The sequence below is a fragment of the Hydrogenophaga sp. genome (assembly GCF_050250835.1).
In the GTDB taxonomy this organism is placed as follows: Bacteria; Pseudomonadota; Gammaproteobacteria; order Burkholderiales; family Burkholderiaceae_C; genus Hydrogenophaga.
This window is the reverse complement of record NZ_JBFWNX010000001.1, coordinates 394,179-505,147: the sequence shown is the minus strand read 5'-3', so window position 1 is coordinate 505,147 and position 110,969 is coordinate 394,179. Positions and strand designations below refer to the sequence as shown.

Here is a 110,969-nt window from a genome sequence, read left to right as displayed (position 1 = left end):
CCTCGATCTGCAAGCCTTCTGCTGGATCGCGCTTGGATCGGAAGGGCGCGGCGAGCAGACCATCGCCACCGACCAGGACAACGCGCTCATCGTGGCCGATGCCATCGACGGACCACCCACCGACAAGGGCCGCCTGCTGGCTTTTGCCCGCGAGGTCAATGAAGGTCTGGACGCCTGTGGTTTCCCGCTGTGCAAGGGCAACATCATGGCGAGCAATCCGGAATGCTGCCTGACACTGACCGAATGGCAGCAGCGGTTCACCCAGTGGATCGACCAGGGTTCACCCAAAGACCTGCTCAATGCGAGCATCTATTTCGACTTCCGGACGCTGGCTGGCAACACCCGGCTGACCGAGCGCCTGCGCGAGGCGGTGACACAGCGCGCCATGGCCAACCCGCGATTCCTGCGTCAGCTTGCGATCAATGGCCTGACGCAGAGTGCGCCGCTGAACTGGCTGGGCCAGATCGACACCACCACAGTGGACGGGCGCGACACACTGGACCTCAAGCTACAAGGCACGGCGATCTTTGTCGACGTGGCACGCCTTTATGCATTGGCGCAGGGGGTATCGGCTACCAGCACGCGCGAACGTTTCGAAGCTGTCGGCCCCGCGCTGGGCGCACCCGATCGTGAACACCAGGCCTGGGTGGGAGGCTTCGAGTTTCTGCAGATGCTGCGACTGCGCGCGCAACTCGACGGCACCATGGTCGGCGGCAATGCCAACCGCATCGCGGTGAGCGACCTCAATGACATCGACAGGCGCATCCTGAAGGAAACTCTGCGCGTGCTGCGCAGCCTCCAGCAGCGCGTGCGCCTGGACTACGAACGCTGAAACCAGATCAGCGTTCCAGCAGGCCTTGCGCAGCCAGCAGCAAAGGCCAGGCCATGAGTGCGCCGGTGCCCTGACTCACGCGCAAACCCATGTCCAGCAGGGGCTGCGCTTGCAGGTGAATGAGCATGAGCCGGTGGCCGGTGTCTGCGGTGCGGTGGGCGTACACCAGGTAGTCCGCCACGTCCGGACACAGTCCGCGAGCCACGAGTGCGGCCGCACCGGACACATAGCCGTCGACCAGCACCACGCGCCGCTCGCTGGCAGCCTGCAACATGGCGCCGACCATCATGGCGATTTCGAAACCGCCGAGGGCGGCCAGCGCGTCCAGCGGTCCCAGGGCCTTGCGATGGCGGGCCGCCGCTGCGGAAAGCTTCTCGATGCGTTGCAGGTGGGCGCTGTCGTCGAGACCCGGCATCTGGAAATCGTCGCGCACGCAGGCGTCGGCCAGCGGCACGCCGCACAGCCGCGAGAGCAGCAAAGAGGCGCTGACCAGGTTGGCCACGCCCACGTCGCCGATGGCGATCACATTGCCCGGCAGATGCCGGACCACGTCCATGCCCGCATGCAGCGCAGCCACCACCTGGGCCTGCGACATCGCCGGACCGAGCAGAAGGTTTCGCGTGCCGTAGCCGATCTTGCGCAACAGCAGGGGCGCCTTGGTGCGGGCGGCATCGGGCAGGGTGATGTGCGTGGCCACACCCGCATCCACCACCGTCAGGTCGAAGCCATACATCTCTGCCAGCGCATTGACTGGCGCCAGCCCCAGGAGCAGTTGCATCACGTGCTCGACCGACATACCCTGCTCCAGGGCGGACATGCCTTCGTCTGCGATGCCATGGTCGGCGGCGAACACGACCAACTGCGGTGAGTCGAAGGCCAGCAGATCGAAGGGCAGCGGGCTGCCGTTCTGGATGCGAGCCAGTTGCAGAACCAGTTCTTCCATGCGTCCCAGCGCGTGCTCAGGCAGCCCCTCCGGCGCGAGACGTTGCTTTACCGAATGGTCCAGCATCGTGTCGGAGGTCGGTGTGACGTGCGGCAGCTTGAGGTTGGCAGGCAACTCCGGCACGCGTCGGTTGATCGGGGCGAATACGGGGTCCATGGCCATGGTGCGTGCGTCGTTTCAGCTCTTGAGAAAAAGACGGTACACCGGATTCGCGGTTTCTTCCACGTAGGGGTAGCCCAGCGTATCCAGGAATTTGTCGAAGGCCTTGTGGTCCTTCGTGGGCACCTGAAGGCCCACCAGAATGCGGCCGTAGTCCGCACCCTGGTTGCGGTAGTGGAAAAGGCTGATGTTCCAGCCCGGGCGCATGAGGCTGAGAAACTTCAGCAGGGCGCCGGGTCGCTCGGGAAAGATGAAGCGCAACAGGCGCTCATCCTGCGCCAGCGGCGAATGCCCACCCACCATGTGCCGGATGTGCTCCTTGGCCAGCTCGTCGTGCGTGAGATCCAGGGTCTCGAACCCGTGCTTGATCAGGTTGGTGGCGATCCGTGTGGACTCGCCCTTGCCATGCGTGGTCAGGCCGACGAACACATGGGCCTGACTGCCGTCGTGAATGCGGTAGTTGAATTCGGTCACGTTGCGCGCGCCGCCAGGCAATTCACCAATGGCCTCGCAGAAGCGCCGGAAGCTGCCGCGTTCCTCAGGAATCGTCACGGCGAAAAGTGCCTCGCGTTCTTCGCCCACCTCTGCACGCTCGGCCACGAATCGCAGGCGATCGAAGTTCATGTTGGCGCCGCACAGGATGGCGGCGTAGGTCTCGCCGCGCGTCTTGTTTTTTGCCACGTACTGCTTGATCGCCGCCACCGCGAGGGCGCCCGACGGTTCGACGATGCTGCGCGTGTCCACGAACACGTCTTTGATGGCGGCGCAAACGGCGTCGGTGTCCACGGTGATGAACTCGTCGACCAGATCGCGAGCGATTCGGAAGGTCTCCTCACCCACCAGCTTGACGGCGGTGCCATCGGCGAACAGCCCCACGTCAGCCAGTGTCACGCGTGAGCCGCTCTGCACCGAGCGCATCATGGCGTCCGAGTCGTTCATCTGAACGCCGATGACCTTGATTTCAGGGCGCACCGCCTTGATGTAGTTGGCCACGCCCGAAATCAAGCCGCCGCCGCCAATGGCCACGAACACCGCGTCCAGATGGTCTGAGCCCAGGCTCTGCAACTGGCGCAGGATCTCCATCGCGATCGTGCCCTGGCCTGCGATGACGTCTGGGTCGTCGAATGGGTGAACGAAGGTCAGGCCCTGTTTTGCCTGTAACGCCACCGCGTGGGTATAGGCATCGGAATAGCTGTCTCCGTGCAGCACAACCTCGCCGCCGAAACCGCGCACCGCGTCGATCTTCACCTGAGGCGTGGTCGTCGGCATCACGATCACCGCTCTGGCGCCCAGCTTGCGCGCACCCAGCGCCACACCCTGTGCGTGGTTGCCCGCCGATGCGCAGATCACGCCCTTCTTCAATTGGTCGACGCTGAGGTGCGCCATCTTGTTGTAAGCACCGCGCAGCTTGAAGCTGAACACGGGTTGCTGGTCTTCGCGCTTGAGCAGCACCTTGTTGTGCAGCCTGCGGCTCAGATCACTGGCGGGCTCCAGCGCGGATTCCACCGCCACGTCGTAGACGCGTGCGGTGAGAATTTTCTTCAGGTAGTCGGCCGGACCCATGTGGGTGAGCGGCGAAACGCTGGTGGATGGGGGAGACTTTTTGACGCTGGCTGGCATGGTGTTCCTCGCCGCCGATCATAGCCAGAGGGTCTGCAGACCAAAAAAAGCCCGGACTGGCAGAACCGGTCCGGGCTTGAATCCACCCGTGGAGGGTAGAGGAGACAACCTTCAATACAATGCCGCCAGTATATCGTGCGCATGTTGCAACGCAACATCCCTTGTTGCTTTTCTATCATTTTTAGAGCACCCGGCCCAATACCGTTCATTTCTTCACGTCTGGAGCACCATGGAATGCACCGTCACCTGGACCGGCGCCGCCGGAACCCGATCCCACATGGGCTTTGTGGCCGAAACCGGCAGCGGCCACGTGATCGCCATGGATGGCGCGCCCGATGCCGACAAGCCGGCCAATGGCGGGGCCAACCTGGCTGCCCGGCCCATGGAAACGGTGTTGGCCGGCACGGGCGGCTGCACGGCCTACGACGTGGTGCTCATCCTCAAGCGCGGGCGCCACGACGTCCGCGCTTGCAGCGTCAAGCTCGTGACCGAACGCGCACCGGTCGACCCCAAGGTGTTCACCAGAATCCACATGCATTTCACCGTCAGCGGCAAGGGCATTGCACCGGCCGCCGTGGAGCGTGCCATCGCCATGAGCCACGAGAAGTACTGTTCGGCCAGCATCATGCTCGGCAAGACGGCCGAGATCACGACCAGCTTCGACCTGCTGGAAGCCTGAGGCTCAGACTTTGTGCGCCACGGTGGTCATCACCCTGGCCGCTGCGCGCATGAGGCCCCTGACCGGGGCCGGCAGATCAACGCCTCCCGCGTGCTGGGCATCGCGCGCATGCCGCGCTTCATCGTCCTTCATCTGCGCCACGATCGCACGCGAAGCCTGATCGCCTGGGGGCAAACGGTCCATGTGGCCCGCCAGGTGGGCTTCCACCTGGCGCTCGGTCTCCACCACGAAGCCCAGACTCACGCCCTGGCCCATTCGGCCCGCCAGGAGCCCGAGCCCGAAGGCACCTGCGTACCAGAGCGGGTTGAGCGCCGAGGGCTTCGCACCCAGTTCGTCAAGACGCGCCTGCGTCCAGGCAAGGTGATCGGTTTCCTCTCGTCCTGCCAGCTCCAGTTGCTGTGCCAGCGCTTCATTGGGTGGGCGCCCGCCGGCGGGCCAGCGAGCGGCCAGGGCTTGCGCCGTGTACAGCGCTTGTGCGCACACCTCGCCCACATGGTTCACGCGCATCAGGGCCCCGGAAAGGCGCCGCTCCTCTTCGCTCAGTTCAGGTGCAGGCGTCAGCTCCGGCAGGGTCGGACATTCCCGCGAGGCGCGGGGTTTGACGAACAAAGTTCTCAGCGCCGAATCGGCAGCGTTCAGCAAGGCATCCATCTTCAGTCCTGTGGCGCGAATGACAGAAAGGCACTGTAGCGCATGCCAGAAGAGGGGTTTTCATGACCGTGCGAGGCGCTGGTCTCTGTTCATTTGGCGCAGTTCGCGGGTGAAATGCGTCAATTCGGTGCAGCTAATACTTTGTTTGTAATTTGATTGCACCAAAACGGAAATCCGTTGTTGGCTGGCGACGAATTGTTCGCTTGTGCTTCGAAACTTTTGCAAGCGAAGAGCCCTTCTGGTGCAATGACCGCAGCTTCCTCAACGGAGGTTGGCTCGACGGCTCTAGACCATCGGCCTCTTTACTCAACCTTGGAGAAACCCTCAATGAAAAAGACCCTGATTGCACTGGCAGCCGTGGCCGCCACGGGCGCTGCTTTTGCCCAGTCCTCCGTCACGCTGTTCGGTATCGTTGACCTGAACATCCGCAACGTCCGTCAAGGCGGCGACAACCTCACCTCCATGCACCAGGACGGTATTGCATCCAGCCGCCTCGGTTTCCGTGGCGTGGAAGACCTCGGCGGCGGCATGAGCGCCGGCTTCTGGCTCGAAGGCGGCCTGAACCCCGACACCGGCACCGCTGGTGGCTTCAACTTCATGCGCCGCAGCACCGTGAGCCTGATGGGTGGCTTCGGTGAAGTGCGTCTGGGCCGTGACTACACCCCGACCTTCTGGAACCACACCGTGTACGACCCGTTCGGCACCAACGGCGTTGGCAGCTCGCTGAACACGTTCAACAACCTGGGCAGCGGCTCTGGCACCAACGTGCGCGCCGACAATGCGATCAGCTACTTCTCGCCCAACATGGGTGGTTTTGGCGTGCAAGTGCAGTACGCATTCAAGGAAAACACCGCCACCAACGCACCCAACGAGTACCTGGGTGCTCGCCTGACGTACGCTGCTGGTCCTCTGAGCGTGGCCCTGGCTACCGCTTCCGAAGGCGCGACGGCAGGTTCCGTGGATTCGTACAAGCGCACCAACTTCGGTGGTTCGTATGACTTCGGCGTGGCCAAGCTGCTGGGTCAGTACACCCAGGGCAAGTTTGGTGCCTCCAAGCTCAACCACTACCTGCTGGGCGTGACCGCTCCGGTGGGCCCGGGCAACCTGAAGGCTTCCTACACCCGCTCTGACTACAATGCCGCCGCTGGCGACAACGACGCCAGCCAGATCGCTGTGGGTTACGACTACAACCTGTCCAAGCGCACCGCGCTGTACGGCACGTTCTCGCGCATCTCCAACAAGAATGCTGGCACCTTCGGCCTGAGCCCGAATGCAGCTGCCGTGACGGCTGGTGGCAACTCCACCGGCATCGAATTCGGCGTTCGCCACGCCTTCTAAGCCCGACGCTGGCTGACGCCAGCTTCGAGCGAAAGATCAAAGCCCACCGCGCAAGCGGTGGGCTTTTTTCATGGGCCTTCGCGCTGAAAACTGGCCGCGAACTGGTATGGATTTTGCTGGGATAAAGCATCAAATCGCCTGTTGTTGCGCTGCAACGATTTGACGGCTTTTCATCAATTTGTAGGGGATTACCCTGCAATTGAGCGAGCGCAGTGCCTAAGATCGACCTTGTTCCAAGATACCCATACCCGTTTAACCATCCCAAGGAAATCACATGAAAAAATCGCTAGTTGCTTTGGCCGTTCTGGGCGCGTTTGCAGGCGCCGCCAGCGCCCAGTCTTCCGTCACGATCTACGGTATTGCCGACGTATGGGTCGGCAGCGTGGACAACGGCACGGGCTCCATGTCCAAGCTGGACTCGGGTGGCCTGCAATCCAGCCGTCTGGGCTTCAAGGGCACGGAAGACCTCGGCGGTGGCCTCTCCGCCATCTTTGGTCTGGAAGCTGGCCTGGGCATGGACACTGGCACCAGCACCGGCTTCAAGTTCGATCGCCAGTCGTACGTCGGCTTTGAAGGCGGCTTCGGTCAGATCATTGCCGGTAAGGTGTGGTCCGCCTACGACGACATCAGCGCCGCTTCGTTCAGCGGTTTCGACTCGGCTTTCAGCCCTGAGTACTTCGCCTTCGGCAGCACCGGCTACACCGCCAACCCGAACAACGGCTTCAAGTACACCTCGCCCGATTTCGGTGGCATCAGCGGTGCCGTGTCCTATGCGCTGGACGAGAACAACGCGGTGGACGAAAACACCACGGCTTTCCACCTGAAATACGCTGGCGGCCCGATCTACGCGGGCGTGGCTTACCAGGAAGAAACCGCTGGTGCGACCGAGTCGAAGTACACCCGCGTGGGCGCTTCCTATGACCTGGGCATGGCCAAGCTGCTGGGTTCCTTTGGCCAGTTGAAGCAGACCGGCGGTCTGAAGACCACCGACTACAGCTTCGGCGTGGACGTGCCGCTGGGCGGCGCCCTGACGCTGGGTGCTGGCTATGCCCGTGGCAAGGACAACGCAGCCAAGGGCGACGAAAAGCGCGATGCTTTCGGCATCGTGGCCACCTACAGCCTGTCCAAGCGCACCACCGCCTACGCTGGCTACACCACCGGCGACGGCAAGACCGCTGGCGTGAAGACCAAGGAGCTGGATCAGTACGCCGTGGGTATTCGCCACACTTTCTGATCGACGTTCTCCGGAACAGCGACCCGCAAAAAAAGCCACCCGGTCCGCCGGGTGGCTTTTTCTTTTTGCGAGGGCGTTACTTGGTGGCCTTGGCAGGCTTCTTTTCCGTCGCGCCGGCCGTGCTGGCGGGCTTGTAGGCTTCCCCGTTCACGGTGAGTCCCTCGGATGAAAGTTTGCTGGCGCGCTTCTCGCCGATGCCCGGGACGCGTTCAACCAGATCGGCCCAGCTCTTGAACGGGGATGCCTTGCGTGCTTCGAGCATCTTTCCGGAAGTACCGGGTCCGATGCCCTTGATGCTGTCCAGATCGGCTTCGGTGGCGGTGTTCACGTCCACGGCAGCCCAGCAGGCGACCGCAAGGAAGGCCAGCAGGGCGGCCAGGGTTTTCTTGATCATGCATTTCCTCCATTTTGGAATCAGGTTTTGAATCGCCTGTGGTGCAGGCGGGTGGCACTTGTCGCGCCATCCGGGCCGAAATGTAATGCTTTTGAATTCATTTGTCATTCCAGATTTTCCCGAAACCCGAACACTTCTGAACTTAGACTTGCGCACCGAGGCGATGAGGTGCGTTGGCCAAAGGACGTATGCATTTGAACAAGCTGAGCTGGGGAATCGTGCTGCTGGCCACTTTGGGGGCCGGTTGTGCCGGGCCGTCGCTTCAGGACGATGACCCCAGGACAGCCCCCGCCGTGGCGGCTGGGGCCGCTGCCCTCAAGCGGGTGGCCAACCGCCTCCTGCAGACGCCGGCGCCGGTGCCGGACTGGGAAACCTTTGTCTTTCCAGGCAAGCGCTTCGCGCCCTTTGAGCCAGTCGAGGTGCTGGATCGCCAGGCGCTGCGTGTCAAGGCGCAAAGTTCGGTGAGCATCCTGCGGCAGCGCTTCGAGCCCCACCTGAGCCGCGCAGGCCGTTTGAGTTTCTCTTGGCGCGTCGACGGCCTGCCCGAAAAGGCAGACCTGTCGCAGGCTTCCCTGGCCGACTCACCGGTGCGCGTGGTGCTGGCTTTCGAAGGGGATCGGCAGCGCTGGTCGCCCAAGGTGCATCGACTTTCAGAGATGAGCCGCCTGTTTACCGGAGAAGAGTTGCCCTATGCCACGCTGATCTACGTATGGAGCGTGAACGATGCACCCGGCAGCGTGGTGATGAACCCGCGCACCGACCGCATTCGAAAGCTGGTGCTGGACAGTGGCTCCGACCGGCTGGGGCAATGGCGCGATCATGTGCGGGACGTGCGTGCCGACTTTCTTCAGGCCTTTGGCGAGGAGCCCGGGCCACTGCGTGCCGTGGCGCTGATGACCGACACCGACAACACCCAGAGCCGTCTCACTGCCTGGTATGGGCCGTTGAGCCTGGAGCGCGCGGCCGACTGATTCGGTCGCTGCTGCGCTGTTCGCGCCCCGTGGCGATGCGCTCCGGTGCCGGCGCGGACGCCCAGGTGACCATTCCAGTGCGTTTGGCGTCGGCGGTTGGGGTTAGTCCCGTGCATGAGCGGGAACGTTTGTTGCATAGTGGCGAGATGTTCATTTTATTTAGGTGTCAACAAATGAAATTTCGACTCGCACTCCTTTGCGCCGCGATGGCGGTGGGCGTCGGTGGTGTCCATGCCAAGACCTTCAAATGGACCAGCGCCAGCGACATCCCCACCTGGGACATCCACTCCCAGAACAACGCTCTGGCCAACGGCGTTCACGCATCGGTGTACGAGTCGCTCGTCTACTACAACAGCCGCACCTTCAAGCCCGAGCCGATGCTGGCCAGCGGCTGGACTCAGGTGTCCCCCACGCAGTTGCGCGTCACGCTGCGCAATGGCGTCAAGTTCCACGATGGCTCGCCCTTCACCGCCGACGATGCGGTGTTCTCCATCGAACGCGCCATGAGCAAGACGTCGAACTTCACCGTGTACACCCAGGGCATCACCAAGGTGACGAAGGTGAACGCCAACACCATCGACATCATCACCGGCGGACCGAATCCGGTGCTCGTGAACCAGTTGACCGAACTGCGCATGATGAGCAAGGCGTGGGCCGAGAAGAACAACTCCACCGCACCCAAAGACATCAAGACGCAGGACGAGAACTTCGCGCACCGCAATGCCAACGGCACCGGACCTTTCATGCTCAAGGAATGGCAGCCCGACCAGAAGATTGTGCTGGCCAGGAACCCCAACTGGTGGGGCACCGCAGAGGGCAACGTGACCGAGATCGTCTACACCCCGGTGAAGGCCGTGGCCACCCGAATGGCCGCACTGTTGTCGGGTGAAGTGGACTTCGTGCTCGACCCCAGCCCGCAGGACCTGCCACGCATTCGCCAGGACGGCAATCTGAAGGTCATGGACGGCGTCGAGAACCGCACCATCTTCTTCGGCATGGACCAGTTCCGCGACGAACTCCCTGGCAGCAACGTCAAGGGCAAGAACCCGCTGAAAGACCAGCGTGTGCGCAAGGCGCTTTACCAGGCGATCGACATCAACGCGATCACCCGTGTCAGCCTGCGTGGCCTGGGGCAGGCCACCGGCGCGCTGGTGGCCCCGCAGGTGGCGGGCTGGAACGAAGCGGTGCATCAGCGGTATCCCTTCGATGTCGCCGCAGCGCAAAAGCTGCTGGCCGACGCTGGCTACAAGGATGGTTTCGAGGTCGACTTCGCCTGCCCGAACAACCGCTACATCAACGACGAGCAGATCTGCCAGGCCGTGACCGCCATGTGGGCACGCATCGGCGTGAAGGCCAAGCTGCGCACGCTGCCCCTGGCCACCTATTTCCCGATGATCCAGCGCTTTGAGGCCAGCATCTACATGCTGGGCTGGGGCGTGCCGACCTTCGATGCGCTCTACAGCCTGCAGTCGCTGGTGCGCACGCTGGGCACGGGTGGCGACGGCAACTACAACGTGGGCCGCTACAGCAACCCCAAGATGGACGCCATCATCGACCGCGCCAAGACGGAAACCGACCCGTTTGTGCGTCCTCGCCTGCTGACCGAAGCGCTGGCGCTGCAAAACGAGGACGTGGCGCACATCCCGCTGCACAACCAGATCATCCCCTGGGCGATGAAGAAGAACATTGACGTGGTGCACCGCGCCGACAACCGCCTGGATTGGCGTTTGATCAAGGTAAACTGATTCCAGCCAGTCAGACGAGGGTCGCTCACCGACAGGGGCGACCCTCTCTTCATTTTCAACAAGATGTTCGCATTCATACTCCGACGGCTCGCGCAAGCGGTCGTCGTCATGGTCAGCGTGGCGCTGATCGCATTCTTGTTGTTCCAGTACGTGGGCGATCCCGTGGTGTTCCTGCTCGGGCAGGACGCCACGGCAGACCAGATTCGTGAACTTCGTGCCGACCTCGGACTGGACCAACCCTTCTTCATTCAGTTCTGGCATTTCCTGGCCAACGCCGTACAGGGCGAGTTCGGCCTGTCGCTGCGACAAGGCGCCAAAGTCTCGCGCCTGATTGCCGAGCGTTTCCCGGCCACGCTGGAGCTTTCCATGGTGGCTGCCGTGCTCGCTCTCGTGGTGGGCATCCCGATGGGTGTGTACGCGGCTCTGCGCCGTGGCACCTTCATGACCCAGGTGTTCATGACCGTCTCGCTGCTGGGCGTCTCGCTGCCCACCTTCCTGATCGGCATCCTGCTCATTCTGGGCTTCGCGGTGAACCTCGGCTGGTTCCCGAGCTTTGGCCGGGGCGAGGTGACCCAGTTGGGTTGGTGGTCCACCGGCCTGCTCAGCGCCAAGGGCTGGCACCACATCACCCTGCCGGCGATCACACTGGCGATTTTCCAGCTCACGCTCATCATGCGCCTGGTGCGCGCAGAGATGCTGGAGGTGCTGCGCACCGACTACATCAAGTTCGCGCGAGCACGTGGTCTCACCAACCGCGCGGTGCACTTCGGCCATGCGCTGAAGAACACGCTGGTGCCAGTCATGACCATCACCGGGCTGCAACTCGGCGGCCTGATCGCGTTTGCCATCATCACCGAGACCGTCTTCCAGTGGCCGGGCATGGGCCTGCTGTTCATCCAGGCGGTGACGTTTGCCGACATCCCCGTGATGGCTGCCTACCTTTGTCTCATCGCGTTGATCTTCGTGGTGATCAACCTTGTGGTGGATCTTCTGTACTTCGCGGTCGACCCGCGTCTTCGCGCTGAAAAGGCAGGTGGACATTGAACGCCCGCAACGACATGCTTGCGCCTCGCATCAAGGCCCACGGTCGCGCGTTCGCGCACATCGCGGCATTTCATTCGGAGCTCACGTCGCTGCGGCGCGATCTGCATGCCCATCCCGAGATCGGCTTCGAGGAACACTACACCGCCAGGCGGGTGGTCGAATCGCTCAAGGTCTGCGGCGTGGATGAAATCCACACTGGCATCGGCAAAACAGGCGTGGTGGCGGTGATTCGCGGACGCAAGAACGACAGTGGCCGCATGATGGGCCTGCGCGCCGACATGGATGCTTTGCCCATGACCGAGCACAACGACTTCGCCTGGCGTTCCACCCGTCCCGGCATGATGCACGGCTGCGGGCACGACGGCCATACCGCCATGCTGGTGGGCGCAGCGCGCTACCTGGCCGAGACCCGCAATTTCGACGGCACCGCCGTGCTGATCTTCCAGCCGGGCGAAGAGGGCTTCGCGGGTGCCAAGGCCATGATCGAGGATGGCCTGTTTGATCGCTTTCCCGTGCAGTCGGTCTACGGCATGCACAACTGGCCTCAGATGAAGCCCGGCATCGTGGGCGTGAACCCTGGGCCGATGATGGCCTCGGCCGATCGCATCACGATCGAAATCACCGGCAAGGGGGGCCATGGCGCGCATCCCTACCAGACTGTGGACCCGGTGCTGGTGGCGGCCCACATCATCACCGCCGTGCAGAGCATCGTTTCGCGCAGCGTGCGCGCCATTGACAGCGCCGTCGTCAGCCTGTGTGCCATGCAGGCTGGCGACATGGGTGCCTTCAGCGTGATTCCAGGCAAAGCCACGCTGGTGGGCACCGTGCGCACCTTCAACCCCGAGGTGCAGAACCTGGTCGAGAAGCGCCTGCATGAGGTCTGCTCAGGCGTGGCGCTTGGTCTGGGGGCCGCGGCGCATGTCAACTACGAGCGCATCTACCCGGCCACGATCAACAGCCGCGACGAAGCCCGGTTTGCGGCCGAAGTGGCGCAAAGACTCCTGGGCCATGATCACGTGGACCGCAACATGGACCCGAGCATGGGCGCGGAGGACTTCTCCTTCATGCTTCAGGTCAAGCCCGGCGCTTACCTGCGCCTGGGGCAGGGCGCCGAGAACGGCGTGGGCGGGTGCTTTCTGCACAACAGCCGATACGACTTCAACGACGAAGTGCTCCCGCTGGGCGCCGCATTGCATGCAGGCCTGATTGAACACGGCATGCCGCTGGCCGATGCGGCGCTTGCACCACAAACCCATTCGATTTCCGCAACCCCAACCCCTACAAGGAGCGACGCATGAAACTCAAGAAAACACTGGCAGCCACCCTGGTGACCGCTGCCATGATCACCATGGGCGCCGCGTCTGCGCAGACGATTCGCATCGGCAACCAGGGTGACGCGTTGTCGATGGACCCGCACTCGCTCAATGAATCGCTGCAACTCAGCGTGACGGGCAACGTCTACGAACCCCTGGTCGCACGCGATGCCAACCTCAAACTCGCGCCCGGACTGGCGACCAGCTGGAAGCAGACGTCGCCCACGGTGTGGCGCTTCGAGCTGCGCAAGGGTGTGAAATTCCACGACGGTGCTCCCTTCACAGCCGCCGACGTGCTGTTCACCTTCGAGCGTGCGTCCGGCGAAGGCTCGGACATGAAGAGCTACACCAACGATGTGAAGGAAGTGCGCAAAGTCGGCGATTACGTGGTGGAGATCGAGACCAAGGCACCGTTCCCCATCCTGCCTGATGTCATCTCCCTGCTGTTCATCATGAACAAGAAATGGGCCGAGGACAACCAGGCCACGCGTCCCGTGGACCGCCGCAAGGGCATCGAGAACGCCGCATCGTTCCGAGCCAACGGCACCGGTCCTTTCCGTCTGCGCGAGCGTCAACCCAACATCAAGACCAGCTTCGTGCGCAATGGCAACTACTGGGGAAAGATCGAAGGCAACGTCCTCAACGTCGAGTACACGCCCATCGGCAACGACTCCACCCGAGTGGCGGCTCTGCTGTCGGGCCAGGTCGACGTGATTGAGCCCGTCCCGCTGCAGGACGTGGCCCGGATCAATGCGAGTGGCAAGACCAAGGTGATGCAGGGCCCCGAGCTGCGCACCATCTTCCTGGGCATGGACCAGAAACGCGACGAGTTGCTGTATTCGAACGTCAAGGGCAAGAACCCGTTCAAGGACAAGCGCGTGCGCCAGGCCTTCTACCAGGCGATCGACATCAACGGTATCCAGCGCACCGTGATGCGCGGCGCCTCCAAGCCCACCGCCCTCATGGTCGGCCCAGGCATCAATGGTTTTGACGACGCCATGAACACGCGCCTGCCATTTGATCCCGATGCGGCCAAGAAGCTGCTCGCCGATGCCGGCTATCCCAATGGTTTCGAGGTGGCAATGAACTGCCCGAACGACCGCTACGTGAATGATGGCGCCATCTGCCAGGCCGTGGCGGCCAGCCTCGCGCGCGTGGGCGTGAAGATCAACCTGCAGGCCGAGACCAAGGGCACCTATTTCCCCAAGATTCTGCGCCGCGACACCAGCTTCTACATGCTGGGCTGGACGCCCGGTACCTACGACTCGCACAACGCTCTGAATGCCCTGATGCGCTGCGTGGACGACAAGGGCAGCGGCCAGTTCAACCTGGGGTCCTATTGCAATCCCAAGGTGGACGAGCTGACGCTGAAGATCCAGTCTGAAACCGACAAGCCCAAGCGCGATGCGCTGATCAAGGAGGCGTTCAAGCTGCATTCGGATGACATTGGCCACCTGCCATTGCACCAGCAGGCGCTGGCCTGGGGTGTGGCCAGCAACGTCACGCTGGTTCAGCTGGCCGACAACTTCATGCCCTTCCGTTACATGTCGGTGAAGTAAGTCGTCAGCCGGCGCCATCGCCGCAGGATGCGGGAAGCCCCGCATCCTGGCGGCGGTGACGATTTCAACCAGGTTCCCCACGTGATCAGTCTTCTCAAACGAGGCCTCGACAGCGATGTCGGCCACAGCTTCCGTACCTCGCCGACGGCCATCGTGGCTTCGGTGATCGCGTTCATCTGCATTTTCTGTGCGGTCTTCGCCCCCTGGGTGGCACCGCACAACCCCTTTGACCTGGCCACGCTGGAACTGTCCAACGCGCGGCTGCCTCCGGCATGGAGCCCCGATGGCTCTTCCCGGTTCCTGCTCGGCACCGACGACCAGGGGCGCGACATCCTCTCGGCCCTCATGTACGGCGCGCGTATTTCGCTGGCCGTGGGGCTGGCGTCGGTGTTGCTTTCGGTGATCATCGGCGTGTCTTTCGGTCTGCTGGCTGGTTTTCTTGGCGGCTGGGTCGATGGCGTGCTCATGCGCCTGTGCGATGTGATGCTGTCCTTTCCCCCCATCCTGATCGCCTTGCTGATCGCTGGCGTGGGCCGTGCGTTGTTTCCCAATGCCCATGAGACCCTTGCGTTCGGCGTGCTGATCATCTCGATCACCCTCACCGGCTGGGTGCAGTACGCGCGCACCGTGCGCGGCTCCACGCTGGTGGAGCGCAACAAGGAGTACGTACAGGCCGCGCGCGTGACCGGCGTGGCGCCGCTGCGCATCATGCGAAGCCACGTGCTGCCCAACGTCATGGGGCCGGTGCTGGTGCTGGCCACCATCCAGGTGGCCACGGCCATCATCACCGAAGCCACGCTCTCCTTCCTGGGTGTAGGCGCCCCGCCCACCTCGCCCTCGCTGGGCACGCTCATCCGTGTGGGCAACGATTACCTGTTCTCCGGGGAGTGGTGGATCACCATCTTTCCAGGAGCCATGCTGGTGCTGATCGCGCTCAGTGTGAACCTGCTCGGCGACTGGCTGCGCGATGCCCTGAACCCGCGACTGCGATAACAACATGAGTCTGCTTCAAGTCAAGAACCTCGTTGTCGAGTTCCCCAACCGGCGCGGCACGCTGCGTGCGCTCGACGACATCTCCTTCGACATCGCCCCGGGTGAAATTCTCGGCGTGGTGGGCGAGTCCGGCGCCGGCAAATCGCTCACGGGCGCATCCATCATCGGCCTGCTCGAGCCACCGGGGCGCATTGCCTCGGGCCAGATCCTGCTGCAGGGCGAGCGCATCGACAACCTGCCCTACGAGGCCATGCGCAAGGTGCGTGGGCGCAAGATCGGTGCCATCTTCCAGGACCCGCTGACCTCGCTCAATCCGCTGTATTCCGTGGGTCGTCAGCTCATTGAGACCATCACCACGCACCTGCCGGTCTCTCAGGCCGAGGCGCGTCGGCGTGCCATTGACCTGCTCAAGGACACCGGCATTCCGGCGGCCGAGCAGCGCATCGACCACTTCCCGCACCAGTTCTCTGGCGGCATGCGTCAGCGCGTCGTCATCGCACTGGCGCTGGCGGCCGAACCACAGCTCATCGTGGCCGATGAACCCACCACTGCCCTGGACGTCTCCATTCAGGCGCAGATCATCACGCTGCTCAAGACCATCTGCAAACAGCGCGGGGCGGCGGTCATGCTCATCACGCACGACATGGGCGTGATCGCTGAAACCTGCGACCGCGTGGCCGTGATGTACGCCGGCCGCGTGGCGGAGATTGGCCCGGTTCACGAAGTCATCAACCATCCGGCGCATCCTTACACCACCGGCCTGATGGCCTGCATCCCCGACATGTCCGAGGACCGCGAGCGCCTGCACCAGATCGACGGTGCGATGCCCCGCCTCAACGCCATTCCAAGTGGCTGCGCCTACAACCCGCGCTGCGAGAGGGTGTTCGACCGCTGCCACGTGCAGCGCCCCGACCTGCTTCCAGCCGGTGCCACGCGCGCAGCCTGCTGGCTGCACGCGGGCGAAAAGGCGGTGTCGGCATGAGCGCCATCGAAAAGGCCGTACAGGCAGAAACCGAAAGAAAGCGGATGGCAGCCGCACACGCCACGGTCTCCGCAGCCACCCATGAAGCCGCGTCAGCCGCGCCGCTGGTGCGTGCCACCGATCTGGCCAAGACTTTTGACGTCTCTGCACCCTGGCTCAACCGCGTGATCGAGCGCCAGCCGCGCCTGCTGCTGCGTGCGGTCGATGGCGTGTCGTTCGACATTCCGCGCGGTCAGACACTGGCGCTGGTGGGCGAATCGGGCTGCGGCAAGAGCACCGTGGCCCGGTTGCTGGTGGGCCTGTACGAACCCACGCGCGGCGGCTTCGAGTTCGATGGCCAGGATGCACACGCCGCGTTCAAGACGCCCGAGGGCCGCAAGCTGCGGCGCCGCATCCAGATGATCTTCCAGGACCCCTACGCCAGCCTGAACCCTCGTTGGCGAGTGGAGGACATCATTGCCGAACCCCTGCGCGAGCACGAGATCGAAACCGAGCCCGCTGCGCTCAGGGAGCGGGTCGCCGATCTCTTGCGCTCGGTGGGTCTCTCGCCACTGGATGGCCCGAAGTATCCGCACCAGTTCTCTGGCGGGCAACGCCAGCGCATCTCGATTGCGCGAGCCCTTGCCACGCAGCCGGAATTCCTGGTGTGCGACGAGCCCACCTCGGCGCTCGATGTGAGCGTGCAAGCCCAGGTGCTCAACATCATGAAAGACCTGCAGCGTGAGCGCGGGCTTACTTACCTCTTCATCAGCCACAACCTCGCAGTGGTGCGCCACGTGAGCGACCAGGTGGGGGTCATGTACCTCGGCCGCCTGGTCGAACTCGCGCCCAAGCACATGCTGTTCGACAGTCCGCGGCACCCCTACACGCGCATGCTGCTCGACGCCATTCCGAAGATGCACGACACGGGCCGCGCCCGCACGCCGGTGTCGGGTGAAGTACCCAATCCTCTGAATCCGCCCAGCGGTTGCGCCTTCAATCCGCGCTGCCCGCACGCCAACGACCGCTGCCGCACCGAGCGGCCGAACCTGTTGACCCTGGGGGGCATCCGCATTGCGTGTCACGCGGTCGAAGAGGGACGGATATAGACGCCTGGCCTGTGTGCAGCGCGCACGGTCAAGCGTATCTCTTGCTCTTCAGGTTGTTCTTCATCTCCTTGAGCAGTGGCTGGAGTTTCGTTCCTCCGATGCGCAGCGCCAGGCAGGTAGCCACCACGTCGATCACCATCAGGTGCATCAGGCGCGATGTCATGGGGCTGTAGCGGTCGTAGCCTTCAGGATGGTCGGCCGAGAGGTGAATGTGCCCGCTCTGTGCCAGCGGTGAGCCACTGGTGGTGATCACGATCACCGTCGCGCCGTGCTTGCGAGCGATATCGGCCGCGTCCATCAGGTCGCGCGTGCGGCCCGAGTTGGAGATGATCACCACGCAGTCGCCGGGGCCGAGCAGCGAGGCGCTCATCACCTGCATGTGGCCATCGCTGTAGGCAATGGCATTGATGCCCAGGCGAAAGAACTTGTGCTGTGCGTCCTGCGCCACGATGCCGGAGTTGCCCGCGCCGTAAAACTCGATGCGCCCGCGGTTCCTGTAGGTGGCCACCAGCGCGTCCACCGCTTTCTCGATCGCGTGGCTCGACGCGTCGTTGCGGTATTTCAGGAAGGCCGCCACCGTGTTGTCGATCACCTTGACCAGCACGTCGCTGGTCTTGTCGTCCGCGTCCACGCTGCGGTGGATGAAAGGCACGCCTTCGCTCACTGTGCCGGCCAGCTTGAGCTTGAAATCCGAGAGACCGTCGTAGCCCATGCTGCGGCAAAAACGCACCACGGTGGGTTTGCTCACGTGGGCGCGCTCGGCGAGTTCGGTCACTGGCAGGCTGGCGAAGGTTCGTGGGTCAAGCAGCACCAGTTTGGCCACGCGTTGCTCGGCAGGCGCCAGGGAGGGCAGGGAGGCTTTGATCCGGTCGAGCATGTTGGGAACCAGGTGGCGAAGGAGAGTGAAATTTTATTACGGGGATTGGCCGATAATCCGCGCATGAACCAGCTCGATGCCCTCAAACAATTCACCACCGTGGTGGCCGACACCGGCGATTTCAAGCAGATGGCCGCCTACACGCCCCAGGACGCGACCACCAACCCTTCCCTGATCCTCAAGGCGGTTCAGAAGGCGGAGTACGCACACCTGCTCAAAGATGCCGTGACCCGGTTCGGCGGGCAGGGGCTCGATGAGGTGATGAACCGTCTGCTGGTGCGCTTCGGCTGCGAGATCCTGGGCCTGATTCCTGGCCGCGTCTCCACCGAAGTCGACGCCCGCCTGAGTTTCGACACCGAAGCCACAGTGACGCGGGCGCGCCGCATCATTGACCTCTACCAGGGCGAAGGCGTGCATGTGGATCGGGTGCTGATCAAGATCGCCTCCACCTGGGAGGGCATCCAGGCGGCCGCGCGGCTCGAGCGCGAAGGCATCCACACCAACCTCACGCTGCTGTTCTCGTTTGCCCAGGCCGTGGCCTGCGGCCAAGCCAAGGTTCAGCTCATCTCGCCCTTCGTGGGCCGCATCTACGACTGGTACAAGAAGAGCGCAGGCGCCCAATGGGACGAAGCCGCCATGGCCGGAGCCAACGATCCCGGCGTGCGGTCGGTGCGCAGCATCTACGAGTTCTACAAAAAGCACGGCATCGCCACCGAGGTGATGGGCGCGAGCTTCCGCAACGTCGGTCAGATCACCGCGCTGGCGGGATGCGACCTGCTCACCATCAGCCCCGACCTGCTGGCCCAGCTCGCTGGCAGCGAGGCACCGTTGAGCCGGGCGCTGGACGCAGAAGCCGCCAGAAAGCTGGACATTCCGTTCGTGACGCACGATGAAGCGAGTTTTCGCTTTGCGCTCAATGAAGACGCGATGGCCACCGAGAAGTTGTCCGAAGGCATCCGGGCCTTTGTGGCAGACACCTTCAAGCTCGAGGGCATGATGAAGTAGACATCGGCGCGCCTCGGACGAACGAAAAAAGCCCCGCAATTGCTTGCGGGGCTTTTTGCCTTGGGGAGGCTGGGGGCAATTACATGCCCATGCCGCCCATATCACCCATGCCGCCCATGCCGCCGCCCATGCCGCCAGCAGGAGCTTCGTCCTTCGGGGACTCGGCGACCATGCACTCGGTCGTCAGCATCAGCGAAGCGACGGAGGCCGCGTTCTGCAGCGCGGTGCGGGTCACCTTGGTCGGGTCCAGGATACCCATCTCGATCATGTCGCCATAGGTGTCGTTGGCGGCGTTGAAGCCGTAGTTGCCCTTGCCAGCCAGGATGGCGTTGACCACCACGCTGGGTTCGCCACCGGCGTTGGCCACGATTTCGCGCAGGGGCGCTTCCACGGCCTTGAGCACCAGTTTGATGCCGGCGTCCTGGTCGGCGTTGTCACCCTTGATGGTGCCAGCCGCCTGACGGGCGCGCAGCAGGGCCACGCCACCACCGGCCACGATGCCTTCTTCCACCGCAGCGCGGGTGGCGTGCAGGGCGTCTTCCACGCGGGCCTTCTTTTCCTTCATCTCGACTTCGGTGGCAGCGCCGACCTTGATCACGGCCACACCGCCGGCCAGCTTGGCCACGCGCTCTTGCAGCTTTTCGCGGTCGTAATCGCTGGTGGCTTCCTCGATCTGCACGCGCACTTGCTTCACTCGGGCTTCGATGTCACCTGCAGCGCCAGCGCCGTCGATGATGGTGGTGTTTTCCTTGCCCACTTCGATGCGCTTGGCCTGGCCCAGGTCGGCCAGGGTCACTTTTTCCAGCGTCATGCCGACTTCCTCGGCAATCACCTTGCCGCCGGTCAGGATGGCGATGTCTTCCAGCATGGCCTTGCGGCGGTCGCCGAAGCCCGGTGCCTTCACGGCCACAACCTTCAGGATGCCGCGAATGGTGTTGACCACCAGGGTCGCCAGGGCTTCGCCTTCGACGTCTTCGGCAATGATCAGCAGCGGACGGCCGGCCTTGGCCACTTGCTCCAGCGTGGGCAGCAGGTCGCGGATGTTGGAGACCTTCTTGTCGTACAGCAGCACGAAGGGGTTGTCCAGCAGGGCGGACTGCTTCTCGGGGTTGTTGATGAAGTAGGGCGAGAGGTAGCCACGGTCGAACTGCATGCCTTCGACGACGTCGAGCTCGTTCTGCAGCGACTTGCCGTCTTCCACGGTGATCACGCCTTCCTTGCCGACCTTGTCCATGGCGCTGGCGATGATGTCGCCGATGCTGGAGTCGCTGTTGGCGGAGATGGAGCCGACCTGGGCGATTTCCTTGCTCGTGGTGGTGGCCTTGGAGGCCTTCTTCAGCTCGGAGATCAGGGCTTCCACGGCCTTGTCGATACCGCGCTTGAGATCCATCGGGTTCATGCCGGCGGCCACGTATTTCATGCCTTCGCGCACGATGGCCTGGGCCAGCACGGTGGCGGTGGTGGTGCCGTCACCGGCGTTGTCGGAGGTCTTGGAAGCCACTTCCTTGACCATCTGGGCGCCCATGTTCTGGAGCTTGTCCTTGAGTTCGATTTCCTTGGCCACGGACACACCGTCCTTGGTCACGGTGGGGGCGCCGAACGAGCGCTCGAGAACCACGTTGCGACCCTTGGGGCCCAGGGTGACCTTGACCGCGTTGGCCAGGATGTTCACACCCTCGACCATGCGTGCGCGGGCTTCGCCGCCGAAAATGACGTCTTTTGCTGCCATGTTGATTTCTCCGGATTCAGTAAATGGGGTGGGGAGGAAAGCGAAGGATTACTTCACGACGACCGCGAACAGGTCGTCTTCCTTCATGACCAGCAGTTCGTTGCCATCGACCTTGACGGTCTGGCCGCTGTACTTGCCGAAAAGAACGCGGTCGCCGACCTTGACGTTCATGGCGGACAGTTCGCCTTTGTCGTTTTTCTTGCCGGGACCGACGGCCAGGATCTCGCCCTGGTCGGGCTTCTCGGCGGCTGCGTCGGGAATGACGATGCCGGAGGCGGTCTTGGTTTCGCTGTCAATGCGCTTGACGATCACGCGATCGGCGAGAGGACGAAGGTTCATTGCATCTCCTGGATATGGAACGGAAGGGGTTTGTTCAGAACGGCGTTGCCCCCTGAACAGGGTGGGCGGAAGCCGCCGCTCGACTTGAAGCCGGGTGTTAGCACTCAACCTCAGCGAGTGCTAATGATAAGGGCGCGGAAGCGGGTTTTCAAGGCGGGGCGGTATTTTTCTTCCGTTGTGGGGGCCGCGGCAAGCGTGCAGAGGGCGCGGGGCGAACGCGGTCGGGGAATGCGCGCAGCGCAGGGCCTAGAAATGAGCCAGGTAGCCGCCATCGACCACCAGCACCTGGCCAGTGACGTAGCTGGCCGCGGGCGAGGCCAGGAACACCGCTGCGCCCGCGATCTCCCCTGGCTGACCCCAGCGACCCAGTGAGCTCCGCTGGCGCAGCCACTCGGCGGTGTTGGCGTCATTGACCATGGCGGCGTTGGTGTCGGTGGCGAAATAGCCTGGGGCGATGGCGTTCACGTTGATGCCCTGCGGCCCCAGCTCGGCCGCCAGGGCACGGGTGAGGGCTTCGAGCGCCCCCTTGCCGGTGGTGTAGGCGGCGTCCCCCGCCCGCGCGATCGGCCCGGCAATGGAGGTGACGTTGATGATGCGGCCGTGGCCCTGGACGCGCATCGGTCGAGCCACTTCCCGGCTGAGGTGCCAGGCCGACACCAGATTGCTTTCCAGCAGGTTGCGCAACGCCTGAGCTGGCAAGTCGTCCAGGGCCTGGCGGCGCCGTTGGCCCACGTTGTTGATGAGGATGTCCAGCCGCCCGCTCGTTGCCAGCACCCGTGCGACGGCTGCGCTGGCAGCGGCCTCGTCGCACACATCGAAGGGAAGTGCGTGCGCCGCCCCTCCGGCTTTTTTGCCAAGTGCGTCGGCCCGCGCAACCGGGTCGTGCAGGCTTGCCGCATCGCGGCCGTTGAGCCACACCGTGGCGCCATGCTCGGCCAAGGCGGCGGCCATGGCCCAACCGAGGCCACGGCCTGCACCGGTGACCAGGGCAACCCGGCCCCGCAGGGAAAAAAGACCCGATGGGTGTGCGGTGGAGTTCACCGCGCGATTATCTTCCCCGTGCAGGGCCCGGCCGGTGTCTCAGACCGAGAGTTCGGCCATGGACGACTCTGGAAAGGCCATCTCCGGCTCCATGCCATCGAACGGCAGCGTGAAGTAGAAGGTGCAGCCTTCGCCAGGCGACGTTTCGGCCCAGATGCGCCCGCCGTGGCGTTCGATGATGCGCTGCGACAGCGCCAGCCCGGTGCCCGTGCCCTCGAAGTCCATCGAATGGTGCTGGCGCTGGAACATGACGAACAGGTTGTGGGCCTTCTCCAGGTCGAAGCCCACGCCGTTGTCGGTGACATAGAACGTACGCCCACCCACGGGGTTGACTCTCCAGCCCACTTCAATTCGGGCCGCATCGCGCGGGCGTGTGTACTTCACCGAGTTGCCCAGCAGGTTGCCCCAGGCCTGGGCCAGCAGCATGGCGTCGCCACGCACGACGGGGAGGTCGGTGTCGATCACCCACTCGATGCGGCGTTGCGGGTTCTCCTGCCTGAGGTGTGCGATCACGCCTTCTAGCAGCGGTGCCAGTGGCACCGGTTGCGACTCGATGGCCACGCGGCCCAGTCGCGCGTATTCCAGCAGGCCCTCGATCATCAGGCTCATGCGCCGGGAGGCCTTGGCGATCGAGTTCTGGTATTGCAGCGCCAGCGTGTCGGCCGAATCGCCCATCTGCTCTTGCAACAGGCTGACGAAGCTGGCGATGTGGCGCAACGGCGCGCGCAGATCGTGCGACACCATGTGCGAGAACACGTCCAGGTCCTTGTTGGCCGCCACCAGTTGCTGCGTGCGCTCGGCCACGCGTTTTTCGAGCTCGCGATTGAGGTCGTTCATCACGTCCTCCAGGCTCTTGGCCGCCGTCATGTCCCGTGTGATGCTGGAGAGACCCTGCAGTTCGCCGGTTTCGTTGCGAAGTGCCGTGAGCACGGTGTGCGCCCAGAAGCGCGAGCCGTCTTCGCGCAGGCGCCAGCCCCGCGTTTCCCATTGACCGTGGGCCTTGGCCAGGCGCAGCACCTGGCCGGCGTCGACCTCGTCCTCGCCGGCGTTGTCGGCGCTGAGCAGGTCCTCGTACGAGCGGCCGACCATCTGCGAATGACTGTGGCCGTGCAGGCGCTGGGCGCTTTCGCTCCATTCGGTGACGATGCCGTTCTCGTCGACGAAGTAGACGCAGTAGTCCTGAATGGCATCGACCATCAGGCGGTAGCGTTGTTCGCTCGCGAACAGTTTGGCCGAGCGTTCGCGCACGCGCTCTTCCAGGTCCTGGTTGGCGTGCAGCACGAATTCCTCGGTGCGGCGGCGCTCGGTGATGTCATGCAGCTCGATGAAGATGCCCTCGACCTGACCGTTCTGGAAATCGGGGATGTAGTGGACGTCGAAGTAGTTGCGCGAACCGTCGGCCGATACGCGCTCCGCCTCGAAGGTCTGTGTCTGGCCACTCAATGCTTGCGCAACGCGAGGAAGGATGTCGGGCAGGATGTCAGGGCGCACCACCTGGCTCAGGTGCGAGCCCACCATGTCCGCCGGCGTCTTGCCGTAGCGTTCTGCGTGGGCGTTGTTGGCGAAGCGGCAGATCAGGTCTTTGTCGTAGTAGGCCAGTCGGGCGGGAATTCGGTCGGTGATGCTGCGCAGCAGGCTTTCGTTGGCTGTGGGATGAGCCGGAGCAGATTCGCCAGTCGTCTCGGTGACCGTGCTGTTGCCCAGCAGGAAATTGCCCTCCGCATCGAACACTGGCGTGGACGCCAGGCGGGCCTTGAACAGGCTGCCATCCTTGCGCACCAGTTCGATCTCCACCGGGTCGGCCTGGCCGCTCAGGCGCAGCGTCTCCACATGGGCCGAGGCCTGTTCGCGCCAGCGGGGGGCCACCAGTTCGCGCAGGCTTTTGGGCACGCTGGTGTCCCGACGGTCGTGGCCCAGCCATCCCAGCAAGGTCTGGTTCAGGTGAGTGCAGTTTTGCTCCACATCGAAGGACAGCAGGCCGCAAGGCGCCTGATCGCACAGTGAGCGTGCGCAAAGCAGGGCGGTTTCGAGTTCTTGCGTGCGTTCCCTCAGCATCCGTTCGCAATCCGGCGCAGAGGCGTCCATCCCGTCAGGGCAGATAGAGGTGTCCATGTTCAAAGGCTCCAGATCGTTGCAGGGCAGGCCGAAAAAAAATGGCTTGTACTCCCATATCGGAACCAGGGTGGAAAAATTCAAATTGTTACGACTGACGGTGAAGGCGGCGCACTGGCGCCGCCAAAGAAAAAGCCCCGAGGCTTGCGCCACGGGGCTTTGCAATCAGGAACTGTGTTTGCTTACAGGCCGGCTGCTTTGCGCAGGGCGGCGGCCCGGTCGGTGCGCTCCCAGGTGAATTCCGGCTCTTCCCGGCCGAAATGGCCGTAGGCGGCAGTCTTGGAATAGATCGGGCGCAGCAGATCCAGCATCTGGATGATGCCCTTGGGGCGCAGGTCGAAATGCTCATTGACCAGGGCGGCGATCTGGTCGTCGGGGATCGCGCCGGTGCCTTCGGTGTAGACCGTCACGTTCATGGGCCGGGCGACGCCGATGGCGTAGGCCACCTGAATCTGGCACTGGCGTGCCAGGCCGGCGGACACGATGTTCTTGGCCACGTAGCGCGCGGCGTAGGCGGCCGAACGGTCAACCTTGGAAGGGTCTTTACCGCTGAAGGCACCACCGCCGTGCGGGCATGCGCCACCGTAGGTGTCCACGATGATCTTGCGGCCGGTCAGGCCGCAGTCGCCCTGCGGGCCACCGATCACGAAGCGCCCCGTCGGGTTGATGAGGTACTTGGTGTCCTTGAGCCACTCTTTGGGCAGCACCGGCTTGATGATCTCTTCAATGATGGCTTCGTTGAACGACGCCTTCATCTTGGTGGAGGTCTCGCTCTGGTCGGGGCTGTGCTGGGTGGAGAGCACCACAGTGTCGATGCTGTGCGGCTTGCCGTCCACGTAGCGCATGGTCACCTGGCTCTTGGCATCGGGGCGCAGGAAGGGCAGGCGCCCGTCCTTGCGCAACTGGGCCTGGCGCTCGACCAGGCGGTGCGCGTAGTAGATCGGCGCGGGCATCAGTTCGGGCGTCTCGTCGCAGGCGTAGCCGAACATCAGGCCCTGGTCGCCGGCGCCGGTGTTCAGGTGGTCGTCGGACGCGTGGTCCACGCCCTGGGCGATGTCGTTGCTCTGCTTGTCGTAGGCCACCAGCACCGCGCAGCCCTTGTAGTCGATGCCGTACTCGGTGTTGTCGTAGCCAATGCGCTTCAAGGTATCGCGTGCGACCTGGATGTAGTCGACGTGTGCGTTGGTGGTGATTTCACCCGCCAGCACCACCAGGCCGGTGTTGCACAGCGTTTCAGCGGCCACGCGGCTGCGCGGGTCCTGGGTGAAGATGGCATCCAGAATGGCGTCGGAGATCTGATCGGCCACCTTGTCGGGGTGGCCTTCGGAGACGGATTCGGATGTGAAGAGGAAGTCGTTCGCCATGTATAAACTCCAGAGTGGTTGATCGGCGTTGCCGGTCTGTCAGAGTTCGGCGAACGCTTTAGCGGAATTTATGAATCGCCCCGCAATTAGTTCAATAACTCGGCGATGCGCGCATTCTAGATCATGGCCGTGCTGATCCGCTTCCTGTTCCGATTCGCCAGTTGGCTGCCGTTGCCGGTGCTGCACGCCTGGGGCTGGGTGCTCGGCTGGCTGAGTTTCGGGCTGTCCAGCCGCTACCGCCGCCGGCTCTTTGCGCACGCCCGCCAGGCGGGCTTTTCCCGGGGCGTGGCGCGGGCTTCGGTGGGGGAGTCGGGCAAGCTCGTGGCCGAGCTGCCGCGCCTGTGGCTGGGACGTCCCGTGCGGGTGAACTGGGAGGGCGTCGAGCACATCGAGGCCGCTCTCAAAAATGGAAGGGGGGTGCTTTTTCTCACGCCCCACCTCGGCTGCTTCGAGGTCGCGGCCCAGGCCTATGCGCAACGGTTTGGCGAGCGCCAACCCACCACCGTGCTGTTTCGACCTGCCCGCCAGCCCTGGCTGCGCAACATCATGTCTGGCGCACGGGAGCGGCCGGGCCTTTTTACCGCGCCCACCACGCTCGCAGGGGTCAGGCAACTCATCAAGGCGCTCAAGTCGGGCCAGGCGGTGGGGCTCTTGCCCGACCAGGTGCCGCCGGGCGGGCAGGGCGTATGGGCGCCCTTCTTCGGGCGCGATGCCTACACCATGACCCTGTCGGCGCGGCTGGTGCATGCGGCGCGCGCGCAGGTTTTGCTGATCTGGAGCGAGCGCCTGAGTTGGGGAAGGGGCTACCTCATCCACGTGCGCACTTTCGAGCACGCGGATGTCGGAGCGCTGTCTGAAGATGCCCGGCAGGCCGCGACTCAGATCAACCAGGCGATGGAAATGCTGGTGCGAGAATGCCCGGAGCAATACCTGTGGTCCTACGACCGCTACAAGCAGCCGGCTGCGGCGCAGCGTTGAAACCGCTCCTTCCTCCCATTTCGAAATGCCACCACCCGAACCGAAAGTAACCCCCGACCAGCCCGAGGCGTCGTTCAGCGAGCGCTGGGGCAATCGCCTGGGGGTGGGTTTCATGCGCCTGCTGGCCCGTTTGCCCCTGAGCTGGGTTCGGGGGCTGGGCTGGCTCATGGGTCAGGTGCTGCACGCGGTTGCTTCCCGCCGCAGGCGCATCGCGCGCACCAACTGGGCGCTGTGTTTTCCGCAGGACAGCACCATCGAACGCCATCAGGCTGTGCGGCGCCACTTCGTGCTTTTTGCGCAGGCCTGGCTCGACCGCAGCTGGCTCTGGGAGGGCCATGAGGCCACGGTGCGTGCGCGCCTGAAGGTCGTTGGCGCCACGCACGAGCTGCATGGCGACCAGCCGGTGCTCATGCTGGCGCCCCATTTCGTGGGCATGGACGCAGGCGGGACGGCGCTGGCCCTGCTGGAGCCTCGCCCGTATGCGTGCATCTACCTGTCGCAGATCAACGAGGATGTGGATCAGTGGATCCGCACCGGGCGCCTGCGCTTCGGTACGGTGCGGCTGATCGAGAAGCAGCAGGGGCTGCGGACCGTGGTGCAGTCGCTGCGCTCGGGGGAGGCGCTGTACCTGCTGCCTGACATGGACCTCGGGCCGGAGGAGTCGATCTTCGTTCCGTTCTTCGGCGTGCCCACGGCCACGGTGCCTACCTTGCCTCGCCTGGCCCGGCTCGGTGGCGCCAAGGTGGTGCCGGTGGTGACCCGGTTGACTCGGCGCGGCTACGAGGTCGAGGTGATGCCGGCCTGGCCAGGCTACCCCGGACCCGATGCCGCGGAAGACACCGCGCAGATGAACCGCCGCCTGGAAGGCATGATTGCGCGGATGCCCGAGCAGTACTACTGGGTGCACAAGCGATTCAAGACCCGTCCGCCTGGAGAGCCCTCGCTTTACGGCGGAGACTGAGCAAGGAAGTCGCCCAGCAGGGCGGCCACTGGCTGAGGTTGCTCGTGCACGAGCCAGTGAGTGGCCTCGGGCAGGGTTTCGATGCGCAGGTCGTGCACGAAGTCCCCCAGGCCGTCGAGCAGCGCCACGGGCAGGGCGATGTCACCCAGTCCCCAGATCACCAGTGTCGGGACCTTCACCACGACCTTGTCATGCGGAATCTGTACCGCAGCGGCGCCCGCGTCTTGTGCGGTGGGTGGACGCAAGGGCGAGGCGGCGTAGTAGGCGCAACCACCCTGCAGGCCCCGGCGCCAGACGGCTCGGTAGCGGTCGCGGGTGGCGGCGTCCAGCCACGCTGCGGGCCCGCTGTCGGCGGCCATCTGCGTGAAGAAGGGCCACAGGCGGGCAAAGTCGTTTTCGGCCAGCAGTTCTGCTGCGTCGGGGCGAGCCAGGAAATTCATGTACGCGCTGCTGGCCTGCTGGGCCGGTGAGCGGGTCAGTTCGCGCGCAAAGGTGGCGGGGTGCGGTGCATTGAGGATGGCCAACCGGCGCAGAAGCCCTGGATGTTGTGCGGCCAGAGCCCACGCCAACGCACCACCCCAGTCGTGAGCCACCAGGCAGGCCAGTTGTCCGGGGCTGGGGCTGTCCTGCGTGATGGCGTCGATCAACGCGCGAAGATCCTGCAGCAACGGTTTGACTCGGTAGGCGGCCACCTCGGCGGGCGCACTGGATCGTTCGAAGCCACGCAAATTGGGCGCCACACAACGGTAGCCCCCCTGTGCGGTTTGGGCGAAATGGTCGAGCAGACCATCCCATACAAACGCGGCTTCCGGAAAGCCGTGAAGGAAAAGCAGGATGGGGCGGCCGGGCTCACCCGAAGCGCGGCAACTCAGCGTGATGCCGTGGGGCAGAGGCAGGTCGAAGGTCTGGATCATGCGGGCACTCTGGTGGGCCCGCAGGGCTCAGTCCAGCGCGGGCGGCTCGTCTTGGGGAACAGGGGTGGCGGCGGGCGCGCCAGCCTCGTGGGTCCAGCGCCAGAGCATCTGCGCCACCTCGTCCAGCCCTTTTTTCTTCAGGGCCGAGAAGAGTCTGGCTTCGCCGCCGCCAGACTGCAGTCGCGCAATCGACAGCGCCTTCTGGGCCTCGGCGTGGTTGAGCTTGTCAGCCTTGGTGAGCAGCACCAGGAACTTCAGTCCTTCTTCCACTCGAGGCCGGATCACCTCAAGCAGGATCTCGTCGAGCTCGGTGAGGCCCAGGCGCGGGTCGATGAGCAGCACCACGCCCCTCAGGTTTTCCCGCGTGAGCAGGTAGTTGCCCATCACGCGCTGCCACCGCAGCTTGGCTTCGCGCGGGACGGCGGCATAGCCGTAGCCGGGCAGGTCCGCCAGAACCGCGTCGGTGATGCCCTGTTTGCCAAGCGAGAACAGGTTGATGCTCTGCGTGCGCCCGGGCGTTTTGGAGGCGAATGCCAGGCGTTTTTGCTGCGTCAGGGTGTTGATGCAGGTGGACTTGCCAGCGTTGGACCGGCCCACGAAGGCCACTTCCGGTACCGTGAGCGGTGGCAGGTGTTCGAGCTGTGGGGCTGTGGTGAGGAAGCGGGCGGTGTGCAGCCAGCCGTGGGCAATCTTGGGGTCGGGGCAGATTCCAGCTTTTGGGGGGCGGAGCTTGGGGTCCTGGGCGTGCTCGGTGGATGGAGCGGTCGGTTGGGCTGGAGTGGGGTGTTGGGTCATTTGGGGGTTTTCCCGGTGGGACATTGTAAAATTGATTGGCTTTGTCCAGACAACCCGCGAATTTCCTCAACCAGAACCCGTCGCCGCCGACGCCCGCCCCGTCATGAAATTGCCTGTCTCCCTTCTATGTGCCGCTGCCGCCGCAGCCCTGTCATTCAGCGCCCAGGCGCAGCCGGTCAAGCCCGACCTGGCCAAGGGAGCCGCTTCTTTCGGTCAAGTCTGCGTGGCCTGCCATGCGGCAGACGGCAACTCCACCACGCCGGCCAACCCCAAGCTGGCGCAGCAGCATCCCGAATACCTCGTCAAGCAACTGCAGGAGTACAAGTCGGGCAAGCGCGACAACGCCATCATGAAAGGCTTCGCATCCGCACTGTCTGACGCCGACATGCGCAACATCGCCTACTGGCTGGCCGATCAAAAGGCCAAGGGCGGCGCTGCCACCGACAAGGACCTGGTGAAGCTGGGCGAGCGCATCTACCGTGGCGGCATTGCCGACCGCCAGATTGCCGCCTGCGCAGGTTGCCACAGCCCCAACGGCGCTGGCATTCCGTCGCAGTACCCCCGCCTCTCGGGTCAGCACGCCGAGTACACCAAGACCCAGCTGGAGCACTTCCGCAGTGGTGCTCGCAAGAACAACGCCCAGATGACCGGCGTGGCCGCCAAGATGAACGACCGCGAAATTCAGGCGGTGTCGGACTACATCGCCGGCCTGCGCTGACACCCTGGCAGCACCAGCTTGCCCCCGGAACGTGCTGGAGATATAAGGCGGCATTGATATTTAACGGCACAATGCGCCAGATGCCTCCGGCGTTGAACCGTCAGCCAGAAATCACATCACATCAAGGCGGTTCCGGGTTCACCGGAACCGCCTTTTTTCTGTCCCGCTCGTCCCACGCTTCATGACCGTCACCACCCAAGGCCTGCAAATCCGTTCCGGCTCACGTTTTGTGAGCGAGGTGGTGGAGTTGCTTTCGTCCATGCGGTTCGCCATTTCGCTGCTCACGGTGATCTGCATCGCCTCGGTGATCGGCACAGTGGTCAAGCAGCACGAGCCCTTCATCAACTACGTGAACCAGTTCGGCCCCTTCTGGGCCGACGTGTTTTCCAGTGCTCAGCTGTTCGCGGTCTACAGCGCCTGGTGGTTTCTGCTGATCCTGGCGTTTCTGGTGGTCAGCACCAGCCTGTGCATCGCTCGCAACACGCCCAAGATCTTTGCCGACTACAGGGCTTACAAGGAAAACATCCGCGAGCAGAGTCTCAAGGCGTTCCCGCACCGGGCCGAAGGTTCGCTGGCGGAAACACCAGAAGCGGCCGCCAACCGCATCGGTCAGACCCTGCTGGGGTCGGGCTGGAAGGTCAAGCTGCAGTCGCGCCCGGCGCCGGAAGGCACCGGCTGGATGGTGGCTGCCAAGGCGGGCACCGCCAACAAGATCGGGTACCTGGCCGCGCACAGCGCGATCGTGCTGGTGTGCATTGGCGGCCTGCTCGACGGCGACCTGGTGGTGCGTGCGCAGATGTGGTTCAACGGCAAGACGCCGTTCACCGGTGGTGGCCTCATTGCCGATGTGCCCGCGCAGCACCGGTTGGCCAGCAACAACCCCACGTTCCGGGGCAATCTGCTCGTGACCGAGGGCACCACCGCAGGTACTGCCATCCTGGCTCAGCCCACGGGCGTTCTGTTGCAGGACTTGCCGTTCACGGTCGAACTCAAGAAGTTCATCGTGGAGTACTACGAGACGGGCATGCCCAAACTGTTTGCCAGCGAGATCGTGATCCAGGACAACGAGACCGGCGAGAAAAAGGAGGCGCGTGTCGAGGTGAACCACCCGGCGAGCCACCGTGGTATCAATATCTACCAGTCCAGCTTCGACGACGGAGGCTCGCGCGTGAAACTGCAGGCCGTTCCGCTGAACCGACCGACCCGGGCTTTCGAGATCGAAGGCACCATCGGCAGTTCCACTGCATTGAGCAATGGCGCCGATCAGCTCACGCTGGAGTACACCGGTTTGCGTGTGATCAACGTCGAGAATTTCGCTGGATCGGGTGGCGGCGCGGGCACCGACGTGCGCAAGGTCGATCTGCGCAGTTCGATCGAAAGCCGCCTGGGTTCGGGCCACAAGACGGTGACCGAGAAGACACTGCGCAACGTGGGACCGAGCATCACGTACAAGCTGCGCGACGCGGCAGGTCAGGCGGTGGAATACCACAACTACATGCTGCCGATGGACATCGACGGTTCACGCATGTACCTGCTGGGTCTGCGCGAAACCCCGTCCGAACCGTTCCGCTACCTCCGGATCCCGGTCGACGAAAAAGACGCCATGGATGGCTTTGTCCGGTTGCGGGCCGCGCTGGACGATGGGCAGATGCGACAGGAAGCGGTGCGCCGCTACGCGGTTTCGGCCGTGGAGGGTGGCAGGCCAGAGCTTGCCGAGGCGCTGGCCGCTTCGGCTAGAAGGGCGATAGATCTGTTTGCTGGTGTGGAAACGGTGCAGGCGCCTGCCGTTGCGATGCCAGCCAACAGTGTGGCACCCAAGGACGTCCGAGGTGGTTTGCAGGCGGTCTCGGCCTTTCTGGAAGCCAACGTGCCTGCGGCCGAACGCGAACGCGCGAGCGAAGTGCTGGTGCGCATCCTCAATGGCACGCTGTTCGAATTGATGCAAGTCAGCCGCGAGCGTGCGGGTCTCGCCCCGCTGGAACGCAGCGAGGCCACGCAGCAGTTCATGGCGCAGGCGGTGATCAGCCTGAGCGACACCTTCTTCTATCCAGCGCCCATGACTTTTCAGCTCAAGGATTTCACCCACGTGCAGGCCAGCGTGTTCCAGGTCGCGCGCGCGCCTGGGCAGAACATCGTCTACCTGGGTTGCCTGTTGCTCATCCTCGGAGTTTTTGCCATGCTCTATGTCCGCGAGCGTCGCCTCTGGGTGTGGCTCTCGCCCGCTGGTGAGCAGGGCTCAAAAGCCTCCATGGCCCTTTCGTTGAACCGCAAGACGATGGAAGCCGACCGCGAATTCGACCTGCTGAAGACCCAATTGCTCAAGGTGCATCCATGAATACCGCCACCGCCTCACAGACGATCGAACTCAAGAAGGGCCAGGGCACCAACGGCCTGCAGCCAGGCTACTTCGCCCGGCGCAATGTCTGGGACTGGCTGTTCGCTGCGCTGGTGGTGCTGGGTGCCACCTGGGCCTTCGCACGCTACAACGCCGCCATGGATGGATACGAGAAAGCCATACTGGTGGGCGCGGTGCCGGCCATGGTCTGGCTGGGCTGGTTCTGGCGGCCGCTGCGCGCTCTGGCGGTGGTGGTGGCGGCGCTCTCGCTGCTGGCGATCTGGCTCTATATGACGCCCGCAGGCACTGCCGACCTGGCGCGCGCGGACCAGGTGTTCCTGCTCAAGTACTTCATTTCCAGCCAGTCGGCCATTCTGTGGATGAGCGTGCTGTTTTTCATGAGCACCGCGTTCTACTGGGTCGGCATGGTGCAGCGCGCAGGGGGCGCTTTCGAGCTGCTCGGCTCGCGCCTGGCCTGGGTGGCCGTGACGCTGGCGCTGGTGGGCACCATGGTGCGCTGGTTCGAGAGCCATCAGATCGGACCGGACATCGGGCACATCCCGGTCAGCAACCTCTATGAAGTGTTCGTGCTGTTCTGCTGGATGACCACCGCCTTCTACCTGTATTACGAAGACCAGTACCAGACCCGCAGCATGGGCGCCTTTGCGATGCTGGTGGTCAGCGCCGCCGTGGGCTTTCTGCTCTGGTACACCGTGGTGCGCGAGGCGCATCAGATACAGCCGCTGGTACCGGCCCTGCAAAGCTGGTGGATGAAGTTGCACGTGCCGGCCAATTTCATCGGTTATGGCACCTTTGCCATTGCGGCCATGCTGGCCTTTGCCTACCTGATCAAGCAGAGCGCGAGCGAGAGCCGCTGGTACAAGCTCGCTCCCCTGTGGCTGCTGGGCGTGGTGCTGTGCTTCGAACCCATTGTGTTTCGTCAGACGGCGGCGCAGAACGGCGGTAGCTACTGGTTTGTCTACTTTGGCGTTTCTGCGCTGATCGTGGGCACCATCATCTTCGGGCGCCGCCGCATTGCGGACCGGCTGCCCAGCTTCGAGGTGCTCGACGACGTGATGTACAAGGCGATCGCCGTGGGCTTCGCGTTCTTCACCATCGCCACCGTGCTGGGCGCTCTCTGGGCCGCCGAAGCCTGGGGAGGCTACTGGAGCTGGGATCCGAAGGAAACCTGGGCCCTGATCGTGTGGCTGAACTACGCGGCCTGGCTGCACATGCGTCTCATGAAAGGCCTGCGCGGTACCGTGGCGGCGTGGTGGGCGCTGGTGGGCCTGGCCATCACCACGTTTGCCTTCATCGGCGTGAACATGTTCCTCTCGGGCCTGCACAGCTACGGCGAGCTCTGAACCGGTTCTGCCGGAACTTTGTAAGAATCGCGGCTGTCCGACGACGGACGAAGACTCGGCGCGGCATCCTCCGCGCCCGGATTCACCCAGCAAGGACCGTCCCATGATCATCCGCACCGGCCACAACGGTTTCCAGCATCCGCTGCCCAGCGAGATCACGCCCCAGGCAGCCTACCTCAATCGAAGGCAGTGGCTGGAACGCAGCGCGCTGAGCGCCGCAGCCCTCGGGATTGCAGGTGGCTGGGCCAGCCGCGATGCCTGGGCTCAGGCGGGCACGCCCAGGCCAGGCAAGCTGGCAGCCATGCCCGGCCGTGCATCCGCCGTGAGCGGCGCGCGCACCATGGAAAAGCTCACGTCCTATGAGGATGCGAGCGGCTACAACAACTACTACGAATTCGGCACCGACAAGGCCGACCCGGCGTCCGCCGCCAAGACGCTCAAGCCGCGTCCCTGGACGGTGGCGGTGGACGGCCTGGTGAACAAGCCGGGCAATTTCGATCTGGACGCCTTGCTCAAGCTCAGCCCGATGGAGGAGCGTATCTACCGGCTGCGTTGTGTGGAAGGCTGGTCGATGGTGATTCCCTGGGTGGGCTATTCGCTGTCTGAACTCATCAAGCAGGTGCAACCCCAGGGGGGCGCGAAGTACGTGGAGTTCCACACCCTGGCCGACCCCAAGCAGATGCCGGGCCTGCGCTCGAATGTGCTGCAGTGGCCCTATGTGGAAGGCCTGCGCATGGACGAAGCCATGCACCCGTTGACCTTGCTCGCCTTCGGCATGTACGGCGAGGTGCTGCCCAACCAGAACGGCGCACCGCTGCGCCTCGTGGTTCCCTGGAAGTACGGCTTCAAGAGCGGCAAGTCGCTGGTGAAGATTCGCTTCACCGACAAGGAGCCGCGCACCGCCTGGAATGTGGCGGCGCCCCAGGAGTACGGCTTTTATTCCAACGTCAACCCGCAGGTGGACCACCCGCGCTGGAGCCAGGCGACCGAGCGCCGCATTGGCGAGGAGGGCGGCCTGTTCGCCAAGCGCCGCCAGACGCTGATGTTCAATGGCTACGAGCCTCAGGTGGGCCAGCTCTACGCCGGCATGGACCTGCGCAAGCTGTATTGACGGGATGCGGCCCGCTGGCTCCCGCGTCAACCGGTGTATTGGGCACTGGGCCGCCAAGCCGCTGGTGTTCGTTGCGGCCATGCTGCCTTTCGCCTGGCTGGTGTGGGCGGCCTTTGCCAACCAGCTCGGTGCCAATCCCGCTGAGGCGCTGATCCGGTCCCTGGGCGACTGGACGCTTCGATTCCTGGTGATCGTGCTGGCGATCTCGCCCTTGCGCGTGATCGGCGGCTGGCCCGCGCTGGCCCGCTGGCGTCGCATGCTGGGCCTCTACGTGTTCTTCTACGCCTGCATGCACCTGCTCGCCTACGCCTGGTTCGACATGGAGTTCGATGTGGCCGGCATCCTGGCTGACATCGTCAAGCGGCCGTTCATCCTGGTGGGGTTCCTGGCCTGGCTGATGTTGGTGGCCCTGGCGGCCACGTCCTTCAACCGCGCCATCCGCACGCTGGGCGCCCAGGTCTGGCAGCGGCTGCACCGCCTGGTGTATGCGGTGGCTGGTCTCGCTGTTCTGCACTTCTTCTGGATGCGCAGCGGCAAAAACGACTTTGCCGAGGTGGCGGTGTATGCCGCGATCCTTGCGGCTTTGCTGGGGTGGCGCCTGTGGCGCCGGTTCAGGCCGGCGGCAGCGGGCGCTCCAGGCGGAGCTGGTCGGCAGCCGTCTCACGGGAACGGATGAGCGTGGCCTGGTCACCGCTCACCAGCACTTCGGCGGCCCGGCCGCGCGTGTTGTAGTTGCTGGCCATGCTCATGCAATAGGCGCCAGCCGAGAGCACAGCCAGAAAATCGCCGGCGCGCACCGAGAGCGCCCGGTCGCGCCCGATCCAGTCGCCGCTCTCGCACACCGGGCCGACCACGTCCCAGGTGGTGCTCGGCGCACCGTCGCGCGGTGCCAGCGGCACGATGCGGTGAAACGCTTCGTACAGCGCCGGCCGTGGCAGGTCGTTCATGGCCGCATCAACAATCAGGAAATTCTTGTGCTCCCCGGGCTTGAGGTAAAGCACCTCGGTGAGGCACGCTCCCGCGTTGCCCACCAGTGAACGTCCCGGCTCGATGTAGATGGCGCGTTCGCCAAAGCCCCGCGCGTCAAGACGTTGCAGCAATTGACCCCAGAGCGCGTCGGCTGCCGGTGGCGCATCACCCTGGTAGTCGATGCCCAACCCACCGCCGAAGTCGATGTGCTCGATGGCGATGCCTTCGGCCTCGATGCCTTGCACCAGGTCCAGGATTCGGTCCATGGCGTCCAGGTAGGGGCCCGACTGCGTGATCTGCGAGCCAATGTGACAGTCGATTCCCACGACACGCAGGCCGGCGCAATCCGCCGCATGGCGGTAGGTGGCGATCACGTCTTCGTGCGCGATGCCGAACTTGTTGCCTTTGAGGCCAGTGGAAATGTAGGGGTGCGTTTTCGCGTCCACGTTGGGGTTCACACGCACGCTCACCGGCGCGCGCAGACCCATGTCGCGCGCCACTTCATCAAGCACGTCGAGCTCAGCGCGACTCTCTACATTGAAGCAGCCGATGCCCAGGCGCAGTGCCTGCCGCATTTCCGCCCGCGTCTTGCCCACGCCGGAGAAGATCACGCGGGCAGGATCGGCACCTGCGGCCATGGCGCGTTCGAGTTCGCCGCCCGAGACGATGTCCAGCCCGCAGCCTGCCCGCACCAGGGTCTGCAGGATCGCCAGGGACGAATTGGCTTTCATGGCGTAGCAGATCAGATGCCTGCGTCCTGCGAGCCCTCGCTGGTATGCGGCGAGCGCAGTCAGCATGGCCGCCTGGCTGTAGACGAACAGAGGCGTGCCATGCTCGCGCGCCAGCCGCTCGAGGGAAACACCCTCGACCATCAACTGGTGGTTCTGGTACGCGAAGCAAGTAGGCAGTGCCGAGGTCGGCAGGCCGGAGGTGGTGGTCATGCGGGCAGCGTGTTGGCGTCAGCGAGGCGCCGCTGGAGCGGGCGTGCTGGCAGGTTTGTCTTTTCCAGAGTTGTCGGGTGCCGGGAGATAGAGCGGACCCTTCTGGCCGCAGGCCGACATGCCCATCGTGGCGACCAGACACAACGCCGCCATGGCCATGCGGCGCGAGGGGGCCGCACCACGGCCTAGAATGCTTTTCAACTCAGACATCCAGGCATTGTAATGACCGACACCGAGTACCAGGACCAGGCCGAAGCGCTGCTTCGGTCCATTGAATTGGCCTGCGACCGCATCAACGACGCGACCGATGCCGACCTCGACAACCAGCGGGTGGGCGGCATGATCACCGTGACTTTTTCCAATCACAGCCAGATCATCATCAACCTGCAAAAACCGCTTCACGAGGTATGGATGGCGGCCCGTGCCGGTGGATTCCACTTCAAGCACGACGGTGAAAACTGGATGGACACCAAGCAACAGGGGGAGTTCTTCGAACTGCTCAGCCGCTTCGCTTCCGAACAGGCAGGCTTGCCGCTGCGCTTCAGTTCCTGAACAGATCGAGGATGCTGCGCCGGTCCGCATTCTCCACGGGGGGCTTGATGGGCTCGTTGGTGTTGGGGTCGTACTCCATGGGCGGTGCTGGTGCGCCAGGCCACGGGTCTTGCAGGCCCAGCCCATGCACCCCCCGTCCGGGCCCAAACTCCTCGTAGTACCACTCGCCACCCACGTTGATGACACCGGACGGCGGCGTGTAGGTGGCCACATCCACGCCCTTCAGCGCCTCGGACATGAAGGAAATCCAGATGGGCAGACTCAACCCGCCGCCCGTTTCGCGGCTGCCCAGGTTGCGCGGAGTGTCATAGCCCACCCAGGCCGCCGCCACGAGCGAAGGCTGGTAGCCGACAAACCACGCATCCACCGCGTCGTTGGTGGTGCCCGTCTTGCCAAAAAGATCGGTCCGCTTGAGCGTGGCCTGTGCCCGCGCTGCCGTGCCCGAACGCGTGATTTCCTGCAGCAGGCTGTTCATGACAAAAGCGTTGCGAGCGTCGATCACGCGCTGTTCGTCTGCCAACGGGGTGGGCTGGGCGGCGTACAACACCTTGCCCTTGTGGTCGCTTACCCGCGTGATGAGGTTGGGGGCGATGCGGTAGCCGCCGTTGGCAAACACCGAATAGCCCAGCGCCATCTGCATGGGTGTGACCGATCCTGCGCCCAGCGCCATCGTCAGATACGGGGGGTGTTTGTCCGCGTCGAAGCCGAAGCGCGTCACCCATTCCTGTGCGCTCTGCGTGCCCACCAGTTGCAGCACGCGGATGGACACCATGTTCTTGGACTTGGCAAGCGCTCGTCGCACCGACATCGGTCCTTCGAACTGGCCGTCGTAGTTCTTGGGCTCCCAGGGCTTGCCGCCGGTTTCCCCGGCTGAATAGAAGAGTGGCGCGTCGTTGACCACCGTCATGGGGGTCAGGCCTTTTTCCAGCGCGGCGGAGTAGATGAAAGGCTTGAAACTGGAGCCAGGTTGTCGCCAGGCCTGCGTGACATGGTTGAACTTGCTCTTCTGGAAGTCGAAGCCGCCGATCAGCGCCACGATGTTGCCGCTGCGCGGGTCCAACGCCACAAACGCCGATTCCACCTCGGGCAACTGCGTGATGCGCCAGGCCTTGGGGCTGGTCTGTACCACGCGGATCACTGCACCCGGCCGGATCTTGATGTTGGGGCCGGCCTTCTCCGAAAGACCGGATTGCGCGGGCTTCAAGCCTTCGCCGGTGATCTCGAAGGGTTCGCCGTCTTGGCGCACGGCCAGCACTCGGCGCGGATTGGCCTCCAGCACCACGGCCGACAGCAGATCGTCGTTGTCTGGGCGGTCGGTCAATGCCTCGTCGATGGCGTCATCGCGTGCCGACTTGTCCGCGGGCAGGTCAATGAACAGCTCCGGCCCCCGGTAAAACTGGCGCCGCTCGTAATCCAGTACGCCCTGGCGGACCGCCCGGTAGGCGGCCAGCTGGTGTTTGGTGTTGAGGGTGGTCATCACCACCAGCCCACGCGTGTAAGCCTCGTCGCCGTATTGGGCAACCATGGACTGGCGCACCATCTCGGCCACGAACTCGGTGTGCGGGCGATCCGGATTGACCGTCGGCCGCAGCTTGAGCTGCTCTGCCTTCGCCGTCTCCGCCTCGGCGGTGGTGATGAACCCGTTTTCCACCATGCGGTCGATGATGTGAAGTTGACGAGCGCGGGCGCGCTTCGGATTGCGAACCGGGTTGTAGGCCGAAGGCGCCTGAGGCAGGCCGGCGAGCATGGCGGCTTCCGCGATCGTGACGTCCTGGAGCGATTTGCCGAAGTAGATCTGTGCTGCAGACGAAAAGCCGTAGGCCCGTTGTCCCAGGAAGATCTGGTTCATGTAGATCTCCAGAATCTGCTCCTTGGTGAGCATGTGCTCCAGCTTGAAGGTCAGCAGCACTTCGTAGATCTTTCGCGTGTAGCTTTTCTCCGCCGACAGGTACACGTTGCGCGCGACCTGCATGGTGATGGTGGAGGCGCCCTGGCTCTTGGCCTGGCGCAAGTTGGCCAGTGCGGCGCGGACCATCCCTCGGTAGTCGACCCCGCTGTGCTCGAAGAAGCGAGCGTCCTCAATGGCGAGCACGGCATTCTTCATGACGGCAGGGATCTGGTCGAAGGTGAGCAGGTTGCGCCGCTCTTCGCCAAATTCGCCGATCAGCTCACCATCGGCAGAGAGAATCCGCAGCGGCAGTTTGGGGCGGTAGTCGGCGAGACTGGCCACCTCGGGCAGGTTGGGGTAGGCCACGGCAAGCGCGATGCCAACCGCCATCAGCAATCCTGCAACACCAGCCACCGCCAGTCCGGCCAGACCCACCACCAAGCGACCAGCCCAGATGAGTGCGGTGCGTCCGGTCGATACTGACCTATCGGAAGAGCGAGGCGAAGAAGTGTCGTTTTTGGGCATGCGGTCGATCAGAGCGGTATTGCCGATTATAAAAATCGGGACGCCCTCCAATCGAGCGCCTGTCCGGCTTATTGTGAGTTGTTGTGAATTGGCGGGATAAGTGGCCCATGACGCAATTCACGAAGGGTGCCGAATGCGTATGCTTTTGACAACGTTTCACTTTGTCGCAAAGGCAAAAAATCTTTGCTGGACAAAGGGCTTACTGCTAGCATTCAAGTGAATTCTTAAGTCTGGCGCCGCCCGTCGTCACCATTAATGGGGGTCACCTTGATCTCATTGGGATCGTTATTCAACCGTGAACCGGCGCCCTTGCTGGGCATCGATGTCAGTTCGTCCAGCGTGAAGTTGGTGGAACTCGGCCGCAACCGGGCGGGCGACCTTGTGCTGGAGCGATGCGCCATGGAGCCGCTGGAACGCGGCTGGATTTCCGATGGCAACATCGAGAAATTCGACGAAGTGGCTGAGGCAGTGCGCCGTGTGGTGCGCAAGAGCGGCAGCAAGACCAAGCACGTGGCGTTGGCGCTGCCCGCATCGGCTGTCATCACCAAAAAAATCATCCTGCCTGGCGGGCTTTCCGACAAGGAACTTGAAGCCCAGGTGGAGTCCGAAGCCAACCAATACATCCCCTTCTCGCTGGATGAAGTCAGTCTGGACTTCTGCGTGATCGGACCCAGCGCCAACTCGGTCGGTGATGTGGAGGTCCTGATCGCCGCCTCGCGCAAGGAAAAAGTGTCGGACCGGCAAGGTCTGGCCGAAGCTGCCGGGCTCAAGCCGGTGGTGATGGACGTGGAGTCTTATGCCTCGCGCATGGCGGCGGGCCGCGTGATCGAAACGTTGCCCAACCAGGGTGTGGACTCTCTGGTGGCCCTGTTCGAAGTGGGCGCGCTCACCACCAGCATGCAAGTCATGCGCAACGACGACGTGCTCTATGAGCGCGATCAGGCCTTCGGTGGTGCGCAACTCACCCAGCTCATCGTGCGCCAGTATGGCTTTTCATCTGACGAGGCGGAGGCCAAGAAACGTTCCGGCGATCTGCCCGACGACTACCGCTCCGCAGTGCTCGACCCCTTCATCGAAAGCATGGCGCAGGAAATCGGCCGCGCGTTGCAATTTTTCTTCACCAGCACACCCTACAACAAGGTGGACCATATCCTGCTCGCCGGTGGCAGTGCTGCACTGCCCGGCTTGACGGAAGCGGTCACTCACCAGACTTCCTTCGCCTGCATGGTGATCAATCCGTTTGACGCCATGGAAATGGCCGCGTCCGTGCAGGCGCGCAAGATTTCCCGGGAAGCGCCGTCCTACCTGACCTCGACCGGCCTGGCCCTGCGGAGGTTTTACCAATGATCCTCATCAATCTGTTGCCGCACCGCGAAGCGGCACGCAAGCGCCAGAAGGACCAGTTCTTTACCCAGCTGGGTCTCTCCGCCCTTTTGGGTGGCGTCATCTGTGGAGCGATCTTCACTTGGTACCAGGGGCAGATAGCCTCGCAGCAAGGGCGCAACGAATTTTTGCAGGCCGAGATCAAAAAGCTCGAAGCAGAGATCAAGGACATCGCCAGCCTGCAGCGCGAGATTGCCTCCCTTCGCGCACGGCAGACGGCGGTGGAGAACCTCCAGGGTGACCGGAATCTGCCGGTGCACCTGCTCGACGAACTGGTTGCTCAATTGCCGGACGGCATCTATCTCAACAGCATGCGCCAGGAAAACCAGAACGTGCTGTTGGTGGGCGTGGCCCAGTCGCAGGAGCGTGTCTCGGAGTTGTTGCGCAACCTCTCGAACAGCAGCACCTGGCTGGTGCGCCCCGATCTGGTTGAAATTGTCGCGGCCAATGTGGCCGGACCCAATCGCGAGGTGCGCCGGGTGTCGAATTTCTCCATCCGCGTCTCGCTCAAGCGCCCCTCTGCCGCCGCGCCTGCAGCGCCGGGTGCCGCCCCCGCGGCGCCTGCTGCAGCCGGCAAAGTCTGATCCGGGGACCCACGCACCATGGCCAAATCGCCCAGCATCAACGTGGATTTCAAGGGAATCCAGGACAAGCTCAAGGCCCAGTTCAGCGGTCTTGATCCGAACGACCCGTCACAGTGGCCCGCACTGCCGCGCAACCTGCTGTTCGTCGCGGTGTGCGCAGCTGTGATCGCCGGCCTCTGGTTCGCGTGGCTGAAGACTTCCGACGAAGAACTCATTGCGGAGAAGGCCCGCGAAGTCACGCTGCGAGAGGACTACCGCAAGAAACTCGTTCAGGCGGTGAACCTTGACGCGCTCAAAAAGCAGCTTGAACAGGTGCAGCAATACGTGACGCAACTGGAAAAGCAGTTGCCCAGCAAGGCCGAGATGGATGCGCTGCTCTCCGACATCAACCAGGCGGGCCTCGGCCGTAGCCTTCAGTTTGAATTGTTCCGGCCGGGACAGGTGAGCGTGAAGGAGTATTACGCCGAGTTGCCCATCGCGGTGCGCGTGACCGGCTCGTACCACGACATCGGGCTGTTCGCTGCTGACATAGCCAACCTCTCGCGCATCGTGACACTGAACAACCTGACCCTCACGCCGGTCAAGGATCGAGATGGCGTGCTGACCATGGATTGCACGGCCAAGACGTTCCGTTACCTGGATCAGGAAGAAGTCGCGCTGCAGCAAAAAGCAGCCCAGGGAGCCAAGAAGTGATGCAGACCCGATGGTTGAAGCCGGGCACGTTCCTGGCGCTGGCAATGAGCCTGACGGCGTGCACGTCGTCCAGCCAGGACGAGCTGCAGGCGTGGATGCAGACCGAGCGCAATTCGATCAAGCCTTCAGTTCAGCCGATTCCCGAGCCCACCAAATTCGTGCCGCAAGCCTACGAAGGTGAACGCCTGACGCCTCCGTTTAGCAGCGAGAAGCTGGCCAGCGTGTTGCGCGGCAGCCAGTCGGTTCCCGTGGCCAATGCCGCGTTGATCGAGCCTGAGCTCGCTCGCCGCAAGCAACCGCTCGAAGCCTATCCGCTGGACATCATGACGATGGTGGGCAGCTTGAACCGGGACGGACAACTGGTCGCTCTCGTGAAAGTGGACCGGCTGCTGTACCAGGTTCGTCCCGGCAATTACCTGGGGCAGAACTACGGGCGCGTGACCAAGATCAGCGAGACCGAAGTGGTGTTGCGCGAGATCGTGCAGGATTCATCAGGCGAATGGACCGAGCGCCCAGCGGCGCTGCAGCTACAAGAGGATGTCACTAAATGAACAAGCCAAACAAGGCGACCGGATTCTCAGCCGTGGAGCGGGGGGTGCTCAGGGGTGCGGTATTCGCGTGCATGACACTGTCGAGTTTCTGGGCACACGCCCAGAACGCCATTCAATCCATCACGGGCGGGGTTCAAGGTGGCGTCGAGGTGGTTCGCATCACCACCACCGAGCCCCTGGCGGCGGTACCTACGGGCTTCACCATTCAGGCGCCGGCGCGCATTGCCCTGGACTTCCCGGGCGTGGCCAATTCGGTCGGGCGCAACGCCATTGAAGTCAACGAAGGCAACATCCGTTCGGTCAATGTGGTGCAGGCAGGCGACCGGACCCGTGTGGTCGTCAACCTCAAGCAGTCGGCTTCTTACCAGACACGTGTCGATGGCAAGACCTTGCTCGTGGTGCTGGACCGCGCGCAGCCGGTGACAGCAGCCACCGCACCAACAGCGGCATTTGCGGAGAACCGCAACCGCGACGTCACCGCCTTGCGCGACATTGATTTCCGCCGTGGTGTGGGCAACGCTGGCCGGGTGGTGGTGGATCTGGCAAACAACCAGGTGGGCGTCGACATTCGCCAGCAGGGCCAGAACCTGGTGGTGGAGTTCCTCAAGACCTCACTGCCCGAGGGCCTGCGCCGTCGCCTGGACGTGAGCGACTTTGGCACGCCTGTGCAGAGCGTGACGACCACGCAGACCGGTGACCGGGTGCGCATGGTGGTGTCCCCCACCGGCAACTGGGAGCATTCGGCGTATCAGAGCGACAACCAGTTCGTGCTGGAAGTGCGCGAGCAGAAGATCGACTCTTCCAAGCTCACGCAGGGCCCTGGGTACAGCGGCGAGAAGCTCTCGCTGAACTTCCAGAACATCGAAGTTCGCACGCTGCTGCAGGTCATCGCCGATTTCACCAACTTCAACGTGGTCACCTCCGATTCCGTCACGGGTGCGGTCACCCTGCGCCTGAAGGATGTGCCCTGGGACCAGGCGCTGGACATCATTCTGCAGGCCAAGGGACTGGGCATGCGCAAGTCGGGCAACGTGCTGTGGATCGCACCCAAGGATGAGATTGCCGCGCGTGAGAAACAGGAACTGGAGTCCAAGGCATCCATTGAAAGCCTGGAGACGCTGCGCACGCAGGGCTTCCAGATGAACTATGCCAAGGCCGCCGATATCGCCACGCAACTCGTCTCGACGGGTTCGGGTTCCGCAGGTGGCAGCGCTTCCAATGCGCGCATCCTGTCCGATCGGGGCAGCGTGATTTCAGAACCGCGCACCAACCAGCTTTTCGTGACCGACATCCCCTCGCGCCTGCAGCAGGTGCAGGAGTTGATCGCCAAGCTGGACATTCCCATCCGCCAGGTGATGATCGAAGCGCGCATCGTTGAAGCCGACGACAGTTTTGGCAAATCGCTCGGTGTGCGCCTGGGTGGCGGCGTGCGAGGCTTCAACGTGGGCTCGGTCAATGGCAATCAGGTTCAAGGCAACTTCGGTTCCACCTACGGCGCTGTCTCGACCGGTCCGACCCTGACGTCACAGCCTTTCGTCAGCCTGCCGGCCAACCCCGGCAATGCGTTGGCGGCGTCCTATGCCTTGTCATTGTTCAGCCCGAACGCCTCGCGTTTCCTGAGCCTGGAGATCTCTGCACTGGAATCCGATGGCAAGGGGCGCATTGTTTCCAGCCCGCGTGTGGTGACGGCTGATCAGGTCAAGGCGCTGATCGAGCAGGGTACCGAATTTCCCTACCAGACCGCCACCTCCAGCGGTGCCACCGCAATTGCTTTCCGCAAGGCCAACCTGAAGCTCGAGGTCACGCCGCAGATCACCCCCGAGGGCAACATCATTCTGGACCTGGACATCAACAAGGACAGCCGTGGCGAGTCAACGCCCGATGGCATCGCCATCAACACCAAGCACGTGCAGACGCAGGTGCTGGTGGAGAACGGCGGCACGGTCGTGATTGGTGGCATCTTTGAACAGACCGAACGCGACCAGGTGAACAAAGTGCCGCTGCTGGGTGACCTGCCTGCCGTGGGCAACCTGTTCAAGTCGCGCGAGCGAATCGCGAACAAATCCGAGTTGCTGATCTTCATCACGCCACGCGTACTGGGGCGCTCGGCCATCAATTGAGCGTCGTTCCATCGTGTTTCCTGGTGGGCCTCCCGGGTTCGGGCAAGTCCACCATCGGGCGGCAACTCGCCCGTCGCCTTTCGCTCCCTTTCTTCGACTCTGATCACGTGATCGAAGAGCGCCTGGGTTGTTCGATCCGGGAGTATTTCGAGCGAGAAGGGGAGGCGCGTTTTCGGGACCTGGAGGAGTCCGTCCTTGACGAACTGACTCAGGGTCCCGTGTCGGTCGTGTCCACGGGCGGTGGCTCGGTGCTGCGCCCTGCCAATCGTGCGCATTTGCATGAGCGCGGTACCGTGGTCTATCTGCGCTCCATTCCCGAGGAAGTGTTTCGCCGCCTGCGGCACGACCGAAACCGGCCATTGCTGCAAGTGGAAGATCCCCTGCAACGCCTGCGTGATCTGTTCGAGGCGCGTGATCCGCTTTACCGCCAGACCGCGCATTTCGTGATCGAGACCGGGCGCCCTTCTGTGGCCACGCTGGTCAACATGATCGTGATGCAGCTAGAACTGTCCGGCATGACGCCACCCGAGCGGGCCGGGAACTCAGACCCTGCCGGACGCTGACACCGTCCCGGGCCGTGCCGTGCCGTGCGCACGGCATAAACTTGGGGCCATGACTTCTCAGACTCCGGACTCCAGCCTCGGGCAGGTTCATATCGACCTGGGTGATCGCAGTTACAGCATTGCCATCGGCCCTGGGCTGCTGGATGCCCCTGCCACCTACGCGCACCTGCCTGTGGCCACCAGTGCCCTGATCGTGACCAACGATACCGTGGCCCCGCTCTACGCCGATCGACTGACGCGCGCACTGGAGTCCCACTACCCGCGGATTCATCTGGTGAGCCTGCCCGACGGCGAGTCTCACAAAACCTGGGAGACGCTCAACCTCATCTTTGATGCCCTTCTGACGCATGGTTGCGACCGCAAGACGGTGATGTTTGCGCTGGGCGGCGGTGTGGTGGGCGACATGACCGGCTTTGCGGCCGCCAGCTACATGCGCGGCGTGCCGTTCGTGCAGGTGCCCACCACCTTGCTGGCGCAGGTGGACTCCTCGGTGGGTGGCAAGACCGCCATCAACCATCCGCTGGGTAAGAACATGATCGGTGCGTTCTACCAGCCGCAGCGTGTGGTGTGCGATCTTGACACCCTCAAGACGCTGCCCCCACGCGAGCTCAGCGCGGGGTTGGCCGAGGTCATCAAGTACGGCCCCATTGCCGACATGGCGTTCTACGACTGGATCGAATCCCGGATGGACGCGCTGGTGGCCCGCGATCCAGAAGCGCTCGGGCATGCAGTGCGTCGCAGTTGCGAGATCAAGGCCTGGGTGGTGGGGCAGGACGAACGCGAAGGTGGGCTGCGCGCCATCCTCAACTTTGGCCACACGTTTGGACATGCCATCGAGGCCGGCATGGGCTATGGGCAGTGGCTGCACGGTGAGGCGGTCGGATGCGGCATGGTGATGGCGGCCCGTCTGTCTGCCGCGCTGGGACTGGTGGACCAGGCATTCGTCGAACGGCTGACCGCCCTGGTGCGACGGGCGGGCTTGCCCACGGAGGCGCCCGTGCTGGACGCGAAAGACAATGTGGGCCGCTACCTGGCCCTGATGCGCGTGGACAAGAAGGCTGAGGCGGGGGAGATCAAATTTGTGGTGATCGACCGACCGGGCCACGCCCGGGTGCAATCGGCCCCAGATGACCTGGTCGCCCGGGTGATCAACACGAGCGTTCGGCTTCCATGACCGGAACGGGCGTCGATCCAGCCTGGGGCCTGGCGCCCTGCGCCAGCGACCCGGCTCGCAGCCGCGGTCGGCGTTTTCCGGAGCCCGAAGCACCGACCCGCACCGCGTACCAGCGCGATCGCGATCGGGTGATCCACTCCACCGCATTTCGCCGCCTGGTCTACAAGACCCAGGTGTTCCTCAACCACGAGGGCGACCTGTTCCGCACCCGCCTCACGCATTCGCTCGAAGTGGCGCAGCTCGGACGCAGCATCGCGCGCTCGCTGCATCTCAACGAGGACTTGGTCGAGGCCATCGCGCTGGCACACGATCTGGGCCACACGCCATTTGGCCATGCGGGTCAGGACGCACTCAATGCCTGTCTGCGCCAACGGTCCACGCAGGAGGCCTCGGACGCAGGTGACGGCTGGGGTTTCGAGCACAACTTGCAGAGCTTGCGCGTGGTGGACGAACTGGAGGAGCGGTATCCGGCGTTCGATGGTCTCAATCTCTGCTTTGAAACACGTGAGGGCGTCCTCAAGCATTGTTCGCGGGCCAACGCCTTGCGCCTGGAGCAGCAGGAACCCGGCGGTGTGGCCTGGCGCTTCCTGCACGGCGGCTCGCCCTCGCTGGAAGCGCAGTTGTGCAACCTGGCCGACGAGATTGCCTACAACGCGCACGACATCGACGATGGCGTGCGCTCAGGACTGCTCTCGATGGAGCAACTGGCCGAAGTCGAGTTGTTCGAGCACTACCGTCAGAGAGCGCTGGCGAACCATCCACTGCTTGGCGGACGTCGGCTGCTGTTTGAGGCAATCCGCCTGATGCTCAGCGATCAGGTGTACGACGTGATCGACACCACGCGTGAGCGCATGGTCGCCACGGGCGTGAACGACGTCGAAGCCGTGCGTGCTGGTCCCACACTCGTGGCCTTTTCAGACGGCATGCGTGAGCGGACCCAGCAACTCAAGACCTTCCTGCTGCGCAACCTCTATCGCCATCCGCAGGTCATGGAGACCACCGACCGCGCGCGCCAGGTGGTGACCGACCTGTTCGAGCGCTACATGGAGACGCCTTCCGAGATGCCCGAGGCACACGGCCAGCGCCAGCACCAGGCGCGCGCCGTGGCCGACTACATCGCTGGCATGACCGACCGCTTTGCCATCCGGGAACACGAGCGGCTGCTTGGCGCCGTGTTGTTCCCGTGAACGCTCGCCCCAGCGACCCGCGGCGTCTGGCCGCGCTGGTGGTGCTGGTTGGTGTGAGCTGCGCCTTGCACGTTGGCAAGTTGCCGGTGGCCATTCCCGTGCTCCGCGAGGCCTTGGGCATGAGCCTGGTGCAAGCCGGATTCCTGCTCTCGCTGGTGCAACTCGCCGGCATGACGCTGGGCCTGCTGGTGGGGCTCATGGCCGACCGGCTGGGCCCTCGGCGGGTCATGGTCGCCGGCCTGGTGCTGCTGGCCATGGGCAGTGCGCTGGGGGCGCTCTCTCCCGACGTCCAGACCCTGCTGGCCACGCGCGTGCTGGAAGGCATGGGCTTTCTGCTCGCGGTGCTGCCCGCGCCGGGCCTGCTGCGCCAGCACGTGGAACAAGGGCCGACACTTTCGCGCGCATTGGGTTGGTGGGGTGCCTATATGCCGCTGGGCACAGCCCTGGCGCTGCTCCTTGGTGTGCCACTGCTGGGCGCGGTGGGCTGGCGCGGCGCATGGTGGTGTCTGGCGCTTTTGTCACTGGCTGCAGCCAGTGCACTGACCGCCTGGGTGCCGCGCGATGTGCGAACCATGCAGGTGCCCGCTGCCAACGCGCTGGGGCCCAGGCTCGCCCGCACCCTTCGTGCGCCGGGCCCCTGGCTCATGGCGCTGGCCTTCTTCCTCTATTCGGGGCAATGGCTTGCCGTCGTGGGCTTCCTGCCCACCATCTACCAGCAGGCAGGTTATGCGGGCGGCGTGGTGGGAGTCCTCACCGCGCTGGCCGCTGGCATCAACATGGCGGGCAATATCGGTGCGGGTAGGTGGCTGGCCCGGGGCGCCCGTCCCGGCACCGTGCTCACGCTCGCCTACCTGTCCATGGGACTGGGTGCCCTGGTGGCGTTCGGCGCGCAGGGCCACCCCGCTTGGCAGTACTTGGCTGTGCTGGTGTTTTCTGGTGTGGGCGGACTCATTCCGGGCACCTTGTTTGGCCTGTCCGTGAGCCTGGCACCCGACCGTGACACCGTGTCCACCACCGTGGGATGGATGCAGCAATTCTCAGCCCTCGGGCAGTTCCTCGGTCCACCGGTGGTGGCCTGGGTGGCCACCCAGGTCGGGGGCTGGCAATGGACCTGGGTCGTCACCGGCGCCTCGTCCGTTCTCGGCATGCTGCTCGCCAATCGCCTCCAGGCCGTCTGGAACCGACGTGCTTGATGTGTAATTGGGGTCAGAATCCAATTTAACCCTGCTTTGTCATGGCCCGACTGCCCCGCCTCACCGTACCCGGCTATCCACATCATGTGATCCAGCGCGGCAACAATCGCCAGCCCATCGTCGCCGACGACGCCGATCGCGAAGCGTTGCTGGATTCGCTCAGCGACAACGCCCGCAAGCATCATGTCGCCATCAACGCCTACGTTTTGATGGACAACCATTTTCATCTGCTGCTCACGCCCGAGAGCGCAGAAGGTGTGCCGCTGATGATGCAGGCTGTGGGGCGAAACTATGTTCGCTACTTCAATGACCGGCACCACCGCACTGGCACGTTGTGGGAAGGGCGCTACAAATCCACCCTGATCCAGACCGAGCGCTATTTGTTGGCCTGCATGGCTTACCTCGACCTCAACCCGATTCGCGCGGGCATGGTCGTTGAGCCGAAGCAGTACCTGTGGTCCAGTCACCGTCATTTCACCGGGCAGGCACAGGACAAGCGCGTCACGCCGCATCCCATGTACTGGGCGCTGGGCAACACGCCGTTTGCGCGTGAGGCCGCCTACACCGAAATGGTGCGCGCCGGGCTGGATGCGCCCTCACAACGAGCCATCACCGACGCCACTTTGCACGGGTGGGCGCTGGGAGACGCGGATTTCATGGCCGAGTTGCAAAAGAGGACCCCCCGACGGATTGCGCCTGCGCCGAGAGGGCGGCCTGCATCCAGCCCAGGCTCGGCCGGTTGAACACGCGAGCAAGCAGTGGCAGCATTCCTTGGTTGACCAATCTGTCCCCATTTAAATCTGGCGCTTCAAACGGCGCGTGAAATTAGAATCTGACCCCATTTAATATGCTTGGCATTGTTGTTGCAATGCAATATGCTTTCCAGTCGTTTTTCGCACCCATGCCCACGAACCGAAAAGGAAGCGCCATGAACACGGCAGCCGAGCAGCAGCATCTCCAGCAACATGGCCTGTACGACCCGGCCAACGAGCACGACGCGTGCGGTGTGGGCTTCGTGGCTCACATCAAGGGCGAAAAAAGCCATGCGATCGTGAAGCAGGGTCTGAAGATCCTGGAGAACCTCGATCACCGGGGTGCGGTGGGTGCGGACAAGCTCATGGGCGACGGCGCTGGCTTGTTGATTCAGTTGCCCGACGCCCTGTACCGGGCGGAGATGGCGGCCCAGGGTGTTTCGCTGCCGCCGGCAGGCGAGTACGGCGTGGGCATGATTTTCATGCCCAAGGAACACGCCAGCCGCCTGGCGTGCGAGCAGGAGATGGAGCGTGCGGTGGCGGCCGAGGGTCAGGTGCTGCTGGGCTGGCGCGACGTGCCGGTGAACAAGGACATGCCCATGTCGCCCACCGTGCGCGAGAAGGAGCCTGTGATCCGCCAGGTTTTCATCGGCCGCGGGAACGACGTCATCGTGCAGGACGCGCTGGAACGCAAGCTCTATGTGATTCGCAAGACCGCGAGCGCCGCCATCCAGCGCCTGCAACTGACCCACAGCAAGGAATACTACGTGGTCAGCATGAGCAGCCGCACGGTGGTCTACAAGGGACTGCTGCTGGCCGACCAAGTTGGCACCTACTTCCTCGATCTGGACGATGAGCGCTGTGTCTCGGCACTTGGGCTGGTGCACCAGCGATTTTCCACCAACACTTTCCCCGAGTGGCCGCTGGCCCATCCTTACCGGTATGTGGCGCACAACGGCGAGATCAACACCGTCAAGGGCAACTACAACTGGATGAAGGCGCGCGAGGGCGTGATGTCGTCGCCGGTGCTGGGTGCCGATCTGCAAAAGCTCTACCCGATCAGCTTTGCCAGTCAATCCGATACCGCCACTTTCGACAACTGCCTCGAACTGCTCACCATGGCGGGTTACCCGCTGGCGCAGGCCGTGATGATGATGATCCCCGAGCCCTGGGAGCAGCACACCACCATGGACGAGCGCCGCAAGGCCTTTTACGAGTACCACGCCGCCATGATGGAGCCCTGGGATGGACCCGCGTCCATCGTGTTCACCGACGGCCGCCAGATCGGCGCTACGCTGGACCGCAATGGCCTGCGTCCCTCGCGCTACTGCATCACCGACGACGATTTCGTGATCATGGGTTCGGAGTCTGGCGTACTGCCCGTGCCCGAGAACAAGATTGTGCGCAAGTGGCGCCTGCAGCCCGGCAAGATGTTCCTGATTGACCTGGAGCAGGGCCGCATGATTGACGACGAGGAGCTCAAAGCCAACCTCGCCAACGGCAAGCCTTACAAGCAGTGGATCGACAACCTGCGCATCCGCCTGGACGATGTGGACACACCCGTGGCAGGCGAGTCGGCCCAGGAGCAGCGCATCAGCGCCACCGAGCCACAGGCGTTGGGCATCGAAAGCGTCAGCCCTGAGTTGCTCGACCGCCAGCAGGCCTTCGGCTATACGCAGGAAGACATCAAATTCCTGATGAGTCCGATGGCCGCCAACGGCGAAGAGGGCATCGGCTCCATGGGCAACGACAGTCCGCTGGCGGTGCTCTCCGACAAGAACAAGCCGCTCTACAACTACTTCAAGCAGTTGTTCGCACAGGTGACGAACCCGCCGATCGACCCGATTCGCGAAGCGATCGTGATGTCGCTGGTGTCGTTCATCGGTCCCAAGCCCAACCTGCTGGACATCAACCAGGTCAACCCGCCGATGCGGCTTGAGGTCAGCCAGCCGGTGCTCGACGTGGCGGACATGGCCAAGTTGCGCGACATCGAAGCCGTCACGCAGGGCAAGTTCCGCAGCCACACGCTGGACATCACCTACCCGGTCGCCTGGGGCCGCCAGGGTGTGGAAGCCAAGCTCGCCTCGTTGTGCGCGGCCGCCGTGGATGCGATCAAGGGCCACAAGAACATCCTGATCATCAGCGACCGCAACGTGAGCGCCACGCGCATTGCCATCCCTGCATTGCTGGCGCTCTCCGCCATTCACCAGCACCTGGTGCGCGAGGGCCTTCGCACCACCGCCGGACTGGTCGTGGAGACCGGCACCGCACGCGAGGTGCACCACTTCGCCGTGCTCGCGGGCTATGGCGCCGAAGCCGTGCATCCCTACCTGGCCATGGAGACGCTGGCGGCCATCCACAAGGACCTTCCGGGTGACCTGAACGCCGACAAGGCGATCTATCAATACGTCAAGGCGATCGGCAAGGGCCTGTCCAAGATCATGTCCAAGATGGGCGTGTCGACCTACATGTCCTATTGCGGTGCGCAGTTGTTCGAGGCCATCGGTCTCAACAGCGACGTGGTGAACAAGTACTTCAGTGGAACCGCCAGCCGCGTGGGCGGCATCGGTGTGTTCGAGATCGCCGAAGAGGCCATCCGCATGCACAAGGCGGCCTTTGGCGACGACCCGGTGCTTGCCACCATGCTCGATGCGGGAGGTGAATACGCCTGGCGCACGCGCGGGGAAGAACACATGTGGACGCCCGACGCCATTGCCAAGCTGCAGCACAGCACACGGGCCAACAACTGGAACACCTACAAGGAATACGCCCAGCTCATCAACGACCAGAGCCGCCGCCACATGACGCTGCGCGGCCTGTTCGAGTTCAAGATCGATCCAGCCGCGGCCGTCTCCATTGACGAGGTCGAGCCCGCCAGCGAGATCGTCAAGCGTTTCGCCACGGGCGCCATGTCGCTCGGCTCCATCTCCACCGAGGCGCACGCCACGCTGGCCGTGGCCATGAACCGCATCGGCGGCAAGAGCAACACCGGCGAAGGCGGCGAAGACGCGCTTCGCTACCGCAACGAGCTCAAGGGCATCCCGATCAAACAGGGCCAGACCATGTCCGATCTGCTGGGCAAGGACACCTTCGAGGTGGACTACGAACTGCAGGCCGGCGACTCCATGCGCTCGAAGATCAAGCAGGTCGCGTCCGGGCGCTTCGGCGTCACGGCCGAGTATCTCAACAGCGCCGACCAGATTCAGATCAAGATGGCGCAGGGCGCCAAGCCGGGCGAGGGTGGCCAGCTTCCTGGCGGCAAGGTGAGCGACTACATCGGCAAACTGCGCCACAGCGTGCCGGGCGTGGGCCTCATTTCACCGCCGCCGCACCACGACATCTACTCCATCGAAGACCTGGCCCAGCTCATCCACGATCTGAAGAACGTGGCGCCGCACTCCAGCATCAGCGTCAAGCTGGTGTCCGAGATCGGCGTGGGCACCATCGCCGCCGGTGTGGCCAAGTGCAAAGCCGACCATGTGGTGATCGCTGGCCACGATGGAGGTACCGGAGCCTCGCCCTGGTCCTCGATCAAGCACGCCGGCAGTCCGTGGGAAATCGGACTGGCCGAGACGCAGCAGACGCTGGTGCTCAACCGCCTGCGCAGCCGCATCCGTGTGCAGGCCGACGGCCAGATGAAGACCGGCCGCGACGTCGCCATCGGCGCGCTGCTCGGCGCCGACGAGTTCGGCTTCGCCACCGCACCGCTGGTGGTCGAGGGCTGCATCATGATGCGCAAGTGCCACCTCAACACCTGCCCGGTGGGCGTGGCCACGCAGGACCCGGTGCTGCGCAAGAAATTCAGCGGCAAGCCCGAGCACGTGGTCAACTATTTCTTCTTCGTCGCTGAAGAGGTGCGCCAGATCATGGCTCAGCTGGGCATCCGCAAGTTCGACGACCTCATCGGCCGTGCCGACCTGCTGGACATGAAACAGGGCATCGAGCACTGGAAGGCCAAGGGTCTGGATTTCAGCCGCTTGCTGGCGCTGCCCAGCGTGCCTGCCGACGTGCCGCGCCTGCACACGCAGAACCAGGAGCACGGCCTGCACAAGGCGCTGGATGTGGTGCTGATCGAAAAATCGCGCGCGGCCATTGACAAGGGCGAGCGGGTGCAGTTCATCGAGGTGGCGCGTAACGTCAACCGTTCAGTGGGTGCGATGCTCTCGGGCGCGGTGACCCAGGTGCATCCGGAAGGTCTGCCGGACGACTCCATCCGCATCCAGCTCGAAGGCACGGGAGGCCAGTCGTTCGGCGCCTTCCTCACGCGCGGCATCACGCTCTACCTCATTGGCGATGCCAACGACTACACCGGCAAGGGGCTCTCTGGTGGCCGAGTGGTGGTGCGTCCCAGCATCGACTTCCGCGGCGAAGCGGCGCGCAACATCATCGTGGGCAACACCGTGATGTACGGCGCCACGACAGGCGAAGCCTTCTTCAGTGGCGTGGCTGGCGAGCGCTTTGCCGTGCGTCTCTCGGGCGCCACCGCCGTGGTGGAGGGCACGGGAGACCACGGGTGTGAGTACATGACGGGTGGCACAGTCGTGGTGCTGGGCAAGACGGGACGCAACTTTGCCGCGGGCATGAGCGGCGGCGTGGCCTATGTGTTCGATGAGGACGGCGACTTCGCCCGCCGCTGCAACACCGCCATGGTCAGCCTGGAGAGGGTGCTGCCTGCGGCAGAGCAGGAAGCCGGCATGGACCGCGCCATCTGGCACCGCGACCAGAGCGACGAAGCGCAGCTGAAGAAGTTGCTGGAAGAGCACAACCGCTGGACCGGCAGCAAACGTGCGCGCGAACTGCTCGACACCTGGGCGCAGTCACGCGGGCGCTTCGTGAAGGTGTTCCCCAACGAATACAAGCGCGCGCTGGGTGAAATCAACGCCCGCAAGACCGCTGCCGTGGCCACCACCAAGGCCCAGGGCTCGGCGAAGAAGGCCCTGGCCTCTGCCAAATAAGCTCGCCGCATCGAGCGCAAACGAAAGACACGCATCATGGGAAAAGTCACTGGCTTCATGGAATTCGAGCGTCTGGAAGAGGGCTACAAGCCTGTGCCGGAGCGCCTGAAACACTACAAGGAATTCGTCGTCGGCCTGGACGAGGCTCAGTCCAAGGTGCAGGCGGCGCGCTGCATGGATTGCGGAACACCGTTCTGCAACAGCGGCTGTCCGGTCAACAACATCATTCCTGATTTCAACGACCTGGTGTTCCAGGGCGACTGGAAGAACGCCATCACCGTGCTTCACAGCACCAACAACTTCCCCGAATTCACCGGGCGCATCTGCCCTGCGCCTTGCGAAGCGGCGTGCACGCTCAACGTGAACGACGACGCAGTGGGCATCAAGTCGATTGAGCACGCCATCATCGACCGCGCCTGGGCCGAAGGCTGGGTGCAGCCCCAGCCTCCGCGCCACAAGACTGGCAAGAGAGTGGCCGTGGTGGGTTCTGGCCCGGCCGGCATGGCTGCGGCCCAGCAACTCGCGCGCGCCGGTCACGATGTGACGCTGTTCGAGAAGAACGACCGTGTTGGCGGTCTGCTGCGCTACGGCATTCCCGACTTCAAGATGGAGAAAAGCCACATCGACCGGCGCGTGGCGCAGATGGAGGCTGAGGGCGTGGTGTTTCGCACCGGGGTGATGGTGGGCAGCCTGCCCAAGGGCAGCAAGGTGACGAACTGGGCCAAGGAAACCATCACGCCCGAACAGCTGCAGAAGGATTTCGACGCCGTGCTCCTGACCGGTGGCGCGGAGCAAAGCCGCGACCTGCCTGTGCCTGGCCGCGATCTGGACGGCATCCATTTCGCCATGGAATTCCTGCCGCAGCAGAACAAGGTCAATGCAGGCGACAAGCTCAAGGGCCAGTTGCGCGCAGACGGCAAACACGTCATCGTGATCGGCGGCGGTGACACCGGCAGCGACTGCGTGGGCACCAGCAACCGCCACGGCGCCGCCAGCGTGACGCAGTTCGAAGTGATGCCCCAGCCGCCGGAAGAGGAGAACAAGCCCCTGGTGTGGCCCTACTGGCCGCTCAAGCTGCGCACCAGCTCCAGCCATGAAGAAGGCTGTGTGCGCGAATTCGCCATCTCCACCAAGGCGTTCCTGGGTGAAAAGGGCAAGGTCACGGGTTTGCAGACCGTGCATGTGGAAATGAAGGACGGCAAGCTGGTGGAGATCGCGGGCACTGAGAAGACCTACCCTGCCGACCTGGTGCTGCTCGCGATGGGCTTTGTGAACCCGGTGGCCAGCATCCTCGATGGCTTCGGTGTCGACAAGGACGCGCGTGGCAACGCCAAGGCCAGCACGGATTTCACTGGCGGCTATGCCACCAATGTCCCCAGGGTGTTTGCGGCTGGCGACATGCGACGCGGGCAGAGCCTGGTGGTGTGGGCCATCCGCGAGGGCCGGCAGGCGGCCCGCTCCGTCGACGAATACCTGATGGGGTTCTCTGACCTGCCTCGCTGATCTGAATCCCGTATCATCCAAAAACCGGGCCTTGAACTGCCCGGTTTTTGTTTGATGCCCACCGACTCCACCACCCCTCTGGTCGAACTGCGCCACCTGACATTTGGTTACGGCAAGCGCGCCATTCTCGACGACATCTCGCTGACTGTGCCGCGTGGCAAGGTCACGGCGCTCATGGGCGCGTCGGGCGGCGGCAAGACCACAGTGCTCAAGCTCATCGGCGGGCAGATCCGCGCACAGAAGGGCGAAACGCTGTTCGACGGTCAGGACGTGACCGTCATGAACCCCAAGGCCTTGTACGCGGCGCGGCGCCGTATGGGCATGCTGTTCCAGTTCGGTGCCTTGTTCACCGACATGAGCGTGTTCGACAACGTGGCCTTTCCCTTGCTTGAACATACGAAGTTGCCGCCGTCTCTGGTGCGCGACATCGTGCTCATGAAACTCAATGCTGTCGGCTTGCGCGGCGCACGCGACCTCATGCCCAGCGAACTCTCGGGCGGCATGGCGCGTCGGGTGGCCCTGGCGCGAGCCATCGTGCTCGATCCCGAGCTGGTCATGTACGACGAGCCCTTTGCCGGCCTGGACCCGATTTCCCTGGGCACCGCAGCCCGGCTCATTCGCCAGCTCAACGATGCCATGGGGCTGACCAGCATCGTGGTGTCGCACGATCTCGACGAAACCTTCCACATCGCGGATCAGGTCATCGTGCTGGCCAACGGAAAAATTGCTGCCCAGGGAACGCCTGAAGAGGTGCGCCACAGCGAAGATCCGCTGGTGAAACAGTTCGTCAACGCCCTGCCAGACGGGCCGGTCCGCTTCCACCATCCGGGGCCGGAACTGGCCGAGGACTTCGGCATCTCCGGCCAAGGGAGGCGTCGATGAAGGCCTTGCACCCCGCACGCGTCGGATTTGCCGTGCGCCGCCAGCTCGCAGCCATAGGCCATGGCACCCGGCTTTTCTTCCGCCTCATCTGGCTGCTGGGCGCCGCGCTGCGCCGCCCGGGGCTGGTGCGAGACCAGATTCATTTCCTGGGCAACCATTCCCTCGCGATCATTGCGGTCTCGGGCCTGTTCGTGGGGTTCGTGCTCAGTTTGCAGGGTTACTACATCCTTCAGCGCTACGGTTCTGCCGAAGCGCTGGGCATGATGGTGGCGCTGAGCCTGCTGCGCGAACTGGGGCCCGTGGTCACGGCGCTGCTGTTTGCCGGGCGTGCGGGCACTTCGCTCACTGCCGAGATCGGCCTCATGAAGGCGGGTGAGCAGCTCAGCGCCATGGAGATGATGGCTGTAGACCCGGTGCGCCGCGTGCTGGCGCCGCGATTCTGGGCCGGCGTGTTCACCATGCCGCTGCTGGCTGCGGTGTTCAGCGCAGTGGGCATCTTGGGCGGCTGGATCGTCGGCGTGCTGCTTATTGGCCTGGACAGTGGTGCCTTCTGGAGCCAGATGCAAGGCGGCGTCGATGTGTGGGCCGACGTGGGCAACGGTGTGATCAAGAGCGTCGTCTTTGGTTTTGCCGTCACCTTTGTCGCGTTGCTCCAGGGCTTCGAAGCACATCCCACGCCCGAGGGCGTGTCGCGCGCCACCACCCGCACGGTGGTGGTGGCATCGTTGAGCGTGCTCGCGCTGGACTTTGTCCTCACAGCCATGATGTTCAGCATCTGAGACGCATCCCATTTCGCCGGAGAAACACCATGCAAACTTCCAAGAACGACGTCTGGGTGGGCCTGTTTGTGCTCATCGGCGCGGCGGCCATCCTGTTTCTGGCGCTCCAGTCGGCCAACCTGCTGAGCCTCAACTTCGAGAAGACCTACAAAGTGGTGGGCCGTTTCGACAACGCTGGGGGCGTCAAGGCGAAGGCGGCGGTGCGCAGTGCCGGCGTGGTGGTCGGACGCGTGGAATCCATTACGTTTGATGACAAAACCTTTCAGGCCAATATCACGCTGGCGCTGGAATCCCGCTACGCTTTTCCCAAGGACAGTTCGCTCAAGATCTTGACCAGCGGCCTGCTCGGTGAGCAATACATCGGCATTGAGCCCGGTGGTGATGAGCGCAACATCGCCGACGGCGACGTGATCACCCAGACCCAGTCGGCGGTGATCCTGGAGAACCTGATCAGCCAGTTCCTGTTCAGTCGCGCCGCCGACGGTGACAAGGATGCCGGGAAAGAGCCCGCGAAAGAATAAATGCGGCAGGGGAAAAGCATGTCAAACCATCATTCAGGCCGCCACCGGGCCTTTCACACCGGTGCGCTGGTGTTGTCGATGTCGATGCTCGGCGCCTGCGCCACAGGCCCCGATGCCAACCCGCGCGACCCGTTCGAACCCTTCAACCGCGGGGTGTCCAGGTTCAACGACGCGGTGGACGATGCGGTCCTCAAGCCCGTGGCCACGGTTTATCAGGAGGTCACACCTGGCCTGGTGCAGACCGGAGTGGGCAATTTCTTCAGCAACCTCGGCGATCTCTGGTCGTCGGTGAATGCCGCCATGCAGCTGCGTCCCCGTGAGGCCACGGAAAACCTGGTGCGCTTCAACTTGAACACGATCTTTGGCCTCGGTGGGCTGCTCGATATCGCCAGCGAAGCCGGCATTCCGCGCACCCGCATCGACTTTGGCCAGACCATGGGCCGCTGGGGCATGCCCTCGGGGCCGTATCTGGTGCTGCCCGTGCTCGGACCGTCTTCCGCGCGGGACACGGTGGGGCTGGTGGTGGACAGCCAGGCCGACCTCATGACCGACATCTCACCGGTGTCGGCGCGAAATTCACTGTATGCACTGCGCATCGTTCACACCCGTGCCAGCCTGCTGCGTGCGGGTGCTGTGCTGGAAGGCGCCGCACTCGACAAGTACAGCTTCACGCGCGACCTGTACCTGAACCGGCGTCAGAGCCAGATCGACGACATGATCGACAAAGGCATCGGCCAGGGCGACGGGGAGTCGCAGGAAGATACGAAAAGCAACGATTGAGGGGGAACCCCTTCACATTTCAGACCATCTGATGACGTACGCTGCCCTGTCTGCAGCAAGGCCTAGGGCCTCGAAAGGAAAACACATGATGAAACGCCGATCCTGGCTCGCAGCCCTGACGATGTCTGTGGCTGTGATGTCAGCACCCGCCCTGGCAAACGAAGAGGCGCCCGATGCCATGGTCAAGCGCGTCTCTGCCGACGTGCTGGCCGCCATCAAGGCCGACCCCGCCATTCAGGCCGGCGACGTCAATCGCATCATGGCTTTGGTCGAGACCAAGATCATGCCCAATGTGAACTTCGCACGCATGACTTCCTCGGCCGTGGGGCGCTACTGGCGCCAGGCCACGCCTGAGCAGCAAAAGCAGCTGCAGGAGGAGTTCAAAACCCTGCTGGTGCGCACCTACTCGGGCGCCCTGGGCGAGGTCAAGGACCAGAAGTTGACATTCCGTCCCATGCGTTCCAGGCCAGAAGACACCGAGGTGGTGGTGCGCTCCGAGGTGCGCGGCAAGGGCGATCCCATTCAGCTCGACTACCGGCTGGAGAAGACCCCGACGGGCTGGAAGATCTACGACCTGAACGTGCTCGGCGTTTGGCTGGTGGAAACCTATCGCACCCAGTTCGCGCAGGAGATTGGCGCCAAGGGCATCGACGGCCTGATCGCCTCGCTGGCCCAGCGCAACAAGAGCAACACCGCCAAGGCCAGCTGAGCGGACATGTCAGAACACGCCATGGCCTTGCCCGAGCGCCTCACCCTGGAGGAGGCGGTGCTGACGCTTCAAGGCCTGGACGGCCGGCTGGCGCATCAACCCGACTCCACGGTGGTGCTTGACGCAGCACCGCTGCGGGAGTTCGATTCCTCGGCCCTGGCGGTGCTCCTGGAGCTGCGCCGGCGCCTTCAGGCCCAGGGTAGAACTCTGCGGGTCGAAGGCTGGCCGCGCCGCCTGCAGGATCTGGCTGGGCTGTACGGCGTGCGGGAACTGCTCGCCGGCGCCTGAAGCGCAGCGCCCCGGCGCCAGCGGGGATAGCGGGCGCCGCATAAAATACCCGGCTCACCATGCCGCGGCCAGATGTCCTGCCCGTCGCCGGTGGCCCATGGGTTTCACCCGCGCATGCCAGCCGTCTCCTTCCAGAACGTTTCCAAGACTTACCCGACCTCGCGTGGTGACCTCCACGCGCTGCAATCTGTGTCCTTCGACATCGAGCCGGGCGAGTTTTTCGGTCTTCTCGGCCCCAACGGGGCGGGCAAGACCACCCTCATCAGTGTGCTGGCGGGTCTGGCGCGCGCCACTTCAGGCCGTGTGCTCGTGCATGGCAGCGACGTGCAGAGCGACTACGCCGCCGCACGCCGCCAGCTTGGCGTCGTGCCTCAGGAACTGGTGTTCGACCCGTTCTTCAATGTGCGCGAGGCCTTGCGTATCCAGTCCGGTTACTTCGGCATCCGGCACAACGACGCCTGGATCGACGAATTGCTCGAAGGCCTGGGCCTGGCGGACAAGGCCACTGCCAACATGCGTCAGCTCTCTGGCGGCATGAAGCGTCGGGTGCTGATCGCACAGGCACTGGTGCACAAGCCGCCGGTGATCGTGCTGGACGAACCCACCGCGGGTGTGGACGTGGAACTGCGCCAGACGCTGTGGCAGTTCGTGTCCGACCTCAACAAGCGCCTGGGCTGCACCGTGCTGCTGACCACACACTACCTGGAAGAAGCCGAAGCCCTGTGTGGTCGCATCGCGATGCTCAAGCAGGGCAGGGTGGTGGCGCTGGAATCGACCTCCGCGCTGCTGGCGCGTGCGGCCTCCAACGTGCTGCGCTTCAAGACCGACGCGGCCCTGCCGAGCGACCTGGCGTTGCAGGCCCGCATCACGGGTCGCGTGGTGCAGTTGCCGGCCAACGATGCGCTGGCCGTCGAACGCATCCTGGCGCGGCTGCGAGAGGTGGGTGTGGCGGCGGAAGACATCGAGATCCGCAAGGCCGACCTGGAGGACGTGTTCCTCGATCTGACCGGGGCGCAGGCCCGACCCGAACCGCGCGTGGAGGTGCCCGCATGAGCGGCTGGCAAACGCTGTTTTACAAGGAAGTGCTGCGCTTCTGGAAGGTCGGCTTCCAGACCGTGGCCGCACCCGTGATCACCGCCATTCTTTACCTCATGATCTTCGGCCATGTGCTGGAAGACCGGGTGCAGGTGTACGACTCCGTGAGCTACACCGCCTTCCTGCTGCCGGGCCTGGTGATGATGAGCGTGCTGCAGAACGCCTTCGCCAACAGTTCGTCCTCGCTCATTCAAAGCAAGATCATGGGCAATCTGGTGTTCCTGCTGCTCACGCCGCTCTCGCACCGGGCCTGGTTCGTGGCCTATGTGGGCTCGTCCATCGTCCGCGGCCTCGCGGTGGGGCTGGGCGTGATGGTCGTCACCTGGTGGTTCGCACAGCCTTCTCTGGTGGCGCCGCTGTGGATCCTTGCCTTCGGATTCATGGGAGCGGCGCTGTTGGGCGCGCTGGGCCTGATCGCCGGATTGTGGGCCGAGAAATTCGATCAGATGGCGGCATTCCAGAACTTCATCATCGTGCCCATGACCTTTCTCTCGGGCGTGTTCTACTCGATCCATTCCCTGCCCGAGTTCTGGCAGAGCGTGAGCCACCTCAACCCGTTCTTCTACATGATCGACGGTTTCCGCTATGGCTTCTTCGGTGTGAGCGATGTGTCGCCCTGGATCAGCCTTGCGCTGGTGGGAGGCGCCTTGCTGGTGGTCAGCGCCATCGCGCTGCACCTGTTGAAGACCGGCTACAAAATCCGACACTAGGACATGACCGCTGAAGAACTGCAATCGCTCATCGCCGCTGGCCTGCCCTGCGAGCACATCGAAGTCACCGGCGACGGCCGCCACTGGGCTGCCGTGATCGTCTCGCCCGCCTTTGAAGGTCGGCGCCTGATCCAGCGCCACCAGGCCGTCTACGGCACGCTGGGCGGGCGCATCCAGACCGACGAGGTGCACGCGCTCTCGATGAAAACCTACACACCTGCCGAATGGGCAGCCCAACCCTGACACCACCGTCACCATGGACAAACTGCGAATCATTGGCGGCCGGACCCTGCGGGGCGAGGTGAACATCTCCGGCGCGAAGAACGCCGCGCTGCCCGAGCTGTGCGCAGCATTGCTGACCGCCGATCCGGTGACGCTGAACAACGTGCCGCGCCTGCGCGACGTGGCCACGATGCGCCAGTTGCTCGACAACATGGGCGTGCAGACGCAGACCCATGGCGATCGCGGAGGCATCACGCTGCAGGCGGCCGAACCCATCACGGCCGAGGCGCCCTATGAGCTGGTCAAGACCATGCGCGCGTCTGTGCTGGTGCTCGGCCCCCTGCTGGCGCGTTTCGGCCATGCTCGCGTCTCCCTGCCCGGCGGCTGCGCCATCGGCTCGCGACCGGTGGACCAGCACATCAAGGGCATGCAGGCCATGGGCGCCGAGATCGTGGTCGAGCACGGCTACATGGTCGCCCGCCTGCCTGCGGGCCGAGAGCGCCTGCACGGTGCGCGCATCGCCACCGACATGGTGACCGTCACCGGCACCGAGAACTTCCTCATGGCCGCCGCACTGGCCGAAGGTGAGACCTTGCTGGAAAACGCCGCCCAGGAGCCCGAGATCGGCGATCTGGCCGAGATGTTGATCGCCATGGGTGCGAAGATCGAAGGCCACGGCACCAGCCGCATTCACGTTCAGGGCGTGGAGCGTCTGCATGGTTGCACCCACCAGGTGGTGGCCGACCGCATCGAGACCGGCACCTTTCTCTGTGCCGTGGCGGCGGCCGGTGGGGATGTGGTGCTGCGCCATGGCCGAGCGGATCACCTCGATTCGGTGATCGACAAGCTGCACGAAGCGGGCGCCGAGATTGAGGCTGGCAAGGATGTGGGGGGTGACTTCATCCGTGTGCGCGCCACCGGGCGCCTGAAGGCCCAGAGCTTTCGCACCACCGAGTACCCGGGTTTTCCGACCGACATGCAGGCCCAGTTCATGGTGCTCAATTGCATTGCGGATGGTGCGAGCAAGGTGACCGAGACGATCTTCGAGAACCGCTTCATGCACGTCAACGAGCTGGTCCGCCTGGGTGCGCGCATCCAGACCGACGGCAAAGTCGCGGTCATCGAAGGCACGCCACGCCTCTCCGGTGCGACCGTGATGGCCACCGACCTGCGCGCCTCGGCCAGCCTGGTGATCGCCGGCCTGGTCGCCGAGGGCGAGACCGTTGTCGACCGCATCTACCACCTGGACCGCGGTTACGACCAGATGGAAGAAAAACTGCGCGGAATCGGCGCAGACATCGAGCGCATCAAATGATCACTCTCGCCCTCTCCAAAGGTCGCATCTTCGACGAGACCCTGCCGCTGCTGCTGGCCGCGGGCATCGAGGTGCTGGAGGACCCCGAGAAGTCGCGCAAGCTGATCCTGGGCACCAGCCACCCAGGTGTGCGCGTGGTTCTGGTGCGGGCCAGCGACGTGCCCACCTACGTGGAGTACGGAGGCGCCGACCTGGGCGTGACGGGCAAAGACACGCTGATCGAACACGGGGGGCAAGGGCTTTATCAACCACTGGACCTGAACATCTCCCGCTGCCGCGTCAGCGTGGCTGTGCGCGCCGATTTCGACTACGCCTCCGCCGTGCGCCAGGGCTCTCGGCTGAAAGTGGCCACCAAATACACCTCGATTGCGAGGGAGTTCTTTGCTGGCAAAGGCGTGCATGTGGACCTGATCAAGCTCTACGGCAGCATGGAGCTTGCGCCCCTTACGGGCCTGGCCGACGCCATCGTCGACCTGGTCTCCACGGGCAACACGCTCAAGGCCAATCACCTGGTCGAGGTGGAGCGCATCATGGACATCAGCGCGCGCTTGGTGGTCAATCAGGCCTCGCTCAAGCTCAAGCAGGCGACCATCCGCCCCATCATCGAGGCCTTTGCCGGCGCCATCGTGCCAGGAGGCGGGAAGCCATGAGCCTGAAGGCCGAGCCGTTGCGTCTTTCCACCGCCGACGCCAACTTCGAAACCCGCTTCCAGGCCCGCTTGCATTGGTCCTCGGAAACCGACGGCGCCATCGAACAACGCGTGGCAGACATCCTGGCCGACGTGCAAAAGCGAGGCGATGCCGCCGTGCTCGAATACACGGCTCGCTTTGACGGCCTGGTCGCTGGTGCCATGGCCGAACTCGAACTCACCCAGGCCGATTTCAAGGCGGCCTTCGACGGCCTGCCCACGGCTCAGCGGGAGGCGCTACAAGCCGCCACGTGCCGCGTGCGCAGCTACCATGAAGCACAGAAGAAGGCCGGCGGCGAGAGTTGGAGCTACCGCGACGAAGACGGCACGCTGCTGGGACAGAAGGTCACGCCGCTGGATCGCGTGGGCATCTACGTGCCTGGTGGCAAGGCAGCCTATCCGTCGAGCCTGATCATGAACGCCGTGCCTGCGCACGTGGCTGGCGTGCAGGACATCATCATGGTGGTGCCCACGCCCGTGCGCGGCAGTGTGGCCACCGGTGGCAGCGGTGCCGCCACCGCCGCGCGCGGCGAGCGCAATGAACTGGTGCTCGCGGCCGCCTTCGTGGCGGGCGTCACGCGTGCCTTCACCATTGGTGGCGCACAGGCGGTAGCTGCCCTGGCCTACGGCACGGCCACCGTGCCCAAGGTCGACAAGATCACCGGCCCGGGCAACGCCTACGTGGCCAGCGCCAAGAAGCGCGTGTTCGGCACCGTGGGCATCGACATGATCGCGGGTCCGAGCGAGATTCTGGTGCTCGCCGATGGCAGCACCCCCGCCGAGTGGGTGGCCATGGACCTGTTCAGCCAGGCCGAACACGACGAACTGGCGCAGAGCATCCTCCTCTGCCCGGACGCCGCCTACATCGACGCAGTGCAAAGCGAAATCGCACGACTGTTGCCCTCCATGCCGCGCGCAGCCATCATTGCCCAGAGCTTGAATGGCCGTGGCGCCCTGATCCACACGCGCAGCATGGAAGAGGCCTGCGCCATCAGCAACCGCATCGCTCCCGAACACCTGGAGGTTTCCAGCAGCGAGCCGCACCGATGGGAACCCCTGCTCAGGCACGCGGGTGCGATCTTCCTTGGGGCTTACACCAGTGAAAGCCTGGGCGACTATTGCGCTGGCCCCAACCACGTGCTGCCCACCAGTGGCACCGCACGCTTTTCCTCGCCTCTGGGCGTGTACGACTTCCAGAAGCGCAGCAGCCTCATCGAAGTGAGCCAGGTCGGCGCGCAGGGGTTGGGCAGGATCGCTGCAGAAATGGCATACGGCGAGGGTTTGCAGGCCCACGCCCGGGCCGCAGAACTGCGGCTGGACAGCGTGCCGCCCATGCGGGAGCTGCGCCCATGAGCGCCACGCCGGGCCACCTCCAAACCAGCCCGCACCGCAGCACGAAGGGCGAAGGTACTCCAGCGAGCGCCAACCCGCTGGGCGTGATCAGGCAGGATGTGCAATCCATGCACGCCTATGCCATCCAGAACTCGGCTGGCATGGTCAAGCTCGACGCGATGGAAAACCCGTTCGGCCTGCCGCCGGCGCTGCAAGCCGAGCTCGGTGCGCGCCTCGGCGCGGTGGCCATCCACCGCTATCCAGGTACGCGCATCGACGATCTGAAACAGGCGCTGGCTGCGTACGTGGGTCTGCCCGAGGGCCACGCGCTGATGCTGGGCAACGGCTCGGACGAACTCATCTCGCTGCTGGCCATGGGTTGCGACCTGCCGGGTGCGACCATCCTGGCGCCGCTGCCCGGCTTTGTCATGTACGCCATGAGCGCTCAACTCCAGGGCCTGAAGTTCGTTGGCGTGCCGCTCAGCACCGACTTCGAGCTCGACGAATCCGCCATGCTGGCTGCGATGCGTGAGCACCGGCCCGCCATCACCTACATCGCCTACCCGAACAACCCGACGGCCAACCTCTGGAACGCGGATACCATCCGCCGCCTGATCGCCGAGGCGGCGGGTTTCGGTGGCCTGGTGGTGATGGACGAGGCCTACCAACCGTTTTCAAGCCGGAGCTGGCTCGACGAGATGCGTGCCCACCCTGCCAGCAATGCCCATGTGTTGCTCATGCGGACCCTCTCCAAGTTCGGGCTGGCGGGTGCGCGCATCGGCTACATGCTGGGGCCGAAGGCGTTGGTGCACGAGATCGACAAGCTGCGCCCGCCCTATAACGTGAGCGTGCTCAACGCGGAGTGCGCTTTGTTCGCGCTCGAGCATGCCGAAGTGTTTGCCGAACAGGCAGCACAGATCCGGGAGCAGCGCATACAGCTGATCGAATCACTGGCTCGACTGCCAGGCGCCACGCCCTTTCCCAGCGAGGCCAACATGGTGCTGGTGCGTGTGCCCGACGCGCAACGCTGCTTCGACGGCCTCAAGGCACAGGGCATTCTGGTGAAGAATGTTTCTAAAATGCATCCACTGCTGGCCCAGTGCCTGCGGCTGACGGTGGGCACGCCGTCGGAAAACGCCCAGCTGATCCGCGCCCTCCAGACCACCCTATGACTCAGACGCCTCCCGCCTCCCCCGTATCCGACCGCGTCGCGCACGTGCAGCGCAACACCACGGAAACGCAGATTGGTGTGCGCGTCAATCTCGACGGCACGGGTCAGGCCAGCCTGTCCACAGGCATCGGTTTTTTCGACCACATGCTCGACCAGATTGCGCGTCATGGGCTGATCGACCTCGACATCCAGGCCAAGGGCGACCTGCACATCGACGGCCACCACACGGTGGAAGACGTGGGCATCACGCTCGGTCAGGCTTTTGCACAGGCGGTAGGCGACAAAAAGGGCATCCGGCGCTACGGCCACGCCTACGTCCCGCTGGACGAAGCGCTGTCGCGTGTGGTCGTTGACTTTTCCGGTCGCCCCGGCCTGCACATGCGCGTGCCTTTCAAGAGCGGCATGGTCGGCGGCTTCGACACACAGCTCGCCTTCGAGTTTTTTCAGGGTTTCGTCAACCACGCCGGCGTGACGCTTCACATCGACAACCTGCATGGTGAGAACGCCCACCATCAGGCTGAAACCGTGTTCAAGGCCTTCGCCCGCGCTCTGCGCATGGCATTGGAGCGCGACCCGCGCATGGGCGACGTGATTCCCTCGACCAAAGGCTCGCTCTGAGTCCTTCCCCTCGATGAAACGCAAGACGGTCGCCGTGGTCGACTACGGCAGCGGGAACCTGCGCTCGGTGTCGCAGGCAGTGCAGCACGTAGCTCGAGCGGGCGACGTGGACGTGCGGGTCACCGCCAGCGCGCAGGAGGTCTTGAACGCAGACCGCGTGGTGTTGCCCGGGCAGGGCCACATGGGCGACTGCATGCGGGAGCTGGCCGCATCAGGTCTGCTGGACTCGGTGCTGCACGCGGCCGCGAACAAGCCCCTGTTCGGCGTCTGCGTGGGCATGCAGATGCTGCTCGATCGCAGCGAGGAAGGCCCTACCGACGGGCTGGGCCTGATTCCGGGCCAGGTGCTGCGTTTCCGGCTGGAAGGCCGCCTGCAGGACGATGGCAGCCGCTTCAAGGTGCCCCAGATGGGGTGGAACCCGGTGTTCCACGAACTCGGGCGCCCCGTTCACGCTCTCTGGAAGGGCATAGGGGAAGGCGCCTATTTTTATTTTGTGCACAGCTTTTATGCTCGGCCGGCCATTGCCGCCCACGTTGTCGGCGAAGCCGACTATGGTGGCCGCTTTGCAGCCGCCATTGCCCGCGATAACATTTTTGCCACCCAGTTCCACCCCGAGAAGAGCGCCGATCAGGGTCTGGCGCTCTACCGCAACTTCCTGTCCTGGAATCCCTGAGTCCTTCTGCCTTCACTGACATCACATCATCATGCTGCTGATTCCTGCCATTGATCTGAAAGACGGCCAGTGCGTTCGCCTCAAACAGGGCGACATGGACCAATCCACGGTATTCGGGGAAGACCCGGCGGCCATGGCTCGCAACTGGGTCAGCAAGGGCGCTCGCCGGGTGCACCTGGTGGACCTCAATGGGGCCTTCGCCGGCAAGCCCAAGAACGAGCAGGCAATCCGGGCCATCCTGAAGGAAGTGGGCGCGGAGGTGGATGTGCAGCTCGGCGGCGGCATTCGCGACCTCGACACGATCGAACGGTACCTCGATGCCGGCCTGCGCTACGTGATCATCGGCACGGCGGCGGTGAAAAATCCGGGCTTCCTGCAGGACGCCTGCACGGCTTTCGGGGGACACATCATCGTCGGCCTTGATGCCAAGGACGGCAAGGTGGCCACCGATGGCTGGAGCAAGCTGACCGGCCACGAGGTGGTGGACCTGGGCAAGAAGTTCGAGGACTACGGTGTCGAAGGCATCATCTACACCGACATCGGCCGCGATGGCATGCTCTCGGGCATCAACATCGACGCCACCGTCAAGCTGGCGCAGGCGCTTTCCATCCCGGTGATCGCCTCCGGAGGGTTGTCCAACCTGGACGACATCAGGGCATTGTGTGCGGTGGAAGACGAGGGCGTGGAGGGCGTGATCTGCGGCCGCTCGATCTACAGCGGCGATCTCGACTTCGAAGCCGCTCAGCAACTCGCCGACGAGCTCAACGGATGACATGAAACGTCCTCACGCTCATCACTTCGTGTATTCGCTGCCCCCCAAGAGGGAGCGGCCTTGCTTGGGGCGGCCCTGCGCTGCGGCCTGACATGCTCGCCAAACGCATCATTCCCTGTCTGGACGTCACCGGCGGGCGGGTCGTCAAGGGCGTCAACTTCGTGGAACTGCGCGATGCCGGCGACCCGGTGGAAATCGCGGCCCGCTACAACCAGCAGGGCGCTGACGAACTCACGTTCCTGGACATCACCGCCACCTCCGACGGACGGGATTTGATCCTGCACATCATCGAGGCGGTAGCCTCGCAGGTGTTCATCCCCCTCACCGTGGGCGGTGGTGTGCGCACGGTGGAAGACGTGCGCCGCCTACTTAACGCAGGCGCAGACAAGACCAGTTTCAATTCCGCCGCCATCGCCAACCCTCAGGTGATCTGCGACGCGTCCGCCAAGTACGGATCGCAGTGCATCGTGGTGGCGATCGACGCCAAGCGCCGCCATGGCGATGAAGTTCAGGCGCGCGGGGAGGGCTGGGACGTCTACAGCCACGGCGGGCGCAAGAACACCGGCCTGGACGCCGTGGCCTGGGCGCGCCAGATGGCCGAGCATGGGGCGGGCGAAATCCTGCTCACCAGCATGGATCGCGACGGCACCAAGTCCGGCTTCGACCTGCTGCTCACGCGCGCAGTGGCCAACGCGGTGGATGTACCGGTCATCGCCTCTGGCGGTGTTGGCCATCTGGACCACCTGGCCGATGGCGTTCAGCAAGGCGGTGCCGACGCCGTGCTGGCGGCCAGCATCTTTCACTACGGTGAGTTCACCGTGGCCCAGGCCAAGGCGCGCATGGCCGAGCGTGGCATTCCGGTGCGGCTCTAAGCCGCGCGACTCACAGCCGTTCGTTGCGCGGCAGGGCCTGCCTTTCGAGTCGGTCTTCCAGTTCTCCGATGCTGGCGCCCAGGCCGTTGCCAGTCTGCTCGATGACCTGCGTCAGCGCCGCCTGCACTTGGTCCATCTTCACGTTCAACTTGTCGGCCAGTTCCCGTTCGCGCGCGGCGGCGGCCTGCAACTCAGTTTGCAGGTATTGGCGCAATTCGGTGAAGCGTGAAGCTTCGGCCTTGTCGGCGAGGTTGCGCTGGTCGGCCGCTTCCCGGGTGATGCGGCGCACCTCCATCATGTGCAGGGTCTGTGAATAGACCAGAGCGGCCAGAAAAACCACCAGAACCAGCGCCAGCATGCCCAGCAGAACGAGCCCCAGGGGAGCCTGCACTTGCGTAACGCCGAAACTGAGTGGCGTGGGCTGCAGGATCTGCTCGAAGTTCAGGGCAACGAAGCCCGCGATGAGCAGAATGAAGACGACAAGGAGCAGGGTGCGCAGTTTCATGGGGTTCCTTGGACAGTCCGTTGAGGGTGGGTGAAAGTCATCCTAACGGCATTCCGCCAGGCACAGGTGTTCAGACGCATGCGCATGGTAGATTCCCGGCATGAACTGGCTCGATGATGTGAAGTGGGATGCGCAAGGCTTGGTGCCCGTGATCGCGCAGGAGGTCGCCTCGGGAGACGTTTTGATGTTCGCGTGGATGAATCGCGAGGCCCTCCAGAAGACCGCCGAGTTGGGGCGCGCGGTGTACTTCAGTCGTACGCGCCAACGGCTCTGGTGCAAGGGCGAAGAGTCGGGCCACGTGCAGACCGTGCACGACATCCGCATGGACTGCGACAACGACGTGGTGCTGCTCAAGGTGACGCAACTCGGTCACGAGCCCGGTATCGCTTGTCACACCGGCCGCCACAGCTGCTTCTTCCAGAAACTGGAGAATGACCGCTGGAACGCCGTCGAACCGGTGCTCAAGGATCCCGAATCCATCTACAAGTAGGCCCACCATGTCCACCACCGACGACCTCGCGCGACTGGCCGCCGTGATCGAAAGCCGCAAACCTGCCAATGGCGGCGATCCCGACAAAAGCTATGTCGCGCGTCTGTTGCACAAGGGCCCCGACACCTTCCTGAAAAAGATCGGCGAAGAGGCGACCGAGACCGTGATGGCCGCCAAGGACCTCGACCACGGCGGTGATCCGCAGAAGCTGGTGAACGAGACCGCCGACCTCTGGTTCCATTGCATGATTGCGCTCGCGCACTACAAACTCGGGCCCGCCGACGTGGTGGCCGAGCTGGTGCGCCGCGAAGGCCTGAGCGGTCTTGAAGAGAAGGCCATGCGCAAGGTTCTGCAGCGTGAAGCGGCCTCGGGGCCGCCGTCTGCCTGAAAGGAGCAACCTCGTGAGCGACATCATCGACGCTGACGGCATCGACAGCGAAAAGGCTCAGTCCCTCAAGACCGTAGGCTGGATCAGCTATTTCCTGCACCTGCTCGTGGCGTTGGCCGCGGTATTGCCTGGGGCTCAGGCCAGCCCGGTGGTGCTCATCGTGGCGCTGATCGTCGATCTCGTGAAGAAGGGCGAAGCCGAAGGCACCTGGCAAGCCAGCCATTTCGCGTGGCGAATCCGAACCGTGATCTGGGCTGCCGTGCTCTATCTTGTCACCGCGCCGCTGTGGCTGGTGTTCTTCGTGCCGGGCTGGATCGCCTGGTGTCTCATCTCCATCTGGTTCCTCTACCGCATCGTCAAAGGCATGGTTCGCATGAACGCGAGCCGGCCCATGCCCTCCTGAAACATGAGCGACCACGACCCCAACTGCATTTTCTGCAAGATCGTTGCCGGCCAGATTCCCTCCCGCAAGGTGTATGAGGACGACGATGTTTTCGTTTTCCACGACATCCACCCCTGGGCACCGGTGCACTTTCTCATGGTTCCGAAGCGGCACATCGCGTCCATGGCCCAGATCGGCCGGGAGCATGAGGCTCTGATGGGCCGTATCATGACGCTCGCCCCGCGACTGGCTCTTCAGGAAGGCTGCAATCCATACCCCGAAGGCGGATTTCGCATGGTGTGCAATACGGGCATCGAGGGCGGCCAGGAGGTCCATCACCTGCATTGGCATGTGATGGGGGGACCTCGGCCCTGGCTGCGCGGCTGAATACCCCCTCCCTGCGCGCATCGGCACCGCGGATCACAGGGCCTGAACTCCTGCCCGGGCTTAGAATCCCACTCACAGCGCGCGTCGCTACCTTTTTCAAGTCTGGAGATATCCATGGGTACGTTTTCCATCTGGCACTGGCTGATCGTGCTGCTGATCGTCGTGATGGTGTTCGGCACCAAGAAGCTCAAGAACATCGGCTCCGACCTGGGTGGCGCCGTCAAGGGATTCAAGGACGGCATCAAGGAAGGCGGCCAGAACCCCGCCGATACGTCCGCTACGCCTGCTTCGCAGGTCACCCAGGAGTCCCGTGCCGACAAGAACGCCATCGACGTTGAAGCCAAGCAGAAAAGCTGATGCTTCGGCACGGTGTGAGGGGAATCCTCACGGTGTCCCATGATTGATCTGGGCATTTCCAAACTGGCGCTCATCGGGGCGGTGGCGTTGATCGTCATCGGGCCCGAGAAGCTCCCGCGCGTCGCTCGTACGGTGGGCGCCTTGCTGGGCAAGGCGCAGCGCTATGTGTCAGACGTCAAGGCAGAGGTCAGCCGCTCCATGGAGCTCGAAGAGCTCAAGAAGATGAAGGACTCCGTGACCGAGGCCGCCCGCGACGTGGAATCGTCGGTGCAGAGCGGCGCCAATGATTTCGAAAAATCCTGGTCTGACGCCACGGCCGGACTGGATGGCGCGTCCACTGCCTACGACGCCAATGCCTCGCTGGGTTCGCTCGAACCACCGGTCTACAAGCATCCCAGGAAGAACTGGCGCCTCAAGCAGGGGGCCATGCCGCAGTGGTACAAGGCCCGCGCTGGTGTGCGCACCCGCACCCAGTCCGGTGCGGCCCGCGTGGCCCGATTCAGGCCGCGCTCCAATTCCGCCCCCCGCTGATGGCCGACCCCAAAGATTCCACCGACGAGCTCGCCGGTTCCGAGCAGCCTTTTGTCCAGCACCTGATGGAGCTGCGGGATCGCCTGCTCTACGGCATCGTGGGTCTGGCCATCTGCATGGCCTTGCTGGCGTTCTGGCCTGGTCCCAGCGGGCTCATCGACCTGATCGCCGTACCGATCCGCGCGCACATGCCGCCGGACGCCAAATTGATTGCTGTGGGGGTGTTCTCGCCGTTCTTCGTGCCCATCAAGGTGCTGGCCATGGCCGCGCTGCTGCTGTCGCTGCCCTGGTGGATGTACCAGGTGTGGGCCTTTGTGGCACCGGGCCTCTACAGCCATGAGAAGCGCTTCGCAGTTCCCCTGATCGTGCTGGGCAGCCTGCTCGCGTACACGGGAATTGCATTTGTGCAGTTCTTCGTGCTGGACAAAATGTTCGGCTTCATTCAGAAGTTCACGCCCGCCAGCGTGGCGGCCACGCCCGATATTGCCTCGTACGTGGAGGCGATCCTGTCGCTGTACCTCGCTTTCGGCTTGGCTTTCCAGGTGCCCATCGTGGTGGTTCTGCTGGTCAAGATGAATATGGTGACGGTCGAGAAGCTCAAAGCCTTCCGTGGCTATTTCATCGTCGTCGCATTCATCATCGCGGCGGTGGTCACTCCCCCGGACGTGATCTCTCAACTGGCATTGGCGGTGCCCATGTGCCTGCTCTATGAGCTCGGCATCTGGGGAGCGCAATGGTTCATCAAGTCCTCAGCCAAACCCGAGGACGACACCGAAAAAGAATCTGCCGCGTGATGGCGGGAATCAGCGCGCAGCGGCCTGTCTCGGCAGGTTGCGGCGACCGGGTGTGACCTGCACCTGCGCCTTGCCTTCTTTGCGAACCACGTCGAGTGTGGCGGGCGTTCCCGGTGCCAGATTCGCGACGGCTGACAGGAGTTGTGCCACATTGGTGACGTTGCGCCCACCCACTGCCGTGATCACATCACCAGGCCGAATGCCCGCCTGAGCGGCCGGACCGTTCTGGAGCACACCGGTGATGATGACCCCGGTTCCCGGCGCCATGCCAAAGCTCTCGGCCAGTTCGGGGCCCAAGTCTTGCGGTTCCACGCCAATCCAGCCGCGCGTCACCTGCCCGTCCTTCACGATGGCCTCCATCACGCTTCGAGCGGTCGAGGTGGGAATGGCGAACCCGATGCCCATGGAGCCACCCGAGCGCGAGTAGATGGCCGTGTTGATGCCCATCAGATGGCCGTTGACGTCGACGAGTGCACCTCCCGAATTGCCCGGATTGATGGCTGCGTCAGTCTGGATGAAGTTCTCGAAGGTGTTGATGCCCAGCTGGGTGCGCCCGAGCGCGCTCACGATGCCGCTGGTGACGGTCTGTCCGACGCCGAAAGGGTTGCCGATGGCCAGAACCTGGTCGCCGATCTCCAGAGCGTCTGAGTTGCCGAGGGTGATCACCGGCAGGTCGGTCAGGTCGACCTTGAGGATCGCCAGATCGGTCTCAGGGTCGGTGCCGATCACCTGGGCCACCGCCTTGCGCCCGTCGTTCAGAATCACCTCGATCTCGTCGGCTTCCTCGATCACGTGGTTGTTGGTGAGCACGTAGCCCGCCGGGCTCACGATCACGCCCGACCCGAGGCCGCTTTGCTGTTGCGACGGCGCCTGATCGCCGAAGAAAAAGCGGAACCAGGGATCGGCGCTTTGCGGGTTGTTCAGTGGCGCCTTGCTGGTGTTGATGCTCACCACCGCTGCCGATGCAGCCTTGGCGGCTGCGCGAAAACTGCCCGATGCCGAGCCTTCCACGGGTGCAGTCGTGGGCGCCTGCAGCACCGGCACCACCGAGGCCACATTGCCCGAGCGGCCCAGCCACTGGGGCTGCAGGGTGGCCACGACGAACAGTGCGGCCACGGCCACAGTGACAGTTTGGGCAAAAAGAAGCCAGAGACGTTTCATGTTGGAGCGGGGGCGGGTTGACGCGAATCGGTCCGGTTTCAGGCCGGCTTGGAGCCGTTCCGCGCAGGGTATTGTCCCGCAAATGGGCTCTACAGCCACGCCTTCAAGTGGAGCAGACTGCCAAAGGTGGTCAGCCGACTTGCAGGGAGACGGGTGTCAGAATGGAGGCCGCCCTCTTACGCTCTCTGTTTACGTTCACCCATGCCCACCGTCGCCCGCGCCACGCTGACCGCTTGCCTGGATCGGTTGCTCCAGCCCGAACTTTTTAAAGACTACGGACCGAACGGCCTTCAGGTCGAAGGGCGCGAGACCGTGAGCAAGCTGGTCACCGGCGTGACGGCCAGCCGGGCCCTGATTGATGCTGCCATTGAGGCCGGTGCGGATGCCATCCTGGTGCACCACGGGCTGTTCTGGCGCGGACAGGACGCCCGCGTGACCGGCTGGATGAAGCAGCGCCTCTCGCGCCTGCTCGCCCACGACATCAATTTACTGGCCTACCACCTGCCGCTGGACGCACACCCGCAACTGGGCAACAACGCCCAACTGGCCCTGCGTCTGGGCGTGCATGTGTATCCCGACGCACGTGGCCGCTTTGGCGAGCAGTCGTTGGGCTTTCTGGGCGAACGAGCGGTATCGTCCGCAGCGGAGCTGGCCGATCACGTCGCCAAACAACTCGGTCGGCCTGTGACGCTGGTAGCCGAGCCGAATCGAGCGGTTCACCGGGTGGCCTTGTGCACAGGGGGTGCGCAGGGGTATTTCGAGTCCGCGATTGCCGCTGGCGCCGATGTGTTCATCACGGGAGAAATTTCGGAGCCCCAGGCGCACTACGCACGCGAATGCGGTGTCGCGTACATCGCCTGCGGTCACCACGCGTCCGAACGCTACGGTGCGCCGGCGGTGGGTGCCCATGTAGCCGCAGAGCTCGGGCTTGCGCACGTGTTCATCGACATTGACAACCCTGCCTGAGGTCCATCATGACCCCATCCGCGATCCAGCCCGTGGTCCTGAGCATGGGCGACCCGGCGGGAATTGGCCCCGAGATCGTGGTCAAGGCGTTTCGCGAGCGGCCAGACCTGCTGCGCGATGTGGTGGTGGCTGGCGACGTGCGCACATTGCAACGTGCCATGCGCCTTGACCCGCAGGGCGCCGGTGCTGGGGCGTTCATGCTGGCGCAGATCGAGACGCTGGCCGATCTGCACGCGGTCCCTCCAGGCTGCATGGCGGTCGTGCAGGCATGCACCCTGGCCGAACCGGTCGAATGGGGGCAGGTGGGTGCGCGAGCAGGGCGGGTTGCTGCGGAATGCATCGGGTATGCCGCTCGTGCCGTGTTGAATCGACAGGCCCGTGCAGTGGTCACTGCGCCCATCCACAAGGAATCTCTGGCGGCAGCTGGGGTTTCGCACCCCGGCCATACCGAGCTGCTGCAGGCGATGGCGGCTGAGCATTCCGGCGTGCCTGTCAGTGCCCTGCCAGTGCGCATGATGCTGAGCGCTCCGGGGCTGAACACCGTGCTGGTGAGCATCCATGTCTCGCTGCGGCAGGCGCTGGACGCGGTCACCACGGACCAGGTGCTGCAGACCATCGAGATCACGCACGCTTACTTCCAGCGCCTGGGCATGGCGCGCGCACGCATTGCGGTGTCGGGCCTGAACCCCCATGCGGGGGAGGGGGGATTGTTCGGGCGGGAGGAGATCGAGTGCATCGCGCCGGCCATTGCACAGGCGCGCCGGGCGGGGATCGAGGCCAGCGGGCCACATGCGCCGGACACGGTCTTCATGCGCGCGCGCCAGGGTGAGTTCGATGTGGTGGTGGCGATGTACCACGATCAGGGCCTCATACCGGTCAAGCTGCTGGGCCTTGAGCACGGCGTGAACACCACGCTGGGGCTGCCGTTCGTGCGCACCAGCCCTGACCACGGCACCGCCTTCGATCTGGCCGGCACCGGCCGGGCCAGCGCGGCCAGTTTGCTCGCGGCGATTGACGCGGCGATGGAGGCGACTGGGCGCGTTACTTCTTGAGGCTGTCGCGGATCTCGCGCAGCAACAGCACATCTTCCGAAGGTGCGGCGGGCGCGGGCGGTGCGGCCGGTGCTTCACGCTTGAGACGGTTGATCTGCTTGACCATCATGAAGATGATGAAGGCCATGATGGCAAAGTTCAGCGCCACCGTGATGAAGTTGCCATAGGCCAAGGTGGGTATGCCAGCGGCCTTGAGAGCCGCCAGCGTGGGTGCAGTGCCCTCTGGGACCTTGCCCAGGGCGACGAAAAGGTTGGTGAAATCGAGATTGCCGAAGACCGCGCCCACGATGGGCATGATGATGTCTTCCACCATGGATGTGACGATCTTGCCGAACGCGCCGCCGATGATCACGCCGACCGCCAGGTCGATGACATTGCCCTTCACGGCAAATTCCTTGAACTCCTGCATCATGCCCATGGTGCCCTCCGAGCTTGGGGTGGATTGAACGAACCGCGGTCGATTCTCACACAGCACCTGCTGGCAGGACAGGCGCCTCTCGTGCGCCATCGAACTTGTCCTGCAATACTCCAGTCGGCTACCCCGGCAAGCCCGGAAACGCCTCTGGCGCTCCAGTACAATGCCGGGTTGTCCCTAGTGTTCCGACCGTACCTCATTGAAAGATCCCCATGAGTGAAGCAACCGCTGGCGCGACCGTCGATCGCAGCCGCCGAACCTGGCTGATCACCTCCTGCGCCATGGGTGGCGTTGGCGCAGCCGCCGTCGCCGTGCCCTTTGTGAGCACGTTCCAGCCTTCCGAGCGTGCCAGGGCCGCTGGTGCAGCGGTCGAGGTGGACATCTCGGGCATTCAACCCGGTGAGAAGATCGTCGTCGAATGGCGCGGCAAGCCCGTCTGGATCCTGCGTCGCACCCCTGAACAACTCGCTGCGCTCGAAACGATCGAGGCCGATCTGGCAGACCCGAACTCCCTGCGCACCGCGTTCCCCACGCCCGAGTACGCGAAGAACCGCCATCGCTCCATCAAACCCGAATACCTCGTCACGGTGGGCATCTGCACCCACCTCGGCTGCTCCCCCGGCGACAAGCTCACCCCCGGCCCCCAGCCCTCGCTGCCCGACAACTGGAAAGGCGGCTTTCTTTGCGCCTGTCACGGCTCCACCTTCGACGTGGCGGGCCGCGTGTTCAAGAACAAGCCCGCTCCCGACAACCTGGAAGTGCCGCCGCACTATTACCTGTCCGACACCACCTTGCTGGTCGGTGAAGAAAAACAGGCCTGAGCACTGCGGCGCTCACAGACAACGGACCAAGAAGGCATCCCATGGCTGAATTCAAAGAAATCTCCCCCGACGCACCGATCGGTCAGAAAGCCCTGAACTGGATCGACAACCGGTTCCCGCTTTCCAAGCTCTACAACGAGCACCTGGCGGAATACTACGCACCGAAGAACTTCAACTTTTGGTACTTCTTCGGCTCGCTCGCGCTGCTGGTGCTGGTGATCCAGATCGTCACGGGCATCTTTCTGGTCATGCACTACAAGCCCGACGCCGCACTGGCCTTTGCATCGGTCGAGTACATCATGCGGGACGTGCCCTGGGGCTGGTTGATCCGCTACATGCACTCCACCGGCGCCTCGGCCTTTTTCGTCGTGGTTTACCTGCACATGTTCCGTGGCCTGCTCTACGGCAGCTACCGCAAACCGCGCGAACTCGTCTGGGTCTTCGGTTGCGCGATCTTCCTCTGTCTCATGGCCGAAGCCTTCATGGGCTACCTGCTGCCATGGGGCCAGATGTCTTACTGGGGCGCCCAGGTGATCGTGAACCTGTTCGCCGCGATTCCCTTCGTCGGCCCCGACCTTGCCCTGCTGATCCGTGGCGATTACGTGGTGGGCGACGCCACGCTCAACCGCTTCTTCAGCTTCCACGTGATTGCCGTGCCTCTGGTGCTCCTCGGGCTGGTGGTGGCGCACATCATCGCGCTGCACGAAGTCGGCTCCAACAACCCCGACGGCGTGGAAATCAAGGCCAAGAAGGATGCTTCGGGCAGACCGCTGGATGGCATTCCCTTCCACCCCTACTACACGGTGCACGACCTGCTCGGCGTCACGGTGTTCCTCATGGCTTTCTCGGCCATCATCTTCTTCGCACCCGAGTTCGGCGGCTACTTCCTCGAATACAACAACTTCATCCCGGCCGATCCGCTGGTCACGCCGCTGCACATCGCACCAGTCTGGTACTTCACGCCTTTCTATTCCATGCTGCGCGCCATCACCACTGAGATGATGTACGCCCTGGTGGTGATCGTTGTCCTCGCCGCAGCCCTGGGGGCGATGAAGGCCAAGGTCTCAGGCGCGATCAAGCTCGGCATCGTCATTGCTGGGCTGGTGCTTGTGGCGCTCATGATGTCCATCGACGCGAAGTTCTGGGGTGTGGTGGCCATGGGTGGCGCGGTCATCATCCTGTTCTTCCTGCCCTGGCTCGATCACAGTCCCGTGAAGTCGATCCGGTACCGTCCAGGCTGGAACAAATGGCTTTACACGGTGTTCGTGATCAACTTCCTGATCCTGGGTTACCTGGGGGTGCTGCCACCCTCGCCAGTGGGCGAGCGTGTCTCGCAGGTGGGTACGCTGTTCTACTTCGGCTTCTTCCTCCTGATGCCCTGGTGGAGCCGCATCGGCGAGTTCAAGCCGGTGCCGGACCGCGTCACCTTCCAGCCCCACTGAACCCCACAGAGCCAATCCGGAGAGTCAAGCAAATGAAAAAAATCCTCTTGGGCTTCATGCTGGCCCTGGGCTTGTCGGGTGCAGCCCTGGCCGCCGGTGGCGGTATCCCACTGGACAAGGCGCCAAAGCGCACCAACGACATGGCGGCCCTGCAGAACGGCGCCAAACTGTTCGTCAACTACTGCCTGAGCTGCCATTCGGCCGCCTTCATGCGCTACAACCGCCTGCGCGACATCGGCTTGAACGACAAGCAGATCGGCGAAAACCTGGTTTTCGCCACCGACAAGATTGGTGACACCATGAAGGCGTCCATCGACCCTCGGCAAGCCAAGCAGTTCTTCGGTGTGAACCCGCCTGACCTCACGCTCATTGCTCGCTCGCGTTCCAGCAGCGCCGGCACTGGTGCGGACTACGTCTACACCCTGCTGCGCACCTACTACCGCGACGACACCAAGCCGACCGGTTGGAACAACCTGGCCTTTCCCAACATCGGCATGCCGCATCCGCTGTGGGAGCTTCAGGGTGAACGCCGTCCTGTGCATGAGAAGGTGATGAGCCACGGCCACGAGGTCGACAAGGTCAAAGGCTGGGACGTGGTCAAGGCCGGCACCATGAGCCAGGCCGAGTACGACAACAATGTGGGCGACCTTGTGGCGTACCTCCAGTGGATGGCAGAGCCGAATCAGAACACCCGTGTCCGTATTGGTGTCTGGGTGCTGCTGTTCCTCGCCGCCTTCACCGTCGTGGCCTGGCGCCTGAACGCATCGTTCTGGAAAGACGTCAAGTAAGTCGTTGATCTGGCGGTTCGGTCGTCGAGCCGTACCGCCCGTCCCACAGTGGTTTGCAGTGCCTCAAGGCATGGAAGCAAGCCACTGTTTTTGCTTTAAGGAGACACCCTCATGATGGTCTTGTATTCGGGTACCACCTGCCCCTATTCCCACCGTTGCCGCTTCGTGCTGTTTGAAAAAGGCATGGATTTCGAGATCCGGGACGTGGACCTCTACAACAAGCCCGAGGACATCAGCGTGATGAATCCGTACGGTCAGGTGCCCATCCTGGTCGAGCGCGATCTGATCCTGTACGAGTCGAACATCATCAATGAGTACATCGACGAGCGCTTCCCTCATCCCCAACTGATGCCGGGCGACCCTGTGGATCGCGCGCGCGTTCGCCTGTTCCTGCTCAACTTCGAGAAGGAGCTGTTCACGCACGTCTCCATGCTTGAATCGCGCAGCAGCAAGGGAAATGAAAAGGCGCTCGAAAAGGCCCGCTCGCACATTCGCGACCGTCTCACCCAGCTGGCACCGGTGTTTCTCAAGAACAAGTTCATGCTCGGCGACAACTTCTCGATGCTGGACGTGGCAATCGCCCCGTTGCTCTGGCGCCTGGACTTCTATGGCATCGAGCTCAGCAAGAATGCGGCGCCGTTGCTCAAGTATGCCGAACGAATCTTCTCGCGCCCAGCCTACATCGAGGCGCTCACGCCCTCGGAAAAGGTGATGCGCAAGTAAGCGGCCGCCGCCCGCGCAGTCCATGAGTTCTTTCGAAGCGGAAGTCCCGTCCACGCGGCCCTACCTGATTCGTGCGCTGCACGAATGGTGTGCCGACAACGGGTTCTCACCCTACATCGCCGTGCAGGTCGATGCGTCGGTGCGGGTGCCCATGGAGTTTGTCAAGAATGGCGAGATCGTCCTGAATGTGAGCATGGATGCCACCAGTGCGCTCAGGCTGGGCAATGAGTTCATTGAATTCAAGGCCCGGTTTGGGGGCGTGGCACGCGAGATCGTGGTTCCAGTCAGCCATGTCATTGCTATTTACGCCCGTGAAAATGGGCAAGGCATGGCATTTCCCGCTCCTGCTCCATCCTCCCTGGCAGCAGCGTCGCCCGGTCAGCCCACCCAAGCGAACGAGCAGGCTACCGGGGGAAAGCCCGATGCGATGGCCGATGTTTCTCGCAATGTTCCATTGAGAGCCGTCCCCAGCGATTCGTCTACCCCGGATGCGGGTGAGCCGCCATCGCCGCCGCCCAAGGGCCCGGACCGGCCTGGCGGCAGGCCTCAGCTCAAGCGGGTCAAGTAAAATTACCGACCCTGCGCCGCTTTAGCTCAGTTGGTAGAGCAATCGCCTTGTAAGCGATAGGTCGTCTGTTCGAGTCAGACAAGCGGCACCAAGGTTTACTGCATGCCCGCCTGGGCGCCTCGGTGACGCGCTCATCGCCCCGGCGTTTGGACTTTGATACGGATTGCGTTAACCTGCGCACCCCTTTGGGTCAAAGTTTGTTGCAGCGCAGGCAGCAACTGCCTCAGTTTGGTGGAAGCGGAGGCGCTGGCCACCAGAAGGCACCACTCCTGATCTTGCAGCGGCCCGGCCAACACAAGCGGGCGAAGTTTTTGGGGGATCAGGTGTTGCACCTGGTCCAGGCACCATTGGGATTCGCGGATGCGTTCCCGCAATGCAGAAAGTGTAGGCGCCGCCCCCGCTGCCTGTTCGAGGCTGAGCATGGTAGCGCTTCGTGGGACGGTGGACATGCGATGGCGGATGCCCGGCTCGGTACGGGTTCCAGGAAAGGTGAAGACTTGCACATCATTATCACGGACGCCTGGCTGGCCAAGAGCCGGGCCCTCCACCTGAGTGGCCTCAAGCTCGTCGGTGCGGGCGTGCTGGCGTCAACGCTTCTGATGCTGGGTGCCATTGCTGCCTACCACTGGGTGTTTCTCGAAGGCGTGCGTCAGGGCTGGCCGGGCTTTGCCCCAGTGGCCCGGCTCGTCCACCAGGATCAGTTCAGTTCCCAGGACGCATACGTTCGCGCCAATCTGGACGCGATGGCGCGCAAGCTGGGGGAGATGCAGGCTCGCATGGTGCAGATCGACTCGCTCGGAGAGCGCGTGGCGGGCCTGGCAGGCTTGAGCCCCAGCGAACTCAAGCCCAAGCCCGGGGCCGGCGGCGCGCTGGTGGGCAGCCGGGAGCTGAGCATGGATGAGCTGATGGGCGCGCTCGACCGCGTCGATCGGAACAGCGGGTCTCGCGTGGATTGGCTGACCGTGGTGGAGTCACGGCTGTTTGACCAGAAGATCCAGCGCACCATGGTGCCGACCGAGCAACCTGTGACGGGTGTCTCGGTGGGCTCACGGTTCGGCTTCCGCATTGACCCCTTCACCGGGCGTTCTGCCTTGCACACCGGCCTGGATTTCCCGGCCGAACCTGGTACGCCCATCCTGGCGGCAGCGGGCGGTGTCGTCGTGGTTCAGGAATACCATCTAGCCTACGGCAACATGGTGGAAGTCGATCATGGAAATGACCTCATTACGCGATATGCCCACGCATCCAAGGTGCTTGTGAAGAAGGGCGACATCGTCAAGCGCGGGCAGAAGATCGCTGAAATCGGCTCCACCGGTCGCTCCACCGGGCCCCATCTGCATTTTGAAGTCTGGGTGGCCGGGGTGCCTCAGGATCCCCAGAAGTTCCTGGCGGCTGGCGAAAACGTGGCGGCGATACAGTCGCCTGCTCAGGGTCCGCGCAAGCCATGAAGCCACCTGGGTGCGCCGGGTAAAATGCGTGCTTTGCTCTTGATAGCGTTGCGTTCGACGGCATATCACAGGTAGTTTTCCTGTCTTCCCTGGTTCGCTCGGGCTTGCAAGAGCCCTCCTCAATTCATCTGTCTGCCCGGAATCCGCGAGGGTACCCGGCGCAGGCCCGCACGTATGGCCACAACCTTTCTCACCAAGATCTTCGGTAGCCGCAATGACCGCCTGCTCAAGACCTACCGCAAGACGGTCGAACGCATCAATGCGCTGGAGCCGAAGTACGAGAAGCTGAACGACGATGAACTGCGTGCCCAGACGGATGCTTTCAAGCAGCGCCTAAGCCAGGGCGAGGCGCTCGAAGCCATCCTGCCCGAGGCCTTTGCGGTCGTGCGCGAGGCAAGCAAACGGGTGATGAAGATGCGTCATTTCGACGTGCAGCTCGTCGGTGGTCTGGCTTTGCACCATGGCAAGGTTGCCGAGATGCGCACAGGCGAAGGCAAGACGCTGACCGCCACGCTGCCGGTCTACCTGAATGCTTTGACGGGCAAGGGCGTTCATGTGGTCACGGTCAACGATTACCTGGCCAGCCGCGACGCGCAGTGGATGGGTCGGCTCTACAGCTTCCTCGGCCTCACCGTCGGCATCAACCTGCCGCAGGCGCCGCGCGACGAAAAGCAGGCAGCCTACCGTTGTGACATCACGTACGGTACCAACAACGAGTACGGCTTCGACTACCTGCGCGACAACATGGTGTACGAGTCGGTCGACCGCGTGCAACGCGGCCTGAACTACGCCATCGTCGACGAAGTGGACTCGATCCTGATCGACGAGGCTCGCACACCGCTGATCATCAGCGGACAGGCTGAGGACCAGACCCAGGTCTACCTCGCCATCAAGCAACTGGTGCCTCACCTTGTTCGCCAGGAAGGCGAGGCCGATCCTCGCACCGGTGAAGGTGTCATCAAGCCCGGCGATTTCACGGTGGACGAGAAGGCGCACTCCATCCACATGACCGAACAAGGTCATGAGAATGCCGAGCGTCTGCTGAGTCAGGCCGGTCTGCTGCCTGAAGGCGCCTCGCTCTACGATCCCGCCAATATCGCGCTGCTGCACCATCTGGTGACTTCGCTCAAGGCACACCACCTCTATCACCGCGACCAGCACTACGTGAACCAGGGTGGCGAGATCGTGATCGTCGACGAGTTCACCGGACGGCTCATGTCGGGCCGCCGCTGGAGCGATGGCCTGCACCAGGCCGTTGAAGCCAAGGAAGGTGTGGCGATCCAGCCGGAGAACCAGACGCTGGCCTCCATCACCTTCCAGAACTACTTCCGTCTCTACGGCAAGCTGGCGGGCATGACCGGAACGGCCGACACCGAGGCCTACGAGTTCCAGGAAATCTACGGCCTGGAGACGGTGGTGATCCCGCCGAACCGGCCCAGCAAGCGCAGCGATCAACTCGACCGCGTGTACAAGACCACCAAGGAAAAGTACGTCGCGGCCATCGAGGACATCCGTGAATGCCACGAGCGCGGCCAGCCAGTCTTGGTGGGCACGTCGTCGATCGAGAACTCCGAAATCATCGCCAACCTGCTGCAGGCCGAGAAACTTCCCCATGAAGTGCTCAACGCCAAACAGCACGCCCGCGAGGCAGACATCATCATCCAGGCCGGCCGCCCTGGGGCGATCACCATCGCCACCAACATGGCCGGCCGCGGCACCGACATCGTGCTTGGTGGCAACCTGGAAAAGATGGTCGATGCAGTGCAGAATGACCCGGCGCTCGTTGATGCCTCCAAGGCGAACCGCATCGAAAGCCTGCGTTCCCAGTGGCAGCAGGATCACGAAAAGGTCAAAGCGCTCGGAGGCCTGCGCATCATCGCCACCGAACGCCACGAGTCACGCCGCATCGACAATCAGTTGCGTGGCCGCTCTGGCCGCCAGGGTGATCCCGGTTCTTCGCGCTTCTACCTCAGCCTGGACGATTCGCTGATGCGCATCTTCGCCGGCGACCGCGTACGAGCCATCATGGACCGGCTCAAGATGCCCGAGGGCGAGGCCATCGAGGCTGGCATCGTCACTCGCAGCATTGAAAGTGCCCAACGCAAGGTCGAGGCGCGCAACTTTGACATTCGCAAACAGCTGCTGGAATACGACGACGTCTCCAACGATCAGCGCAAGGTCATCTACCAGCAGCGCAACGACATCCTGGATGCCAGCTCGCTGCGCGCGCAGATCGACTCGCTGCGCGATGGCTGCTTCACCGACCTCGTGCATCAGCACGTGCCCGAAGGCAGCGTGGAAGAGCAATGGGATCTTCCCGCGCTGGAGCGGACGTTGAAAGAGGATTGGGCGGTGGACGCGCCAGTGACCACCTGGGTGTCCGATGCCGAAGCGATTGACGTGGAGGAGATCGTCGAGCGTGTGCTCGCTGCCGCCAAAACGGCGTTTGACACCAAGGTGCAGCTCGTGGGAGAGGAGAATTTCACCCAGTTCGAGCGCGTGGTGCTGCTGCAGAACATCGACAGCCAGTGGCGCGAACATCTCTCGGCGCTGGACTACTTGCGCCAAGGCATCCACTTGCGGGGCTACGCGCAGAAGCAACCCAAACAGGAGTACAAGCGCGAAGCCTTCGTGTTGTTCGGCCAGTTGCTTGACAGTGTGAAGAACGACGTGACACGCATCCTGATGAACGTGCGCGTGCAATCGGCCGAGCAGATGGCCGAGGCGGCGGAGAAGCTCGAGGAGCGTGCCGAGCAGATCGGCAACGTGACCTACACCGCCCCCACCGAAACGGGTGAGGTGGAGAGCGTAGCGCAGGCGCCCTCTGCCAGCGGCGCGCGTGCCACTGGAGCGATGCCCCGGGTTGGGCGCAACGACCCCTGCCCTTGCGGCAGTGGCAAGAAGTTCAAGCACTGCCACGGCAAGCTGGACTGAGGCGAGGTTAAGGCGCGCTCGCGAGAGCTTCGGTCGAGCGAGAGACACCCAGTTTCCACAGACGGAGTATTCATGCCGGTTCTTCTTGAAACACCTACGGCTTCCGACCTGCTGCCCATTGCAGGTGTGCGCATAGGTGTCACCCAGGCGGGCATCCGCAAGGTCGGGCGCAGGGACCTCACGGTCTTTTTGCTCGACGAAGGCTGTGCTGTAGGCGCGGTGTTCACGCGCAACCGGTATGCCGCCGCGCCGGTCCAGGTGTGCCGCGATCACTTGGCCTCGGGCCAGGCGATTCGTGCGATGGTGATCAACACCGGCAATGCCAACGCGGGCACGGGTGAACCAGGGCTGGCTGCGGCGCGCCAGACCTGCACGGCGCTGGCGCGATCGCTGGGACTTCACCATGAGCAGGTGCTGCCCTTTTCCACCGGTGTGATCATGGAGCCGCTGCCGTTGGATCGCCTGCTCGCCGGCCTGCCCCAGGCCCTGGCCGATGCCGCCCAAACGCAGAACGAGACGGGCGAGCAGTGGCTTTCGGCCGCTCAGGGCATCATGACCACCGACACCTTGCCCAAGGCGTACAGCCAGCGCTTTGAGCTCGATGGTCACAACGTCTGTGCAACGGGCATTGCCAAGGGTGCAGGCATGATTCGGCCCAACATGGCCACCATGCTGGGCTTTCTCGCCACGGATGCCAACGTGTCGCCTGCCCTGATGAACGACCTGACGCGTCGCTTGGCCGACGCCTCCTTCAACCGCGTCACGGTCGATGGTGACACCAGCACCAACGATTCCTTCGTGGTGGTGGCCACGGGACGTGCGGGCCACGCACCCGTTACCGACCTCGACAGTGCTGCAGGTCGGGCGCTGCTCGCCGCGCTCACGCCAGTGGCGCAGCTGCTGGCGCACGCCATCGTGCGCGATGGCGAAGGTGCCACGAAGTTCATCACCATCCGGGTCGAAGGTGGACGCGATGCCGCGGAGTGCCTCAAGGCTGCCTACGCGGTGGCGCATTCGCCTTTGGTCAAGACCGCCTTCTTCGCCAGCGACCCCAATCTGGGGCGCATTCTGGCGGCCGTAGGGTACGCGGGCATCGACGATCTGGACGTCAACACGATCGATCTGCATCTGGGCGATGTGCATGTGGTGAGCGCGGGCGGACGCCACCCGGAGTACCGCGAGGAAGATGGGCAGCGTGTCATGAAACAGGCCGAGATCCTGGTGCGAATCGGTCTGGGCCGTGGCCATGTCACTGAGACCGTGTGGACCTGCGACTTCAGCCACGACTACGTCACCATCAACGCGGACTATCGATCCTGATGCGCACGCCATGAACGAGCATTTCGAGCACCTGCTGAAGCGAGCCGAGCAACTCATCTCGCGCATTGAGGCGGTGTTGCCCCAACCTCTATCTGCACCAGACTGGTCGCAGGCGGTGGCCTGGCGCTACCGCAAGCGCAGCAGTGGCCATGGCGTGCTGGAGCCGGTGCGCCATGTGGGGGCGATGGACCTGGCCGATCTCAAGGAGGTGGATGGCCAGAAGGAGAAGATCCGGCGCAACACCGAACAGTTCGTGAAGCGTTTGCCGGCCAACAACGTGTTGCTCACCGGCGCGCGCGGTACCGGCAAGTCCTCGCTGGTGCGGGCTTGCCTCAACGAATATGCGCCTCAGGGATTGCGGCTCATCGAAGTCGACAAGTCCGATCTGGTGGATCTCCCTGACATCGTGGACGTGGTGGCCGATCGACAAGAGCGCTTCATCGTGTTCTGCGACGACTTGAGCTTCGAAGACGGCGAGCCCGGTTACAAGGCGCTCAAATCCATCCTGGATGGCTCGGTGTCTGCCGCCAGTCCCAACGTGCTGATTTATGCCACCAGCAACCGCCGCCACCTGCTGCCCGAGTACATGAAGGAAAACCTTACCTACACCCACACGCCCGAGGGTGAGGTGCATCCAGGTGAGGTGGTGGAGGAAAAGATCTCTCTCTCCGAACGCTTCGGTCTGTGGGTGAGCTTCTACCCCTTCAGCCAGGACGAGTACCTCACCATCGTGGCGCAGTGGCTTTCGTCCCTGGGCGTGGCCAGCGCCGAGATTGAAGCTGCGCGCCCTCAGGCACTGGTGTGGGCGCTGGAGCGCGGGTCGCGCAGTGGACGTGTGGCCTACCAGTTTGCCCGCGACTATGCGGGTACCCACGGTCGGGGTGCATGAGCGCCGCGCCGGGTCGCCCCCAGGCTAGCTCACACCGCAGCCCGGGGGGCGAAGGCACGTCTTTGCGCGGGCCTACGCTTGTGGTCGATCCGGACCGCGATCATCCACGGCCGAACGACCGTGCGGAGGTCGATGTGGCCGTGGGCGTGCTGATCAATGACGCAGGCGCCTTTCTTCTCACGAGCCGTCCCTCTGGCAAGGTGTACGCTGGCTATTGGGAGTTTCCGGGTGGCAAGCTGGAGGCGGGAGAAACGGTGGAGCAGGCGCTGCGCCGGGAGCTCCAGGAAGAGATCGGAGTGACCATCGGCCGCGCGCAGCTCTGGCGTGAATCGCTGGTGGACTACCCGCATGCCCTCGTGCGCCTGCATTTCTGCAAGGTTCACGAATGGACGGGTGAACTGCAAATGCGCGAGGGGCAGCAGTTTGTGTGGGAACACCTTCCCGTGCGGTGTGCGCCCGTGTTGCCGGGTACGGTGCCGGTGCTGGAGTGGCTGGCGGTCGAATCGCCTGCATGAAGCACTGCGTCAGCTCTGCTCGAATCCGGGATCGCTCTGGCCTTCCTTTTCTGGCAGCTTGAAGCTCTCGCTGGCCCACGCACCGAGGTCCATCTGCTTGCAACGCTCGCTGCAGAAGGGCCGATAGAGATTCTGCGGAGCATAGACACTGGGGCCACCGCATCCGGGGCATTTCACGGTCTTCATCGGGGTGCCGGTCGCACTCGAGTCCATGGCTGACCTCAGGCGCAGAGGGTCAGTTCGAACGCCGCATCTTCCTGCGCCGAGTGAAGCCGGTCATCGTCTCCATGTCGCATCAGGCGCACCGAAAGCATGAGGCGATTGCCGCTGATCTCTGGAATCAGGCCGAGCGAGGGGTCGATGCGCAGCCGCAGCAGCTGGAACGTGCGTCCTTGGGGCAGGGTGAGCTGGAACAGGCCACCTGGCGCCACCACCTTCTGAGCCGAGCCCGAGTCGCGCAGCATCTTGAGCAACAGCACGATGGCCTCTGCCAGGGGCGAGAGGGGCACGGTCCAGCGGTGCAGATCTGCCTGTCGAGCCTCGACGCTCTGGTGCTGCCAGTGGTAGTAAGCGGGCAGATCGAACTCGCAGGTACCGCCCGGGATGCCGATGCGGCTGCGAATGCTCATCAGCCAGTCGTTCTCGGTCAGCGACTGACCTGTCTTGCCGGCGAGCTGGCTGAGCTGGGTGAAGCAATCGTCGAGTTGCTGGATCACACCGTCAAGCACTTCCTCGGCGATCATCGGGTTGCCGCGGTACCCCGCGAGTTGCTGCTTGTGCCGGTCGATGTCCTTGAGCACGTCCGACTTCATGTCAGCGCGCGCAGCGACATCCATGATCTCAAAAATGGTCTGGAGGGCGTAATGATGGTCGAGCGGGTGGGTGCGGGGCACCAGTTCCACCAGACGCCTGAACAGCTGCTCAAGCCGCAGATAGGTGCGGATGCGTTCGTTGAAGGGGTAGTCGTACAGGATCACAGCGGCGAATAGGCGCGGGGTGGAGCGGCGGGCGGAGCTTCATCATAGCCCGAACCGACGGGCCAGCGCCTCTGCCGCTGCTTGCAGGTCGGTCATATCGTCGGTGTCGTTGTACACCACCGCATCGGCAGCCTTGAGCCGCTTCAACCGAGGGCATTGGCTTTGCATGACGGCTTCAATGGTTTCCAGTGGCCAGCCGTTGCGCTGTTGCACGCGCCGAATCTGCGTCGCTGGCGAGCAGTCCACCACCAGTACGCGATCGAGCTGGGGACGCCAATGCGGCGATTCCACCAGCAAAGGGACGTCGAACACGATGCAGGGCGAAGAGCACGCCGCGGCCTGGCGCTGAATCTCCGCGCTCACCAGTGGATGCACGATGCGCTCCAGTGCATGGCGTGCCTCGGGGTGAGCGAACACGTGATCGCGCATGCGCTGGCGGTCAAGAGCGCCGTCGGGCTGGATGAACTCTGGACCGAACGCCCGGGCGATCGCTGGAATTGCTGCGCCAGAGGCGGACGTGCTCTCGCGCGAGATGGCGTCGGCATCGATCATGCCGGCGCCGTGCGATTGCAGCAGCCGCGCCAACGTGCTCTTGCCACTGCCGATGCCACCAGTGAGGCCCAGTCGCCACGCGGGACCGGTGCGCTGCAGAGCATTCACAGGCCGACGGCGGCCAGCATGGCCGAGGGTCCAAGCACCATGGTTGTGAGGCCCGCCAGTGCGAGGAAGGGACCAAAAGGAACGTAGCCACCTTCGCGCAGCCGCCCCAGGAGTTTGATGCCGATGCCGACCACCGCACCCAGCACCGAAGCCATCAGAATCACAGGCAACAGCGCCTGCCAGCCGAACCAGGCACCGAAGGCAGCGAAGAGCTTGAAGTCGCCATAGCCCATGCCTTCCTTGCCGGTCAACAGCTTGAAGCCCCAGTAGACCAGCCAAAGCGAAAGGTAGCCAGTCACCGCACCCCAGAGAGCGCTGGCCAGCGGTATGCCCGTCAGGCCCAGTGCCGCGCCACAGAGGCCTGCCCATACCAGCGGCAGGGTGATGTCGTCGGGCAGCAGCGTGGTGTCCCAGTCGATGAAAGCCAGAGCCAACACAGCAGCGGAAAACCCGCACCAGGCCAGTGCAGACCAACTGGCACCCCAATACCAGCCGCACCAAGCGAACAGGGCGGCACTGATCAGCTCGATCGCCGGATACCGAAAACCGATGGGCGACTTGCATTGGCTGCACTTGGCGCCGAGCGCGAGGTAGCTGAGCACCGGGATGTTCTCGAACCACCGGATGCAGTGACCGCAATGTGGACAGCGCGAGCGAGGCACCATGAGGTTGTAGGGCTCGGTAGACGGTGCAGGCGCCGGCGCCGGCGCAGCTTCAGCGGAATGCAGTTCGGCGCAATCTGCGGCCCAGCGTGCCTCCATCATTCGAGGCAACCGATGGATCACCACGTTCAGAAAACTGCCCACCAGCAAGCCCAGCAGGCCCAGCAGCGCCGCCGCGGGCGCCCCTCCCGCGAGCATCAAACCACCTGGCCCAGCTTGAAGATGGGGAGGTACATCGAGACCACGATGCCGCCGATGACGGTACCCAGTACGACGATGATGATGGGCTCCATGAGGCTGGAAATGCCGGCCACCATATCATCGACTTCGGCCTCGTAGAAATCGGCCGCTTTGCCCAGCATGTGGTCGATGGAGCCCGACTCCTCGCCAATGGCGCACATCTGAAGCACCATGGAGGGGAAGATGTTGGCGTTCGTCATCGCGTTGGTCAGGCTTGTTCCGGTAGACACTTCCTGCTGGATTCTCTCCGTGGCAATGGCATACAGGGAATTGCCGGAGGCGCCTCCCACCGAGTCGAGCGCCTCCACCAGCGGGACGCCAGCAGCGAACATCGTCGAGAGGGTGCGCGTCCAGCGAGCAACCACGGATTTTTCAATCAGCGGGCCGAAGATAGGCAGCTTGAGCAACAGGCGGTCCATGAAACGCTGAACCTTCTCATTTCGCTTCCAGGCCTGCATGAAGAAATACGCGCCACCTCCGAGCCCGCCGAAAATCAGCCACCAATACTCCGTGAAAAACTCGCTCATGGCGATCACGAACAAGGTTGGACCCGGCAGGTCGGCGCCAAAGGAGGTGAACACCTCCTTGAACGAAGGAATCACGAAGATCATGATCACGGCCACGACCACGAAAGCCACGATGACCACCGCGATCGGGTACATCAGAGCCGACTTGATCTTCGACTTGAGCGCCTCGGTTTTCTCCATGTAGGTCGCCAGACGGTCCAGCAACTCCTCCAGAATACCGGCTGCTTCTCCGGCCTCGACGAGGTTGCAATAGAGGCTGTCGAAGTACAGCGGGTTCTTGCGAAAGGCCGCACTGAGCGAGGTTCCCGTCTCGACGTCTGCGCGGATGTCGTTGAGCAGCTTGGTCACGCTCGGGTTGGGGTTGCCCCGGCCGACGATGTCGAAAGCCTGCAGGAGCGGCACGCCGGCCTTCATCATGGTGGCGAGCTGACGCGTGAAGATCGCGATGTCTTTGGGCTTGATGCGCTTGCCGGAACTCGTGCGACGCTTCTTCACTTTGCCCGGCACAATGCCTTGGCGCCGCAACGCCGCGAGCACCTGGTTCTCACCAGAGGCGCGAGTTTCTCCACGAACTGTCTTGCCGTTGCGGTCTTTGCCTTCCCACTCGAAGACGATGTCCTTGATGCTCTTGGATACTGCGGTTGCCATGGGGTCCTCTGAGGCTAGTGTCCGGCTGGCGTCACTCGTTGGTCACGCTGAGCACTTCTTCCAGCGAAGTCATGCCGAGCTTGACTTTGAGAAGGCCCGACTCGCGAAGCGTACGGACCCCTTCCTTGCTGGCTTGTTGGGCGATGTCCAGCGCGCTGCCACCGCGCAGGATGATGCGTTGGATCTCTTCGCTGATGGGCATGACCTGGTAGATACCGACGCGGCCCTTGTAGCCGTTGTTGCAGGCCGAGCAGCCCACAGGCCGGTAGGGCGTCCAGGTGCCATCGAGGTCTTCAGGCTTGAAACCCGCATCCACCAACGCTTTGCGCGGCACGTCCAGTGGCGCCTTGCAGGTGGCGCAAAGGCGACGAGCGAGACGCTGCGCGGTGATCAGGATGACGCTGGACGCAATGTTGAACGTGGGTATGCCCATGTTCATCATTCGCGTGAGCGTGGTCGGCGCATCGTTGGTGTGCAGGGTGGACAGCACCATGTGGCCCGTTTGCGCTGCCTTGATGGAGATGTCGGCCGTTTCCAGGTCGCGGATCTCGCCCACCATGATCACGTCCGGATCCTGCCGCAGGAAAGCCTTGAGCGCTGCAGCAAAGGTGAGCCCGGCCTTCTCGTTCACATTGACCTGATTCACGCCGGGCAGGTTGATTTCCGACGGATCTTCGGCAGTGGAAATGTTGATGCCTGGCTTGTTCAGGATGTTCAGACACGTGTAGAGCGAGACGGTCTTGCCAGAGCCTGTCGGGCCTGTGACCAGCACCATGCCGTAAGGACGGCTGATGGCGCTCATCAGGCGTTCCTTTTCTTCTGGCTCATAGCCCAGCGCATCAATGCCCACCTTGGCGCTGCTCGGATCCAGGATCCGGATCACGATCTTTTCCCCGAAGAGCGTGGGCAAGGTGCTGACTCGGAAATCAATCACCCGGTCGGGGCCGATCTTGAGCTTCATCCGGCCGTCCTGCGGCACTCGCTTCTCGGAGATGTCCATCCGGGAGATGACCTTGATGCGGGACGCGAGCTTGTCCTTGATGGCAATGGGAGGTGCTGCGATTTCGCGCAATTCACCGTCAACGCGGAACCGGACACGGTAGTTGTGTTCGTAGGGCTCGAAGTGCAGGTCGGACGCGCGCATGTTGAACGCGTCGATCAGCATCTTGTGCAAGAACTTGACCACTGGCGCATCGTCGACTTCCGACGCCTTGTCGGTCACATCGCTCACCGCGTCGGTGGCCACTTCGTCGAACTCGAATTCGCCACCGATGATGTTGTCCATCGTGTCGTTGACGCTGGTGGTCTGTGTTTCCACCAGTTTGCTGAGTTTGTCGTACTCGGCAATCACCCAGTCCACGCCCATCTGCGTGGCGAACTTGATTTTTTCCGCGGCCTGCTGATCGGCCGGGTCGGCGGTCGCGACCATCAGCCGGTTGTTGCGCTTGCTCAGGACAACGATGCGGTAGTCAGCGCAGATCCTGGGATCCAGCAAGCCCGCAGGAAGCCTTTGAACGTCGATCGCATCGAGGTCCAGCAAAGGCGCTGCAAAGGCCACCGACATGGTGTGCGCAAGATCCGACGCCGACACAGCGCCTGAACCCGTGAGTTCGGCGATGAAGCTGGTGCGCCCGCTCTGGGCCTTTCGATACAGATCCTCGGCTGCTTTCTGCCCGAGCTTTCCGGCAGACACGAGCGCACGTCCAAGGCCTGGCAAGGCCATGGAAGGAGTATCTTGGACGACGGATTCGACAGACGCCATAAGCCCGTAATCTAGCGTAAATCAAGGACTTGCCCGTCGATATTGAGGCAACTTGTGCTGAAAATGCGGTTTATGCCGCATTTGGCGTTGTATCGAGGTTGCGTGCTTGCCGGTCGTCGGCCCAGGCTCGCCATTGGGCTGCTCATGTCGGCCCACGCTGGGCATAAGGCAGGTGGTCGGGGTGAGAGGATTCGAACCTCCGGCCTCTACGTCCCGAACGTAGCGCTCTACCAGGCTAAGCTACACCCCGATGGGTCTTTCAACCGACCAGTCCACGGCCTTGCAGCCGTCCCTGGTTTCAGGAGCGACGCCCCAGAAGACCAGCCGCCAATTGTAGCAAAGCCTCGCTGTGCGCATTGACCGGCAGTTGTCGCGCCGCCTGGATGGCGCGGTTGGCCTCGGCGTGCGCGCTGGCCCTCGCTGCGTCGAGAGCGCCGGTCTTCAGGATGATGTCGCGAATGGCGTCCAGGTGCGCCACATCGCCCTGTTCGATGGCCTGGCGGATCAGGCTTTTCTGGTTCTCCGACCCTGAGCGAAGTGCGCAGATGATCGGCAGTGTCACCTTGCCCTCCCGCAGGTCATCGCCGAGGTTTTTGCCCAGTTCGGCAGGGCTGCCCTCGTAATCCAGAACGTCGTCAATCACTTGAAAGGCGGTTCCCAGCGCCTGTCCGTATTGAGCGCACATCGCCTCGGTGTGTTCGTCCGAGCCTGCAAGAATGGGAGCGAGCCGGGCGCTTGCCTCGAACAGCTTGGCGGTCTTTGAGCGGATGACGCGCAGATAGGCGCTTTCGTCGATGGATGCATCGTGCATGTTGACGAGTTGCAGCACCTCGCCTTCGGCGATCACATTGGTGGCATCAGACAACACCTGCATCACTCGCATGTCGCTGACGTCGACCATCATCTGGAACGCCCGCGAGTACAGGAAGTCGCCCACCAGCACACTGGCTGCATTGCCGAACCGTTCGTTGGCCGTCTCCCGGCCGCGGCGCAGGGTGGATTCGTCTACCACGTCATCGTGCAGCAAGGTGGCGGTGTGAATGAACTCCACCACGGCTGCCAGGGTATGGCGCATCGGATGCTGGCTGCCGATGGCTCCACTCATCAGGAGCAGCAGGGCAGGCCGAAGGCGCTTGCCTCCAGCCGAGATGATGTACTGGGCAATCTCCCGGACCAGTGGTACCTCGGTGGTCAGCCGCTCGCTGATGACCCGGTCCACTTGCACCATGTCGGGCTGAATCAGTTCAAGAAGCGTTTGGGAGGGGGGGGATGTCGTCAAGATGAGGTCGCTCGTGGGTGCGCCACGTCGGCTTTTCCCGCATTATAGAAAGTGCGATGGGGCCACGCTGGAATCCTGCTCCCGGGGCAGTCCGCGCCGGGCCGGACAGATGGCCTATGTATTTTGAATGGGGCATGCTAAAATCCCAGGTTCAGCGGAATTTGGTCTGCTGGACTTCCATTCGTGGAATTTTTACAAGAGGTTCATATGTACGCGGTCATAAAAACCGGCGGCAAACAGTATCGTGTTGCTGCTGGCGAAAAAATCAAAGTAGAACAGATTGCTGCGGATGTGGGCCAAGAGATCGTGTTTGACCAGGTTCTTGCTGTCGGCAACGGCACCGAGATCAAGGTTGGCACTCCCTTGGTTTCCGGCGCAACGGTCACGGTCACGGTGTTGGCCCATGGCAGGCATGACAAGGTGCACATCTTCAAGATGCGCCGCCGCAAGCACTACCAGAAGCGCCAAGGTCACCGTCAGAATTTCACCGAACTGCAGGTCTCGTCGATCGCAGCCTGAGGAGTAAGTCAACATGGCACAGAAAAAAGGCGGCGGCTCAACGCGAAACGGGCGCGATTCCAAGCCAAAAATGCTTGGCGTGAAGGCATTCGGCGGCGAACTGGTGACGGCTGGCTCCATCATCGTGCGCCAGCGCGGCACCAAGTTCCACCCGGGTCTCAATGTGGGCCTGGGCAAGGATCACACCATCTTCGCGACGGCGGATGGTCACGTGACGTTTGCTGTCAAGGGCGAATTGAACCGCCACGTCGTCAGCATCACCCCGGTCTGACCGGTTGCCGCAGGCGGGCCCCGATTGCAAAATCCGGGCAGCCTGCTGGGCACAGGTGATGTGTCGAATGCAGAAGGCCCGCCCGTGCGGGCTTTTTGTTTTGGTTCCCTGGATCCCTATTCTTTACTGGAAAGCGTGTCATGAAATTTGTGGATGAAGCCACGATCGATGTCGCAGCCGGCGATGGCGGCAATGGCTGCGCCTCGTTCCGACACGAAAAGTACAAGGAGTTCGGTGGGCCAGACGGGGGCGATGGCGGTCGCGGCGGTCATGTGTACGCGCTGGCCGATGCCAGCCTGAACACGCTGGTCGATTTCCGCTTCACGCGCCGCTTCGAGGCGCACAGGGGCGAACACGGCAAAGGCTCGGACATGTTCGGCGTCAAGGGCGATGACATTGTTCTGAAGATGCCGGTCGGAACCATCATTGCCGATGCCGAGACGGGTGAGGTGTTGCATGAATTGCTCCAGCCGGGCGAGCAGGTGACGATCGCCAAAGGCGGAGACGGCGGCTTTGGCAACATGCACTACAAGAGCTCGACCAATCGGGCTCCAAGACAGAAAACGCCAGGCTGGCCTGGCGAGAAGCGAAGCCTGAAGCTGGAACTGAAGGTGTTGGCCGACGTGGGCCTGCTCGGCATGCCCAATGCGGGCAAGTCGACGTTGATCTCCGCAATCTCCAACGCGCGCCCAAAAATTGCCGACTATCCTTTCACCACATTGCACCCCAATCTGGGTGTCGTTCGAGTGGCGGCAGAGAAGAGCTTTGTGGTGGCCGACGTGCCGGGGTTGATCGAAGGCGCGTCGGAAGGTGCCGGACTTGGCCATCAGTTCCTGCGACACTTGCAGCGCACGCGCCTGCTGTTGCATCTGGTCGATGTCGCTCCCTTTGATGAGGGTGTGGACCCCGTGGCGCAGGCCAAGGCAATCGTGGCCGAGTTGAAGAAGTTTGACCAGGCCTTGTATGACAAACCGCGCTGGCTGGTGCTCAACAAGGTCGACATGTTGCCAGCCGAAGAACGTGAGAAGCGCATCCAGGGCATCGTCAAACGCCTCAAGTACAAAGGTCCTGTGTTTGAGATCTCGGCCCTGACGCGCGAGGGGTGCGAAATGCTGGTGCAGAAGGTCTACCAACACATCGCCAAGGTGCATACCGATTCGCTGCCTCCCGTTGATATCGACCCGCGTTTTGTCGATGCGCCCGAAGCCCCTTGATCCCGGCTCTCTTGACCCCATGGAACTTGCCCTGAACATGCAGCATCCTGACGTCTCGATGAACGTTCACGGAATGACGCCCGCCGCCGTCTTTCAGTCGGCGCGCCGCATCGTGGTCAAGGTGGGCTCCAGCCTCGTCACCAATGAGGGCCGAGGCCTGGACGAAGAAGCCATCGGCCAATGGAGCGAGCAGCTCGCTGCGCTCGTCCAACAAGGGCGCGAGGTCATCATGGTGAGCAGTGGGGCGATTGCCGAAGGCATGAAGCGACTGGGCTGGAGCGTGCGTCCTCGTGAGGTCAATGAGCTGCAGGCCGCCGCTGCGGTGGGACAGATGGGCCTGGTACAGATGTACGAAAGCAAGTTGCGCGCTTGTGGTGTAGGCAGTGCGCAGGTGCTGCTCACGCACGCCGATCTGGCCGATCGGGAGCGGTATCTCAATGCCCGCTCCACATTGCTCACGCTGCTGCAACTGGGCGTGGTGCCGGTGATCAACGAAAACGACACCGTGGTCAATGACGAGATCAAGTTTGGCGACAATGACACGCTCGGCGCGCTGGTTGCCAATCTGGTCGAAGCCGATGTGTTGGTGATCCTGACGGATCAAAAAGGCCTGTACACCGCCGATCCCCGGCGGGATCCGCAAGCAGAGTTCGTGCACGTGGCGCGTGCGGGTGACCCTCGGCTGGAAGCCATGGCTGGCGGCGCAGGCAGCGGCATCGGCAAGGGCGGCATGATCACCAAGATTCTGGCGGCCAAGCGGGCTGCAGGCTCGGGGGCTTCCACCGTGATTGCCTGGGGTCGCGAGCCTCGCGTGCTGCTGCGCCTGGTCGCCGGCGAACCAATAGGTACCTGCCTTGTTGCGCAAACGGCCAAGAATCAGGCTCGCAAACGCTGGATATCCGATCACCTGCAACTGCGCGGAGCCGTGGTGGTGGACGACGGTGCGGTCGGCAAGATTGTGGGCGAGGGCAAAAGTCTGCTGCCCATCGGGATGACGGCCGTCTCAGGCGACTTTTCTCGCGGCGACGTGATTGCTGTTCACGACAGCCGAGGTCAGGAGGTGGCACGCGGTCTGGCCAATTACGCCAGTTCGGAAGCGCGCCTGATCTGTCGCAAGTCGTCGGCCGATTTTGAACGCCTGCTCGGCTATGCCGCCGAACCGGAAATGATCCACCGCGACAACCTGGTGCTCGCTGCACGGGCGTAAAGGGCTGCCCGTCCAGAAGGGCGGCTCAGCGGTGCAGGTATGTGCCGGTTTTCAACGTGGCCAGCATTTTTCGTGGGTTGCCGTTGACCGACCTGCCGTTGCACAGGCCTTCCATGGCCAGGACCGTTGCAGGCCTTGTCGGCCCGCTGGCTGCCAGAGCCTTCCACTCGCCGCTGGTGGCTGTATGCCAAGCAGATCTGTTGTTGTCCCAGCGTGCATAGGTCTTCACCTCGGCCGTCTGGCAACGGATTCCTTCGTAGAACGCGTTGATTGCGCCACTGGAACTGCGGGCCACCATCACATACCTCACCACCCAGTCCTCGCCCACCGTCAAGGTCGCGGGATCAATGCCATAGACCAGCGAAGAGTCTGGCGTTACGGTGAAGTGCTGGAGTTTGGCGACGTCGAACGACTTTGGCGCAGCGGTGGCCTTCTCCTGCCAGGGAGGGTCTTCTTCGTCGGCGGCGGTGGCGATGTTTGCGGCGCCCAGGCAGGTCAAAGCGAGGAGAGCGGCGCGACCCAGTGTCGCGGCACGGATCGGCAGCATCGAATGGTGAATGGTCATTTGGGTTCGATATGCGCAGAACGACTCTCGTTCTGCGGGTCTGGGTCAAAGCTGGCGCCGGGCGGCAGCTCCAGCCCATGGGGCGAGACTGACGTGCCGATGGGGGACAGGCCTTCGTCGTTCCCGCGGTGACGAACACCGCCGCGAAGGTAGCGATTGCGATTCTCTGCCTTGGGAAGATAGCGAGAAAGCTCGGTGAGCGCCAATTCGTAGACGCCACGTTTGAATTCCACCACCACGTCCAGTGGAACCCAGTAGTCGTGCCATCGCCATGCATCGAACTCGGGATGACTCGTGGCGCGCAGGTTCAGGTTCCAGTCCTGCGCCACCAAACGAAGCAGGTACCAGATCTGTTTCTGACCCTTGTAGTGGCCGCGTGCATCACGGCGAATGAAGCGATCCGGCACTTCATAGCGCAACCAGTCCCGCGTGCGGGCGACGATGCACACGTGTTCGGGCATGAGTCCCACTTCTTCATGCAGTTCGCGGTACATCGCCTGTTCGGGGGTTTCTCCCCGGTCGATGCCACCTTGCGGAAACTGCCAGGAGTGGGAACGGATCCTTTTGCCCCAGAACACCTGGTTTCGCTGGTTGAGCAGAATGATGCCGACATTGGGCCTGAAGCCTTCTCTGTCAAGCATAATCAACCCCAAATTTTTAAACTGTGTTCATTATGCATCGCTGAGTGCGACTTGCGAAGTGACCACACACCCGTTGCGTCCCTGGAGCGTGCGGACGGTTCCCGTCGGGATCCGTGCGGCGCATCCGAACCCCCTGACTGACCTTCACATCCTGCCTCGGGCAGAATCCTGGTGCCTCCATGAAAGCCTCGCAGTTCTTTATCTCGACCCTCAAGGAAGCCCCGTCGGACGCCGAAGTGGTCAGCCATCAGCTCATGACGCGCGCCGGCATGATCAAGAAGCTGGGTGCCGGCATCTACAGCTACATGCCCATGGGCCTGCGCGTCATCCACAAGGTGGAGGCGATCGTGCGTGAAGAGATGAACCGCGCTGGAGCGGTAGAACTCACGATGCCGGTGATCCAGCCCGCCGAACTTTGGCAGGAGACGGGCCGTTTTGAAAAAATGGGACCCGAGTTGCTGCGTATCCAGGACCGGCACGATCGCGATTTCGTGGTGCAGCCAACGAGTGAGGAAGTGGTCACCGACATCGCACGCCAGGAGCTGCGCAGCTACAAGCAGCTGCCGAAGAATTTCTACCAGATCCAGACCAAGTTTCGCGACGAGCGTCGCCCGCGCTTTGGCCTCATGCGGGGGCGCGAATTCATCATGAAGGACGCTTACAGCTTCGACCGCGATGGCGAAGCGGCACAGATGAGCTACCAGGCAATGGCTGCGGCCTACCGAAACATCTTTGACCGCTTTGGTTTGCGCTACCGCGCCGTGGCAGCCGACAGTGGCGCGATTGGTGGCGATCTTTCCGAGGAGTTCCAGGTCATCGCGGCCACCGGCGAAGATGCCATCGTCTACTGCCCGGGCAGCGACTACGCCGCCAACATGGAGAAGGCCGAAGCGCTGGCGCCTGCGGGTCCTCGGCCCGGCGCCTCCAACGCCATGGTCAAGGCGCCGACGCCTGGCCAGAGCACCTGTGCCGATGTGGCCACTTTGCTGGGCGTGCCGCTGGCCACCACCGTCAAGTCGCTCGTGCTCGCCACCGACGAGCTCAACGAAGCGGGAGAAACGGTCAAGAGTCAGGTATGGCTGCTGCTGCTGCGTGGCGATCACGACATGAACGAGGTCAAGGTGTCCAAAGTCGTGGGTCTCGACGCGGGGTTTCGATTTGCCACGCTGCCGGAGATTGAGGCGCACTTTGGCTGCAAGCCAGGCTATCTGGGGCCAATAGGCCTGAAGAAACCGGTGAACCTCGTGGTGGATCGCGAGGTGGCCGTGCTGGCCGACTGGATCTGTGGCGCCAACGAACCGGATTTCCACATGACTGGCGTGAACTGGGGCCGCGACCTGCCCGAGCCTGAGCGGATCGCCGATCTGCGCAATGTCGTCGAGGGCGATGCGTCGCCCGACGGCAAGGGTGCTCTGGCCATCGAGCGTGGCATCGAGGTGGGCCATGTGTTCTACCTGGGCACCAAGTACAGCAAGGCCATGAACGCCACTTTTCTGGGCGAAGACGGCAAGCCCGCGTTCTTCGAGATGGGATGCTACGGCATTGGCATCACGCGCCTGCCGGCAGCAGCCATCGAGCAGAACCACGACGAACGGGGCATCATCTGGCCTGATGCGTTGGCGCCTTTCACGCTGGTGATCTGCCCGATCGGCATGGACCGCAGTGCGGATGTGAAACAGGCCGCCATGCGCCTGCACGATGACCTGATGGCTGCAGGTGTGGATGTGATCCTCGACGATCGGGGTGAGCGCCCAGGCGCCATGTTTGCCGATTGGGAACTGATCGGTGTGCCGCACCGCGTGACCATCGGCGAGCGTGGCCTCAAAGCGGGACAAGTGGAATACCAGCATCGCCGAGACAGCGCGGCCACGCCGGTGAACCTTTCTGACTTGCTCGTGTTTGTCCAGAGCAAGCTCACGGCATGAGTCTGCCTGTCTGGTCGCGGCGGGACTGCTTGTACGGGGCGGTGTCGCTTGGCCTGGCGGTTTGGCCGGGCGCCGCCGGCGCGGGTGGCCAACTGGAAGAACCGCTGGCCGACTCTGTGCGCAGCGCCTTGAGTGCGGCCATCGCCAACAACGCGCCGCCCGTGCCGGAGTTCAGCGATCAGGCAAAAAGGCTCGCCTACCTCCGCTGGCTGGGCGCCATGAGCGACCGTCTGCATCGGCGCAAGACCGATTTCCAGACCCGGATCGAGTTTTTGCAAACAGTGTGGTACGAATCCAAGCGCGCCGGGCTGGACACCACCATGGTGTTGGGGTTGATCCAGGTGGAGAGCGCTTTTCGCAAATTCGCCATCTCACGCGTGGGCGCTCGTGGCTATATGCAGATCATGCCGTTCTGGTCGCGCCTCATTGGAGACGGCGAGGTGGGCCGCCTGTTCAACATGCAGACCAATCTGCGTTTTGGCTGCGTGATCCTGCGCCACTACCTGGATCGCGAGCGTGGCGACACGTTTCTGGCGCTTGGGCGCTACAACGGCAGCCGGGGGCGCGCCGAGTATCCCAACGCCGTCTACGCAGCGTCAAAGAACTGGACCCACCCCGACTCGTAGCGGGCTATTGCATGAAGCCGATGCGCCCCTTGCCTGCTCCCACCTTGGGCAGGTCGTCGGTCTCCAGGCTGTAGCGGTTGTCCAGCCGGGCGTTGCCAAAGGCGGTGACCAGGGCGCGCCGCATTTCTCGAGGTGCCAGTGAGGCCAGGGCGTCGAGCACGTCGTCTGCCGGTTCCGGGTCGAAGCGCTGGCCCCAGTCGTGCTCGCTGCGGATGCTGCGATAAAGGTGGGCCGCGATCTTGCGGGCCGCTTCTGGTGTGGGCGGCGCGATTTCGAACACGTTCATTCGGTTGAGGATGGGCTCGGGGATGCTCCGCTCGTGGTTGGCGGTGGTCACCCAGATGACCTGGCTGGCGTCGATCGGCACCTCGGCAAACTCGTCCACAAAGTTTTGCGCGGTGTCGTGTTCCAACAGGCTGTACAGCGCCCCCAGCGGGTCGTACTGTGCGTCAGCGCTGGCCTTGTCGATCTCGTCCACCACGATCACGGGGTTGGCGTACTGGCCATCCACCAGCGCCTCGAACACCTTGCCGGGTTTGGCGCCCTTCCATTGGGAAGATGAACCCGAGAGCAGCCAGCCGGCGGTCATGGAGCTCATGGGCACCAGGCTCATGCTCGTGCCAAGCAGGTCGGCGAGCTGGCGGGCGAAGTGCGTCTTGCCCACGCCAGGTGGGCCAAGCAGGAGGATGGGCGTTACTTCCAGGCTGTCGCGGCTGTCCTGGCTCAGCGCCACGTGGCGCTTCACGTCGTCGAGCACCTCACCAAAGTTGGGCAGCAGGTCGTAGAGTGGTGCCATGTCGGGCACGCCTGAAGGCTTGACGGCAAACCGCTGGGGGCCGCGTTCGAGCATGCGTTGCCATGTGTTGCGCAGGCCTTCGTAATCGCGTTCATTGCCGCTGGCCTGCAGGTGCGCCAGTTTGCGCTCGACGTCGTCGGCGCTGAACACGCTGCGCATCTGGGCGATGGGCAGACCAAGGGAGGGTGAAGCGACCAGGCTGCGAGAGCTCATGCGATTCTCCTGTGGGGTTCGGCGACGAATTCATTCAAGCACAAGACGTGCCCGATCTCAATGCCGAAGTACCACACTTGTTGCGTTCAATCCCAAGGACCGACGCGAGACGTGCGAAATGCCGCAGTCCAGAAAACAAAAAGCCACCCGAAGGTGGCCGGATGAGGCGCCTGCCGAGATCAGGCCTGGCCGTTGATGACCTGCTGCAATTCGCCCGACTGGTACATCTCCATCATGATGTCCGAGCCGCCCACGAATTCGCCTTTCACGTAGAGCTGGGGGATGGTGGGCCAGTTGCTGTATTCCTTGATGCCCTGGCGGATGCCGTCGTCCTCGAGCACGTTGACGGTTTTGAGCGTTTTGGTTTCCACGCCGCAGGCTTTCAGGATCTGGATCGCGCGGCCCGAGAAGCCGCACATGGGAAAGCTCGCGCTGCCTTTCATGAACAGCACGATGTCGTTGGATTTGACCAGTTGGTCGATGCGGGTTTGTGCGTCGCTCATGGCTGAAGAGTCCTTATGCAGAGTGGGTCGGGCAAGACCCGTAAACGATCCCCATTATCGCTGCAGAGGCCATTGGCCGCCGCTGCAACGCTCGATGCCCGCGAGGTCGGTGCGGCTGCCGACCTGTGCGAATCCCGCCGCCTCAAGCAGGGATCGAACGGCGCTGGCCTGGTCGTGCCCATGCTCCAGCAGCAGCCAGCCGCCGGGCACGAGCGCCTGGGGTGCGCTGGTGACCAGCAGGCGGATGTCGTCCAGGCCATCGGTGCCCGAACTCAGGGCCGCGCGGGGCTCATGGGTCAGTGCGACCAGATGTTGATCTTCTGCAGCAATGTAGGGTGGGTTGCTCACGATCAGGTCAAATGACTGGCCGACCACAGCCGCCAACCAGTTGCCGGCGCCAAACGTTATCGCCAGCCCCAGGCGTTGCGCGTTGGCGCGCGCGACCTCGAGCGCGGGATCACTGGCGTCGGTGGCCGCCACCGCCAGCTCTGGGCGGGCTGCTTTGATGGCCAGCGCGATCGCGCCGCTGCCGGTGCCCAGGTCGAGCACGCGTGCGTGCCGCTGCACGCTGTCGGCCACCTCCAGTGCCCAATGGACCAGGGTTTCCGTGTCGGCGCGCGGCACCAGTACCCTGGCATCGACCTTCAGCACGAGCCCGAAGAACTCCTGTTCGCCTCGCAGGTATGCCATGGGTTCGCCCCGAAGGCGGCGCCGCGTGAGAGCGCCCAGTGCGGCTTCGACCTCGGTCGGCAGCGCGTCGTCGTCATGGGCGATCAACCAGGCGCGGTCGTGGGGATTGCGCCCCAGGGCCATGAGCAACAGCATCTGGGCATCCAGCCGGTCCAGGCCGTCGCGCTGCAGTTGGGTCAGCGTGTCGCCCAGCGTCATGTGCCGTTGCGCTGTTCGAGTTCGGCCAGCAGTTCGGTGCCGCGTGCCACCTGCAGCGCGTGGATCACGTCGTCAAGGTCGCCTTCCATCACCTGCAGGAGCTTGTAGAGGGTGAGGTTGATCCGGTGATCTGTCAGCCGGCCTTGAGGAAAGTTGTAGGTGCGGATACGGTCGCTCCGGTCGCCGCTGCCGATCAGGCCCTTGCGGGTGGCCGCCTCGGCGGCGGCACGTTCACTGCGCTCTTTTTCCTGCAGGCGAGCCGTGAGCACCTGCAAGGCCTTGGCCTTGTTGCTGTGCTGCGAGCGGCCATCCTGGCATTCGGCGGTGATGCCGGTGGGCAAGTGGGTCACGCGCACGGCGGAGTCCGTCTTGTTGATATGCTGACCCCCGGCGCCGCTGGCGCGGAAAGTGTCGATGCGCAACTCACCGGGGTTGAGCTGCACCGCCTGCGTTTCGTCTGGCTCGGGCATGACGGCCACGGTGGCTGCACTGGTGTGAATGCGGCCCTGCGTTTCGGTCGCCGGTACACGCTGCACGCGATGGCCGCCAGACTCGAAGCGCAGGCGGCCGTACGCGCCTGAACCGGCGATGCGCAGCACCACTTCCTTGTAGCCACCGAGCTCGCTGGGTGATTCGCTCACGATCTCCACCAGCCAGCGCTGCCGCTCGGCGTAGCGGGTGTACAGCCGCGCCAGATCGCCTGCAAACAGGGCCGACTCGTCTCCGCCGGTTCCGGCGCGGATTTCCACAAACGCATTGCGTTCGTCGTCCGGGTCCTTGGGCAGCAGAAGCTGTTGCAGCTCACCGTCCAGCCGATCGAGGTCGGCTTCGGCGTGGTGGATTTCCTCCTGCGCCATCTCGGCCATGTCGGCATCGTTCAGCATGTCTCTGGCCGAGTCGAGGTCGGCCTCGCGTTGCAGGTAGCGGTTGAACACCTCGACGACGTTGGAGGCATCTGCATGTTCACGGCTCAGGGCGCGGAACCGTTCCATGTCGTCGACCACGTCGGGGGCGGACAGCAGGGCGTCGAGCTCATGCAGCCGCGCACGTTGGCGCAGCAGGGTGTCGCGGACAAAGGGTTTCATGGAGAAAAAAGGAATGACCCAAGCAGGCCGGCGCGGGCATGGACCCGCTGTGACCAAGCGTCGAGCCTCAGAGCTAGGGTTGCGCGTCGCGCGTGGATCGGGGCGTTTCGTCGCGCAGGAACAGCCGGGACACCGTCTGCGCCGTGGCGGCACGCGAGGCGCTGTCACCCGTGTGCAGTTCGGCCAGTGTGCCGTGCAACATCTTCTGGGTGAGACCGCGCGAGAGGGCTTCCAGCACGGCCTCTACCGGTTCGCCTTTGGCCAGCAAGCGACGTGCGCGGGTAAGTTCGACCGCGCGCCATTCGTCTGCCTGAGCATTGATCTGTTGAATCAACGGCACCACGCCGTGAGCCGGATCGCGTTGCTCCATCCAGTGCATGAAGCTGAGCACCCCTGCATCAATGATGGCCTCGGCCTGCGCCACAGCGGCTTGTCGATGGTCTTTGCCGGTCTGCACCACGGTGGCCAGGTCGTCAACGGTGTAGAGATACACGTCGGACAACGCCTTGACCTCGGGCTCGATGTCGCGCGGCACGGCCAGATCGACCATGAACATCGGGCGGTGGCGGCGCTTCTTCACCGCGCGCTCCACGGCGCCCAATCCGATGATGGGCAGCGTGCTGGCAGTGCAGCTGATGACGGCATCGAATTCGTGGAGCCGATCAGGCACGTCGGCCAGGCGCATCACTTCGGCGCCAAAGCGGCTGGCGAGCTTCTCACCGCGTTCCAGCGTGCGGTTGGCAATCGCCATGCTCTTGGGTGTTCGGGCCGCAAAGTGTGTGGCGGCCAGTTCGATCATCTCGCCCGCGCCGACGAACAGCACCTTGATGTCGCGCAGATCTTCGAACAACTGGGACGCCAGGCGCACGGCGGCGGCTGTCATGCTGATGGAATGGGCACCTATCTCGGTGGAGCTGCGCACTTCCTTGGCTACCGCGAACGAGCGCTGGAACAGCTGGTGCAGCGTGGTACCCAGGGCACCTGCATCACTTGCAGCTCGAACCGCGTCCTTCATCTGACCCAGGATCTGGGCTTCGCCCAGCACCATGCTGTCGAGCCCGCTGGCGACCCGGAAGGCGTGGCGCGCGGCCTGATCGTCGCGCAACACATAGGCGTGGTCGCGCAGCACATGGCTGCTCACGCCGCCGGTCTGAGCCAGCCATTCCATTGTGGGGTCCACCGCCGACTGATCACCCGCGCCGTAGAGTTCGGTGCGGTTGCAGGTGGAGAGCAGCGTGGCCTCGGGCTGGCGTGCCAGGCTCTGGCGATACCCGTGCAGGGTGGGTTGGATCTGATCGAGTGCAAAGGCAAAACGGCCTCTCAGATCGAGCGGCGCCGTGTTGTGGTTGATGCCCAGGGCCCAGACAGACATGCGCTGATTATAAAATTGATCCCTTATGCATGTCACTGTCAACTTGAAATGACACTTCTCGGCTTTCTGGGGCATCTTGCTGGGTTCATGGCACCAGCCTTGGTGGTGGCTTGCATCCTTTGGGGCTTGCCCCGCCTGCGCCGCGCCGGACGTGCAGCACCAGGTGCGCGACTGGAAGCCTTCATGCTGGTGGTGGCCGGCGTGGTGGTGCTGCTGGCGGGTCTGGTGTACTTCGGGCGCGACGGCAAGATCGCCACCTATGCAGCACTTGTTGTGGTGCAGGGCACACTGGCGTGGTGGTTGCACCGCCGCCGCTGATCTTGGCCGGGTTCAGTCGACCGGCGCGAACAGGTCCACCCGGTCGGTGATGATGCCGTCGAGCCCGAGCAGCAAGAGTCGCTCGGCGGCCCACTCGTCGTTGACGGTGTAGGCGAGGGTGCGAAGACCCGCGCCGCGCGCCAGTGCAACCGTGCTGGCGTCCCAGAGAGCGTGGTTGCACACCAGAGCCACACAGCCCAACCGAATGGCGGCCTCCAGCCAGCCGTCCCACAAGGAGTCCAGCAGCAAGCCGCGCCGCAGATCGGGCGCCGCTTCGCGTGCGCCCATCAGCGCATCGGGCCGGAACGAGGTGAGAAAAGGGGCATGCGCAGGGTCGTCAGCCCACAGGCGCGATGCTTCCAGGGCCACGGCCCGTCCGGTCTGAGCTTCCAGGCCGGGCGTGGGCTTGATTTCGATGTTCAGCCAGTGGCCATTGGCCTGGCAGTGACGTGCCACGCTCTCCAGCGTGGCCAGCGGCTCGCCTGCGAAGGCCCGTGAATGCCAACCGCCAGCGTCGAGCCGGCTGAGCGTGCTCCAGGCCACGTTGCCCGCCAGGCCCTGGCCGTTGGTGGTGCGCTCCAGCGTCGCATCGTGCAGCAGGAACACCACGCCATCGGCGCTGAGCTTGGCGTCACACTCGTACATGCGATAGCCGCAGGCAGCACCCAGCCGGAACGCGGCCAGTGTGTTTTCAGGTGCCAGCTTGCCTGCGCCCCGGTGGGCAATCCACCTGGGGAATGTCACAGGCGCTGCCCGGTTTCGGCGTTGAACCAGTGCACGCGGTCTTCCCGGGGCTTGGCGCGAATGATGCTGCCGATGGCCGGGGCACCCTGGTCTTCGTGGGTGCGGATGATGAGTTGCTCGTCGTCCAGGCGCGCATGCACCAGGCGTTCGGCCCCTAGCAGTTCCACGGTTTCCACCTTCAGAGCCCAGCCTTCGGAGCCGATGTCCAGGTGCTCGGGTCGGATACCCAGGATGCTGCCATCGCGACCGCCGGGTGCATTCTTGAGCAGGTTCATGGGCGGCGAGCCGATGAAGCTGGCCACAAAGGTGGTGGCTGGGCGGGAGTACACCTCCTCGGGTGTACCGAACTGCTCCATGCGGCCCGCGTTCATCACGATCATGCGCTCGGCCAGCGTCATGGCTTCGACCTGATCGTGGGTGACGAACAGCGAGGTGATGCCCAGCTCACGATGCAGCTTCTGTATCTCCAGCCGGGTCTGTGCGCGCAGCTTGGCGTCGAGGTTGGAGAGCGGTTCGTCGAACAGGAACACCTGCGGTTGGCGCACGATGGCGCGTCCCATGGCCACGCGCTGGCGCTGACCGCCAGAGAGTTCGCGAGGCTTGCGGGCGAGCAGATGGCCGAGTTCGAGAATGCCCGCTGCCTTGTCCACGCGTTGTTTGATCTCGTCGATCGGCACTTTCTTGATCTTGAGCCCATAGGCCATGTTGTCGAACACGGTCATGTGCGGGTAGAGCGCGTAGTTCTGGAACACCATGGCGATGTCGCGCTCGGCGGGTTCGAGCTGGTTGACCACACGCTCGCCGATGCAGATGTCGCCACCGCTGATCTCCTCCAGGCCCGCCACCATTCGAAGCAACGTGGATTTGCCGCAACCGGATGGACCAACGATGACGATGAATTCGCCGTTGGTGATCTCGGCGTTCACGCCGTGGATGACTTGCAGCTCGGTCTTGCCGGTGCGGTAGCGTTTGACGACGTTGCGCAGGGAAATGGAGGCCATGTTGTTCTCGGTCTTTCGCTTACTTCTCGGTGTCCACCAGACCCTTGACGAACCAGCGCTGCATGAGAATGACGACCAGCGCAGGTGGAATCATGGCCAGGATCGCCGTGGCCATGACGATGTTCCAGTCGGTGGCGGCGTCGCCGCCGCTGATCATGCGTTTGATGCCGATCACCACCGGGTACATGCTTTCTTCGGTGGTGACGAGCAAGGGCCACAGGTACTGGTTCCAGCCGTAGATGAACTGGATCACGAACAGAGCGGCGATGGACGTCACCGACAGCGGGAGCAACACGTCCTTGAAGAAGCGCATGGGCCCCGCGCCGTCCATGCGAGCGGCTTCCACCAGTTCGTCGGGCACCGTCAAAAAGAACTGACGGAACAGGAACGTTGCGGTGGCCGAAGCGATCAGCGGCACCGTGAGACCCGCATAGGTGTTGAGCATGCCCAGGTTGGCCACCACGGCGTAGGTGGGGCCGATGCGAACCTCCACCGGCAGCATCAGTGTGACGAAGATGGCCCAGAAGAACAACATGCGAAACGGGAAGCGGAAGTAGACAATGGCAAACGCCGAGAGCAGCGAGATGGCGATCTTGCCGATGGCGATCACCAGCGCCGTGATCAGGCTCACCATCATCATGCGGCCCACGGGTGCATTCGACGCCGCGCCCATGCCGGTGCCTTTGAGCGCGGCGGTGTAGTTCTCGATCAATTGATCGCCGGGCAGCAGCGACATGGGGGCCTGCACGATGGCGTCTGCGGTCTGGGTCGAGGCGACGAAGGTGAGGTACAGCGGGAAGGCCACGACCAGCACGCCCAGGATGAGCACCGCATGGGACAGAAGGGTGAGGCCGGGGCGTCGTTCAATCATAATCAGTATTGAACCTTCTTCTCGACGAAGCGGAACTGCACCACCGTGAGCGCAATGACAATGACCATCAGCACCACCGACTGCGCGGCCGATCCGCCCAGATCCAGCGCCTTGAATCCGTCGTAGTAGACCTTGTAGACCAGAATCGCGGTGTCCTTGCCGGGGCCGCCCTGCGTGGCAGCATCCACGATGGCGAAGGTGTCGAAGAAGGCATAGACCACGTTGATCACGAACAGGAAGAACGTGGTGGGTGAAAGCAGCGGAAACTGGATCGTCCAGAAACGGCGCCAAGGCTGCGCGCCGTCGATGGCGGCTGCTTCGATGAGCGATTTGGGGATGCTCTGCAGTCCGGCCAGGAAAAACAGGAAGTTGTACGAGATCTGCTTCCAGACCGAGGCCAGCACGATCAACGTCATGGCGTGGTTGCTGTT

General features: G+C 63.5%; 113 protein-coding genes and 2 tRNA genes (2 of these 115 cut by a window edge). 77 read left to right on the top strand and 38 right to left on the bottom strand.

Features of this window, described 5'->3' with window-relative positions; genetic code table 11:
- Positions 1 to 832, top strand: the 3' portion of a protein-coding gene (locus tag AB7F11_RS02390) for a DUF294 nucleotidyltransferase-like domain-containing protein (RefSeq protein WP_428290391.1). It extends 968 nt beyond the left edge of the window; the window shows 832 of its 1,800 coding nt (coding positions 969-1,800); its start codon lies beyond the left edge, outside the window; its stop codon occupies positions 830 to 832.
- A gap of 7 nt (positions 833 to 839) precedes the next feature.
- Here AB7F11_RS02390 and AB7F11_RS02385 read toward each other — a convergent pair whose 3' ends face one another.
- Positions 840 to 1,937 (bottom strand): nicotinate-nucleotide--dimethylbenzimidazole phosphoribosyltransferase, encoded by a 1,098-nt coding sequence (locus AB7F11_RS02385; RefSeq protein WP_428290390.1) that lies wholly within the window; start codon positions 1,935 to 1,937, stop codon positions 840 to 842.
- A 15-nt stretch (positions 1,938 to 1,952) separates the two neighbouring features.
- Positions 1,953 to 3,554, bottom strand: coding sequence for a threonine ammonia-lyase, biosynthetic (gene ilvA, locus AB7F11_RS02380; protein WP_428299791.1), 1,602 nt, complete (start codon positions 3,552 to 3,554; stop codon positions 1,953 to 1,955).
- A 229-nt stretch (positions 3,555 to 3,783) separates the two neighbouring features.
- Here ilvA and AB7F11_RS02375 point away from each other — a divergent pair, with 229 nt between their 5' ends.
- Positions 3,784 to 4,233, top strand: a complete 450-nt coding sequence (locus AB7F11_RS02375; RefSeq protein ID WP_428291113.1) for an OsmC family protein — start codon at positions 3,784 to 3,786, stop codon at positions 4,231 to 4,233.
- Positions 4,234 to 4,236: 3 nt separating this feature from the next.
- On the opposite strand, the gene coq7 is transcribed toward AB7F11_RS02375, so the two are convergent.
- Positions 4,237 to 4,884: a 2-polyprenyl-3-methyl-6-methoxy-1,4-benzoquinone monooxygenase gene (coq7, locus tag AB7F11_RS02370; RefSeq protein WP_428291114.1), complete on the bottom strand. Its 648-nt coding sequence runs from the start codon at positions 4,882 to 4,884 to the stop codon at positions 4,237 to 4,239.
- A 327-nt stretch (positions 4,885 to 5,211) separates the two neighbouring features.
- On the opposite strand from coq7, the gene AB7F11_RS02365 reads away from it, so the two are divergent.
- Positions 5,212 to 6,222 carry a porin gene (locus tag AB7F11_RS02365; RefSeq protein WP_428291115.1) on the top strand — a complete coding sequence of 337 codons (1,011 nt, stop codon included), beginning with the start codon at positions 5,212 to 5,214 and terminating at the stop codon, positions 6,220 to 6,222.
- 274 nt (positions 6,223 to 6,496) lie between these two features.
- The gene (locus AB7F11_RS02360; protein ID WP_428291116.1) at positions 6,497 to 7,456 is read left to right on the top strand and encodes a porin; all 960 of its coding nucleotides are present in this window, start codon (positions 6,497 to 6,499) and stop codon (positions 7,454 to 7,456) included.
- 76 nt (positions 7,457 to 7,532) lie between these two features.
- Here the strand turns inward: AB7F11_RS02360 and AB7F11_RS02355 are convergent, their stop codons facing one another.
- Positions 7,533 to 7,850 (bottom strand): ComEA family DNA-binding protein, encoded by a 318-nt coding sequence (locus AB7F11_RS02355; protein WP_428291117.1) that lies wholly within the window; start codon positions 7,848 to 7,850, stop codon positions 7,533 to 7,535.
- Positions 7,851 to 8,044: 194 nt separating this feature from the next.
- On the opposite strand from AB7F11_RS02355, the gene AB7F11_RS02350 reads away from it, so the two are divergent.
- From AB7F11_RS02350 to AB7F11_RS02315, 8 genes are all read left to right on the top strand, one after another.
- Positions 8,045 to 8,821, top strand: a complete 777-nt coding sequence (locus AB7F11_RS02350) for a DUF3047 domain-containing protein (protein ID WP_428291118.1) — start codon at positions 8,045 to 8,047, stop codon at positions 8,819 to 8,821.
- A 173-nt stretch (positions 8,822 to 8,994) separates the two neighbouring features.
- Positions 8,995 to 10,566, top strand: coding sequence for an ABC transporter substrate-binding protein (locus AB7F11_RS02345; protein ID WP_428291119.1), 1,572 nt, complete (start codon positions 8,995 to 8,997; stop codon positions 10,564 to 10,566).
- Between the two features lie 63 nt (positions 10,567 to 10,629).
- Complete coding sequence (locus AB7F11_RS02340) at positions 10,630 to 11,610, top strand: ABC transporter permease (protein ID WP_428291120.1); 981 nt, start codon at positions 10,630 to 10,632, stop codon at positions 11,608 to 11,610.
- A 14-nt stretch (positions 11,611 to 11,624) separates the two neighbouring features.
- Positions 11,625 to 12,908: a M20 aminoacylase family protein gene (locus tag AB7F11_RS02335; RefSeq protein ID WP_428291121.1), complete on the top strand. Its 1,284-nt coding sequence runs from the start codon at positions 11,625 to 11,627 to the stop codon at positions 12,906 to 12,908.
- Positions 12,905 to 14,482, top strand: a complete 1,578-nt coding sequence (locus AB7F11_RS02330) for an ABC transporter substrate-binding protein (RefSeq protein ID WP_428291122.1) — start codon at positions 12,905 to 12,907, stop codon at positions 14,480 to 14,482. The genes AB7F11_RS02335 and AB7F11_RS02330 overlap by 4 nt, the downstream gene beginning before the upstream one ends.
- 84 nt (positions 14,483 to 14,566) lie before the next feature.
- A complete protein-coding gene (locus AB7F11_RS02325; RefSeq protein ID WP_428291133.1) occupies positions 14,567 to 15,475 on the top strand; it encodes an ABC transporter permease in 909 nt (302 codons plus the stop codon).
- 4 nt (positions 15,476 to 15,479) lie between these two features.
- Positions 15,480 to 16,457, top strand: a complete 978-nt coding sequence (locus tag AB7F11_RS02320; RefSeq protein WP_428291123.1) for an ABC transporter ATP-binding protein — start codon at positions 15,480 to 15,482, stop codon at positions 16,455 to 16,457.
- Positions 16,458 to 16,501: 44 nt separating this feature from the next.
- Positions 16,502 to 17,545 carry an ABC transporter ATP-binding protein gene (locus AB7F11_RS02315; protein WP_428291134.1) on the top strand — a complete coding sequence of 348 codons (1,044 nt, stop codon included), beginning with the start codon at positions 16,502 to 16,504 and terminating at the stop codon, positions 17,543 to 17,545.
- A 28-nt stretch (positions 17,546 to 17,573) separates the two neighbouring features.
- Here AB7F11_RS02315 and AB7F11_RS02310 read toward each other — a convergent pair whose 3' ends face one another.
- The gene (locus AB7F11_RS02310) at positions 17,574 to 18,422 is read right to left on the bottom strand and encodes a MurR/RpiR family transcriptional regulator (protein WP_428291124.1); all 849 of its coding nucleotides are present in this window, start codon (positions 18,420 to 18,422) and stop codon (positions 17,574 to 17,576) included.
- A gap of 63 nt (positions 18,423 to 18,485) precedes the next feature.
- Between AB7F11_RS02310 and tal the strand changes: the two genes are divergently transcribed.
- Positions 18,486 to 19,427, top strand: a complete 942-nt coding sequence (gene tal, locus AB7F11_RS02305; protein ID WP_428291125.1) for a transaldolase — start codon at positions 18,486 to 18,488, stop codon at positions 19,425 to 19,427.
- A 79-nt stretch (positions 19,428 to 19,506) separates the two neighbouring features.
- Here the strand turns inward: tal and groL are convergent, their stop codons facing one another.
- The 5 genes from groL to metK all read right to left on the bottom strand — a co-directional run bounded on the left by groL (position 19,507) and on the right by metK (position 26,012).
- Positions 19,507 to 21,156: a chaperonin GroEL gene (gene groL / locus AB7F11_RS02300; RefSeq protein ID WP_428291126.1), complete on the bottom strand. Its 1,650-nt coding sequence runs from the start codon at positions 21,154 to 21,156 to the stop codon at positions 19,507 to 19,509.
- 48 nt (positions 21,157 to 21,204) lie between these two features.
- Positions 21,205 to 21,495 (bottom strand): co-chaperone GroES, encoded by a 291-nt coding sequence (locus AB7F11_RS02295; protein WP_086122650.1) that lies wholly within the window; start codon positions 21,493 to 21,495, stop codon positions 21,205 to 21,207.
- Positions 21,496 to 21,741: 246 nt separating this feature from the next.
- A complete protein-coding gene (locus AB7F11_RS02290) occupies positions 21,742 to 22,536 on the bottom strand; it encodes an SDR family oxidoreductase (protein WP_428291127.1) in 795 nt (264 codons plus the stop codon).
- A gap of 39 nt (positions 22,537 to 22,575) precedes the next feature.
- Positions 22,576 to 24,648, bottom strand: a complete 2,073-nt coding sequence (locus AB7F11_RS02285) for a PAS domain-containing sensor histidine kinase (RefSeq protein ID WP_428291128.1) — start codon at positions 24,646 to 24,648, stop codon at positions 22,576 to 22,578.
- Positions 24,649 to 24,830: 182 nt separating this feature from the next.
- Entirely contained in the window at positions 24,831 to 26,012 is a 1,182-nt protein-coding gene (metK, locus tag AB7F11_RS02280; RefSeq protein ID WP_428291129.1) for a methionine adenosyltransferase, read from the bottom strand.
- Positions 26,013 to 26,135: 123 nt separating this feature from the next.
- Between metK and AB7F11_RS02275 the strand changes: the two genes are divergently transcribed.
- Together AB7F11_RS02275 and AB7F11_RS02270 are read left to right on the top strand one after the other, a co-directional pair.
- On the top strand, positions 26,136 to 26,990 hold the full coding sequence (locus tag AB7F11_RS02275) for a lysophospholipid acyltransferase family protein (RefSeq protein WP_428291130.1): 855 nt from the start codon (positions 26,136 to 26,138) through the stop codon (positions 26,988 to 26,990).
- A 25-nt stretch (positions 26,991 to 27,015) separates the two neighbouring features.
- A complete protein-coding gene (locus tag AB7F11_RS02270) occupies positions 27,016 to 27,951 on the top strand; it encodes a lysophospholipid acyltransferase family protein (protein ID WP_428291131.1) in 936 nt (311 codons plus the stop codon).
- On the opposite strand, the gene AB7F11_RS02265 is transcribed toward AB7F11_RS02270, so the two are convergent.
- Both AB7F11_RS02265 and yihA read right to left on the bottom strand, forming a co-directional pair.
- On the bottom strand, positions 27,936 to 28,865 hold the full coding sequence (locus AB7F11_RS02265) for an alpha/beta fold hydrolase (protein WP_428291132.1): 930 nt from the start codon (positions 28,863 to 28,865) through the stop codon (positions 27,936 to 27,938). The genes AB7F11_RS02270 and AB7F11_RS02265 overlap by 16 nt on opposite strands.
- 27 nt (positions 28,866 to 28,892) lie before the next feature.
- On the bottom strand, positions 28,893 to 29,660 hold the full coding sequence (gene yihA, locus AB7F11_RS02260) for a ribosome biogenesis GTP-binding protein YihA/YsxC (RefSeq protein WP_428299793.1): 768 nt from the start codon (positions 29,658 to 29,660) through the stop codon (positions 28,893 to 28,895).
- A 103-nt stretch (positions 29,661 to 29,763) separates the two neighbouring features.
- Here yihA and AB7F11_RS02255 point away from each other — a divergent pair, with 103 nt between their 5' ends.
- The 5 genes from AB7F11_RS02255 (at position 29,764) to AB7F11_RS02235 (ending at position 35,864) form a co-directional block, all read left to right on the top strand.
- On the top strand, positions 29,764 to 30,378 hold the full coding sequence (locus AB7F11_RS02255) for a c-type cytochrome (RefSeq protein ID WP_428288185.1): 615 nt from the start codon (positions 29,764 to 29,766) through the stop codon (positions 30,376 to 30,378).
- Positions 30,379 to 30,559: 181 nt separating this feature from the next.
- Positions 30,560 to 32,713 (top strand): cytochrome c biogenesis protein ResB, encoded by a 2,154-nt coding sequence (locus AB7F11_RS02250; protein ID WP_428288186.1) that lies wholly within the window; start codon positions 30,560 to 30,562, stop codon positions 32,711 to 32,713.
- Positions 32,710 to 34,077, top strand: a complete 1,368-nt coding sequence (ccsB, locus tag AB7F11_RS02245) for a c-type cytochrome biogenesis protein CcsB (RefSeq protein WP_428288187.1) — start codon at positions 32,710 to 32,712, stop codon at positions 34,075 to 34,077. Before AB7F11_RS02250 ends, ccsB begins: the two co-directional genes overlap by 4 nt.
- A 103-nt stretch (positions 34,078 to 34,180) precedes the next feature.
- Positions 34,181 to 35,188 carry a protein-methionine-sulfoxide reductase catalytic subunit MsrP gene (gene msrP, locus AB7F11_RS02240; RefSeq protein ID WP_428288188.1) on the top strand — a complete coding sequence of 336 codons (1,008 nt, stop codon included), beginning with the start codon at positions 34,181 to 34,183 and terminating at the stop codon, positions 35,186 to 35,188.
- 79 nt (positions 35,189 to 35,267) lie between these two features.
- Positions 35,268 to 35,864, top strand: a complete 597-nt coding sequence (locus tag AB7F11_RS02235; protein WP_428288189.1) for a sulfite oxidase heme-binding subunit YedZ — start codon at positions 35,268 to 35,270, stop codon at positions 35,862 to 35,864.
- Here the strand turns inward: AB7F11_RS02235 and lysA are convergent.
- Both lysA and lptM read right to left on the bottom strand, forming a co-directional pair.
- A complete protein-coding gene (lysA, locus tag AB7F11_RS02230) occupies positions 35,800 to 37,029 on the bottom strand; it encodes a diaminopimelate decarboxylase (protein WP_428288331.1) in 1,230 nt (409 codons plus the stop codon). The genes AB7F11_RS02235 and lysA overlap by 65 nt on opposite strands.
- Before the next feature lie 87 nt (positions 37,030 to 37,116).
- Positions 37,117 to 37,308, bottom strand: coding sequence for an LPS translocon maturation chaperone LptM (gene lptM, locus AB7F11_RS02225; RefSeq protein WP_428288190.1), 192 nt, complete (start codon positions 37,306 to 37,308; stop codon positions 37,117 to 37,119).
- Between the two features lie 12 nt (positions 37,309 to 37,320).
- Here lptM and cyaY point away from each other — a divergent pair, with 12 nt between their 5' ends.
- Positions 37,321 to 37,650 (top strand): iron donor protein CyaY, encoded by a 330-nt coding sequence (gene cyaY / locus AB7F11_RS02220; protein WP_428288191.1) that lies wholly within the window; start codon positions 37,321 to 37,323, stop codon positions 37,648 to 37,650.
- Here cyaY and AB7F11_RS02215 read toward each other — a convergent pair.
- Positions 37,640 to 40,063 (bottom strand): penicillin-binding protein 1A, encoded by a 2,424-nt coding sequence (locus AB7F11_RS02215; protein ID WP_428288192.1) that lies wholly within the window; start codon positions 40,061 to 40,063, stop codon positions 37,640 to 37,642. The two genes, cyaY and AB7F11_RS02215, sit on opposite strands and share 11 nt — an antisense overlap.
- 267 nt (positions 40,064 to 40,330) lie before the next feature.
- Between AB7F11_RS02215 and AB7F11_RS02210 the strand changes: the two genes are divergently transcribed.
- From AB7F11_RS02210 to hisF, 29 genes are all read left to right on the top strand, one after another.
- Entirely contained in the window at positions 40,331 to 41,410 is a 1,080-nt protein-coding gene (locus tag AB7F11_RS02210; protein WP_428288193.1) for a pilus assembly protein PilM, read from the top strand.
- The gene (locus AB7F11_RS02205; protein WP_428288194.1) at positions 41,407 to 42,030 is read left to right on the top strand and encodes a PilN domain-containing protein; all 624 of its coding nucleotides are present in this window, start codon (positions 41,407 to 41,409) and stop codon (positions 42,028 to 42,030) included. Before AB7F11_RS02210 ends, AB7F11_RS02205 begins: the two co-directional genes overlap by 4 nt.
- Positions 42,031 to 42,048: 18 nt before the next feature.
- Positions 42,049 to 42,723: a type 4a pilus biogenesis protein PilO gene (locus tag AB7F11_RS02200; RefSeq protein WP_428288195.1), complete on the top strand. Its 675-nt coding sequence runs from the start codon at positions 42,049 to 42,051 to the stop codon at positions 42,721 to 42,723.
- Entirely contained in the window at positions 42,723 to 43,274 is a 552-nt protein-coding gene (locus AB7F11_RS02195; RefSeq protein ID WP_428288196.1) for a pilus assembly protein PilP, read from the top strand. The genes AB7F11_RS02200 and AB7F11_RS02195 overlap by 1 nt, the downstream gene beginning before the upstream one ends.
- Positions 43,271 to 45,394, top strand: a complete 2,124-nt coding sequence (gene pilQ / locus AB7F11_RS02190) for a type IV pilus secretin PilQ (RefSeq protein WP_428288197.1) — start codon at positions 43,271 to 43,273, stop codon at positions 45,392 to 45,394. Before AB7F11_RS02195 ends, pilQ begins: the two co-directional genes overlap by 4 nt.
- Positions 45,391 to 45,957 carry a shikimate kinase gene (locus tag AB7F11_RS02185; protein ID WP_428288198.1) on the top strand — a complete coding sequence of 189 codons (567 nt, stop codon included), beginning with the start codon at positions 45,391 to 45,393 and terminating at the stop codon, positions 45,955 to 45,957. Before pilQ ends, AB7F11_RS02185 begins: the two co-directional genes overlap by 4 nt.
- A 49-nt stretch (positions 45,958 to 46,006) precedes the next feature.
- Complete coding sequence (gene aroB / locus AB7F11_RS02180) at positions 46,007 to 47,131, top strand: 3-dehydroquinate synthase (protein ID WP_428288199.1); 1,125 nt, start codon at positions 46,007 to 46,009, stop codon at positions 47,129 to 47,131.
- Entirely contained in the window at positions 47,128 to 48,318 is a 1,191-nt protein-coding gene (locus tag AB7F11_RS02175; protein ID WP_428288200.1) for a deoxyguanosinetriphosphate triphosphohydrolase, read from the top strand. Before aroB ends, AB7F11_RS02175 begins: the two co-directional genes overlap by 4 nt.
- The gene (locus AB7F11_RS02170) at positions 48,315 to 49,511 is read left to right on the top strand and encodes a CynX/NimT family MFS transporter (protein ID WP_428288201.1); all 1,197 of its coding nucleotides are present in this window, start codon (positions 48,315 to 48,317) and stop codon (positions 49,509 to 49,511) included. Before AB7F11_RS02175 ends, AB7F11_RS02170 begins: the two co-directional genes overlap by 4 nt.
- A 41-nt stretch (positions 49,512 to 49,552) precedes the next feature.
- Positions 49,553 to 50,254 (top strand): transposase, encoded by a 702-nt coding sequence (locus tag AB7F11_RS02165; protein WP_428288202.1) that lies wholly within the window; start codon positions 49,553 to 49,555, stop codon positions 50,252 to 50,254.
- Between the two features lie 185 nt (positions 50,255 to 50,439).
- Entirely contained in the window at positions 50,440 to 55,218 is a 4,779-nt protein-coding gene (locus AB7F11_RS02160; RefSeq protein WP_428288203.1) for a glutamate synthase-related protein, read from the top strand.
- Positions 55,219 to 55,254: 36 nt separating this feature from the next.
- On the top strand, positions 55,255 to 56,721 hold the full coding sequence (locus AB7F11_RS02155; RefSeq protein ID WP_428288204.1) for a glutamate synthase subunit beta: 1,467 nt from the start codon (positions 55,255 to 55,257) through the stop codon (positions 56,719 to 56,721).
- Between the two features lie 54 nt (positions 56,722 to 56,775).
- A complete protein-coding gene (locus tag AB7F11_RS02150) occupies positions 56,776 to 57,603 on the top strand; it encodes an ABC transporter ATP-binding protein (protein ID WP_428288205.1) in 828 nt (275 codons plus the stop codon).
- Positions 57,600 to 58,382 carry a lipid asymmetry maintenance ABC transporter permease subunit MlaE gene (gene mlaE / locus AB7F11_RS02145; protein WP_428288206.1) on the top strand — a complete coding sequence of 261 codons (783 nt, stop codon included), beginning with the start codon at positions 57,600 to 57,602 and terminating at the stop codon, positions 58,380 to 58,382. Before AB7F11_RS02150 ends, mlaE begins: the two co-directional genes overlap by 4 nt.
- Positions 58,383 to 58,411: 29 nt before the next feature.
- Positions 58,412 to 58,903: an outer membrane lipid asymmetry maintenance protein MlaD gene (mlaD, locus tag AB7F11_RS02140; protein ID WP_428288207.1), complete on the top strand. Its 492-nt coding sequence runs from the start codon at positions 58,412 to 58,414 to the stop codon at positions 58,901 to 58,903.
- A gap of 18 nt (positions 58,904 to 58,921) precedes the next feature.
- Complete coding sequence (locus AB7F11_RS02135; protein WP_428288208.1) at positions 58,922 to 59,683, top strand: MlaA family lipoprotein; 762 nt, start codon at positions 58,922 to 58,924, stop codon at positions 59,681 to 59,683.
- Between the two features lie 88 nt (positions 59,684 to 59,771).
- Positions 59,772 to 60,392 carry an MlaC/ttg2D family ABC transporter substrate-binding protein gene (locus AB7F11_RS02130; protein WP_428288332.1) on the top strand — a complete coding sequence of 207 codons (621 nt, stop codon included), beginning with the start codon at positions 59,772 to 59,774 and terminating at the stop codon, positions 60,390 to 60,392.
- A gap of 6 nt (positions 60,393 to 60,398) precedes the next feature.
- Positions 60,399 to 60,680: an STAS domain-containing protein gene (locus tag AB7F11_RS02125; protein WP_428288209.1), complete on the top strand. Its 282-nt coding sequence runs from the start codon at positions 60,399 to 60,401 to the stop codon at positions 60,678 to 60,680.
- Between the two features lie 114 nt (positions 60,681 to 60,794).
- A complete protein-coding gene (locus tag AB7F11_RS02120; protein ID WP_428288210.1) occupies positions 60,795 to 61,733 on the top strand; it encodes an ABC transporter ATP-binding protein in 939 nt (312 codons plus the stop codon).
- Positions 61,730 to 62,485 (top strand): ABC transporter permease, encoded by a 756-nt coding sequence (locus tag AB7F11_RS02115; RefSeq protein ID WP_428288211.1) that lies wholly within the window; start codon positions 61,730 to 61,732, stop codon positions 62,483 to 62,485. Before AB7F11_RS02120 ends, AB7F11_RS02115 begins: the two co-directional genes overlap by 4 nt.
- A gap of 3 nt (positions 62,486 to 62,488) precedes the next feature.
- On the top strand, positions 62,489 to 62,728 hold the full coding sequence (locus AB7F11_RS02110) for a BolA family protein (protein ID WP_428288212.1): 240 nt from the start codon (positions 62,489 to 62,491) through the stop codon (positions 62,726 to 62,728).
- A gap of 13 nt (positions 62,729 to 62,741) precedes the next feature.
- Positions 62,742 to 64,022, top strand: a complete 1,281-nt coding sequence (murA, locus tag AB7F11_RS02105) for a UDP-N-acetylglucosamine 1-carboxyvinyltransferase (RefSeq protein WP_428299795.1) — start codon at positions 62,742 to 62,744, stop codon at positions 64,020 to 64,022.
- Entirely contained in the window at positions 64,019 to 64,672 is a 654-nt protein-coding gene (gene hisG / locus AB7F11_RS02100; RefSeq protein WP_428288214.1) for an ATP phosphoribosyltransferase, read from the top strand. Before murA ends, hisG begins: the two co-directional genes overlap by 4 nt.
- Positions 64,669 to 66,063 carry a histidinol dehydrogenase gene (gene hisD, locus AB7F11_RS02095; RefSeq protein ID WP_428288215.1) on the top strand — a complete coding sequence of 465 codons (1,395 nt, stop codon included), beginning with the start codon at positions 64,669 to 64,671 and terminating at the stop codon, positions 66,061 to 66,063. Before hisG ends, hisD begins: the two co-directional genes overlap by 4 nt.
- Complete coding sequence (gene hisC / locus AB7F11_RS02090) at positions 66,060 to 67,214, top strand: histidinol-phosphate transaminase (protein ID WP_428288216.1); 1,155 nt, start codon at positions 66,060 to 66,062, stop codon at positions 67,212 to 67,214. The genes hisD and hisC overlap by 4 nt, the downstream gene beginning before the upstream one ends.
- Positions 67,211 to 67,831 carry an imidazoleglycerol-phosphate dehydratase HisB gene (hisB, locus tag AB7F11_RS02085; RefSeq protein ID WP_428288217.1) on the top strand — a complete coding sequence of 207 codons (621 nt, stop codon included), beginning with the start codon at positions 67,211 to 67,213 and terminating at the stop codon, positions 67,829 to 67,831. The genes hisC and hisB overlap by 4 nt, the downstream gene beginning before the upstream one ends.
- Positions 67,832 to 67,844: 13 nt before the next feature.
- Positions 67,845 to 68,504: an imidazole glycerol phosphate synthase subunit HisH gene (gene hisH, locus AB7F11_RS02080; RefSeq protein ID WP_428288218.1), complete on the top strand. Its 660-nt coding sequence runs from the start codon at positions 67,845 to 67,847 to the stop codon at positions 68,502 to 68,504.
- Between the two features lie 31 nt (positions 68,505 to 68,535).
- Positions 68,536 to 69,276 (top strand): 1-(5-phosphoribosyl)-5-[(5-phosphoribosylamino)methylideneamino]imidazole-4-carboxamide isomerase, encoded by a 741-nt coding sequence (gene hisA, locus AB7F11_RS02075; RefSeq protein ID WP_428288219.1) that lies wholly within the window; start codon positions 68,536 to 68,538, stop codon positions 69,274 to 69,276.
- 92 nt (positions 69,277 to 69,368) lie between these two features.
- Positions 69,369 to 70,148 (top strand): imidazole glycerol phosphate synthase subunit HisF, encoded by a 780-nt coding sequence (gene hisF, locus AB7F11_RS02070; protein ID WP_428288220.1) that lies wholly within the window; start codon positions 69,369 to 69,371, stop codon positions 70,146 to 70,148.
- 10 nt (positions 70,149 to 70,158) lie between these two features.
- On the opposite strand, the gene AB7F11_RS02065 is transcribed toward hisF, so the two are convergent.
- On the bottom strand, positions 70,159 to 70,653 hold the full coding sequence (locus tag AB7F11_RS02065) for a LapA family protein (RefSeq protein WP_428288221.1): 495 nt from the start codon (positions 70,651 to 70,653) through the stop codon (positions 70,159 to 70,161).
- Between the two features lie 91 nt (positions 70,654 to 70,744).
- On the opposite strand from AB7F11_RS02065, the gene hisI reads away from it, so the two are divergent.
- From hisI to tatC, 7 genes are all read left to right on the top strand, one after another.
- Positions 70,745 to 71,143 (top strand): phosphoribosyl-AMP cyclohydrolase, encoded by a 399-nt coding sequence (hisI, locus tag AB7F11_RS02060; RefSeq protein WP_428288333.1) that lies wholly within the window; start codon positions 70,745 to 70,747, stop codon positions 71,141 to 71,143.
- A gap of 7 nt (positions 71,144 to 71,150) precedes the next feature.
- Positions 71,151 to 71,531: a phosphoribosyl-ATP diphosphatase gene (locus AB7F11_RS02055; protein ID WP_428288222.1), complete on the top strand. Its 381-nt coding sequence runs from the start codon at positions 71,151 to 71,153 to the stop codon at positions 71,529 to 71,531.
- 13 nt (positions 71,532 to 71,544) lie between these two features.
- Positions 71,545 to 71,934, top strand: a complete 390-nt coding sequence (locus tag AB7F11_RS02050) for a DUF4870 family protein (protein ID WP_428288223.1) — start codon at positions 71,545 to 71,547, stop codon at positions 71,932 to 71,934.
- 3 nt (positions 71,935 to 71,937) lie between these two features.
- The gene (locus AB7F11_RS02045; RefSeq protein ID WP_428288224.1) at positions 71,938 to 72,300 is read left to right on the top strand and encodes a histidine triad nucleotide-binding protein; all 363 of its coding nucleotides are present in this window, start codon (positions 71,938 to 71,940) and stop codon (positions 72,298 to 72,300) included.
- Between the two features lie 114 nt (positions 72,301 to 72,414).
- Positions 72,415 to 72,657, top strand: coding sequence for a Sec-independent protein translocase subunit TatA (tatA, locus tag AB7F11_RS02040; RefSeq protein WP_428288225.1), 243 nt, complete (start codon positions 72,415 to 72,417; stop codon positions 72,655 to 72,657).
- 39 nt (positions 72,658 to 72,696) lie between these two features.
- On the top strand, positions 72,697 to 73,188 hold the full coding sequence (gene tatB / locus AB7F11_RS02035) for a Sec-independent protein translocase protein TatB (RefSeq protein ID WP_428288226.1): 492 nt from the start codon (positions 72,697 to 72,699) through the stop codon (positions 73,186 to 73,188).
- Positions 73,188 to 73,982, top strand: coding sequence for a twin-arginine translocase subunit TatC (gene tatC, locus AB7F11_RS02030; RefSeq protein WP_428288227.1), 795 nt, complete (start codon positions 73,188 to 73,190; stop codon positions 73,980 to 73,982). Before tatB ends, tatC begins: the two co-directional genes overlap by 1 nt.
- A gap of 9 nt (positions 73,983 to 73,991) precedes the next feature.
- Here the strand turns inward: tatC and AB7F11_RS02025 are convergent, their stop codons facing one another.
- Entirely contained in the window at positions 73,992 to 75,143 is a 1,152-nt protein-coding gene (locus AB7F11_RS02025; protein WP_428288228.1) for a S1C family serine protease, read from the bottom strand.
- A gap of 201 nt (positions 75,144 to 75,344) precedes the next feature.
- Here AB7F11_RS02025 and AB7F11_RS02020 point away from each other — a divergent pair, with 201 nt between their 5' ends.
- A complete protein-coding gene (locus tag AB7F11_RS02020; RefSeq protein WP_428288229.1) occupies positions 75,345 to 76,109 on the top strand; it encodes a Nif3-like dinuclear metal center hexameric protein in 765 nt (254 codons plus the stop codon).
- 8 nt (positions 76,110 to 76,117) lie between these two features.
- Complete coding sequence (gene pdxA / locus AB7F11_RS02015) at positions 76,118 to 77,161, top strand: 4-hydroxythreonine-4-phosphate dehydrogenase PdxA (protein ID WP_428288230.1); 1,044 nt, start codon at positions 76,118 to 76,120, stop codon at positions 77,159 to 77,161.
- Here pdxA and mscL read toward each other — a convergent pair.
- Entirely contained in the window at positions 77,151 to 77,579 is a 429-nt protein-coding gene (gene mscL, locus AB7F11_RS02010) for a large conductance mechanosensitive channel protein MscL (RefSeq protein WP_428288231.1), read from the bottom strand. The genes pdxA and mscL overlap by 11 nt on opposite strands.
- 209 nt (positions 77,580 to 77,788) lie before the next feature.
- On the opposite strand from mscL, the gene petA reads away from it, so the two are divergent.
- The 6 genes from petA to AB7F11_RS01980 all read left to right on the top strand — a co-directional run bounded on the left by petA (position 77,789) and on the right by AB7F11_RS01980 (position 82,009).
- On the top strand, positions 77,789 to 78,397 hold the full coding sequence (gene petA / locus AB7F11_RS02005; RefSeq protein ID WP_428288232.1) for a ubiquinol-cytochrome c reductase iron-sulfur subunit: 609 nt from the start codon (positions 77,789 to 77,791) through the stop codon (positions 78,395 to 78,397).
- Between the two features lie 41 nt (positions 78,398 to 78,438).
- Positions 78,439 to 79,839, top strand: a complete 1,401-nt coding sequence (locus AB7F11_RS02000; RefSeq protein WP_428288233.1) for a cytochrome b — start codon at positions 78,439 to 78,441, stop codon at positions 79,837 to 79,839.
- A gap of 32 nt (positions 79,840 to 79,871) precedes the next feature.
- The gene (locus AB7F11_RS01995; RefSeq protein WP_428288234.1) at positions 79,872 to 80,627 is read left to right on the top strand and encodes a cytochrome c1; all 756 of its coding nucleotides are present in this window, start codon (positions 79,872 to 79,874) and stop codon (positions 80,625 to 80,627) included.
- A gap of 111 nt (positions 80,628 to 80,738) precedes the next feature.
- A complete protein-coding gene (locus AB7F11_RS01990) occupies positions 80,739 to 81,350 on the top strand; it encodes a glutathione S-transferase N-terminal domain-containing protein (protein WP_086122704.1) in 612 nt (203 codons plus the stop codon).
- 22 nt (positions 81,351 to 81,372) lie between these two features.
- Positions 81,373 to 81,918 carry a ClpXP protease specificity-enhancing factor gene (locus AB7F11_RS01985; RefSeq protein ID WP_428288235.1) on the top strand — a complete coding sequence of 182 codons (546 nt, stop codon included), beginning with the start codon at positions 81,373 to 81,375 and terminating at the stop codon, positions 81,916 to 81,918.
- Between the two features lie 15 nt (positions 81,919 to 81,933).
- Positions 81,934 to 82,009 (top strand) — tRNA-Thr (locus AB7F11_RS01980).
- A 40-nt stretch (positions 82,010 to 82,049) separates the two neighbouring features.
- Here the strand turns inward: AB7F11_RS01980 and AB7F11_RS01975 are convergent.
- Entirely contained in the window at positions 82,050 to 82,340 is a 291-nt protein-coding gene (locus AB7F11_RS01975) for a hypothetical protein (protein WP_428288236.1), read from the bottom strand.
- A gap of 75 nt (positions 82,341 to 82,415) precedes the next feature.
- On the opposite strand from AB7F11_RS01975, the gene AB7F11_RS01970 reads away from it, so the two are divergent.
- The 5 genes from AB7F11_RS01970 (at position 82,416) to mutT (ending at position 89,024) form a co-directional block, all read left to right on the top strand.
- The gene (locus AB7F11_RS01970; protein ID WP_428288237.1) at positions 82,416 to 83,366 is read left to right on the top strand and encodes a M23 family metallopeptidase; all 951 of its coding nucleotides are present in this window, start codon (positions 82,416 to 82,418) and stop codon (positions 83,364 to 83,366) included.
- Between the two features lie 174 nt (positions 83,367 to 83,540).
- Positions 83,541 to 86,300 carry a preprotein translocase subunit SecA gene (gene secA / locus AB7F11_RS01965; RefSeq protein ID WP_428288238.1) on the top strand — a complete coding sequence of 920 codons (2,760 nt, stop codon included), beginning with the start codon at positions 83,541 to 83,543 and terminating at the stop codon, positions 86,298 to 86,300.
- A gap of 72 nt (positions 86,301 to 86,372) precedes the next feature.
- Complete coding sequence (gene argJ / locus AB7F11_RS01960; RefSeq protein ID WP_428288239.1) at positions 86,373 to 87,620, top strand: bifunctional glutamate N-acetyltransferase/amino-acid acetyltransferase ArgJ; 1,248 nt, start codon at positions 86,373 to 86,375, stop codon at positions 87,618 to 87,620.
- A gap of 10 nt (positions 87,621 to 87,630) precedes the next feature.
- Positions 87,631 to 88,509, top strand: coding sequence for an ATP-binding protein (locus tag AB7F11_RS01955; RefSeq protein WP_428288240.1), 879 nt, complete (start codon positions 87,631 to 87,633; stop codon positions 88,507 to 88,509).
- Positions 88,510 to 88,571: 62 nt separating this feature from the next.
- Positions 88,572 to 89,024, top strand: a complete 453-nt coding sequence (gene mutT / locus AB7F11_RS01950) for an 8-oxo-dGTP diphosphatase MutT (protein WP_428299824.1) — start codon at positions 88,572 to 88,574, stop codon at positions 89,022 to 89,024.
- A gap of 9 nt (positions 89,025 to 89,033) precedes the next feature.
- On the opposite strand, the gene AB7F11_RS01945 is transcribed toward mutT, so the two are convergent.
- The 8 genes from AB7F11_RS01945 to AB7F11_RS01910 form a co-directional block, all read right to left on the bottom strand.
- The gene (locus AB7F11_RS01945; RefSeq protein WP_428288241.1) at positions 89,034 to 89,237 is read right to left on the bottom strand and encodes a DNA gyrase inhibitor YacG; all 204 of its coding nucleotides are present in this window, start codon (positions 89,235 to 89,237) and stop codon (positions 89,034 to 89,036) included.
- An 8-nt stretch (positions 89,238 to 89,245) separates the two neighbouring features.
- The gene (zapD, locus tag AB7F11_RS01940) at positions 89,246 to 90,001 is read right to left on the bottom strand and encodes a cell division protein ZapD (RefSeq protein WP_428288242.1); all 756 of its coding nucleotides are present in this window, start codon (positions 89,999 to 90,001) and stop codon (positions 89,246 to 89,248) included.
- 42 nt (positions 90,002 to 90,043) lie between these two features.
- On the bottom strand, positions 90,044 to 90,661 hold the full coding sequence (gene coaE, locus AB7F11_RS01935) for a dephospho-CoA kinase (protein ID WP_428288243.1): 618 nt from the start codon (positions 90,659 to 90,661) through the stop codon (positions 90,044 to 90,046).
- Complete coding sequence (locus AB7F11_RS01930; RefSeq protein WP_428288244.1) at positions 90,658 to 91,521, bottom strand: prepilin peptidase; 864 nt, start codon at positions 91,519 to 91,521, stop codon at positions 90,658 to 90,660. The genes coaE and AB7F11_RS01930 overlap by 4 nt, the downstream gene beginning before the upstream one ends.
- Complete coding sequence (locus AB7F11_RS01925) at positions 91,521 to 92,738, bottom strand: type II secretion system F family protein (protein WP_428288245.1); 1,218 nt, start codon at positions 92,736 to 92,738, stop codon at positions 91,521 to 91,523. Before AB7F11_RS01925 ends, AB7F11_RS01930 begins: the two co-directional genes overlap by 1 nt.
- Before the next feature lie 31 nt (positions 92,739 to 92,769).
- Positions 92,770 to 94,500: a type IV-A pilus assembly ATPase PilB gene (pilB, locus tag AB7F11_RS01920; protein ID WP_428288246.1), complete on the bottom strand. Its 1,731-nt coding sequence runs from the start codon at positions 94,498 to 94,500 to the stop codon at positions 92,770 to 92,772.
- A 173-nt stretch (positions 94,501 to 94,673) separates the two neighbouring features.
- Positions 94,674 to 94,750, bottom strand: a tRNA-Pro gene (locus AB7F11_RS01915).
- A gap of 48 nt (positions 94,751 to 94,798) precedes the next feature.
- Positions 94,799 to 95,728: a polyprenyl synthetase family protein gene (locus tag AB7F11_RS01910; RefSeq protein ID WP_428288335.1), complete on the bottom strand. Its 930-nt coding sequence runs from the start codon at positions 95,726 to 95,728 to the stop codon at positions 94,799 to 94,801.
- Between the two features lie 258 nt (positions 95,729 to 95,986).
- On the opposite strand from AB7F11_RS01910, the gene rplU reads away from it, so the two are divergent.
- The 4 genes from rplU to proB all read left to right on the top strand — a co-directional run bounded on the left by rplU (position 95,987) and on the right by proB (position 98,990).
- On the top strand, positions 95,987 to 96,298 hold the full coding sequence (rplU, locus tag AB7F11_RS01905; protein ID WP_086122717.1) for a 50S ribosomal protein L21: 312 nt from the start codon (positions 95,987 to 95,989) through the stop codon (positions 96,296 to 96,298).
- A gap of 13 nt (positions 96,299 to 96,311) precedes the next feature.
- The gene (gene rpmA, locus AB7F11_RS01900) at positions 96,312 to 96,569 is read left to right on the top strand and encodes a 50S ribosomal protein L27 (RefSeq protein WP_428288247.1); all 258 of its coding nucleotides are present in this window, start codon (positions 96,312 to 96,314) and stop codon (positions 96,567 to 96,569) included.
- A 140-nt stretch (positions 96,570 to 96,709) separates the two neighbouring features.
- A complete protein-coding gene (cgtA, locus tag AB7F11_RS01895; RefSeq protein WP_428288248.1) occupies positions 96,710 to 97,783 on the top strand; it encodes an Obg family GTPase CgtA in 1,074 nt (357 codons plus the stop codon).
- 73 nt (positions 97,784 to 97,856) lie between these two features.
- Positions 97,857 to 98,990 (top strand): glutamate 5-kinase, encoded by a 1,134-nt coding sequence (gene proB / locus AB7F11_RS01890; RefSeq protein WP_428288336.1) that lies wholly within the window; start codon positions 97,857 to 97,859, stop codon positions 98,988 to 98,990.
- A gap of 25 nt (positions 98,991 to 99,015) precedes the next feature.
- Here the strand turns inward: proB and AB7F11_RS01885 are convergent, their stop codons facing one another.
- Together AB7F11_RS01885 and AB7F11_RS01880 are read right to left on the bottom strand one after the other, a co-directional pair.
- A complete protein-coding gene (locus AB7F11_RS01885) occupies positions 99,016 to 99,555 on the bottom strand; it encodes a CNP1-like family protein (protein WP_428288249.1) in 540 nt (179 codons plus the stop codon).
- Positions 99,552 to 100,196 (bottom strand): RNA pyrophosphohydrolase, encoded by a 645-nt coding sequence (locus tag AB7F11_RS01880; RefSeq protein ID WP_428288337.1) that lies wholly within the window; start codon positions 100,194 to 100,196, stop codon positions 99,552 to 99,554. Before AB7F11_RS01880 ends, AB7F11_RS01885 begins: the two co-directional genes overlap by 4 nt.
- 179 nt (positions 100,197 to 100,375) lie before the next feature.
- Here AB7F11_RS01880 and AB7F11_RS01875 point away from each other — a divergent pair, with 179 nt between their 5' ends.
- Positions 100,376 to 102,121 carry a proline--tRNA ligase gene (locus tag AB7F11_RS01875; RefSeq protein ID WP_428288250.1) on the top strand — a complete coding sequence of 582 codons (1,746 nt, stop codon included), beginning with the start codon at positions 100,376 to 100,378 and terminating at the stop codon, positions 102,119 to 102,121.
- The gene (locus tag AB7F11_RS01870) at positions 102,118 to 102,747 is read left to right on the top strand and encodes a lytic transglycosylase domain-containing protein (RefSeq protein ID WP_428288251.1); all 630 of its coding nucleotides are present in this window, start codon (positions 102,118 to 102,120) and stop codon (positions 102,745 to 102,747) included. The genes AB7F11_RS01875 and AB7F11_RS01870 overlap by 4 nt, the downstream gene beginning before the upstream one ends.
- Before the next feature lie 4 nt (positions 102,748 to 102,751).
- Here AB7F11_RS01870 and AB7F11_RS01865 read toward each other — a convergent pair whose 3' ends face one another.
- The 5 genes from AB7F11_RS01865 to hemA form a co-directional block, all read right to left on the bottom strand.
- A complete protein-coding gene (locus AB7F11_RS01865) occupies positions 102,752 to 103,756 on the bottom strand; it encodes an AAA family ATPase (RefSeq protein WP_428288252.1) in 1,005 nt (334 codons plus the stop codon).
- A gap of 179 nt (positions 103,757 to 103,935) precedes the next feature.
- Positions 103,936 to 104,259 carry a Grx4 family monothiol glutaredoxin gene (gene grxD / locus AB7F11_RS01860; protein WP_428288253.1) on the bottom strand — a complete coding sequence of 108 codons (324 nt, stop codon included), beginning with the start codon at positions 104,257 to 104,259 and terminating at the stop codon, positions 103,936 to 103,938.
- 54 nt (positions 104,260 to 104,313) lie between these two features.
- Positions 104,314 to 105,147: a peptide chain release factor N(5)-glutamine methyltransferase gene (gene prmC / locus AB7F11_RS01855; RefSeq protein WP_428288254.1), complete on the bottom strand. Its 834-nt coding sequence runs from the start codon at positions 105,145 to 105,147 to the stop codon at positions 104,314 to 104,316.
- Positions 105,144 to 106,232, bottom strand: a complete 1,089-nt coding sequence (gene prfA / locus AB7F11_RS01850) for a peptide chain release factor 1 (protein ID WP_428288255.1) — start codon at positions 106,230 to 106,232, stop codon at positions 105,144 to 105,146. The genes prmC and prfA overlap by 4 nt, the downstream gene beginning before the upstream one ends.
- A 73-nt stretch (positions 106,233 to 106,305) precedes the next feature.
- The gene (hemA, locus tag AB7F11_RS01845) at positions 106,306 to 107,604 is read right to left on the bottom strand and encodes a glutamyl-tRNA reductase (RefSeq protein WP_428288256.1); all 1,299 of its coding nucleotides are present in this window, start codon (positions 107,602 to 107,604) and stop codon (positions 106,306 to 106,308) included.
- 87 nt (positions 107,605 to 107,691) lie between these two features.
- Between hemA and AB7F11_RS01840 the strand changes: the two genes are divergently transcribed.
- Positions 107,692 to 107,922, top strand: a complete 231-nt coding sequence (locus AB7F11_RS01840) for a hypothetical protein (RefSeq protein ID WP_428288257.1) — start codon at positions 107,692 to 107,694, stop codon at positions 107,920 to 107,922.
- A gap of 12 nt (positions 107,923 to 107,934) precedes the next feature.
- Here AB7F11_RS01840 and ugpQ read toward each other — a convergent pair whose 3' ends face one another.
- The 4 genes in view from ugpQ to ugpA are tightly spaced (at most 19 nt apart) and all read right to left on the bottom strand, a layout consistent with a single transcriptional unit that may run on beyond the window.
- Positions 107,935 to 108,666, bottom strand: a complete 732-nt coding sequence (gene ugpQ, locus AB7F11_RS01835) for a glycerophosphodiester phosphodiesterase (RefSeq protein WP_428288258.1) — start codon at positions 108,664 to 108,666, stop codon at positions 107,935 to 107,937.
- A complete protein-coding gene (gene ugpC, locus AB7F11_RS01830) occupies positions 108,663 to 109,667 on the bottom strand; it encodes a sn-glycerol-3-phosphate ABC transporter ATP-binding protein UgpC (RefSeq protein ID WP_428288259.1) in 1,005 nt (334 codons plus the stop codon). The genes ugpQ and ugpC overlap by 4 nt, the downstream gene beginning before the upstream one ends.
- A gap of 19 nt (positions 109,668 to 109,686) precedes the next feature.
- Positions 109,687 to 110,538, bottom strand: coding sequence for a sn-glycerol-3-phosphate ABC transporter permease UgpE (ugpE, locus tag AB7F11_RS01825; RefSeq protein ID WP_428288260.1), 852 nt, complete (start codon positions 110,536 to 110,538; stop codon positions 109,687 to 109,689).
- Between the two features lie 2 nt (positions 110,539 to 110,540).
- Positions 110,541 to 110,969, bottom strand: the final stretch of a protein-coding gene (gene ugpA, locus AB7F11_RS01820; RefSeq protein WP_428288261.1) for a sn-glycerol-3-phosphate ABC transporter permease UgpA. 459 nt of this gene lie beyond the right edge of the window; 429 of the gene's 888 nt are visible here — the last part of the coding sequence; the start codon falls outside the window, past its right edge — the gene reads right to left on this strand; it ends in the stop codon at positions 110,541 to 110,543.

Excerpts from the sequence above, each read along its gene's own strand:
- pdxA (WP_428288230.1), top strand. The coding sequence starts at position 76,118 with ATGACCCCATCCGCGATCCAGCCCGTGGTCCTGAGCATGGGCGACCCG.
- AB7F11_RS02265 (WP_428291132.1), bottom strand. The coding sequence starts at position 28,865 with ATGATCCAGACCTTCGACCTGCCTCTGCCCCACGGCATCACGCTGAGT.
- AB7F11_RS02045 (WP_428288224.1), top strand. The coding sequence starts at position 71,938 with ATGAGCGACCACGACCCCAACTGCATTTTCTGCAAGATCGTTGCCGGC.
- ilvA (WP_428299791.1), bottom strand. The coding sequence starts at position 3,554 with ATGCCAGCCAGCGTCAAAAAGTCTCCCCCATCCACCAGCGTTTCGCCG.
- AB7F11_RS02315 (WP_428291134.1), top strand. The coding sequence starts at position 16,502 with ATGGCAGCCGCACACGCCACGGTCTCCGCAGCCACCCATGAAGCCGCG.
- AB7F11_RS01910 (WP_428288335.1), bottom strand. The coding sequence starts at position 95,728 with ATGGTGCAAGTGGACCGGGTCATCAGCGAGCGGCTGACCACCGAGGTA.
- AB7F11_RS02125 (WP_428288209.1), top strand. The coding sequence starts at position 60,399 with ATGTCAGAACACGCCATGGCCTTGCCCGAGCGCCTCACCCTGGAGGAG.
- AB7F11_RS02195 (WP_428288196.1), top strand. The coding sequence starts at position 42,723 with ATGCAGACCCGATGGTTGAAGCCGGGCACGTTCCTGGCGCTGGCAATG.
- hisH (WP_428288218.1), top strand. The coding sequence starts at position 67,845 with ATGAAACGCAAGACGGTCGCCGTGGTCGACTACGGCAGCGGGAACCTG.
- mlaD (WP_428288207.1), top strand. The coding sequence starts at position 58,412 with ATGCAAACTTCCAAGAACGACGTCTGGGTGGGCCTGTTTGTGCTCATC.
- prfA (WP_428288255.1), bottom strand. The coding sequence starts at position 106,232 with ATGAAACCCTTTGTCCGCGACACCCTGCTGCGCCAACGTGCGCGGCTG.
- AB7F11_RS02150 (WP_428288205.1), top strand. The coding sequence starts at position 56,776 with ATGCCCACCGACTCCACCACCCCTCTGGTCGAACTGCGCCACCTGACA.
- proB (WP_428288336.1), top strand. The coding sequence starts at position 97,857 with ATGACGCCCGCCGCCGTCTTTCAGTCGGCGCGCCGCATCGTGGTCAAG.
- AB7F11_RS02340 (WP_428291120.1), top strand. The coding sequence starts at position 10,630 with ATGTTCGCATTCATACTCCGACGGCTCGCGCAAGCGGTCGTCGTCATG.
- ugpE (WP_428288260.1), bottom strand. The coding sequence starts at position 110,538 with ATGATTGAACGACGCCCCGGCCTCACCCTTCTGTCCCATGCGGTGCTC.
- grxD (WP_428288253.1), bottom strand. The coding sequence starts at position 104,259 with ATGAGCGACGCACAAACCCGCATCGACCAACTGGTCAAATCCAACGAC.
- AB7F11_RS02120 (WP_428288210.1), top strand. The coding sequence starts at position 60,795 with ATGCCAGCCGTCTCCTTCCAGAACGTTTCCAAGACTTACCCGACCTCG.
- argJ (WP_428288239.1), top strand. The coding sequence starts at position 86,373 with ATGCCGGTTCTTCTTGAAACACCTACGGCTTCCGACCTGCTGCCCATT.
- groL (WP_428291126.1), bottom strand. The coding sequence starts at position 21,156 with ATGGCAGCAAAAGACGTCATTTTCGGCGGCGAAGCCCGCGCACGCATG.
- AB7F11_RS02250 (WP_428288186.1), top strand. The coding sequence starts at position 30,560 with ATGACCGTCACCACCCAAGGCCTGCAAATCCGTTCCGGCTCACGTTTT.
- AB7F11_RS02130 (WP_428288332.1), top strand. The coding sequence starts at position 59,772 with ATGAAACGCCGATCCTGGCTCGCAGCCCTGACGATGTCTGTGGCTGTG.
- hisA (WP_428288219.1), top strand. The coding sequence starts at position 68,536 with ATGCTGCTGATTCCTGCCATTGATCTGAAAGACGGCCAGTGCGTTCGC.
- AB7F11_RS01985 (WP_428288235.1), top strand. The coding sequence starts at position 81,373 with ATGAGTTCTTTCGAAGCGGAAGTCCCGTCCACGCGGCCCTACCTGATT.
- hisD (WP_428288215.1), top strand. The coding sequence starts at position 64,669 with ATGAGCCTGAAGGCCGAGCCGTTGCGTCTTTCCACCGCCGACGCCAAC.
- metK (WP_428291129.1), bottom strand. The coding sequence starts at position 26,012 with ATGGCGAACGACTTCCTCTTCACATCCGAATCCGTCTCCGAAGGCCAC.
- AB7F11_RS02375 (WP_428291113.1), top strand. The coding sequence starts at position 3,784 with ATGGAATGCACCGTCACCTGGACCGGCGCCGCCGGAACCCGATCCCAC.
- pilQ (WP_428288197.1), top strand. The coding sequence starts at position 43,271 with ATGAACAAGCCAAACAAGGCGACCGGATTCTCAGCCGTGGAGCGGGGG.
- aroB (WP_428288199.1), top strand. The coding sequence starts at position 46,007 with ATGACTTCTCAGACTCCGGACTCCAGCCTCGGGCAGGTTCATATCGAC.
- AB7F11_RS02285 (WP_428291128.1), bottom strand. The coding sequence starts at position 24,648 with ATGGACACCTCTATCTGCCCTGACGGGATGGACGCCTCTGCGCCGGAT.
- lysA (WP_428288331.1), bottom strand. The coding sequence starts at position 37,029 with ATGGTCGAGGGTGTTTCCCTCGAGCGGCTGGCGCGCGAGCATGGCACG.
- mscL (WP_428288231.1), bottom strand. The coding sequence starts at position 77,579 with ATGGGCATGATGCAGGAGTTCAAGGAATTTGCCGTGAAGGGCAATGTC.
- cgtA (WP_428288248.1), top strand. The coding sequence starts at position 96,710 with ATGAAATTTGTGGATGAAGCCACGATCGATGTCGCAGCCGGCGATGGC.
- secA (WP_428288238.1), top strand. The coding sequence starts at position 83,541 with ATGGCCACAACCTTTCTCACCAAGATCTTCGGTAGCCGCAATGACCGC.
- AB7F11_RS02255 (WP_428288185.1), top strand. The coding sequence starts at position 29,764 with ATGAAATTGCCTGTCTCCCTTCTATGTGCCGCTGCCGCCGCAGCCCTG.
- AB7F11_RS02330 (WP_428291122.1), top strand. The coding sequence starts at position 12,905 with ATGAAACTCAAGAAAACACTGGCAGCCACCCTGGTGACCGCTGCCATG.
- AB7F11_RS02235 (WP_428288189.1), top strand. The coding sequence starts at position 35,268 with ATGCTGCCTTTCGCCTGGCTGGTGTGGGCGGCCTTTGCCAACCAGCTC.
- tatA (WP_428288225.1), top strand. The coding sequence starts at position 72,415 with ATGGGTACGTTTTCCATCTGGCACTGGCTGATCGTGCTGCTGATCGTC.
- msrP (WP_428288188.1), top strand. The coding sequence starts at position 34,181 with ATGATCATCCGCACCGGCCACAACGGTTTCCAGCATCCGCTGCCCAGC.
- AB7F11_RS02275 (WP_428291130.1), top strand. The coding sequence starts at position 26,136 with ATGGCCGTGCTGATCCGCTTCCTGTTCCGATTCGCCAGTTGGCTGCCG.
- AB7F11_RS02365 (WP_428291115.1), top strand. The coding sequence starts at position 5,212 with ATGAAAAAGACCCTGATTGCACTGGCAGCCGTGGCCGCCACGGGCGCT.
- AB7F11_RS02175 (WP_428288200.1), top strand. The coding sequence starts at position 47,128 with ATGACCGGAACGGGCGTCGATCCAGCCTGGGGCCTGGCGCCCTGCGCC.
- AB7F11_RS02155 (WP_428288204.1), top strand. The coding sequence starts at position 55,255 with ATGGGAAAAGTCACTGGCTTCATGGAATTCGAGCGTCTGGAAGAGGGC.
- AB7F11_RS02025 (WP_428288228.1), bottom strand. The coding sequence starts at position 75,143 with ATGAAACGTCTCTGGCTTCTTTTTGCCCAAACTGTCACTGTGGCCGTG.
- AB7F11_RS01865 (WP_428288252.1), bottom strand. The coding sequence starts at position 103,756 with ATGAGCTCTCGCAGCCTGGTCGCTTCACCCTCCCTTGGTCTGCCCATC.
- AB7F11_RS01880 (WP_428288337.1), bottom strand. The coding sequence starts at position 100,196 with ATGCTTGACAGAGAAGGCTTCAGGCCCAATGTCGGCATCATTCTGCTC.
- tal (WP_428291125.1), top strand. The coding sequence starts at position 18,486 with ATGAACCAGCTCGATGCCCTCAAACAATTCACCACCGTGGTGGCCGAC.
- AB7F11_RS02385 (WP_428290390.1), bottom strand. The coding sequence starts at position 1,937 with ATGGCCATGGACCCCGTATTCGCCCCGATCAACCGACGCGTGCCGGAG.
- hisF (WP_428288220.1), top strand. The coding sequence starts at position 69,369 with ATGCTCGCCAAACGCATCATTCCCTGTCTGGACGTCACCGGCGGGCGG.
- AB7F11_RS01945 (WP_428288241.1), bottom strand. The coding sequence starts at position 89,237 with ATGGACTCGAGTGCGACCGGCACCCCGATGAAGACCGTGAAATGCCCC.
- AB7F11_RS02205 (WP_428288194.1), top strand. The coding sequence starts at position 41,407 with ATGATCCTCATCAATCTGTTGCCGCACCGCGAAGCGGCACGCAAGCGC.
- murA (WP_428299795.1), top strand. The coding sequence starts at position 62,742 with ATGGACAAACTGCGAATCATTGGCGGCCGGACCCTGCGGGGCGAGGTG.
- cyaY (WP_428288191.1), top strand. The coding sequence starts at position 37,321 with ATGACCGACACCGAGTACCAGGACCAGGCCGAAGCGCTGCTTCGGTCC.
- AB7F11_RS02355 (WP_428291117.1), bottom strand. The coding sequence starts at position 7,850 with ATGATCAAGAAAACCCTGGCCGCCCTGCTGGCCTTCCTTGCGGTCGCC.
- AB7F11_RS02360 (WP_428291116.1), top strand. The coding sequence starts at position 6,497 with ATGAAAAAATCGCTAGTTGCTTTGGCCGTTCTGGGCGCGTTTGCAGGC.
- AB7F11_RS01955 (WP_428288240.1), top strand. The coding sequence starts at position 87,631 with ATGAACGAGCATTTCGAGCACCTGCTGAAGCGAGCCGAGCAACTCATC.
- ugpC (WP_428288259.1), bottom strand. The coding sequence starts at position 109,667 with ATGGCCTCCATTTCCCTGCGCAACGTCGTCAAACGCTACCGCACCGGC.
- AB7F11_RS02215 (WP_428288192.1), bottom strand. The coding sequence starts at position 40,063 with ATGCCCAAAAACGACACTTCTTCGCCTCGCTCTTCCGATAGGTCAGTA.
- coq7 (WP_428291114.1), bottom strand. The coding sequence starts at position 4,884 with ATGGATGCCTTGCTGAACGCTGCCGATTCGGCGCTGAGAACTTTGTTC.
- AB7F11_RS01875 (WP_428288250.1), top strand. The coding sequence starts at position 100,376 with ATGAAAGCCTCGCAGTTCTTTATCTCGACCCTCAAGGAAGCCCCGTCG.
- AB7F11_RS02065 (WP_428288221.1), bottom strand. The coding sequence starts at position 70,653 with ATGAAACTGCGCACCCTGCTCCTTGTCGTCTTCATTCTGCTCATCGCG.
- AB7F11_RS01930 (WP_428288244.1), bottom strand. The coding sequence starts at position 91,521 with ATGCTCGCGGGAGGGGCGCCCGCGGCGGCGCTGCTGGGCCTGCTGGGC.
- rplU (WP_086122717.1), top strand. The coding sequence starts at position 95,987 with ATGTACGCGGTCATAAAAACCGGCGGCAAACAGTATCGTGTTGCTGCT.
- AB7F11_RS02345 (WP_428291119.1), top strand. The coding sequence starts at position 8,995 with ATGAAATTTCGACTCGCACTCCTTTGCGCCGCGATGGCGGTGGGCGTC.
- AB7F11_RS02020 (WP_428288229.1), top strand. The coding sequence starts at position 75,345 with ATGCCCACCGTCGCCCGCGCCACGCTGACCGCTTGCCTGGATCGGTTG.
- AB7F11_RS02320 (WP_428291123.1), top strand. The coding sequence starts at position 15,480 with ATGAGTCTGCTTCAAGTCAAGAACCTCGTTGTCGAGTTCCCCAACCGG.
- petA (WP_428288232.1), top strand. The coding sequence starts at position 77,789 with ATGAGTGAAGCAACCGCTGGCGCGACCGTCGATCGCAGCCGCCGAACC.
- hisB (WP_428288217.1), top strand. The coding sequence starts at position 67,211 with ATGACTCAGACGCCTCCCGCCTCCCCCGTATCCGACCGCGTCGCGCAC.
- AB7F11_RS02135 (WP_428288208.1), top strand. The coding sequence starts at position 58,922 with ATGTCAAACCATCATTCAGGCCGCCACCGGGCCTTTCACACCGGTGCG.
- hisC (WP_428288216.1), top strand. The coding sequence starts at position 66,060 with ATGAGCGCCACGCCGGGCCACCTCCAAACCAGCCCGCACCGCAGCACG.
- hemA (WP_428288256.1), bottom strand. The coding sequence starts at position 107,604 with ATGTCTGTCTGGGCCCTGGGCATCAACCACAACACGGCGCCGCTCGAT.
- ccsB (WP_428288187.1), top strand. The coding sequence starts at position 32,710 with ATGAATACCGCCACCGCCTCACAGACGATCGAACTCAAGAAGGGCCAG.
- tatB (WP_428288226.1), top strand. The coding sequence starts at position 72,697 with ATGATTGATCTGGGCATTTCCAAACTGGCGCTCATCGGGGCGGTGGCG.
- AB7F11_RS01925 (WP_428288245.1), bottom strand. The coding sequence starts at position 92,738 with ATGGCAACCGCAGTATCCAAGAGCATCAAGGACATCGTCTTCGAGTGG.
- AB7F11_RS02165 (WP_428288202.1), top strand. The coding sequence starts at position 49,553 with ATGGCCCGACTGCCCCGCCTCACCGTACCCGGCTATCCACATCATGTG.
- AB7F11_RS01990 (WP_086122704.1), top strand. The coding sequence starts at position 80,739 with ATGATGGTCTTGTATTCGGGTACCACCTGCCCCTATTCCCACCGTTGC.
- prmC (WP_428288254.1), bottom strand. The coding sequence starts at position 105,147 with ATGACGCTGGGCGACACGCTGACCCAACTGCAGCGCGACGGCCTGGAC.
- AB7F11_RS02310 (WP_428291124.1), bottom strand. The coding sequence starts at position 18,422 with ATGCTCGACCGGATCAAAGCCTCCCTGCCCTCCCTGGCGCCTGCCGAG.
- yihA (WP_428299793.1), bottom strand. The coding sequence starts at position 29,660 with ATGACCCAACACCCCACTCCAGCCCAACCGACCGCTCCATCCACCGAG.
- pilB (WP_428288246.1), bottom strand. The coding sequence starts at position 94,500 with ATGGCGTCTGTCGAATCCGTCGTCCAAGATACTCCTTCCATGGCCTTG.
- AB7F11_RS01870 (WP_428288251.1), top strand. The coding sequence starts at position 102,118 with ATGAGTCTGCCTGTCTGGTCGCGGCGGGACTGCTTGTACGGGGCGGTG.
- rpmA (WP_428288247.1), top strand. The coding sequence starts at position 96,312 with ATGGCACAGAAAAAAGGCGGCGGCTCAACGCGAAACGGGCGCGATTCC.
- AB7F11_RS02160 (WP_428288203.1), top strand. The coding sequence starts at position 50,440 with ATGAACACGGCAGCCGAGCAGCAGCATCTCCAGCAACATGGCCTGTAC.
- AB7F11_RS02270 (WP_428291131.1), top strand. The coding sequence starts at position 27,016 with ATGCCACCACCCGAACCGAAAGTAACCCCCGACCAGCCCGAGGCGTCG.
- hisG (WP_428288214.1), top strand. The coding sequence starts at position 64,019 with ATGATCACTCTCGCCCTCTCCAAAGGTCGCATCTTCGACGAGACCCTG.
- AB7F11_RS02055 (WP_428288222.1), top strand. The coding sequence starts at position 71,151 with ATGTCCACCACCGACGACCTCGCGCGACTGGCCGCCGTGATCGAAAGC.
- AB7F11_RS01975 (WP_428288236.1), bottom strand. The coding sequence starts at position 82,340 with ATGCTCAGCCTCGAACAGGCAGCGGGGGCGGCGCCTACACTTTCTGCA.
- AB7F11_RS02200 (WP_428288195.1), top strand. The coding sequence starts at position 42,049 with ATGGCCAAATCGCCCAGCATCAACGTGGATTTCAAGGGAATCCAGGAC.
- AB7F11_RS01995 (WP_428288234.1), top strand. The coding sequence starts at position 79,872 with ATGAAAAAAATCCTCTTGGGCTTCATGCTGGCCCTGGGCTTGTCGGGT.
- AB7F11_RS02335 (WP_428291121.1), top strand. The coding sequence starts at position 11,625 with ATGCTTGCGCCTCGCATCAAGGCCCACGGTCGCGCGTTCGCGCACATC.
- AB7F11_RS01885 (WP_428288249.1), bottom strand. The coding sequence starts at position 99,555 with ATGACCATTCACCATTCGATGCTGCCGATCCGTGCCGCGACACTGGGT.
- AB7F11_RS02115 (WP_428288211.1), top strand. The coding sequence starts at position 61,730 with ATGAGCGGCTGGCAAACGCTGTTTTACAAGGAAGTGCTGCGCTTCTGG.
- AB7F11_RS02000 (WP_428288233.1), top strand. The coding sequence starts at position 78,439 with ATGGCTGAATTCAAAGAAATCTCCCCCGACGCACCGATCGGTCAGAAA.
- mlaE (WP_428288206.1), top strand. The coding sequence starts at position 57,600 with ATGAAGGCCTTGCACCCCGCACGCGTCGGATTTGCCGTGCGCCGCCAG.
- AB7F11_RS02295 (WP_086122650.1), bottom strand. The coding sequence starts at position 21,495 with ATGAACCTTCGTCCTCTCGCCGATCGCGTGATCGTCAAGCGCATTGAC.
- AB7F11_RS02110 (WP_428288212.1), top strand. The coding sequence starts at position 62,489 with ATGACCGCTGAAGAACTGCAATCGCTCATCGCCGCTGGCCTGCCCTGC.
- AB7F11_RS01840 (WP_428288257.1), top strand. The coding sequence starts at position 107,692 with ATGGCACCAGCCTTGGTGGTGGCTTGCATCCTTTGGGGCTTGCCCCGC.
- tatC (WP_428288227.1), top strand. The coding sequence starts at position 73,188 with ATGGCCGACCCCAAAGATTCCACCGACGAGCTCGCCGGTTCCGAGCAG.
- lptM (WP_428288190.1), bottom strand. The coding sequence starts at position 37,308 with ATGTCTGAGTTGAAAAGCATTCTAGGCCGTGGTGCGGCCCCCTCGCGC.